At 49.4% G+C, this 115,343-nt stretch carries 97 protein-coding genes (2 of these 97 cut by a window edge); 43 read left to right on the top strand and 54 right to left on the bottom strand.

All coding sequences use genetic code 11. The features are described 5' to 3' along the window. Nucleotides 1–1,602, bottom strand: the 5' end (the start) of a protein-coding gene (locus QNJ26_02775) for an efflux RND transporter permease subunit (protein ID MDJ0984443.1). The gene continues 1,818 nt to the left of window position 1, outside the view; only the first 1,602 of its 3,420 coding nucleotides appear in the window; its start codon is at nucleotides 1,600–1,602; its stop codon lies beyond the left edge, outside the window. Further along, entirely contained in the window at nucleotides 1,599–3,176 is a 1,578-nt protein-coding gene (locus QNJ26_02770) for an efflux RND transporter periplasmic adaptor subunit (GenBank protein MDJ0984442.1), read from the bottom strand. Before QNJ26_02770 ends, QNJ26_02775 begins: the two co-directional genes overlap by 4 nt. A gap of 313 nt (nucleotides 3,177–3,489) precedes the next feature. Here QNJ26_02770 and QNJ26_02765 point away from each other — a divergent pair, with 313 nt between their 5' ends. Beyond that, on the top strand, nucleotides 3,490–3,822 hold the full coding sequence (locus tag QNJ26_02765) for a hypothetical protein (GenBank protein MDJ0984441.1): 333 nt from the start codon (nucleotides 3,490–3,492) through the stop codon (nucleotides 3,820–3,822). A gap of 33 nt (nucleotides 3,823–3,855) precedes the next feature. On the opposite strand, the gene nudC is transcribed toward QNJ26_02765, so the two are convergent. The 5 genes from nudC to QNJ26_02740 form a co-directional block, all read right to left on the bottom strand. Continuing rightward, nucleotides 3,856–4,668, bottom strand: coding sequence for an NAD(+) diphosphatase (nudC, locus tag QNJ26_02760; protein ID MDJ0984440.1), 813 nt, complete (start codon nucleotides 4,666–4,668; stop codon nucleotides 3,856–3,858). Nucleotides 4,669–4,672: 4 nt separating this feature from the next. Beyond that, on the bottom strand, nucleotides 4,673–4,888 hold the full coding sequence (locus tag QNJ26_02755; GenBank protein MDJ0984439.1) for a hypothetical protein: 216 nt from the start codon (nucleotides 4,886–4,888) through the stop codon (nucleotides 4,673–4,675). A 214-nt stretch (nucleotides 4,889–5,102) separates the two neighbouring features. Next, entirely contained in the window at nucleotides 5,103–5,300 is a 198-nt protein-coding gene (locus tag QNJ26_02750; GenBank protein ID MDJ0984438.1) for a hypothetical protein, read from the bottom strand. A 174-nt stretch (nucleotides 5,301–5,474) separates the two neighbouring features. Further along, nucleotides 5,475–6,749: a tetratricopeptide repeat protein gene (locus QNJ26_02745; GenBank protein MDJ0984437.1), complete on the bottom strand. Its 1,275-nt coding sequence runs from the start codon at nucleotides 6,747–6,749 to the stop codon at nucleotides 5,475–5,477. A 267-nt stretch (nucleotides 6,750–7,016) separates the two neighbouring features. After that, complete coding sequence (locus QNJ26_02740; GenBank protein ID MDJ0984436.1) at nucleotides 7,017–7,388, bottom strand: cytoplasmic protein; 372 nt, start codon at nucleotides 7,386–7,388, stop codon at nucleotides 7,017–7,019. A 258-nt stretch (nucleotides 7,389–7,646) separates the two neighbouring features. Here QNJ26_02740 and QNJ26_02735 point away from each other — a divergent pair, with 258 nt between their 5' ends. After that, complete coding sequence (locus tag QNJ26_02735) at nucleotides 7,647–8,345, top strand: molybdopterin-dependent oxidoreductase (GenBank protein MDJ0984435.1); 699 nt, start codon at nucleotides 7,647–7,649, stop codon at nucleotides 8,343–8,345. A 189-nt stretch (nucleotides 8,346–8,534) separates the two neighbouring features. On the opposite strand, the gene QNJ26_02730 is transcribed toward QNJ26_02735, so the two are convergent. Next, nucleotides 8,535–9,851 carry a sodium:proton antiporter gene (locus QNJ26_02730; protein MDJ0984434.1) on the bottom strand — a complete coding sequence of 439 codons (1,317 nt, stop codon included), beginning with the start codon at nucleotides 9,849–9,851 and terminating at the stop codon, nucleotides 8,535–8,537. A 28-nt stretch (nucleotides 9,852–9,879) separates the two neighbouring features. Further along, nucleotides 9,880–11,058 (bottom strand): MFS transporter, encoded by a 1,179-nt coding sequence (locus tag QNJ26_02725; protein MDJ0984433.1) that lies wholly within the window; start codon nucleotides 11,056–11,058, stop codon nucleotides 9,880–9,882. Between the two features lie 180 nt (nucleotides 11,059–11,238). Here QNJ26_02725 and QNJ26_02720 point away from each other — a divergent pair, with 180 nt between their 5' ends. After that, nucleotides 11,239–11,439, top strand: a complete 201-nt coding sequence (locus tag QNJ26_02720; GenBank protein ID MDJ0984432.1) for a ferredoxin — start codon at nucleotides 11,239–11,241, stop codon at nucleotides 11,437–11,439. Nucleotides 11,440–11,757: 318 nt separating this feature from the next. Here QNJ26_02720 and QNJ26_02715 read toward each other — a convergent pair whose 3' ends face one another. The 3 genes from QNJ26_02715 to QNJ26_02705 form a co-directional block, all read right to left on the bottom strand. Next, complete coding sequence (locus QNJ26_02715) at nucleotides 11,758–13,089, bottom strand: hypothetical protein (protein MDJ0984431.1); 1,332 nt, start codon at nucleotides 13,087–13,089, stop codon at nucleotides 11,758–11,760. 159 nt (nucleotides 13,090–13,248) lie between these two features. Beyond that, nucleotides 13,249–14,163 (bottom strand): UDP-N-acetylmuramate dehydrogenase, encoded by a 915-nt coding sequence (gene murB, locus QNJ26_02710; protein MDJ0984430.1) that lies wholly within the window; start codon nucleotides 14,161–14,163, stop codon nucleotides 13,249–13,251. Nucleotides 14,164–14,182: 19 nt separating this feature from the next. After that, a complete protein-coding gene (locus QNJ26_02705; protein ID MDJ0984429.1) occupies nucleotides 14,183–14,755 on the bottom strand; it encodes a dual specificity protein phosphatase family protein in 573 nt (190 codons plus the stop codon). 200 nt (nucleotides 14,756–14,955) lie between these two features. Between QNJ26_02705 and QNJ26_02700 the strand changes: the two genes are divergently transcribed. From QNJ26_02700 to QNJ26_02675, 6 genes are all read left to right on the top strand, one after another. Further along, entirely contained in the window at nucleotides 14,956–15,300 is a 345-nt protein-coding gene (locus tag QNJ26_02700) for an MTH938/NDUFAF3 family protein (protein ID MDJ0984428.1), read from the top strand. 300 nt (nucleotides 15,301–15,600) lie between these two features. Beyond that, complete coding sequence (locus tag QNJ26_02695; protein MDJ0984427.1) at nucleotides 15,601–16,179, top strand: DUF3179 domain-containing (seleno)protein; 579 nt, start codon at nucleotides 15,601–15,603, stop codon at nucleotides 16,177–16,179. Between the two features lie 136 nt (nucleotides 16,180–16,315). Next, entirely contained in the window at nucleotides 16,316–16,660 is a 345-nt protein-coding gene (locus QNJ26_02690; protein MDJ0984426.1) for a hypothetical protein, read from the top strand. 95 nt (nucleotides 16,661–16,755) lie between these two features. Then, entirely contained in the window at nucleotides 16,756–17,658 is a 903-nt protein-coding gene (locus QNJ26_02685; GenBank protein ID MDJ0984425.1) for a YihY/virulence factor BrkB family protein, read from the top strand. Between the two features lie 176 nt (nucleotides 17,659–17,834). Then, a complete protein-coding gene (locus tag QNJ26_02680; protein MDJ0984424.1) occupies nucleotides 17,835–18,032 on the top strand; it encodes a hypothetical protein in 198 nt (65 codons plus the stop codon). A 235-nt stretch (nucleotides 18,033–18,267) separates the two neighbouring features. Next, nucleotides 18,268–19,635 carry a PQQ-binding-like beta-propeller repeat protein gene (locus QNJ26_02675; GenBank protein ID MDJ0984423.1) on the top strand — a complete coding sequence of 456 codons (1,368 nt, stop codon included), beginning with the start codon at nucleotides 18,268–18,270 and terminating at the stop codon, nucleotides 19,633–19,635. A gap of 112 nt (nucleotides 19,636–19,747) precedes the next feature. Here the strand turns inward: QNJ26_02675 and QNJ26_02670 are convergent, their stop codons facing one another. Continuing rightward, on the bottom strand, nucleotides 19,748–20,509 hold the full coding sequence (locus tag QNJ26_02670) for a hypothetical protein (GenBank protein MDJ0984422.1): 762 nt from the start codon (nucleotides 20,507–20,509) through the stop codon (nucleotides 19,748–19,750). Between the two features lie 48 nt (nucleotides 20,510–20,557). On the opposite strand from QNJ26_02670, the gene QNJ26_02665 reads away from it, so the two are divergent. The 4 genes from QNJ26_02665 to QNJ26_02650 all read left to right on the top strand — a co-directional run bounded on the left by QNJ26_02665 (nucleotide 20,558) and on the right by QNJ26_02650 (nucleotide 27,140). Next, nucleotides 20,558–21,460: a hypothetical protein gene (locus QNJ26_02665; GenBank protein MDJ0984421.1), complete on the top strand. Its 903-nt coding sequence runs from the start codon at nucleotides 20,558–20,560 to the stop codon at nucleotides 21,458–21,460. Nucleotides 21,461–21,480: 20 nt separating this feature from the next. Then, a complete protein-coding gene (locus QNJ26_02660; protein ID MDJ0984420.1) occupies nucleotides 21,481–23,652 on the top strand; it encodes a PBP1A family penicillin-binding protein in 2,172 nt (723 codons plus the stop codon). A gap of 272 nt (nucleotides 23,653–23,924) precedes the next feature. Further along, the gene (locus tag QNJ26_02655; GenBank protein MDJ0984419.1) at nucleotides 23,925–25,235 is read left to right on the top strand and encodes an SPOR domain-containing protein; all 1,311 of its coding nucleotides are present in this window, start codon (nucleotides 23,925–23,927) and stop codon (nucleotides 25,233–25,235) included. Nucleotides 25,236–25,679: 444 nt separating this feature from the next. Next, the gene (locus QNJ26_02650) at nucleotides 25,680–27,140 is read left to right on the top strand and encodes a nitronate monooxygenase (GenBank protein ID MDJ0984418.1); all 1,461 of its coding nucleotides are present in this window, start codon (nucleotides 25,680–25,682) and stop codon (nucleotides 27,138–27,140) included. A gap of 184 nt (nucleotides 27,141–27,324) precedes the next feature. Here the strand turns inward: QNJ26_02650 and QNJ26_02645 are convergent, their stop codons facing one another. After that, nucleotides 27,325–28,821 carry a hypothetical protein gene (locus QNJ26_02645; protein ID MDJ0984417.1) on the bottom strand — a complete coding sequence of 499 codons (1,497 nt, stop codon included), beginning with the start codon at nucleotides 28,819–28,821 and terminating at the stop codon, nucleotides 27,325–27,327. A 270-nt stretch (nucleotides 28,822–29,091) separates the two neighbouring features. Next, the gene (locus QNJ26_02640) at nucleotides 29,092–29,328 is read right to left on the bottom strand and encodes a zinc ribbon domain-containing protein (GenBank protein MDJ0984416.1); all 237 of its coding nucleotides are present in this window, start codon (nucleotides 29,326–29,328) and stop codon (nucleotides 29,092–29,094) included. 345 nt (nucleotides 29,329–29,673) lie between these two features. On the opposite strand from QNJ26_02640, the gene QNJ26_02635 reads away from it, so the two are divergent. The 3 genes from QNJ26_02635 to QNJ26_02625 all read left to right on the top strand — a co-directional run bounded on the left by QNJ26_02635 (nucleotide 29,674) and on the right by QNJ26_02625 (nucleotide 32,473). Beyond that, complete coding sequence (locus QNJ26_02635) at nucleotides 29,674–31,428, top strand: chloride channel protein (GenBank protein ID MDJ0984415.1); 1,755 nt, start codon at nucleotides 29,674–29,676, stop codon at nucleotides 31,426–31,428. A 65-nt stretch (nucleotides 31,429–31,493) separates the two neighbouring features. Beyond that, on the top strand, nucleotides 31,494–31,925 hold the full coding sequence (locus QNJ26_02630) for a cereblon family protein (protein ID MDJ0984414.1): 432 nt from the start codon (nucleotides 31,494–31,496) through the stop codon (nucleotides 31,923–31,925). An 11-nt stretch (nucleotides 31,926–31,936) separates the two neighbouring features. Continuing rightward, nucleotides 31,937–32,473 carry a hypothetical protein gene (locus tag QNJ26_02625; protein MDJ0984413.1) on the top strand — a complete coding sequence of 179 codons (537 nt, stop codon included), beginning with the start codon at nucleotides 31,937–31,939 and terminating at the stop codon, nucleotides 32,471–32,473. A gap of 145 nt (nucleotides 32,474–32,618) precedes the next feature. Here QNJ26_02625 and QNJ26_02620 read toward each other — a convergent pair whose 3' ends face one another. Together QNJ26_02620 and QNJ26_02615 are read right to left on the bottom strand one after the other, a co-directional pair. Beyond that, on the bottom strand, nucleotides 32,619–33,623 hold the full coding sequence (locus QNJ26_02620; GenBank protein MDJ0984412.1) for a YhdH/YhfP family quinone oxidoreductase: 1,005 nt from the start codon (nucleotides 33,621–33,623) through the stop codon (nucleotides 32,619–32,621). A gap of 571 nt (nucleotides 33,624–34,194) precedes the next feature. Further along, a complete protein-coding gene (locus QNJ26_02615) occupies nucleotides 34,195–34,860 on the bottom strand; it encodes an MBL fold metallo-hydrolase (protein ID MDJ0984411.1) in 666 nt (221 codons plus the stop codon). Between the two features lie 265 nt (nucleotides 34,861–35,125). On the opposite strand from QNJ26_02615, the gene QNJ26_02610 reads away from it, so the two are divergent. Continuing rightward, the gene (locus QNJ26_02610; protein ID MDJ0984410.1) at nucleotides 35,126–35,659 is read left to right on the top strand and encodes a BON domain-containing protein; all 534 of its coding nucleotides are present in this window, start codon (nucleotides 35,126–35,128) and stop codon (nucleotides 35,657–35,659) included. Nucleotides 35,660–35,930: 271 nt separating this feature from the next. On the opposite strand, the gene QNJ26_02605 is transcribed toward QNJ26_02610, so the two are convergent. From QNJ26_02605 to coaE, 5 genes are all read right to left on the bottom strand, one after another. Then, a complete protein-coding gene (locus QNJ26_02605; GenBank protein ID MDJ0984409.1) occupies nucleotides 35,931–36,686 on the bottom strand; it encodes an NAD-dependent protein deacylase in 756 nt (251 codons plus the stop codon). 209 nt (nucleotides 36,687–36,895) lie between these two features. Next, nucleotides 36,896–38,284: an NAD(P)(+) transhydrogenase (Re/Si-specific) subunit beta gene (locus tag QNJ26_02600; GenBank protein MDJ0984408.1), complete on the bottom strand. Its 1,389-nt coding sequence runs from the start codon at nucleotides 38,282–38,284 to the stop codon at nucleotides 36,896–36,898. Continuing rightward, nucleotides 38,281–38,571 carry an NAD(P) transhydrogenase subunit alpha gene (locus tag QNJ26_02595; protein ID MDJ0984407.1) on the bottom strand — a complete coding sequence of 97 codons (291 nt, stop codon included), beginning with the start codon at nucleotides 38,569–38,571 and terminating at the stop codon, nucleotides 38,281–38,283. Before QNJ26_02595 ends, QNJ26_02600 begins: the two co-directional genes overlap by 4 nt. 267 nt (nucleotides 38,572–38,838) lie before the next feature. Further along, nucleotides 38,839–39,990, bottom strand: a complete 1,152-nt coding sequence (locus tag QNJ26_02590; protein ID MDJ0984406.1) for a Re/Si-specific NAD(P)(+) transhydrogenase subunit alpha — start codon at nucleotides 39,988–39,990, stop codon at nucleotides 38,839–38,841. A 246-nt stretch (nucleotides 39,991–40,236) separates the two neighbouring features. Next, on the bottom strand, nucleotides 40,237–40,845 hold the full coding sequence (gene coaE, locus QNJ26_02585) for a dephospho-CoA kinase (GenBank protein ID MDJ0984405.1): 609 nt from the start codon (nucleotides 40,843–40,845) through the stop codon (nucleotides 40,237–40,239). 440 nt (nucleotides 40,846–41,285) lie between these two features. Between coaE and QNJ26_02580 the strand changes: the two genes are divergently transcribed. From QNJ26_02580 to QNJ26_02520, 13 genes are all read left to right on the top strand, one after another. Beyond that, the gene (locus tag QNJ26_02580; GenBank protein ID MDJ0984404.1) at nucleotides 41,286–41,588 is read left to right on the top strand and encodes a hypothetical protein; all 303 of its coding nucleotides are present in this window, start codon (nucleotides 41,286–41,288) and stop codon (nucleotides 41,586–41,588) included. 457 nt (nucleotides 41,589–42,045) lie between these two features. Next, on the top strand, nucleotides 42,046–42,486 hold the full coding sequence (locus QNJ26_02575) for an Rrf2 family transcriptional regulator (protein ID MDJ0984403.1): 441 nt from the start codon (nucleotides 42,046–42,048) through the stop codon (nucleotides 42,484–42,486). Nucleotides 42,487–42,536: 50 nt separating this feature from the next. Continuing rightward, nucleotides 42,537–44,126 (top strand): cytochrome c3 family protein, encoded by a 1,590-nt coding sequence (locus QNJ26_02570; GenBank protein ID MDJ0984402.1) that lies wholly within the window; start codon nucleotides 42,537–42,539, stop codon nucleotides 44,124–44,126. 50 nt (nucleotides 44,127–44,176) lie between these two features. After that, nucleotides 44,177–45,286 carry a 4Fe-4S dicluster domain-containing protein gene (locus QNJ26_02565; GenBank protein ID MDJ0984401.1) on the top strand — a complete coding sequence of 370 codons (1,110 nt, stop codon included), beginning with the start codon at nucleotides 44,177–44,179 and terminating at the stop codon, nucleotides 45,284–45,286. Beyond that, nucleotides 45,286–46,455, top strand: a complete 1,170-nt coding sequence (gene hybB, locus QNJ26_02560; protein ID MDJ0984400.1) for a Ni/Fe-hydrogenase cytochrome b subunit — start codon at nucleotides 45,286–45,288, stop codon at nucleotides 46,453–46,455. Before QNJ26_02565 ends, hybB begins: the two co-directional genes overlap by 1 nt. A gap of 216 nt (nucleotides 46,456–46,671) precedes the next feature. Next, nucleotides 46,672–46,812 (top strand): hypothetical protein, encoded by a 141-nt coding sequence (locus tag QNJ26_02555; protein MDJ0984399.1) that lies wholly within the window; start codon nucleotides 46,672–46,674, stop codon nucleotides 46,810–46,812. Nucleotides 46,813–46,892: 80 nt separating this feature from the next. Further along, nucleotides 46,893–47,570 (top strand): hypothetical protein, encoded by a 678-nt coding sequence (locus QNJ26_02550; GenBank protein MDJ0984398.1) that lies wholly within the window; start codon nucleotides 46,893–46,895, stop codon nucleotides 47,568–47,570. Nucleotides 47,571–47,711: 141 nt separating this feature from the next. Continuing rightward, nucleotides 47,712–49,097 (top strand): (Fe-S)-binding protein, encoded by a 1,386-nt coding sequence (locus QNJ26_02545; GenBank protein ID MDJ0984397.1) that lies wholly within the window; start codon nucleotides 47,712–47,714, stop codon nucleotides 49,095–49,097. A 322-nt stretch (nucleotides 49,098–49,419) separates the two neighbouring features. Next, entirely contained in the window at nucleotides 49,420–51,030 is a 1,611-nt protein-coding gene (locus QNJ26_02540; protein MDJ0984396.1) for a fumarate hydratase, read from the top strand. A 159-nt stretch (nucleotides 51,031–51,189) separates the two neighbouring features. Further along, nucleotides 51,190–54,747, top strand: a complete 3,558-nt coding sequence (gene nifJ, locus QNJ26_02535) for a pyruvate:ferredoxin (flavodoxin) oxidoreductase (protein MDJ0984395.1) — start codon at nucleotides 51,190–51,192, stop codon at nucleotides 54,745–54,747. A 545-nt stretch (nucleotides 54,748–55,292) separates the two neighbouring features. After that, entirely contained in the window at nucleotides 55,293–55,931 is a 639-nt protein-coding gene (locus QNJ26_02530) for an ABC transporter substrate-binding protein (protein ID MDJ0984394.1), read from the top strand. A 199-nt stretch (nucleotides 55,932–56,130) separates the two neighbouring features. Next, the gene (locus QNJ26_02525) at nucleotides 56,131–56,823 is read left to right on the top strand and encodes a potassium channel family protein (protein ID MDJ0984393.1); all 693 of its coding nucleotides are present in this window, start codon (nucleotides 56,131–56,133) and stop codon (nucleotides 56,821–56,823) included. Nucleotides 56,824–56,897: 74 nt separating this feature from the next. Then, nucleotides 56,898–57,482 (top strand): 2-isopropylmalate synthase, encoded by a 585-nt coding sequence (locus QNJ26_02520; GenBank protein MDJ0984392.1) that lies wholly within the window; start codon nucleotides 56,898–56,900, stop codon nucleotides 57,480–57,482. A 198-nt stretch (nucleotides 57,483–57,680) separates the two neighbouring features. On the opposite strand, the gene QNJ26_02515 is transcribed toward QNJ26_02520, so the two are convergent. Both QNJ26_02515 and pgi read right to left on the bottom strand, forming a co-directional pair. After that, nucleotides 57,681–58,505, bottom strand: a complete 825-nt coding sequence (locus tag QNJ26_02515; GenBank protein MDJ0984391.1) for a transporter substrate-binding domain-containing protein — start codon at nucleotides 58,503–58,505, stop codon at nucleotides 57,681–57,683. Between the two features lie 35 nt (nucleotides 58,506–58,540). Further along, the gene (pgi, locus tag QNJ26_02510; protein MDJ0984390.1) at nucleotides 58,541–60,196 is read right to left on the bottom strand and encodes a glucose-6-phosphate isomerase; all 1,656 of its coding nucleotides are present in this window, start codon (nucleotides 60,194–60,196) and stop codon (nucleotides 58,541–58,543) included. Between the two features lie 163 nt (nucleotides 60,197–60,359). Between pgi and pgl the strand changes: the two genes are divergently transcribed. Beyond that, nucleotides 60,360–61,127 (top strand): 6-phosphogluconolactonase, encoded by a 768-nt coding sequence (gene pgl, locus QNJ26_02505; GenBank protein ID MDJ0984389.1) that lies wholly within the window; start codon nucleotides 60,360–60,362, stop codon nucleotides 61,125–61,127. A 77-nt stretch (nucleotides 61,128–61,204) separates the two neighbouring features. Here the strand turns inward: pgl and pyk are convergent, their stop codons facing one another. The 12 genes from pyk to QNJ26_02445 form a co-directional block, all read right to left on the bottom strand. After that, complete coding sequence (gene pyk, locus QNJ26_02500; protein MDJ0984388.1) at nucleotides 61,205–62,635, bottom strand: pyruvate kinase; 1,431 nt, start codon at nucleotides 62,633–62,635, stop codon at nucleotides 61,205–61,207. 95 nt (nucleotides 62,636–62,730) lie between these two features. Further along, the gene (locus QNJ26_02495) at nucleotides 62,731–64,851 is read right to left on the bottom strand and encodes a phospho-sugar mutase (protein ID MDJ0984387.1); all 2,121 of its coding nucleotides are present in this window, start codon (nucleotides 64,849–64,851) and stop codon (nucleotides 62,731–62,733) included. A 15-nt stretch (nucleotides 64,852–64,866) separates the two neighbouring features. Beyond that, a complete protein-coding gene (locus QNJ26_02490; GenBank protein ID MDJ0984386.1) occupies nucleotides 64,867–66,552 on the bottom strand; it encodes a sugar phosphorylase in 1,686 nt (561 codons plus the stop codon). 37 nt (nucleotides 66,553–66,589) lie between these two features. Then, nucleotides 66,590–67,882 carry a glycosyltransferase family 4 protein gene (locus QNJ26_02485; protein ID MDJ0984385.1) on the bottom strand — a complete coding sequence of 431 codons (1,293 nt, stop codon included), beginning with the start codon at nucleotides 67,880–67,882 and terminating at the stop codon, nucleotides 66,590–66,592. Between the two features lie 203 nt (nucleotides 67,883–68,085). Continuing rightward, nucleotides 68,086–69,066, bottom strand: coding sequence for a class II fructose-1,6-bisphosphate aldolase (locus QNJ26_02480; protein MDJ0984384.1), 981 nt, complete (start codon nucleotides 69,064–69,066; stop codon nucleotides 68,086–68,088). A 183-nt stretch (nucleotides 69,067–69,249) separates the two neighbouring features. Then, the gene (locus QNJ26_02475; GenBank protein ID MDJ0984383.1) at nucleotides 69,250–70,446 is read right to left on the bottom strand and encodes a phosphoglycerate kinase; all 1,197 of its coding nucleotides are present in this window, start codon (nucleotides 70,444–70,446) and stop codon (nucleotides 69,250–69,252) included. Nucleotides 70,447–70,627: 181 nt separating this feature from the next. Continuing rightward, nucleotides 70,628–71,632, bottom strand: coding sequence for a type I glyceraldehyde-3-phosphate dehydrogenase (gene gap, locus QNJ26_02470; GenBank protein ID MDJ0984382.1), 1,005 nt, complete (start codon nucleotides 71,630–71,632; stop codon nucleotides 70,628–70,630). After that, on the bottom strand, nucleotides 71,632–72,651 hold the full coding sequence (gene gap, locus QNJ26_02465) for a type I glyceraldehyde-3-phosphate dehydrogenase (protein MDJ0984381.1): 1,020 nt from the start codon (nucleotides 72,649–72,651) through the stop codon (nucleotides 71,632–71,634). Before gap (QNJ26_02465) ends, gap (QNJ26_02470) begins: the two co-directional genes overlap by 1 nt. 39 nt (nucleotides 72,652–72,690) lie before the next feature. After that, nucleotides 72,691–74,352 carry a 2,3-bisphosphoglycerate-independent phosphoglycerate mutase gene (gene gpmI / locus QNJ26_02460; GenBank protein ID MDJ0984380.1) on the bottom strand — a complete coding sequence of 554 codons (1,662 nt, stop codon included), beginning with the start codon at nucleotides 74,350–74,352 and terminating at the stop codon, nucleotides 72,691–72,693. A 446-nt stretch (nucleotides 74,353–74,798) separates the two neighbouring features. After that, entirely contained in the window at nucleotides 74,799–75,260 is a 462-nt protein-coding gene (locus QNJ26_02455) for a phosphate-starvation-inducible PsiE family protein (GenBank protein MDJ0984379.1), read from the bottom strand. A 158-nt stretch (nucleotides 75,261–75,418) separates the two neighbouring features. Next, on the bottom strand, nucleotides 75,419–76,339 hold the full coding sequence (locus QNJ26_02450; GenBank protein ID MDJ0984378.1) for an L-lactate dehydrogenase: 921 nt from the start codon (nucleotides 76,337–76,339) through the stop codon (nucleotides 75,419–75,421). A 748-nt stretch (nucleotides 76,340–77,087) separates the two neighbouring features. Beyond that, nucleotides 77,088–77,537 carry an SRPBCC family protein gene (locus tag QNJ26_02445; GenBank protein MDJ0984377.1) on the bottom strand — a complete coding sequence of 150 codons (450 nt, stop codon included), beginning with the start codon at nucleotides 77,535–77,537 and terminating at the stop codon, nucleotides 77,088–77,090. A 505-nt stretch (nucleotides 77,538–78,042) separates the two neighbouring features. Here QNJ26_02445 and QNJ26_02440 point away from each other — a divergent pair. The 10 genes from QNJ26_02440 to QNJ26_02395 all read left to right on the top strand — a co-directional run bounded on the left by QNJ26_02440 (nucleotide 78,043) and on the right by QNJ26_02395 (nucleotide 86,898). Beyond that, entirely contained in the window at nucleotides 78,043–78,897 is an 855-nt protein-coding gene (locus QNJ26_02440; protein MDJ0984376.1) for an ABC transporter permease, read from the top strand. Between the two features lie 26 nt (nucleotides 78,898–78,923). After that, nucleotides 78,924–80,180 (top strand): ATP-binding cassette domain-containing protein, encoded by a 1,257-nt coding sequence (locus QNJ26_02435; GenBank protein ID MDJ0984375.1) that lies wholly within the window; start codon nucleotides 78,924–78,926, stop codon nucleotides 80,178–80,180. Further along, the gene (gene mlaD / locus QNJ26_02430) at nucleotides 80,177–80,641 is read left to right on the top strand and encodes an outer membrane lipid asymmetry maintenance protein MlaD (protein MDJ0984374.1); all 465 of its coding nucleotides are present in this window, start codon (nucleotides 80,177–80,179) and stop codon (nucleotides 80,639–80,641) included. Before QNJ26_02435 ends, mlaD begins: the two co-directional genes overlap by 4 nt. 104 nt (nucleotides 80,642–80,745) lie before the next feature. Then, the gene (locus QNJ26_02425) at nucleotides 80,746–81,357 is read left to right on the top strand and encodes an ABC transporter substrate-binding protein (GenBank protein MDJ0984373.1); all 612 of its coding nucleotides are present in this window, start codon (nucleotides 80,746–80,748) and stop codon (nucleotides 81,355–81,357) included. A 57-nt stretch (nucleotides 81,358–81,414) separates the two neighbouring features. Then, the gene (locus QNJ26_02420) at nucleotides 81,415–82,011 is read left to right on the top strand and encodes an ABC transporter substrate-binding protein (GenBank protein ID MDJ0984372.1); all 597 of its coding nucleotides are present in this window, start codon (nucleotides 81,415–81,417) and stop codon (nucleotides 82,009–82,011) included. A 99-nt stretch (nucleotides 82,012–82,110) separates the two neighbouring features. Continuing rightward, a complete protein-coding gene (locus QNJ26_02415) occupies nucleotides 82,111–82,923 on the top strand; it encodes a VacJ family lipoprotein (protein MDJ0984371.1) in 813 nt (270 codons plus the stop codon). A gap of 54 nt (nucleotides 82,924–82,977) precedes the next feature. Further along, nucleotides 82,978–83,757: a MipA/OmpV family protein gene (locus QNJ26_02410; protein MDJ0984370.1), complete on the top strand. Its 780-nt coding sequence runs from the start codon at nucleotides 82,978–82,980 to the stop codon at nucleotides 83,755–83,757. Nucleotides 83,758–84,012: 255 nt separating this feature from the next. Further along, nucleotides 84,013–84,876, top strand: coding sequence for an MBL fold metallo-hydrolase (locus QNJ26_02405; GenBank protein MDJ0984369.1), 864 nt, complete (start codon nucleotides 84,013–84,015; stop codon nucleotides 84,874–84,876). A gap of 1 nt (nucleotide 84,877) precedes the next feature. Beyond that, on the top strand, nucleotides 84,878–85,876 hold the full coding sequence (locus QNJ26_02400; GenBank protein MDJ0984368.1) for a PP2C family protein-serine/threonine phosphatase: 999 nt from the start codon (nucleotides 84,878–84,880) through the stop codon (nucleotides 85,874–85,876). 251 nt (nucleotides 85,877–86,127) lie between these two features. Continuing rightward, entirely contained in the window at nucleotides 86,128–86,898 is a 771-nt protein-coding gene (locus tag QNJ26_02395) for a MipA/OmpV family protein (GenBank protein ID MDJ0984367.1), read from the top strand. 120 nt (nucleotides 86,899–87,018) lie between these two features. On the opposite strand, the gene QNJ26_02390 is transcribed toward QNJ26_02395, so the two are convergent. The 14 genes from QNJ26_02390 to QNJ26_02325 form a co-directional block, all read right to left on the bottom strand. Further along, nucleotides 87,019–87,417, bottom strand: coding sequence for a hypothetical protein (locus QNJ26_02390; protein MDJ0984366.1), 399 nt, complete (start codon nucleotides 87,415–87,417; stop codon nucleotides 87,019–87,021). 250 nt (nucleotides 87,418–87,667) lie between these two features. Continuing rightward, nucleotides 87,668–88,324, bottom strand: a complete 657-nt coding sequence (locus QNJ26_02385) for a PqiC family protein (GenBank protein ID MDJ0984365.1) — start codon at nucleotides 88,322–88,324, stop codon at nucleotides 87,668–87,670. Next, on the bottom strand, nucleotides 88,324–89,337 hold the full coding sequence (locus tag QNJ26_02380; GenBank protein ID MDJ0984364.1) for an MlaD family protein: 1,014 nt from the start codon (nucleotides 89,335–89,337) through the stop codon (nucleotides 88,324–88,326). Before QNJ26_02380 ends, QNJ26_02385 begins: the two co-directional genes overlap by 1 nt. A 173-nt stretch (nucleotides 89,338–89,510) precedes the next feature. Beyond that, on the bottom strand, nucleotides 89,511–90,281 hold the full coding sequence (locus QNJ26_02375) for an ATP-binding cassette domain-containing protein (protein ID MDJ0984363.1): 771 nt from the start codon (nucleotides 90,279–90,281) through the stop codon (nucleotides 89,511–89,513). Nucleotides 90,282–90,701: 420 nt separating this feature from the next. Then, nucleotides 90,702–91,847, bottom strand: coding sequence for an ABC transporter permease (locus QNJ26_02370; protein MDJ0984362.1), 1,146 nt, complete (start codon nucleotides 91,845–91,847; stop codon nucleotides 90,702–90,704). A gap of 243 nt (nucleotides 91,848–92,090) precedes the next feature. Further along, entirely contained in the window at nucleotides 92,091–92,456 is a 366-nt protein-coding gene (locus QNJ26_02365; protein MDJ0984361.1) for an STAS domain-containing protein, read from the bottom strand. Between the two features lie 177 nt (nucleotides 92,457–92,633). After that, entirely contained in the window at nucleotides 92,634–93,182 is a 549-nt protein-coding gene (locus QNJ26_02360) for a hypothetical protein (GenBank protein ID MDJ0984360.1), read from the bottom strand. A 153-nt stretch (nucleotides 93,183–93,335) separates the two neighbouring features. Beyond that, entirely contained in the window at nucleotides 93,336–93,770 is a 435-nt protein-coding gene (locus QNJ26_02355; protein ID MDJ0984359.1) for a hypothetical protein, read from the bottom strand. 93 nt (nucleotides 93,771–93,863) lie between these two features. After that, the gene (locus tag QNJ26_02350; GenBank protein MDJ0984358.1) at nucleotides 93,864–94,364 is read right to left on the bottom strand and encodes a hypothetical protein; all 501 of its coding nucleotides are present in this window, start codon (nucleotides 94,362–94,364) and stop codon (nucleotides 93,864–93,866) included. A 415-nt stretch (nucleotides 94,365–94,779) separates the two neighbouring features. After that, complete coding sequence (locus QNJ26_02345) at nucleotides 94,780–96,423, bottom strand: TolC family protein (GenBank protein ID MDJ0984357.1); 1,644 nt, start codon at nucleotides 96,421–96,423, stop codon at nucleotides 94,780–94,782. A 258-nt stretch (nucleotides 96,424–96,681) separates the two neighbouring features. Continuing rightward, a complete protein-coding gene (locus tag QNJ26_02340) occupies nucleotides 96,682–99,777 on the bottom strand; it encodes an efflux RND transporter permease subunit (protein ID MDJ0984356.1) in 3,096 nt (1,031 codons plus the stop codon). Nucleotides 99,778–99,948: 171 nt separating this feature from the next. After that, nucleotides 99,949–101,094, bottom strand: a complete 1,146-nt coding sequence (locus tag QNJ26_02335) for an efflux RND transporter periplasmic adaptor subunit (protein ID MDJ0984355.1) — start codon at nucleotides 101,092–101,094, stop codon at nucleotides 99,949–99,951. 134 nt (nucleotides 101,095–101,228) lie between these two features. Further along, nucleotides 101,229–101,717 carry a DUF3124 domain-containing protein gene (locus QNJ26_02330; protein ID MDJ0984354.1) on the bottom strand — a complete coding sequence of 163 codons (489 nt, stop codon included), beginning with the start codon at nucleotides 101,715–101,717 and terminating at the stop codon, nucleotides 101,229–101,231. Nucleotides 101,718–101,728: 11 nt separating this feature from the next. After that, nucleotides 101,729–103,333 (bottom strand): cation:proton antiporter, encoded by a 1,605-nt coding sequence (locus QNJ26_02325; GenBank protein MDJ0984353.1) that lies wholly within the window; start codon nucleotides 103,331–103,333, stop codon nucleotides 101,729–101,731. A gap of 457 nt (nucleotides 103,334–103,790) precedes the next feature. Here QNJ26_02325 and QNJ26_02320 point away from each other — a divergent pair, with 457 nt between their 5' ends. Further along, nucleotides 103,791–105,227 carry a lytic transglycosylase F gene (locus QNJ26_02320; GenBank protein ID MDJ0984352.1) on the top strand — a complete coding sequence of 479 codons (1,437 nt, stop codon included), beginning with the start codon at nucleotides 103,791–103,793 and terminating at the stop codon, nucleotides 105,225–105,227. Nucleotides 105,228–105,244: 17 nt separating this feature from the next. Here QNJ26_02320 and QNJ26_02315 read toward each other — a convergent pair whose 3' ends face one another. From QNJ26_02315 to QNJ26_02305, 3 genes are all read right to left on the bottom strand, one after another. After that, complete coding sequence (locus QNJ26_02315) at nucleotides 105,245–108,049, bottom strand: DUF748 domain-containing protein (protein ID MDJ0984351.1); 2,805 nt, start codon at nucleotides 108,047–108,049, stop codon at nucleotides 105,245–105,247. Between the two features lie 149 nt (nucleotides 108,050–108,198). Continuing rightward, nucleotides 108,199–111,351 carry a multidrug efflux RND transporter permease subunit gene (locus tag QNJ26_02310; protein MDJ0984350.1) on the bottom strand — a complete coding sequence of 1,051 codons (3,153 nt, stop codon included), beginning with the start codon at nucleotides 111,349–111,351 and terminating at the stop codon, nucleotides 108,199–108,201. 196 nt (nucleotides 111,352–111,547) lie between these two features. Beyond that, nucleotides 111,548–112,777: an efflux RND transporter periplasmic adaptor subunit gene (locus tag QNJ26_02305; GenBank protein MDJ0984349.1), complete on the bottom strand. Its 1,230-nt coding sequence runs from the start codon at nucleotides 112,775–112,777 to the stop codon at nucleotides 111,548–111,550. 347 nt (nucleotides 112,778–113,124) lie between these two features. On the opposite strand from QNJ26_02305, the gene QNJ26_02300 reads away from it, so the two are divergent. Then, nucleotides 113,125–115,305, top strand: a complete 2,181-nt coding sequence (locus tag QNJ26_02300; protein ID MDJ0984348.1) for a cation:dicarboxylase symporter family transporter — start codon at nucleotides 113,125–113,127, stop codon at nucleotides 115,303–115,305. Here QNJ26_02300 and QNJ26_02295 read toward each other — a convergent pair. Beyond that, nucleotides 115,302–115,343, bottom strand: partial view of a YihY/virulence factor BrkB family protein gene (locus QNJ26_02295; GenBank protein MDJ0984347.1) — the 3' end only. The gene runs 858 nt beyond the window's last position; the window shows 42 of its 900 coding nt (coding positions 859–900); its start codon lies beyond the right edge, outside the window; the stop codon is at nucleotides 115,302–115,304. The two genes, QNJ26_02300 and QNJ26_02295, sit on opposite strands and share 4 nt — an antisense overlap.

Raw genomic sequence — 115,343 nt, 5'->3', positions numbered from 1 at the left:
GTTTAAAATAGGGGTGACCGTCATGGCACACAGCCAGCTGACCAGCAGGGTCAGGGAGACCACCACCGGCAGGCTGAAAACATATTCGCCCATGTCCCCCGGCAGGACAAAGGCCATCGGTATGAAAACGCCGATGGTGGTCAGCGAAGACCACAGCAGCGAGGTACCGACTGTCGTAGCGCCCTCTACTACGGCTTTTTCGCGCGGCATCCCCTCACTCATAAAGCGGGACGAGTTTTCACCGATGACAATGGCGTTGTCCACCAGCAGCCCCAGCGCGACAATCAGGGCCGCCAGCGAGATTTGTTCGATTTCGACATCCCAGATGCGCATCAGGGCCAAGGCGGTCAACATAACCAGCGGAACCGTAATGGCAGTGACCAGTGCCACCCGCGGCCCGGCCAGCAGGCTAAGGATGATCAGCACCAAAACAACCGCTGAAATCAGGTTGTCGACCACGTCGCTGACCTTTTTCTCCACAAAAGCCGGGGGATTTGAAACCACGGCAACACGGATATCCGGCGGCAAAAAGGTCTGGCTGGCCGTTTCCAGCAGCAACTCCACGGCATCACCCAGCCAGGAGATATTTTTCCCCGGCTTCATGGTAAACGAGAGCACAATAGCGGGCATCGATGCTTCGGAGTCGCCGTAATAGGTAAGCGCGGCAGGCGGATCCTGGTACTCGCGCTTCACGACAATATCCAGGTCCTTGAGTTTGACCGGCACATCAAACGCCGGACGCTTGGATTTGGGTTTTGCAGGTGCCTCTGTTTGCTTATCTCTGGTGATGCGGTCCACGACCACACCGTTTATTTCGCGCACGGCATCAAAGTTGCCGGTAATACGCGTGTTGATGCGGTAGTCTTCGGTATTAAGAATGCCGGCCGGGGCGATCACGTTGCGCTCGCTGAGTATGCGCTGTAGAAAATCGCTGGTGATGCCCAGCTGGCTCCACTTCTCGGCAATTGTTTCCAGGTAGATGACTTCCGGCTGAACGCCATACAGGTCCAGGCGGGCCACATAGGCGGGTTCGGTGGTCAGCGGCACCACGCGACCGTCAGGCCGCTTGGTCACCGGCCGCAGATCCATCAGCCGGTCGCGCAGTCGTTTGGCAAAGATTTCCAATTGGCGCGGCGTGTAGGGTTGTGTCTTGGCGGTTTCCGGATCCTGGTAGAGCGCCAGAACCAGGGCGGCGGTATCGCCGAAGTTATCGTCGACCTTGGGCGGATGGGCCGTTTCCGGCAGCTCCGTCTGCAGCAGCCGCATCTCGGCGCGCAGCTTCTGCCACACAGGCGCGGTGTCGTCAATCTCATATATGGTGGATACATTCACCACCGAGCGCCCATAATAGCTGCGAGATATCACGCGTCGGACCTGTTTGATGTTGGCGGCCGCCTTTTCAACTTTATCGGATATCAGCTCTTCCACCTGGCGGGCATTGGCCCCCGGCCATTCGGTGGTGACGGTGGCTTCCCGAATGATGAATTCAGGGTCTTCGCGGCGGGGTGCGGTCAAAAAGGTGTTGAGGCCGGCACATAACAATAGAAATGCAATACCTAATACAATCGGTTTGTGTTGCAACGCAAATTTAGGCAGATTCATAGCTTGACCTCGACTTCGACAAAGGCATTGACTGGGTCACCCTCCCGCAGGTAAGCGGCTCCGTCCACGATAACTTTCATACCGTCCGACAACCTGTCCGCTGCCTCCGGTATAATTTCAATCAGCGTGCCGATGTTTTGACCGGTTTTGACCGCCACCCTTACTGCCCGCTGGTGGGTTTCATCCACGGATTCGACCGCAAACACATGATATCCGGCGCCTTCTTTCATAACCGATAGAACCGGCACGTAAAACCCGGTGTTCAGCCGGCCCTGTTGAAGGTCGACCCCGACGACTTGACCGGGGCGCAACAGCCAGTTTTTACGCACCCACACCACAGATTGACCCTCCTGCAGATCGGACGGCGCATTCGCCACGCCCAGATCGGTTTCTGGATTTAGGGAGCCGATATCCACCAGTTCACGGAAGGAAAACAGCCCGAAAGCCCTGATAAAGCGTTCGCCCGGCTTTACCCTGACTTTGCTTACCGTGAACACCGGGTTGAATGTACCCCCCAAATCATTAATGGTCACTCCATCGGCCTTCCAGACGAAAAACCCGTCCTTATCTTTGTAGAGCGTGTCTTCACTGGCAAAAAACGGCGGTTGGCCGTCGGCTTTCTCAGATTCCAGACTGTACAGTGCGTTAGTGCGAATAATGTCTTGCGGATCCACCTCCTCGGGTATCCCGATTTCCACCAGGCGGTTGCGGACCAGCAATGTCACCATAAATGTGCGCGTGGCGGTGTCTGCGGTGGGCGCTTTGTTGTGGACCCAACCATGAAGGGGCGCTTCGCCGGGACCCCCATAAACCAGAACCAAATCGTTGTAATTCAGATTTTGTTCCACTTCCGGTGAGACGGCAACTTCGACCTTGATCGGGTCCATCATCTGAATGGTGGCCACCGGTTCGCCCCGTTCCACATAGCCGCCTCGAATCGCATGCAACCTGGCAACCTGCCCACTGAAAGGCGCAAACAGCAGCGTATCGGCCAAATCGATCTTGGTTTGTGCCAGATTGGCCTGAGCCGCCTCCAGTCTGGCTCTGGCCGCTTTAAAATCGGCCTCGGCTTTGTCCAAGAAGCTCTTGGCTCCGGCACCTTTCTCAAAAATATTGCGCTGGCGCTCAAAATCGCGTTTAGCGCGAAAAACTTCAGCTTCGATATCGCGGATGTCCGCCGCCGCTTTGCTGACGGCCACTTTAAAGCGGGGGCTTTCCAACTCGGCCACCAGTGTTCCCGCTTGCAGTATATTACCGGCATCATCGGTTGCGGGCCCCTGGACATTGGTGCCGCGATCTTTCACAAATCGCAGCCGCCCGTTGACATCAAACCCGAGGGTTTCTCTTTTCCAGGACTCAACGGACCCGGCCACCAGGGATTGACTGACGGGCGTGCGCTTGGCAAGCGTCAGGTAGGTGACCGGCCGCGCCGGTTGAATAGTTTCATCAGTTTCACCCGACTGGCAGCCAAAAATCATGCTTTGCAGCAAAAAGGCAAGAATTGTTATTGCGAAGATGCCGCTTCGACGGCAGGTATCGATTAAGGCGGCATTTTTTAGAGAGATGATGTGCATCGTTGTCCCCCCATCTGAAAAACGATTGTGATCATCACCATTCTGAAAGTGAACTGGAGAATGTGTGACATGTGGAAGAATTTACTTTAGTAAGACTAAGGCTAGATTAACGATCGTCAAGTTGCAAACCGACCAGTAATATTGACGTTTCGAACAACCTGAGGTAACCTTATCTTACACAAAGGCAACACACTTTAGGGGAATGTAGCACTGCTTATCATTTTAGACCGCAGCGATACTGTTCAGCACTTTCAAGCGGATCTTCAACAGGGAAGTCAACATCGCCAACAAGAACGAAGAGAGGCAGAAAAAAATGAAAGTCAAACTGTTTGGCATCCTATTTATTTCCACGGTTGTTTGCATCATTTTTATGGCACCCATCGAATCGCCCGCTGCTCAATATACCTGCTTTGTAAAAGCCGGCCGGGAAGATGCGCATGTCGTAGTCAATGATTACGACCGTGATGGGAATCGGCTGCCGAGAGGCGGAGAAATTTATAGGGGCGTAGTTAAAAGAGGCCAGCGGCAACAGATAAAGAGCCGTTTTGGTAAAATTCGCTATAACTACCGATTGTATAATCAATCGCGCACCAGCGGCCGCAATTCCACCAACTGTGAGGGGGGTAAGAACATACAATTGCCCTAAACGACCGTCCATTTAAGGTCTGGAGGTCGAATTTTAATGATATTTAACAAACCATTCAATGAGCTGCCTGGCGATACTTATCTTGGGGGGAATTCGCGGTAAGTTGTCTCTTTTAAACCAGGCCGCATCGACGATTTCAGATCCGTCAACACGAATATTACCGCCGTCGTAATCGGCCGTAAAGGCAACCATCAATGAGTTCGGAAACGGCCATGGCTGGCTGCCAAAGTAGCGGATATTTTTGACCCTTAAACCCACTTCTTCACGTATCTCTCTTTCGACACATTGCTCCAGCGTCTCACCCGGCTCCACAAAACCGGCCAAAACACTGTAAAACGGCAGTTTAAAGCGTTTGTTGCGCCCCAGCAGGATTTGATCCCCGTTTACAACGGCCACAATAACAGCCGGCGATAGGCGGGGGTAATTGGTTAGCCCGCAGTGCAAACAAATTTTAGCGCGCTCGTCTGACTTAAATTCGGTCTGTTTACCACAGCTGCCACAATATCGATGGGTTTGGTTCCAGTTCACCAGTTGGTTTGCTCGCCCGGCGATCCAGATCAGATTCTCATCCAATACGCTGAACAGTGCCCGCAAATCTCTGGGCTCCAGATTCGTCTCTTCAGGATTGCTATCGGCTATTTCGGCAGCATAGCAGGGGCGGTCATCCAGAGTGCCAAGATATTGTTTGTGGATCACAGTGGTTTGAGTTTTTTTTAAATCTGATGTTTCAGGGATGGAGCAGCTATCGTTTCTGACTTTGACCAACAGTTTACCCTGATCGTAAATAAACCACAGGGCATTGGCTGCCTCTTTTGAAGGGGTTTTAAAGTCAGGAATAAAGGCCATAGATTCAATTCTTTTTTATGAGAGATTGGCGAATGCGGCGTGGCAGTTTGGGATTAAATTGGGTGGTCAGATAATCTTGGAAGTCCGTTAAGGCTTTGATGCGGCCTTCCTGGTATTTTTGTTTATTCCGATCACCGGATCCATTCTTCAAGCCAGTCTGCGCATCTGCAACCCTTTGATCAATCAATTCATAAATATCTAACAAATATATATATGCCATTTTAAATTTCCAAATTTGAAATTGGCTTTAAAAGTCCAGGTTTTGTTTGCTGGCTCCCGCAACCATGTGCGGAATTTCGCATCCAATTTTATGAGATTAAGGTGCTCAAAAGGTGCGCGCTAAGATGGATCCAAATAATGTAATATATCCAAATATAAAAGATAATCTCCATTTCACAACCGGAAACGGGCTAACTGGTAACGGGCCAACCGATCTAGAAATATTTTTGGGTCTTAAGGTCCACCCTCTCAGCCAGATAAGCGCGAATCCACGCCCATTCCGCCAGTTGTCCTTCATAAAATCGTTGTGATGCCCGATCGTCTTTTTGCTGCGCTTCAGCCTGGCGTTTTTGGGCCGATTCAATTTGTTTACTGATATAGTTGTGGATATCGATCAAATATTCGTTGGCCATATTCTTGCCTTTGCCATTATTCTGTATTTTATGATTCACCACGAAAAACACGAACCCGCCCGCCTCGCCTTGCGGTCTCGCATGGCGGGCGTGGGAAGCACGAAGTTTTGTTTAAGATATTATAATGTTGCGTTTTAAGACCGTCGTGAGCTTCTTGGTAAAACGAAGCGCTTTTTACCTTTGGGACAGCTTTTCGGCGATTGCGCTAAATCGTGCGGCCTCTGTGGTATTGCCCTGGGCGGTATAAATGCGGCTGACCTTCTCATAATAATACGCTGCCTTAGCAGGCACTTCCTGTGCCAGGGCGAGATATAGCTCAAGGATATCACTGCCGTGCATGCCGGAATCAAAACAAAGATCGGCGTAGCGTTCCTTGATGAAGGGATCGATTCGCGCATGACAACTTCGGCACTGTGCCATCATTTCCCGGTATAAATTGCGTGCATTGGCCAGCTCGTTTAGCGCTTCATGGGTATTGGCCAATTCCCGGGCAATACGTTCATCCCATCCATAAGTTTTTAAAAATGTTTGATAAAGTGTCTTGGCGGCAGGATGGTCCCCAGCTCGAGACAATGTTTCTCCTTTTAAAAGATACACCGCCACGGATTCGGTCAGCTCTTGGGGCACCGAACGAAGCAGCGCTTCTGCACGCTTAAACTCGTTCTGTTCCCAAAAAATCTCACATAAAAGCTGGTAGGCGGGAAGCGCCTGGGGTTGATCCTGCAATAGCGTTTCAAGCAGTTGTTGCGCTTCCGAATGCTTGTCCAGGTTTAGATATGCAGTTGCCAGCTCCAGGGGGACAAAGCTGCCCGAAGTCGAATTTTCCGCCAGGGCGCTGCTCAGGTAATCTGCTGCTGCCGAAAAATCTCCCCGGTTCAATGCCAGATAACCTTTTTTAAAATCTGGGCCATAGCTCAGATAGGCTTTTTGAACTTCTTCCGGCAAAGCGCCGCACAAGGCTCTAAAGGTTTCATCCTTCTCTTCGTCTGGCTGTGAAAATTCAGGTTTTTCGATCTCCAAACGATGGTCATCGTCTTCAAAAGGTGCTTCGACATCTTCGCTGAGCGAGTCCCCAATCGACTTGCTCATTTGAAAATCAAGCAATTGATGCTTTTCTTCCAGCTCAGTTTGAAGCGCAGGATCATTGGTCAGCTCCCTGGCCAGCAGATAGAGCTCTCGTGCATCATCATAATAGCCGGCATCGAGCATATCGTCTGCACTGCGTTTATGACCGCGTGCCAGGGCCTCTTTGGCGCCGCTTATTTTTTGCTGTAAACGGGCTTTAAAATCGGGGTCCGGGGCTGTACTGCGTTCCATTTTCTGCAAAGCGCGTTCATATTCAATTTTGGCTTTGCCCCAAAGATCTGCGGCAAACAGCTCATCACCCTCGTGTTCGTGCGCCAGGGGTGTTTTTCCGGAAAATTTTTTTAGAAAGGACTTCATTGTCATATGTTTGCGCTTAAATACTAGAAAACATCCAGATGTTTTTAATTATTAATTTCGAAAGGATACCTATAACCAGAAGGGTTTAATCGGCTATGATGATATGTTTGGGGGCAAAATACTAGGTATTATGTGAACCCATGCTAGTATATCATGATATTGTCTAGGATTTTTGCGTTAGTTTAAGTTCAAATTCTGAATTTACTTATAAAACAGTAGGCAGAAAACGAATTCAAAGCCCGATCTGTATTGATCCAACCGCTTATTTGTTCATTATCTGCCGGGTACAATGATGCGAGAATCCGGTTTTTCAATACGATTGTCTTGCTGCTGCTGTTCTTGATATTTTTTGGCCTCTTCAGCCAGTCGATCCATGGCAGCTGTCATGGCCTCCGGAAATTTTTTAATCGCCTGTTGCAGATCTTTGGCTTGAATGACGGCCTGCAAGGGCAGCGGCCCGCCGGGGGTCATCAACGATGTATGGGCGACAAAAACCGATTTGCGGGTTTTGTCCACCGTGCCATCTGACTTTACCGGTGTCATGCGCTTAATCATCCCCACCTTCAAATCTGAAAAGGTTTCCTCTTTGTAAAGATTATTGCGATCCAGTTTTAATTCGGTCGGTTGCTGTTGGTCTTCTGCCATTATAATGTCTCCTTAAAAGGTGTCTCTGTTGGCCGATTGCTATCGGCAAAACAAGTGCGCAGGGTAACAGATCAAACTATATAACGCAATGCTTTTAGGTTTTGATCCATCTGATTATTGTTGTTAAACAGCAAAAATAATAATCACCATTTTACAAATTTCTACAATCACGAGTAAAGTTGCCAGATGGGTAATTTAACCTTATCTTGAGCTTGTATAAACATCTACAAATTATCGAGTCTAAACATTGATCCACAAATGCGTATCAACTCAAAGAAATTAACGCGACGGAATTTTATGACCCTGACCGGCGGCGGTCTGGTATCCATTGGGCTGCCGGGACTATTTATTAAACTCAGCCTTAATGAAAACCGGGCATGGGCCGCCACCCTCAGACCAGATGGACGATCCCGCATCCCACCGGGCCAACATGCGGTCAAAGCGCTGAAACCCATGGGGGGGGCGCCAGGATCCGGTCAAATGAGCGACGCAACGCTGAAAATCAGTGGTCAGGTCGAAAACCCCCAACGCATCCGGTTTCAGAATCTGAGGGGTTTAAATCCGATCACCCAGATCTGTGATGTGCATTGTGTGACCGGTTGGACCCTGCTGGATTCAAAATGGACCGGTATTCGGGTTACAGAAATAATGAAACGTGTTAACGTCAAAAAAAGCGCCCGATTTGTCATTTTCGAGGGGCATGCCGGGTACACGAGCAATATTCCCATCAGCGAGGCGGTCAAGGAAAATGTTATTTTGGCATATCAATTTTCCGGAAAACCGCTGCCCAAAGAACATGGTGCGCCTTTGCGAGCTTTGGTGCCGGATCTGTATTTTTACAAAAGTGTGAAGTGGCTCGAGGGCATCCGTTTTAGCGAAGAGGATGAACCTGGATTTTATGAAAGCAGGGGGTACTCTAACACGGCGGATCCATGGAAAGAAGAACGCTTCGACTGATAGTTTTAGACATAATTTACAGGATTAATAAGATTTTTTCCCAGTTTCTTCCAGAAACTGGGAAATTATAATTCGCTTTCAACGAAATTAAATATAGGCTCTCAAATTGAGATATTCTATTTTTGAACTTGTTTCCGTCTACTTTTGCTTGGAAAATCTTGCTACTCATGAGTGTGCCATACTCAGTCCTCAGTCCTCGTTACTCAGTCCTCTTCTATTTTTTACCAGTTTGCCGATGGTCAAGCCCTGCACGATGATGGAAAAAACCACGATGATGTAGGTCACCGCTAGGATGGCCTCACGGTTCGGTCCTGCCGGCAGAGACAGGGCCAGCGCCACCGATATACCCCCACGCAGTCCCCCCCAGGTCATGATTTTGATCACATGTGGGCTGAAGGTTCGGAAGTGTTTGAGAATCACCACCGGTATACCGACACAGATAAAGCGAACACCCAACAATAGCGGAATCAGAATAATGCCTGCCAAAAGATAGGATTGGTTGAAAGTTAAAATCAAAACTTCCAGTCCGATCATGACGAACAGGACGGCATTCAGGATTTCATCTACCAGTTCCCAGAATTTGTCCAGATGGTCGCGCACCTCTTCTGACATCGCCAGCATGCGACCATGATTACCGATCAGCAGCCCTGCCACCACAATGGCAATCGGTCCGGAAAGGTGCAAGCTGTCAGCCAGCGCAAATCCACCGGTAACCAGAGCCAGTGTAATCAGTATCTCGACCTGGTAATTTTCCACGCTTTTCAGCATCCAATAGGCAATGCCACCGATGAGCAGGCCGAAGATCAGTCCACCAACGGCTTCTTTTATGAACAGCCCAGCCACCGAAGCTGGGGTCACGCCCCCTGTTCCGGTGGCAATTTCCAATATGACCAGAAACACCACCACCGCAACGCCATCGTTAAACAGCGATTCACCGGTAATTTTAACTTCGAGGCTCGCGGGTACACCCGCTTTTTTTAAAATGCCCATAACAGCTATAGGATCTGTCGGCGAAATTAAGGCACCAAACAAAAGGCAATAGATGAACGGCAAATTTATACCCAGCCAGCCCAGCACCCACCAGCTGGCCAGGCCGATGATAAATGTGGACCCGATAACACCGATGGTGGCCAGTGTGCTGATAATATATTTTTGCTGGAACAGGTCTGAAAGGTTAATATGCAGGGCTCCGGCAAACAGCAGGAAACTGAGCATGCCGTGCAGTAAGGTTTCATCAAAATCGATGTTGTTCAACAAGAAACGGGCATCTTCTTCAAGCTGAATTCCCAGGGAACTCAGACCGATCAGTACGAGCGAGGCCAGCAAAGAAATTGCCATTACACCGATAGTGGTCGGCAACTTGATAAACCGATGGTTGATATAGCTGAACCCTGCTGAGAGGGTCATCAAAATGGCCAAAATGTTAAATAGTTTCATTTTATTGGGGTATTCGGTGTTGGAAATTTCGTTATTGTTTTCCTGTTCGATCCTCGATACGGCAAACATAAAACATGCTTGCCGGGCAAGTAAAACTTTATCCTGCGGATTTTCGTTTTGGCAGCTTGAGAACAAACGGTATTGCTGCAAGCCCCATGATAGCGCTGATGAAATAGGTGGCGCGCAGGCCGATTAAGTCCGCGATGAAGCCGACGACGACCACGATTGCCGAACGGGCCATGAAGGAGACCATCATGAAGAATCCATTGGCAGCAGATGGACTGCTTTTGGCATGTTCCTGTACCAGGGCCAGCATTACCGGAGTTGTCGACAAGAGGGTAAATCCGATAACGGCTAAGGTCAAAAACCGGATCCAACCGCCAATCCAGGCGAAGACAAGCAAACTGATCGGCGCGCCCAACAATGAAATGAGCAGAATCCGGCGGCGGCCAAAACGGTCGCTCAGAGAACCGGCCGCAAAAACGCCGCCAACGCCGCTGATTTCAAATATCGTCAGTGCAGCGCCGGCAAGCCAGAGATCACCGGTTTCCAGTTTAATAAAGGTTGGCAAAAATGCTGCTAAAGACGCATGCATGAATCCTCGGGCGATGAGAATCGCTGTCAACGGCTTCAAAATGAACCGCAGCTCGTGCCAGGTTTGCAGTAGGGAAATTTTGCGATTTTTATCAATGCTAATCGGTACTTCCCGAAAATTAAAATATAGCCAGGTCGAAGCTGCCAGACCGAAGACCATAATGGGATAGAAGCCTTCGAGCCCGGCAATAGAAACCATCCCCACCGCCACCAGGGGTCCGACGGCTCTGGCAAGTTCACCACCGGTCATATAGAAACTCATTCCACGGCCTTTTTTGGAACCGGCTAAACGTGAGATCATCACCGGGGAAGGCACATGAAAAAGCGAAACGCTAATACCGGTTATAAATAATAATATCAGCAAGATGCCATAACTGGGTGCCAGGCCGATCAGACTCATCGGAACAGCGGTCAATGCGGGCGCGAGAATGATAAAATAGCGAACGCTGATTCTATCGGCCAAAATCCCGATATAGGGATTCATCAGAGCTGGTATCTGCATGATCGATGAAAGGAAACCGGCCTGTGTCAAAGACATGGACAGTTTTTCGATCAGAAGCGGCAGAAGCGGGGACAGAAAACTGGAATAGACATCGTGAATGAAATGGCATACCGAAAGCACAATGATGCCCCCGGTTTTAAATTCTGCTGATTGACGATCATTTGCCGGTTGGCGGTTCATAAAAATGGCTGCTTTTTTTAAATGCTGTTTTGGACATGTTAATTTCCATAGAAGACGTTACTGAAGCTTAAATTAGAGCGAATGTCAATCCCCTTGCTTTTAGTTTTGCAGACCTTATCTTAGGGATTCTTTCAATTGGGCGAACCGTCCAATGATAAACTCATAAAGGGGGATTGTATAATGGCCAGAAAAGTTGTGATCGACGCCGATGAATGTATCGGCTGTGAGAGCTGTGTTGAGCTTTGCGCAGAAGTTTTTGCGTTTAACGAAGAAGAAGAAAAAGCAGAAGTGATCTTGCCTGAGGGCGGACCCGAAGACTGTATTGAAGAAGCGATGGAGACGTGTCCGACGGATTGCATTACATGGGAAGATTCCGACTAAAACGGATGGCAGAACAATCATCTTTTGCCCGAGAGCTGTGTTACAAACTGGCGGAAAATACTCACGTACTATCGTGTACGCTCCGCTTTTCCACCAGTTTGCGCCGTGCTCTCGGACAAAATCTAACCGTTCTGCCATCCGTTTAATCGTTTATAAATATGTTCTTTCTCAACATCACGCCTTTTGAACACCTTAATCTATAATTCAAAGGTTGAGCCAGTTACCGGTTAGCCCGTTTGCCGGTTGAAGATTGACATCAGGCATTTTTTCTATTTAACGGGCTCAACGGGCTTAACCGGCTCAACGGGCCAACCCAGCTTACCGAATTTGACCGACCGAGGTGGTTGTCGGAGCCACAGGAGCCGGCTTTGATCTGGATCGACTCATTAGTATCCGCATGGTCGCTGAAGAAGACAAACTCCCCAACGACAAGCTCACGGCACAGATGACATAGCCCTGAGCACCCGCAAAAAGCAAAATGAAACCGGAAGCGAGAATGGTGAGCAGAAAAACTGAATGCCCGGCCATCACCGTTGTGGGCTTTTTCGACCAGGCAGCAAGCCCTTCGCTCTGGGCACGGATGGCCACACTCAGCGGATAGGAAACCAGGGCCACCGCGGTGATTCGGATCAACCCAAGATCGGCCGGGTCCAATTTTTGTAAGGTGACATAATACAACTCAATCAAACCGGGCAAAATAAAGGTCAGTGGGAGCAACCCCAAACACAGACCGGCTGCAAGCCCAAAACGAAACGTCAACGGGTCTTTGAGGCTTTTCGGGGGAAAAGCGAGCACCGTGGTTTGGACACGCGTGGCGGCATAGGCCACCGGGTTGGCAAGCCCCATCGCCAGATAGCAGACTGGCAGTATGCGCTCCGGATCCGGCGCTCGAGCGATAAAGGCGCCCATGATCATCGCCGAAGCGGAAAGCAAATAACCACCTACGGACAGCGGCAGATTGAACATAAACATTTCAATGGCGCGCGGAGTTTTGTCCACTGAGGGGCGCAGGGTTTTGATAAAAGGATCCGCGTATAATTTCGCCACCAGGCATTCGAGCGCTACCGGCAGGGTCAGGCAAACCACTGCCCAGACCGGCCCTACCAGACCCATGTTACTGAATATCGGTGCCAAAACGGCAGTAATGACAATGCGGCCAATGGTGGCGATGCTGGCTTTGGCGGTGGCTTTGTGAATATACATGATGACCAGAAAAGGGGTGCGCAAAAAAAATAAAAACTGCACCGGGATGCTGGCCAGCAGGGTGATTTTGGCCGGCGCTTCGATGGAAGGCGGCAAACCGATGAGGCGGCCGAAGAGCAGGTGGGCCAGCGCGGGAATGCTCAAGACGGCCTGAATCAGGATCACCCCCAAACCGGTCAGCAGAACCACGTTTCTAAAGGTGCGATAGCCTTCACGTGAAGCCGCATAGACCATGCCTGTCGTCACATAGGTAATTCCGAACATGCCTAGAAAGACCATGACAGTGGTCGATTGCGCTAGCCCGGCCAGGTTGAGCGGCCCACCGGGTCCGCGCGAGGCCACCATAGCCACCAGGGGATAGGAGAGTGCCTGGGAGGTTGCCTGAATGGCAAGCGGAATGAAAAAGCCGGTCAGTTGCCGGCTGTTGCGAGGAATTTCTGAGTCCATTTCGTCAAATTTTTTTTATGGATGTAAAAGTCTGACCACGAAGGACACGAAGCCCATAAAGGGCTTCAAAGCGAAGCGTCTATAAGCAAACTTCCTTTGATCTTCGTGTTCTTCCTGATCTTCGTGTTTGAATTGAAGTTCTGATCCGGTGTGGCATTTTTAATCGTCAAACGTACCGATCAGTTTGACTTCTCTTTCAAGTTTTACGCCAAACCGCTGCCAGACCTTTTCTTCGATTTTGCGAATGAGGCCAAGTACATCCGTGGCCCGGGCATCGTCTGTGTTCAGAATAAAACCAGCGTGCTTGGGGCTGATCATGGCGCCGCCTATGCGTTCACCCTTTAAGCCCGCTTCTTCGATTAAGGCGCCCGCGTAATAGCCCGGGGGGCGCTTGAAAACACTGCCGCAGGAAGGAAAATCCAGCGGCTGCTTTTTTGCCCGCATTGCCAGTATATCATCCATGCGCTGCTTTAGGATCGCAGCGTCTGATGGCATGAAGCGAAATTGTCCGGATGTCAGCACCACGCCTTCCAGATCAGACACCTGGCGATAACCGAAATGAATATCCTGGCGCTCAGCCGCAAATGGCGAGCCGTCTGGCAGGAAGCCATTGACATTGAGCGTTGTTTGCTCTATTTCCTGCCCGAATGCACCAGCATTCATGCGCAGCGCTCCGCCTACACTGCCGGGGATCCCCGCCATGAGTTCCATGCCGCCAAGGCCGCCATCAACGGCATGCCGGATGAGGTCCAACAGGAGGGTTCCCGCTTGGACCCGTGCAACCGGGCCATCGAAGTGCCAGCCACTGATATTGGCGCCCAGATACAGTGTAACCCCCGTCCAGCCTTTATCCGAAACCAGTAAATTTGAGCCAAGACCCATGACAAACAGCGGGATATCATGAGTGTGCACCAGCGACAGCACCTCCCCGATGGCTGATTCGGTACCGGGGGCCACCCACACCGCAGTCGGCCCACCGATCTTGTAACTGGTGTATGGTGCCAGTAATTCATCGGTTTTGACCTCGACGGCTTCCAGCGTGGCCAATTGGTCTGCTATTTTTAAAACATCCATTGGTTTGTATATCCCTGAATCATTCTCCTTGCACCCATGAAAGCACCAGATCGATTTGCGGATTGGATTCAGGAGAGGATCGGTTGTGTGTAGCTGTGTTCTGCCTAAGCTGTTGAATCAGTTGTATCACTTTTTGTCCGGAAGCATATCCATGCCGGGCGAGATAACACCCAACAACCGTGCCGGTGCGGCCAACACCTCCCAGACAATGGATGTAAACAGGTTTGCCGTTTTCAATTTTTTGATCGATGCCGTCCAGAATGCGTGCCATGTCGATGCGGTTGGGAACCCCCATATCTTTTATTGGCATGCGATCAAAGCTGACCTCAACCCCCATTTTTCGGGCAAGTGCCTGTGTCTGGGCTTCATAAGGCTTAATGGGCTTACTGTACCATTGGGTCTCATCGGTCCGCATCAGATTTATGAAATGGCGTATGCCGCATTCCAGCAATGCGCTTAATTGCGGATGGGGGTCCTGGATCAGCGCTGATCCGGGAAAGTAACCGGCCATGAGCAGATCCGGTACGACCCAGTAAGCCTGATCAAAGGGCACCTTTCTGGTTAAATCGATTTTTAAGGGTTGCGTTGACATATTGAAGATATGCTCAGCCAATATGTTTTTACTGTTGGCGAATATATTAGGCCGTTATCATTTAAAGCACATAATCTTATGGAAAGCAATTTCAGGCATCGCGGTTGACCGGACTTGATTTATTTTATCAGGGTCTTAGGTTCTGGAAGACTCTTAAATAATGGCATCCGAAACGAAATGAGATTAAAAGCGAGGTTGAAATGATTGATCAATATGCCACCGGCAGTCACATGACGGTAAACGGGACGACATACCACCAGGATCTAAAAATAATTCGCGGTGAAGTTATCGGTAATTGGTGGCGGCAGCAAGGCCACCGTCTGGCCGCTGATGATATTGGTGATATTTTGACTGCCGGACCAAAAATTTTGGTTATTGGCACGGGATACGCCGGAAATATGGCAGTGCCGGATGCCGTTCGCCAGACGCTTGAGAGCCAACAGATCAAAGTCATCGCCCAAACAACTGCCGAAGCCACCGCTACGTTTAATCGCCTGGTGGGTGAGGGGCAGGATGTGGCGGGAGCCTTCCACCTCACATGTTGATAAGGTTTCAGGTGTCGGGTTTCGGGTGTCAGACCTTCAGTGGCCACTTTCGAAGCCTTGCCACTCAGATGCGGCATTGAGCACTTGTTTTTACTGTTTTCTGATTTTAGTCTTATGTTCCCTGACACCTGAACACTGACACCTGACACCCTATCTGTAAGTTATTTATCCCTCCAACCGACAAAATTCTACCCAAGAACGATTTTGTTTGAAATCTTGTAATTTTTCAGGAGGATGGAAATGTTTAGAATCATTGTTTTTTTGAAGGTATTGATACTATCCTTGATTTTAGGGATTGCAATGGGTCAGGCGTTTTCACGGGTTATCGAGGAAAATGGCAAAACTTACATCATCGACCGGCATGGTGAACGCTGGGATATCACCCAGGCCGTATCGATTGGTTTCAAGCCCCATCGATTTGAACATGGAATTGGGCGTAATGCATTTACCCCGCTTGATGATTCTCAGTTTAGCGAAGCGAATCAAACGGCCAGAAGAAATGAACGCGTTATTGGCATTGCCGAAGGCGAGCATGCCAACGCCTATGCGGTATCCAAACTCTGGCGGCACGAAGTCGCCAATAGCCATGTCGGAGAAAAACCCATAGCAGCGGCCTACTGACCGCTTGTCAATTTAGCGGCTGTGTACAGTCGCCGGATAGATGGGCGCGCCATCGAGCTGGTGCCATCGGGCTGGACTTACGACAGCACCTTTGTTTTATACGATCGAGAAACCGGCTCATTATGGTATCCAGATAAAAAAGGTTTGAGGGGCATCCAGGGGGTTTATTATAACCGGCGCTTGCCGATGCTGGACTTTGAAGATACACGCTGGGAGAAATGGCAGAAAAAGCACCCTGAATCTAAAATTATGCAATGATACAGCTTCAAGTTTCAAAGTTTTTATCCAAAAGCTGCTGGGTTCTTGCTGCCTAGTTCGATCTGGTGAAAACGAGAACCTTAGCCCCCGATTCCTCTTCACATCTTTTATCCCTTCTATATAACTACAAAATCAAATGAATACCGCCATCAGACTGTTTGAATGGGAGCGTTTAAATATCGCTCAAGTTTTCGGTACGACTGCCGATAATTTTTCAGGAGTGGGGGATCTTAAAAAAAAGGAGGATGTTATGGAGGCTCAGGATCTTTTGCGAGTCATCAATGAACTCGAATTCATTCTGGATGATATTGACGAAATTAGCGGACAACTGGATCTGACCAGGACTGAAAACAACAAGATGTTTCGGGCCATCAACAGCATCGAAAAATCAAAAGACATTCTGGTTGATCTTTTTCCAAACATAAAGTCATTGGATTATGATGTTCGTGAAGATTTATCAGCTGAACTATTGGAATCCTAATAGGAGACGATCAAGTTCGCTGAAGTTTGTTTCGGCCACAAAGTATTTTTAGGGGGATAGGGGGCGCTGGCCGTCAAGGCCTGCTGGTAGCGATAATGAAAACACGGGTCATGCGTTTACACATTCCGGGCTATCATCTTTTGATTGCCTCGTTAAATAAATTTGCTAAAGATGATTGTGTTACGCTGTCGCTTTCAATATCTTTTGTCTTTCTGCTATCCATTATTCCGTTCTCGACGCTAAGCATTCTGATATTTGATTTTATTAAAGGATTTTTTGTTGCCAATGCAGCGCTGTCGAGCAATATCTCGGAGATCTTGGCAGAAGAGATCAATCATATCATTCCTTTTGTCTCCAAAGGTTGGATTAAAGCCCATGTCATCAACCCGGACGGCTACAGTTCCTTTAAGGCCATTAATTTTTTAATGCTGCCAATCATTAGTGGCCTTTTTTTCAAATCGCTTGAAACATCCTATCGTAGGATATTTAAGCTGCCGCCGCGTCATCTGGTTTTTGGTCAGGCTTTTTATGTTATTATCAGCGTTTTTGCCGGTCTGCTGTTCTTTATGTCCAACTTCATCTGGATAATTTTATCAACTGTGGGGTCTCATGTTTTAAATACCATAAACAACACCCCTTATGTTCATCAGATCTATAAATTGGCCATGCCGGTTCTGACTTCACATCGGATAAATCTTTTATCTGCCGTGGTCTTGATCGTTTTTTACCTGGTGACCATCAAATTGTTCTTAAATGTGAAAATACGGTTTCGGCACCGCCTGATATCAGCGATATTGTTTTGCCTGCTTTGGCTTATTGCCCGTAAACTTTTCAGTCTGCATATCAGCCATATCACAGAGGTTAGTGTCTTATATGGGTCTTTAAGCTCCGTTATTCTGATTCTCATGTGGATTTTCTATTCATCCGTAGCTTTGCTTTTTTCCGTCGAAGTGCTTTACAACCTGCATCGCGGTCATTATCAATACCGTCAATGGTAGTTGGTTCACCGGATACGCGCACTAAAAAATTCCACTTTTAGATTTTCACGCAAAGGCGCTAAGACGCAAAGACGCCAAAAGCCCATTTCTTTTACTTATAATTCTGCAGTTGCTTCTGGGCTAATCCTAACTATGTTATAAAAACCACCATTCACGTCATACCAAAGGAGCAAAAAATGAGTGAACCCGTTCGCATATCGGTAAATGAAGCCAGGCAAAAGATAAGCTCCGGCCGGGCCCTTTTGGTTTGTGCTTATGATGATGCTGAGAAATTTAAAAAGAATCAGCTTGAAGGAGCGCTGTCGTTTGCGGAATTTCTTTCCAGCGTACCAACGCTGGATAAAAGTCAGGAAATCATTTTTTACTGCGCCTGACCGAAGGAGGCGAGTGCCGCCGGTCAGGCGGCTAAACTGCTAAAAGACGGTTATGCCAATGTGACGGTGCTAAGAGGCGGTGTGGCGTCCTGGAAAGCTGCCGGCTATCAACTGGTTGATTAGGTCCTGATTAACCTTAATCATTCGAATTTAGGGAAAATATTGACATAAATGTTCGCCCAGTTTACAAGATAGAAGATCATTGCGGAACTCATATCTGATAAAGGACCTTTATATGACGTTACTGTTGCGTAATGTTTTTTGGGCGTTTTGTGTGTTGATTCTGGTTGGCTGTGCCAGCCATGGTATGCCGCGTTGGAGACATTTTCAGGGTGATTTGCCCAGCCAGGGCTATGTCGGTGTTGAAAGTGGGTTTGCTTTGTCAGCAGCCTGGGTTTCCGGCTCTTACAAAATATCAACCTCTTCACCGGTCATCGGAGTTGACGTCGACGGTCGAGAGGTGATTTACTTCGGAACTGCCGAAGGAGAGCTGGTCGCCATCAATTCAGAAGATGGCAATGAGCGCTGGCGCCGATCATTTGCCGCTGATTTTCAATCCGCTGCTATTATGTCAACACCTGCGATTTCAAGAGACGGGGACATCTATGTTGTTTCCAACCACCGGCACTCAGACGCTCGAATAAAGAGCGTCCTCCACAAGGTTGATGAATTCAGCCGAATCCGCTGGTCATTTCCGATTATGAATGACGGCTTCACCTCCGGTGCCCCAAAAATACTCACTTGGGGCGAATTCACACTTGTATTTATATATGTAACCATAGTGGATGATGGAGGTCCACAGGGCGCACTTTTAGCTTTGCGCGATAACGGCAAATCAGTTGAGCTGCTTGACAGCAAAGCCTTGGGGCGGTGCGATTGGGGCAGCGAAGTTTTGCAGGCGCGCAAGGCGGATGTGTTTAAATCAGTATCTGCTTTATGGGATATAACTTCCGCGTTTTCCCCTGGAAATGCCAATGAAAGCCCCTTGTTCCCGGATGGGTTTGTTGATCCCTCAGTAGCTGTGTTTACGGCTCGAAAATTGCCGCTGATTGCGATTGCAGACAATCTTTGCAGTATCGGCACCTTCGAATGGGATGAAACCTTATCTGTCGTCTGGCATGAATTTCACCCTTTTCAAAAACATTCCTCTACAGCCGTGTTGCCCAACGGCATGATGGTATTTGGGCGTCAAGACGGCACTGTGCTGGCACATGACATCGAAACCGGGATAAAATTGTGGTCACACGATGCCGGCCAGCCAGTATTAGCTACGCCAGCGGCAGACCCCGAAGCTCACCTTTTCCTTGTCGCCAAGGATCATATTGAAGTGCTGGATCAACAGGACGGCAGCCTCGTATATGATCAGGATACGCCTCGCAAATTTCGTCTGCCCGGCCAAACGCTTGCTTCACCGGTGGTGACGAAGAATTGCGTGTACGTATCGACAAGTGCCATGCTGACGTTCAGCTACGATCTGTCAACCCGCAGCCAGGATACGAATTTTCGGGGTAACGGACTGTCATCCCTTGCCTTGGGCAATAACGGCGCAATCTATGCCGTCGCTGACGATGGGACCATTCACAAATACTTAGGCCCTAAATAAAGCTTTGGTTCAGCTCTCAACGCTTCGTCGTTTTTAAAATTTTAATCCTTAAGCGATCTGATAGGAATGGGGCTTGGGAAATTGCTTGGCGGTCGGCAATAGTGTTATCAATTTACTTTTTTTTGTTTTTGGCAGGATCAACGGGTTTTTTTCGGGGCAACTCTGTCATCAGCTCGTGCCAGTCGCTTACGGTCTGCCCCTTCTGGGTTTCATCGAAGCTAAACCTTTTTTCAATATGGTCGGCGGCTTCGGCAATTACCGCCGGCCCACCGATGATGGCATACAGCTGAATACCTTTCTTCTCCAGGGCGTTAAGTGTTTGAGCACCCCGCCAGCGCAGCAACGGTGCATCTGGAAACGACTTTTCATCCAGCCAATTTCGGGCCATTCGAATTCCGGTATTGCGGCTCAAGTAAATGATGCGGTATTTTTTAAGCAGTTGCTCAACTGACTGGCGGCCGGCACCGGCTGCGATATCAGAGATAAATGCATCTTTAAATCCGCCTTCGATTTCAATCAGGACGGCTTTTTCGTTTTTTTTCATCACCAGTAGCAGACCATTGCCACTTTCGCCGTCTGAGGTGGCCCGCACTTTGAAGATGCCCGGGCGCTGGGGAATGTATTTTCGATACCCGTAACCATCACCGCCGGTTAAATTTTTACCCAGCCGCTGATCATCCAGATAAAATTCCACGAGTCGGCCGCCGTCAGCAAAAAGCTTTCCTTTGGTCAACACTTTCAAGTAGACTGGTGTTTCTACGGTTGTCACCCGGTCATAGACAACCACGGCGCTGAGACAATGGGTGGCTGCTAAGACTGATCCTGCGCAGATCAGCAAAACAGATACATATTTGTTTTTTAAGCAAACCTTCATCTTCACTTCCTTGACACGATTCACTCCTTTTCTTAGAATACCATTATCATGACTGACTGGGCCGAGCCAAGCAATTTTAAAGAATGGGCCAAAAGAATGTTTGCCCTGCGCCCCCTTTTGATCTTCACTCTGATCAGCGCCATTTTTATTTTGGAGCTTCGATTTGATTGGATCGAACGGGCATTGGGATCTTATCTGGTGACCACCAATTCAGAGCGGCCTGAGTCTGGCTCAATCTGGGAAAAAAGCCACCGGACCCAAACTGCCCAGCAAGCCTTGGAGCAGATTCTGATCGACCGCCAGGCCATACAGCGTGAAGCCCGCAGCGCAGCTACGTTTACGCAAATTGCAGCCAGGGTGACCTCCGAAAATGGCGTCATGCTATCAGCCGACCATTTCCGCCGGCTCTATATGCATCTGGCGTCGTCAATTGCACAGGAAATGATATCACCGCTCGACCTGTTGGCTCTTATCAGCCAGGACCGCTGGCGTCGGACGTATTTTGAAAAGTCTGGTAGTGGTTTGATGGTCTATTTACTGGATGCCAACAATCGCGTGCTGCGGCAACTTGAACTTAGGCACAGCCTGTTGTCTCAGTTGGAACGTGGCGAGGTGGCCCTGGTGGAATCTCTGGATGAGCTGCCCAATTTTAAAAACCGTATTTACACGGCCGATCAATTCTTTCATTCCCTGGAAGCATTTCACGAAGAAGCGCGTCGCAGCGTGGTACCGCACCCGGAATTGTTGCTCGCAGCGTCCGGTCAGATCGTGCGGGTTGGCATCTCCGATGAAACCCTGTCCGGTTTCATCGAACTGGGTTTTGAATTTTTTGAAGGCAGCCAGCGCCGCGTTCTGATTATACAGGGCCAGGAGTGGGCCGTCTGGCGATTGCGAGAGCACCTTGAAGGAGCAGAGAGGGATGACCTGTCCGTCAGCTTGCCAGATAAATAAACATACTACTGGATACCTTAATGAGCCTGTTTGCCGTATTTGTGCGTCGTTTTAGCATTATTTTTTATTTGGCGATAACAGTGGCCGGCTTGGGGGCCCTGCTGACGGCCGGGCTGTTTTTTGTTGCGCTCAGCGACCTGCCCCGGGTGCCGGAACCCCTTGGACGCATTATTGAAACGCCACCGACGGAAATATTCGCGGCCACCGGCGAAAGATTGATGATCATCGGCGGTCGGGAAGTCGTTCCCCTTAACCGGATTTCCCCAGATTTTATTGAGGCGGTGATCGCCACTGAAGACCACCGCTTTTGGGAACATCATGGTCTGGATAAGCTGCGCACATTAAAAGCGTTGTGGATCACCCTATTTGAGCCCGGAAAAATTCAAGGTGCCTCTACCATTACCCAGCAGCTTGCCAAGAATCTGTTTTTTAGTTACCGACGGACCTATATGCGTAAATTCCGTGAACTTCTGGTGGCGCTGCAAATTGAAACCGAATACAGCAAGCGCGAAATTTTAGAAGCTTATTTAAATCAAATTCCTTTCGGTGTCGGGGCCTATGGCATAGAGCAGGCGGCGCGATCTTTTTTCGGCAAACCGGCCCTGGAACTGAATCTGGCTGAATCCGCCTTGCTGGCCGGGCTGCCCAAATCACCGACGCGTTACAATCCCTATCGGCATTTAGCAAGGGCCCGCAAAAGACAGCAGCTGGTGCTGGCCCGCATGGTTGCAGTGGGATACATTACCGCCGAACAGGCTCAAGACGCCTCACAGGCCGATCTGCAACTGGCACCGCTTGCGGCCGGCTCCCCCAGGGGCAGTTACTTTCTCGACCTGGTTTTAAAGGATCTTGAAGAACGATACGGCCCGGAGGTGGTGTACCATGGCGGCTTGAAAGTCAGCACCACCTTAGACCCCCAGCAGCAAGCCTGGGCCGTCAAATCCTTGCAAGGCGGTTTGATAAAGCTCGATCAATTAATGGGAATACCGGGCGCAGCTGATTCCGCAACCCATCCTTCCCAATCACACCCGCAGGGGGCATTGGTGGCAGTTGAATGCACCTCCGGCGCCGTCAAAGCTATGGTAGGCGGCAGAGATTATTCGGAAACGGAATTCAACCGCGCGGTTGAAAACAACCGTCTGCCCGGCTCGGGATTTAAACCATTTTTGTATTATGCGGCCTTTGAAAAACTGAAATTGATGCCAACCAGTGTCTTTGTAGACAAACCGGTTACCATTCCGGTTGTGGGCGCCCCTGACTGGAGACCGAAAAATTTCAGGCGCGAATTTGAAGGCCCCATGATTCTAAAGCAGGCCCTTATGAAAAGCGTCAATGTGATTGCTGCTCAGTTGGTTGAGCGCGTGGGACCTGAAGCGGTGGTCGATGTAGCCCGCCGCAGCGGCATTACCAGTCCGCTGTCACCCGTATATTCTGTGGCCTTGGGCACCTCCAGTGTCAGCCCCCTCGAGATGGCCACGGCCTTTGCCACCTTTGCTACCGGTGGCGTTCACCATGAACCGTTCTGGATTCGCCGGGTTGAGGATCCCCTGGGCCGGGTGCTGGAAGAGCATATCGTCCGCGGCCAGCGTTCGCTGGATGCCAGCATTGGCTATCAAGTCATTGATATGATGCGCGGTGTTTTAACAGCTGGCACCGGTCGCGTGGTCCGGCGGTCGGGCTTTGATTTGCCGGCAGCCGGCAAAACCGGTACGACGAACGATTTTCGTGATGCCTGGTTTACCGGGTTCACGCCCACACTGAGTGTTTGTGTTTGGGTGGGCTATGATCGCGGTGCCAGCATGCGCGATGTAAATGGTGTCGGCATTACCGGTGGTCGGGGTGCGGCACCGATATGGGGGGATTTTATGATCAAGGCGACCAGCGGCGAACCGGCCCGGGAATTTATCGTTCCATCGGACATCCACTTTGCATCGGTGAACCCGGTTAACGGGGCTGTTGCCGGTCAGTGGACCCAAAAAAAAGTCAAAGTTGCATTACGCTCAGGGCAAACGGCATCCGATCAGCCGGTGCAACCCGTCGAAAAGGAGACAGGCAGCCCTGTCATCCCAACAACGGATGAATCTAAGCGCCTGCAAAAGGGCGATGAACCCGCCACACGGACGGTGGATAAACCCTTCGTTGAATCGACAGACGAATCTACGATTCGGGAAGAAGAACTACCACCGGAATAGTATGATAAAAAGATTAACCACAGAGAACACAGAGGTCACAGAGTTTTTTTAAAAAATCAAAATTTTCATATATATTAGTAGAATCTCTGTGTGCTTCGTGATCCCTGTGGTAAAAAACACAACACAAATGAAACATGCTTTCTTTTTGTAAACATATTGCCGCCCGTCTATGGTTGACGGTTTTTTTTGGAGGTGCTCTCAGTCTCTGGGTATTACCATCCTTCCAGAGCCGCATTGGTCTTGAATGGACACCTCTACCGGTTGTACTCATTATGATGGCCATGTTTTTGCTGATTGGCTGGGTTGCTAACCGCTGGGGGCTGAACACCGTCCAGCAACTCATTTATGAAGCGGGTATTTTTGAAAGAGATGGTATGGTTGCCGAGGCCGAAAATCGTTTTCAGCGCGCTCTGGCGGTTTTCGACAGTTTTTTGATTTCACCGGTGGCCAAAAAGCAGAAAGCTGTTCCGTTGCGGGCACGCATCGCGCGGTTTTATCTGGCGCGCGCCAGCAAAAGCGATGATGCCGAAGCATTTTTGGTATCGTATTTGTATAGCAATCCGCAAGACGAAGAGGTGGCTGAAAGCTGGATCGCGCATGTTGAGAACCGCGGCGGTCTCAGAGAGGAACATCAGGAACTGGCTTATCTTATCGGCCGCGCCCAGCCCCGCAACCCAACCATCCAGCCAGTGCTTGCCCGCTATTATTTGATACTGGAAAGAACCGATTTTCCGGCATTGCAAACCTATCGGCACGCGCTGGTGGGCGACAAACCGGTGTCGGCCCAATTCCTTAATGGTCTGGCAGCCCTTTTTCTGCAAGAAAGACGCGCCGACGAGTGGGCTTTGGAAGTTTATCTTAAAGCGATTGAAAAAAGCGACCACCGGCCGGCCATACTGAAAGGGATTGCGGCGTGTGTGCGCTGGATTTCGCCTGGCGAACACAACAAGCCAATGTTGCAACAGGCATACGCACACCTGGAAGGCCTCGATGCGGCTGAGATAAAGAAAATGAGCACCGGATTTAAGCCCCCGGTTCAGCCTTCCGCACCTCGAGATGCGCAGCTGTCGTTGCAAAAGCGTACCTCGATTTTTAAAACCGCCGGCGCAGTGCTGCAGACATTTTATGAAGATGTTACGGCTGTGCCAGCGTGGATTTTACGGTTGATTCGTCGGTCCTTGCAATCGACGCGATCAAGAAAAGCGCTGGCGGGAGTTTTACTCGCCGGTTTGGCAGTGGCGGTTATTATATTGGTGATCAACACAGTGACGCATCTGGTCAAGGTTGAAAAGCCAGTCGCTCAGAAAGTAGAAAAGACTCCCGAAGTCATCACGGACCCGTTTACCCTGCAGGTGGCGGCTTATCTGAAACCGGCCTATGCCCAAAAATACGTCGAACAATTAAAAAAACAAAACCTGGACGCTTACTGGAGAGAAGCTATCAGCGCCGATAAAAAATGGTACCAGGTTCGGATTGCGCATTTTCCCGATAAAAAATCTGCTCGGGACTTTGGCGAATCGCTCAAAGCCCGGGGGATCATCGACGATTATTACGTGGCCAATTATGTTGCGCCCTCAAAGTAGGTCGCAGATGACAGAAGACAGAGGGCAGAAGATAGAGGACAGATGACAGATGTTTGATTGGTAAATGACGCGAAAATGTCATTTGACAGACGCGGGTGGCATTTTTTTAGAGGCGGCAAATCGGTTATAAGATTTTGGAATAAATAAGTATTTAACACGTAGAACATAGCCACTTTCTTTGAAAACAATATCTATTCAATTTCATCCTCGTATCTTGACGTCATTCATGCTATATTTGTTTCTAATCGCATAGGCAGAAGCTGATCGGTGGTAACTGCACAGTTAACCCTTCAGAAAATCAAGGATACCCTCCATAAAACGCACCATTCTTTATGCATCCTTGACCCATAAGCCTAATTTAAAAACGGTTTCCCTGTGTTGTTGGGAAAACAGCCCCATATGATGTTTCTTTGCGGGAGGGAGCATTAAGTGAAAGATTTTAACATGTTATCAAGATTAAAAAAGGGAAAAACAGGTTTCAGTGACATCGATTGGCCACGATTTGATCTTTCGAAAATCCAGTGGACCCGCATGCCCAAGCTAAGAATCGGTGATTCGGTCGCCAGACTCCCGATTGTTCAGGGCGGAATGGGGGTTGGCATATCCCTGTCAGGTTTGGCTTCAGCGGTTGCCAATGAAGGCGGCATCGGGGTCATTGCGGCAAATTCAATCGGGATGCTTGATCCTGAATATTATGCCACGCATCAAGATGCCAATGCCATTGCCTTAAGAAAAGAAATCAGAAAAGCAAAAGAGATGAGTTCGGGAATCATTGGTGTTAATATTATGGTTGCTGTGAATGATTTTTCCGCGCTTCTGATGGTCGCCATCGAGGAGAAGGTCGATATCGTTTTTCTCGGTGCCGGGCTTCCGATCAAGGGGATTCCGGTTGAGGCGCTCAGGTCAGCGGGGGTCAAAGTGGTTCCGATCGTCAGCTCTGCCAGAGCGGCTGGTCTTATCTTCAGATCCTGGCTGAAAAAATATAAGGATGTCCCCGACGGTGTTGTTGTAGAGGGGCCAAAAGCGGGCGGGCATCTGGGATTTAAAACCGAGCAAATCGATGATCCTGATTTTGCCCTCGAGCGTATTTTGCCCGAGGTTGTTGCCGTGGTCAAGGACTATGAGGATAAATTGCACCGGACCATTCCGGTCATCGCCGCCGGTGGTGTTTATACGGGCAGTGATATCCACAATCTTTTCAAACTGGGTGCCAGCGGTGTTCAGATGGGCACACGGTTCGTGGCCACATATGAATGCGATGCCGATATCCGCTTCAAGGAATCATATGTCGCCTGCAGCGAAGATGATATCGAAATTATTAAGAGCCCCGTCGGTATGCCGGGTCGGGCGATTAAGAGCCAATTTCTGAGGGATATATCGGCCGGCAAAAAGATGAAAATTAAATGTGCCTGGAAGTGCCTTAAAAGCTGTGATATCAGGACCGCCCGCTATTGTATCTCATTGGCGCTTGATAACGCCAGACAAGGAAATCTGCAGGATGGGTTTATTTTTGCCGGAAGCAATGCATCTAGGATTGAAAATATTATTTCGGTCAAAGAACTGTTACATGAGTTGCAAACACAATACCTGAACGCCAGAGAAAAAGGAGCCGGTAGTCTAAGGAGCGAATATGAAAGCGCTCTAGAAAGGCTTCGTGCTCTTAAAGAGGAGTACCTGGTAGCATTGAAAAACGGCGTTAATGCTTTGAAAGAACAATATGACATAGATATTGAGAAGGGGGCCAACACTTTCCGTTTGGAATATTTAGCGGTGCTGGATAAGATCAATTCTCTCAAGAGCGAATATTTGAAAGCGCTTGATAATGCCAACACCTTAAAAGATGAGCTTACCAAACTGTTTGAACAATATGGATTGTTCAACAGGCTTCAACCCCAGGAAATCTAAATCACGCTATGCCTTTCGTTAGATTCTCGCTTCCGGCTGTTTGCGGTTGATTTGGGCAGCAGCCAAAGCATTGAACCTCTGTCGTCTGACACCTGACACCCGAAACCTGCCCGCCAGGCCGTGGCTTTCCAAGCGAAGGCTGGACACCTGCCTGCCCGCCGTAGCTTTAGCGAAGGTGGGAAACTTACTCAGAATTGGGATCCTGCTGACGCACATATTCAAGCAGCTGCTTGGCCATGCCGGATTTAACCTGAATGGCATCGTAATCGATGCGCACGTTGTTTAAATACTGCAAAATCAACGCATCACCATCTTTGAACCCCTGCGGCAATATACCGGCAAAGAAAAATCCCAGCCTCTCTATTTGCGCTGTGGTGCTGGCAGTTAATGGATCTGACAGGTTCAAGAAGAGATTGATAATTTCGATTTTTTTAAGGCACAGCTCACGGATCTCGTTTTTCAGCGCTGCAACACTATTTTGACCAAAACCGTCGATGATAATTCGGGCATAGCGCATTGATCCAAAGAGTTTAATTTTGAACTCAGCTTTTGCGGATTGAAGGATCACTTTATCTGACGCGCTTTGCTGGATGATTGGCGTAACACCCAACTCCGCGTACAAGTCTGTCATAATGTCTTTGTGATGCGGCACCGCATAAATGCGGTGAGAATGTGCCGCTGGTGGTTGTAGATACAAAAACTGCACCAACATACTCACACGCTGAGAAGCGCCAGCGTTCATACCCTTAAAAACAGTATTCGGCGGTATTAATCCCAGTCTTAAGCCGCAATCCCTGAAACCGAAACCGTGCACCGTATGCTGCGATACGGTGTGGTTGGTAACCGCCTCGCCGAAAGCGCCTTGGATGCCGCGGGTTTTGGCCTGATCCAAAAGATATCGGGTAATATTGCGAAAGCAACCCAAAGAGCGGTACTCGGGTTTGACCACGCCCTGGGCCATTTCTACAATTTGCGGGTTTTCATCCCAGAGCTGAAAGACACCGTAGCCGGCAATGTCGTCATCATCTGCAATGGCAACGGCCGAATACACCTGGCCGCTTTGATTTAAGGCAATAATTTTTTCAGGATAGTAGACATAATCGTGGGGATAGGTGTAACCGTAGGTCTTATAGATGGTTTTGGATACCTCCGGGGCGTCGTCCGATCGCAATTGCCGTACGTGGCATTTGAATTCACCAGGAGATGTCGCGATCGGCGGTGCTTGCGGTTCATATGGCTCCAAATCGCAGGCGGCGTAATAGTCGGAAACACTTTTGTTGTTTAGATGTTTGATTAATACCAGCTCTTTGCCGTCCGGCCCCAGGTTATTGAGTTGAATTTCATCCAGGTATTCTTGCAGCCTAAAAAAGGATTCGGTGATGTTGGGTTGATCGCCCTGTGGGCTATCGGTGCCGAAGGGCAGGCCTTTGTCCCTCAGGCTCACTTTTAGGCCTTCAGGGACCCTTTCACAGATGATTACCATGAACCCTTTTTCTGAGGGTTCGAAGGAGTAATCCAGCAATGCGTTAATCGCTCCGATGACTCCGTTTTCAAGCGCCTTTAAGTCCGATGATGTCATCCCGATGGCCCGAGCTATTTCAGACACGTAAATGGCTGCTGCGGTAGCATATTTGGGGTCGTTGGGGATTTTTATGCTGGAATATTCGCATTTTTTGGCCACTTTACTCCTCCAGGGGCTTTACGAGTTCGACGTTATGCTGCTTGATGGATATCGAAACATCAGAAAGAATGCTTTTATCGGGAGTAGACTTGTCGAATAGGGCTGGAAAAGGCCAATGTAGAGGCCATAAAAGCAACCCCCCTGGAACGGGTTCGCAGGGGGGATTTTTTGCTAAAATTGAGTCGCTTTATGCGCTGCTATCAGATTTGGGTTGGCTGATCAGATTTAAAGCGTCATGCATACCGGTCGGATGCCCGGTATTTTATGGCACTAACCGTTCTTTTTTGATTCCTTTTTGGCGCTTTTAGCGGTCGTTTTACCGGCGCCTTTCTTGGTAGAAGCATACCCGTCCGCGTACCATCCACCACCCACCAGCTTAAAAGAGCAGGCAGACATGATTTTTTTAGCCCGTCGGTTACAATGGGGGCATTTGATGTGCTTGGTATCCATCGGAACCAAGCTTTCGGTGACGATGCCTTCCGGACACTGAAATTCGTAAAACGGCATTTAGATCCTCCTAAATAAAAGCCTTATATCAATCAGCAGTGTTACTAAGTCTCGCTTTTTGCTGCCAATATAGGTACTTTTTGGGTGATGTCAAGACCCGACTGGGCATGAAAAAATATCTTTTAGCCGATATCGGGGCCGGCGTCAATCTTAAAATTGATGCTAAATAATATCGAATAATGCCAATTTGTTATCATTAGATTTTTATTCTTGATTTATCGCTTGACATGGCCGTCAGGCGACATATATAAAAATCATAAATATTTTCAGGTACTAAGAGTCTAAATCGGCCTCTGTATCTCACCTATTTGAATAATTTCGGACAGTTAAATCCCGGGTCGGTCAATGAAAACAACCATTCTAGAAAGCCTATCGAGTTGGAAAAAATTGCAAGCCAATGAGCATACGATTATGGCCGTGCTGGGCGTGGTTGTTGGGTTGGCCGGGGGTTACGGCGCTGTTGGGTTTCGATATCTGATCGATTTTTTCCAAACACTGGCTTACGGCGGTAAAGAAGATCTGTTGGGGCTGGTGGTGAATCTTCCCTGGTATTATCGTGTGCTGATTCCGGCCATCGGGGGGCTGATTGTGGGGCCGCTGGTGTATTTTTTTGCCAGAGAGGCCAAGGGACATGGTGTGCCTGAGGTCATGGAATCGGTGGCGCTTAAGGGCGGCGTGATCCGCAAGCGGGTGGTGGTCGTTAAAACCCTGGCATCGGCCATCAGCATCAGCACTGGTGGCTCGGTAGGCCGTGAAGGCCCGATCGTTCAAATCGGCTCCGCCATCGGATCAACCCTGGGGCAGGTTTTAAAAGTATCCGCCGACCGCATGCGCACCCTGGTCGGTTGCGGAGCGGCCGCCGGCATTGCCGCCACCTTTAATGCTCCCATAGCGGGCTCCATGTTTGCCCTGGAAGTGATCCTGGGCGATTTCGGTTTAGCGACATTTAGCCCGATTGTGATCAGCTCTGTGGTGGCTACAGCTGTCTCACGGGCTTACTTGGGGGATACACCGGCATTTATTGTTCCGACCTACGAACTGGTCAGTGCCTGGGAACTTCCCATGTATCTGGTCATGGGGATTTTTTGCGCGGCGGTGGGGGTATTGTTTACCAAAACCCTGTATCGCATCGAGGATCTATTTGATGACATTAAATTTCCCGATTACCTCAAGGGAATATTCGGCGGGTTGATTTTGGGCGCCAGCGCATTAGCTTTTCCTCAGATTCTGGGAGTTGGATACGGCGCCATTGACATGGCATTGGCGCAACAAATGGCCTGGTGGCTGTTGCTACTTCTGGTGCCGATAAAGATACTGGCGACCTCTATTACCATAGGTTCCGGTGGTTCAGGCGGCATTTTTGCCCCATCGCTTTTTCTGGGTGCCATGGCCGGTGGATTTTTTGGATTCGTTGTGAACCAGCTTTTTCCCACTATTACGGCATCGCCCGGGGCATACAGCATCGTGGGAATGGGCGCAGTGGTCAGTGCCACCACCCATGGGCCACTGGCGGCTATTTTAATTCTCTTCGAAATGACGGGAACCTATAAAATCATTCTGCCTTTGATGCTGGCCTGCATTATTGCCACCATTGCCAGCGGGCAATTTTCCAGGGAGTCCATCTATACCCTCAAATTGATGCGCCGGGGTGTGAATATCAAAGAGGGCAAAGAGGTCAATGTCCTTAAGTCATTGTTTGTCAAAGATGTCATGACCCCCCATGTTGAAACCATCAACGAAGCCTTGCCGCTGGGTCAAATGGCTCAGCTGATATCCAAAAGCAAGTTTAACAGTTTTCCGGTCATCAATGACCAAAAACAACTGATCGGCATTGTCTCATTCAATGACTATAACGAAGCTATTTTTGATGAGAACCTCAAAGATCTGGTGGTGGCCAAAGACATCGCATCAACCGAACTGGTGACCGTATCGTTAGATGAGAATTTATATACGGCCCTTGAAAAGATCAGTTTAAAAGATTTTGCGGTCTTGCCGGTTGTGTCCGCGCAAGATCCTTCCCACCTGGAAGGTGTGATCAGCCGCCGGGACATTATCGGGGCCTATAACAAAGCGGTTCTTAAAAAATCGCTTTTCAAATAATCGGCAGCCTGCTTTACTGGCGTGATTTGGTAAAAGGGGATTACCCTGCCTCGGGAGCCGGTGAAATGGAAACCACAGAGATCGTTCATACACCTTTGCTTCGGGAACGTTCGCCCAAAAAAGACGGTCGCGGCGCAACGGAGCTGGCCGAAGAAGAAGCGCCGGAACAAGAGCCCGAGGAAGAGGAATATATTCTTTGCCGTCAGTGCCGTCAGGCCATTACCCGGCCCACCGAGCGCATCACGGTCCAAGGGACCCACCAGCATACCTTTGCCAATCCCCATGGCATTGTATTTGAAATCGGTTGTTTTAAAACCGCCCAGGGGTGCGGCTATGCCGGGCCGCCTTCGACCGAATTTACCTGGTTTTCCGGCTACGCCTGGCGTGTCAGTTATTGTACCTTGTGCATGACCCATCTGGGCTGGATATTTATTGCCACCAGCGGTGACAGTTTTCATGGGTTCATCCTCGATCGATTGATCGAGCCTGAGTCATAAGAGGAAATGATATGGCCGAAATAAAAAGCACTTTAGATCTGGTAATGGAAAAAACCAAGAACCTGAATCTGAGTGAAGAAGAAAAACAGGATCAGAAAGACAAAGAAATCGAAAGCCGTCTGCGCGGTCTGGTGCAGAAATTTCAAGATGAGATCATTAGCCAGGAGCAGTTTAAAGCCGAATACCAATCACTGCGCAAGACGCACAAGTTAACGGGAGAGCAACACAAACACTTGCTCAAAGCTATCTGCGACCGGATTGAACTCGGTAAAGACAATATGGTGTTGTTAGAACTGCTATCGCAATTTGCCGATTCCAATATGCGGGGCCTGGTTTCCGTTTTGCAGGATTTTGAAACGGAAATCCAAACGGCTGCTGAGGCCCAAAGCAAAATCGCAAAAGAAAATCTTGCCCGAGCACACTTCATTTCCGGATCAGCGGTGGTGCCCAATCTTGGAAGTGATCCAGGATGGCGCAAAATGGTCGAGGCGATAAGAGCTGAGTTTGAGGAAAGACTCAATCAGGAGAGAACCGACCTGCTAATTTGATTATTCGCATGGAGTGCGCCTCCCCACATATCTTCTGGGGACCTCGTACAACAAAAAAGCCTCACTTCCGAACCCGACATCCAATAGTGCCAGAATTCCTTCGCGCTAAACACTGTTTCAACACTCAACTGAAAACGAAGCCCGTTTAGGTTTTCATATTGACTATTGCCCGACCCTTATGTTGGCCCTGTAACATACGCTCGATCGCCTGGTCCAGATCGACTATGGTAATTTCATGCACGACCGTTTCCATCATGGGGATTTTCCATTCATCGGCGAGTTTATCCCAGGTCTTGAGCCGGTTCGGCATCGGGCAATTTTGGGAATCAATACCCACGAGGCTGACACCACGCAGTATGAAGGGATATACATTGATCGGCAGCTCAGGTGATGCCACGTTGCCGCAAGTGGTCACCACACCATTGGCGTTAACAGATTTGATAGATGTAGCCAGGATATCTCCACCAACTGTGTCGATGCTGCCGGCATAGAGAGACTTAAGAAGCGGGCGACCGCTTTGATCCGTGGCCTCTTCAATGCTGATGATTTTCTGTGCACCGATTTGTCTTAGATATTCCGATTCATCTACCAAACCATTAACGGCAACGACCGTGTAACCCAGTTTTGACAAAATTGCCACGGCAATGCCACCAACGCCGCCGGTGGCGCCCGATACGAGCACCTCGCCATGCTCCGGCAAAATACCTCCATGAACGGTCAGTTGAAAGACAGATAGTGCCGCCGTAAATCCAGCGGTTCCATAGCACATGGCTTCTCTTAACGTCAATCCGTCCGGCAGGGGAACCACCCATTGGCCGGGTACTCGAATATATTGGCCAAATCCCCCAGCGGTATTCATACCTAAATCATAACTGGTGACAATAACAGGATCACCGGGTTTGAAGGTGCGATCGGTGCTTTCAACCACCACGCCAGCAGCATCGATGCCGGGTGTATGGGGATAGTTGCGTGTTACTCCTTTATTGCCACTGGCGGATAAGGCATCTTTGTAATTTAAGGAAGAATAGTGCACTTCAACCACCACATCCCCCTGGGGGAGGTCATCTATGGTTTTGTTGAGGATCTGACGCGTGTATTTTTTATCGTCAGTTTCTTCTACCACCAAGGCTTTAAATAAATTATCTGTCATTTTATCCTCCATAGGTGTTTGAGAAATAGATATAATTTTAGCTGGATGGAACCCTTTGATCGCTCTCTTTGTTCAGCAGTTTTATGATTCAGATTCCTCGCAATCAATATAAACATAATGCAATTTCACCAATATTGCAGATAGCATCTTTTGGCAATAAAAATCCTGACATAATCCAGAGGCCAATTATGGTTTTTTGGGCTACCTTTCTAAGTTTGGTTGCCATAAGATTGAAACACCGCCAGATCATGTTCATGCGGCTGTTGCCGCGTGTCATGCCTTATGGTATGCACCCCATCCCCGATAATTTGAAGGACCACCATTTTGAAATGCCAAAAGTGGAGAGCTTTGCAGAATTTATGTAAAAAAGAGGAAAACCCAATATCTGATAGCAGAGCAAAGTTAAAAACACCTTTCAGACATGAATCAGAAATATTGCTGAACTGATAATGTATTCGAAGTGATTTATAAATATGAAATTTTGCGGGTCGGTAAATAGGATGTATAATGAAAGAACTTCAACCCAACTGGTACCTGACATTTTCTAATGCTTGTCAGCTGCCTTTTGTCTTTATATGAACCCGAACCAATATTCCGTGATGCGCTCAAAGTTTGAGCTGACTTTGCGAGCACCGGAAACGACCTCGCCGTGTCCTGATAGCAGCAGCTCCGCATCCAGCCGGGCCATGCGCTGAATGCTGTCTTTGATCTGAGCGCCATCGCCGCCGGGCAGATCGGTTCGCCCCAGACCGTCTTTAAAAACCAGGTCACCGGTAAAAAGCGCCTTTTGTGCCGGCCAGTAAACGCAGACTGAGCCGGGTGAATGACCGGGTGTATGGAAAATTTGCAATTCAAGCCCGTCCAGAGATAAGTTGCCCTCCTGCAGGAAAAAATCCGGTGTGATGGTCTCGATATCCATCCCGTAAGCCGCGCTCATGTTTTTACCAGCGCTCAGAGCCCATTGCCACTCAATTTCGCTGAGGGTAAACAGGGTTGATTTTTCTTTGAACAGCTGAACACCTTCCAGATGGTCCGGGTGTGCATGGGTGCAAACCACCAAATTGATGTCGTTTGTGGTGAGCCCCAATCCCCTTAAACCCGATTCAACGTGTTCAAACAGGGCACGGTGACCCGGGTCGATCAGCACCCGGCATGGCCCATCAATAAAATAGGCATTGCAGTTGTTGGCACTCGGTGATTGCCAAACGAAGGCATGAAGATTATTGACGATCTGCATATATTTGATCCTTACATGAAATTGAAAGTGTTATCCTTTGGAGAATATGGTATAGTAAATATGACACACCGGTTCTCTCGATTTGACATTTTGTATACACATAAACCTGCAGCTTATCTGCAAGCTTTATATAACAACCCGATAATATTAAGAAAATATTTAATTCCCACCTTAAGCATAAAATTTGCATAATTTTGTCGGGATAAGTTTACACTGCATTATCGTTATCGCATTACAAATATCACCACACAAGGGAGCAGGGATCATGAAAAAAGCGTTATTGTTATGGGTATTATTCGTGTTTGCCATTGCCGGTTGTGCCGGTACGCGGGAGTCCGGTAAGGGCCCGGTCGAAGGCATGGTGGATGATTCCACCATCACCACTCGGGTCAACCATGAAATGGTGAAAGACAAAATTGTCAAAGCCCGTCAGATCGATGTGGATACCATTGACGGCCATGTTACGCTGACGGGTGCGGTTGCTACCACCAATGAAGCCAAACGCGCCGCGCAAATCGCGCAAAGCGTGCCGGGTGTAAAATCGGTCTCCAATAATATTCAGATTGGTGAAAGAAGCTTTGGCGATGTCTGGGACGATAATGTGCTCAGCAATAAAATCAAAGCCAAGCTGATTGCCGAACCGGAAGTTCGCTCGCTGAATATTGATGTCGATGTCTACCTGGGTGTGGTGACACTTACCGGGGTTGTCAGCACTAAATACCAGCGAGACCGGGCGCTTGACATTTCCCGCAACACCGATGGCGTGATCAAGGTCATCGATAATATTAAAGTCCGCTAATCTGTTTTTAATTGTAATTAGCCACAGACCCACACAGACATACACAGACAGATCTTTTCCTCGGGCGACGCTGCCCGAGGAAAAACTGTATGCCCTGCGGCCAACAGTTTTACACATCATAAGATATATCTTAAGTCGACCAATTTAAATCCACTTCAATAGGAATGGTGATCACATATTTTTAAAATCGCGAAGCGATTGACTGTTTTTGTTCGGCCAATGTCGGCCGAACAAAAGGTTAGTGTGAGTCTGTGTGGGTCTGTGGCCAATTTCACACATTTTCAATTGTTTTCACAATCAGCTGCAGTACCTCGCCCGCTTTATCCCGAATCAGCACATCGCACATCTGATCGCAGGGAGTTTCGGACAAATTGACAATGGCAAGAAAGGCATTGTTCTGTCGAGCGTAGACAGGCATATGGGCAGCCGGCTGCACCAATAGGGTGGAGCCCACGACCATGAAAAAATCACAGGTCTGGGATAGAGCGGCGGCTTTTTCAACTTCGACAACGGGCATGGCCTGACCGAATGAGATGGTGTCGGGTTTTAAGTAACCGCCGCAATCGCACTCCGGAGCCATATCGCCGGATTGTAAGCGTTTGACGGTTTCGGCGGTGGAGATGATGTTGCGGCAGCTCATACAGCGAATGCGCCGGGTATTGCCATGCAGCTCGATGACCGCATCATTGGCAAGACCAGCTTGCTGGTGAAGCCCATCCACATTCTGGGTGATGACGGCCTCCAGCAGCCCTAGATTATAAAGTGTGGCAATAGCGTTGTGCCCGGCGTTGGGCTGTGCCTGCTGGATACCCTGGTACAGCTCTTGCCATCGCTGCCAGTATTCCTCCCGGGATTCACGCGAGTTCATAAATTCGTCAAAATAGACCGGCCGAAATTTATCCCAGATACCCCCCTGGCTGCGATAATCCGGGATACCGCTCTCGGTGGAGATGCCGGCACCTGTAAAGATGATGTTTTTTCCACCTTTGCTAATTTTATCTGCTATTTGGGTAATTTCTTTTTTCATAATTCATAAGGTTTTAAGGTATCAGGTGTCAGGAAATACCTGGTGGTTTCAGGTGTCGGGTGTCAGGGACCAAACAACGAAAAACAGATCAAAATAGCTGGTAAGAAATGTACATTATCTGACTTCTGATTTCTGTCTTCTATCATCTGTTTGCTGACACCTGACACCCGAAACCTGACACCTGAAAGTTAATGGCCGCTTTGCGGCCATTAACTTTCTTTGAACTCTGAAACCAACTGCTGCAGGGACGCTTTGGCATCACCAAAGAGCATGCGGGTGTTGGGTTTGATAAACAAAGGATTGTCCACCCCTGCGAATCCGGCTGCCATGGAACGCTTCATAACGATGACCGTTTTGGCCTGATCCGCATTGATGACCGGCATGCCGTAAATGGGGCTGGATTCGATTTCCCTGGCAGCCGGGTTGACGACGTCGTTGGCTCCGATGACCACACAAACGTCGACGCTTTCCATAATCGGGTTGACATCATCCATTTCGGCCAGCTGATCATAGACCACGTTGGCTTCGGCCAGCAAAACATTCATGTGACCTGGCATGCGGCCGGCGACCGGGTGAATGGCGTAGCGAACTTCAGCACCGTTTTCTTCCAGAATATCACCGAGCTCTTTAACCGCATGTTGGGCCTGGGCCACCGCCATTCCATAACCCGGAACAAACACCACCGAGCTTGCAGCCTCGAGGACAAAATAGGCGTCCGACGGCGAGATCGGAGAGGGCTCGCCCTGTACCTGGTCGGCTCCAGCTTTGCTGACCGCTGTTTGCAAACCGCCGAAAAGGACATTGGCCAGAGAACGATTCATGGCTTTGCACATAATGCCGGTCAGAATCAAACCGCTGGCGCCCACCAGCGCGCCGGCAACGATCAGCACGTTATTTAAAATGATAAAGCCGGCGGCACTGGCGGCCAGTCCGGAATAACTGTTGAGCAAGGCAATGACTACCGGCATGTCAGCACCGCCGATGGGGATAACACCCAGGACCCCCAGAATCAGTGCTAGGGCAATGATGAGGATTAAAAGCGGATAGGCCAGCGCTGCCGTCGGGCTCCAGACAAACAGCGCGCCGCAAATGAAAATGGCGGCAATGATGGCGGCATTGATTATTTTTTGGCCTTTAAAAAATATCGGCCGCCCGGAGATGCGCTCGGCCAGTTTGCCATAGGCCACCACACTGCCCGAAAATGCGACGCCGCCAATCAATACTGCCAGAACGATCGCAAAAATGACAAAGTGGTTGCCGTCGGGAGAGCTATGATAGTTTTCCCAGCCGACCAGCAGACTGGCCAACCCGCCAAAACCGTTGAGGATCGCCACCATTTGCGGCATGGAGGTCATTTTTACCGTGCGGGCCGCAATTGCGCCGATCAGTGCACCAACGGCCATACCGGCGATGACCAGTGAAAACGACAGACAGCATTCAAATAAAGCCGCAACCACGGCAATGAGCATACCCAAAGCCGAGACCATGTTGCCCTGGCGGGCACGCTCCGGTCGGCCAAGCATCTTGATGCCGATAATAAAGAGCATCGATGCCAGGATATAGCCCGAATCAATCAAAACAGCGCCGTAGTCCGTCATTTTTGCTCCTGATCCTTGCGCTTAAACATGGCAAGCATGCGATTGGTCACCAGGTATCCGCCGACCACGTTGATGGTGGCCAGAATAAGCGCAATGGTCCCCACAACTGCGGCAAAGGTATCTGAACCGGTGCCGGCTGCCGTCAGCGCCCCGACGATCGTGATGCCTGAAATGGCGTTTGTTCCGGACATCAAAGGCGTATGCAATTGCGATGGCACTTTGGTAATCAGTTCCACCCCCAGGAAGATGGCCAGAATGAACACAAAGATCAATAGGCCTATAGACATTTTAAAATCTCCTTTCGGCACCCACTCTCAAATAATTCCTAAGTTCCATTGATGTAAACCATGGTCTTGGGTTTCAGGTGTCAGGTGTCAGGTTTCAGGTCTTTGCTGGCCATTTTTAAGGCCTTGTCACTCAGATGCATTATCGGGCGCATGTTTTCGCTGTTTCTGATTTTAGTCTTATGCTCCCTGACACCTGAATCCGCCTGCGGCGGAACACCTGACACCTTGTTTGCTGACTTGGGATCTATGTTTTTGCTGATAAATAGATTAGCCGGACGAACTCGCTTGGGCGTAGTGATCCGCGATCATCTGATTGACCACCTCGCCCTTGTGGGTGATTACACACCCCTGCAAAATCTCATCCTCAAAATCCAGCACAAAGCGTTTGTCTTCTATATTCCAGAATTCATCCACCAGCGCATGCATGTTGGCAGAAAACATCTGGCTGGCGTTGACTGCCACCTTGCCCGGTAGATTGGCCATTCCGATGATACGCACGCCGTTGACATCAACCTCTTGATCCGGCTGTGAGCCGGCAATGTTACCGCCGGATTCCACCGCCAGGTCCACCAGCACCGATCCTCTGGCCATCCCCGCAACCATCTCAGCGGTAATGATGAGCGGTGCTTTACGGCCGAATAACTGGGCGGTGGTAATGACCACATCTGACGCCGCGCAGATTTTGGCCATTCCTTCCCGTTGCTTTTGCAATTGTTCTTCGGTTAAGGCTTTGGCATAGCCGTCTTTCGTTTGGCCGGTTTCGCCCAGATCAATTTTGACAAAGCGCGCGCCAAGTGATTTGACCTGCTCTTCAACCACCGGTCGTGTGTCGAAGGCATCCACCCGTGCCCCCAGCCGTTTGGCAGTTGCAATGGCCTGCAGGCCGGCCACACCGACACCGACCACAAACACCCTGGCTGGTGATATGGTTCCGGCCGGTGTCATCATCATCGGAAATATTTTATCGATACGTTCAGCGGCAATAATGACCGCTGCATAACCGGCCAGATTTGATTGAGAGCTCAAGACATCCATTTTCTGAGCCCGTGTGATTCGCGGGATCATTTCCATGCTAATGGCTGTCACGCCCTTTTTTCCGAAGGCTTCGATCAGCTCGCGTTCGTTAAACGGGTCCATCAAGCTGACATAAATGCTTTCTTCTTTAAGTAGCGCGACATCTTCTATGGCCGGTTTGCGGATTTGAAGCACCATATCCGCCTGCTGATACAATTGATGCCGATCCGATTCAATTGATGCGCCGACCTTTTTATATTCTTCATCGGGGATGTTTAAGGTTTTGCCAATACCGGACTCAACCGCTATCTGCGCTCCTTTTTCAACCAGGCGGGCAACATGCTCGGGCAGCAGAGCCACCCGGTTTTCCGCAGGATGGATTTCGCTGGGTACGACAATATTCATGGTGTCCTTCTAACTTTTTAATTAAAGATTAAGCGGAATTTGCCTCCTCAGCAGCCGTAAATTATTCAAAAACTTAAGACTTCTTTTCTTGGCCGTCAATAACGTGCTGATGCTTCCTGGAAGAACTCAGCAGTCGATATGGATCGCGTTGGGCAGGGTGCACGTTGTCTGCTTCGTACTGCACCAAGTCGTCAAAGCGTTGCCTGACAACCGCAGCACCCTGGTCTGAGGAGCTGCCAGGTTGATCTATCTTGCTGTACTGTCTTTTAGTCGTTTAAATATGTCAAGGGTTTGTTGGCGGGTGTGGTCGATGGTGCCTGAATTATCAATGACGATGGTGGCTTTTTTTTTCTTTTCCCCTATCGGTATTTGAGAGCGCACACGGGCAAGGGCTTCGGCTTCTGAAATGCGATCTCTATGCATCAAGCGCTCGATCTGCAGTTGCTGCGGCGCATAGACGACGATGAGCTCGCTTAAATCTGCGTGCATGCCGGCTTCTAACAGCAGTGGTATGTCCAGAACAACAAGTGATTGCGGATCGGTTTTTTCGAACTGCTTAAGTTGACGGTCGACTTCTGCTGCGACCCGTGGGTGCACTATGCTGTTTAAGCGCTTTTTTTCTGCGGGATCGTTGAAAATAATATCACCCAGCGCATTACGGTTAATCTCACCGTCGGGCAGCAGAATGTCAGTGCCAAAATATTCGACGATTTCCCGATAGGCCGGCAATCCTTTTTTAACCACTGCCCGGGCAATACGGTCGGCGTCGATAATAATGGCCCCTGCTTTTTTTAGCATGGCAGATACGGTTGATTTACCGGTGGCAATTCCGCCTGTAAGCCCGATGACCTGCACCTGTAATCTCCTTCTCGGTTAAGATTGTGCCATCCAGTTTTGCGCTGCTCAAGTACTTCACAAAATGCGGTCTAATTATACGTGTAAGGTGTCAGGTTTCAGGTGTCAGCAAACAGAGGACAGAGAACAGAAAACAGAAGATAGAAAGGCAGCTTCAATTTTCAAATTTTGGATCTGTCTTCTGTCGTCTGACATCTGTCTTCTGAATCCTGACACCTGACACCTGAACACTTTTTTTGGCTAACACCAATACCGCCATAATAAACCGCCGGTTGGTATTGTCAATATTGAACTGTTAAACAGCACATTGAGCCAAGCGGCTGCCCCACGCTTGCAATTAAATGTTTGTGCATTACCATAATCTCATATGATGAACATGGTGTTCTTCATATCAAATGAAACTATCCGTCACTGCGGTTAAGTTAAGGGAGGTGGTATCAATGGCAGAAGATAAGTTTAAGATGGCCGCAGAGGTGTGTTCATATGTGGATGATGACCGCCAGAAATTAAACCTGGAAATTTGTCTTCCGGGAGTCGATAAAAAAGATATCAATCTTAAGATGCTTGAAGACAGCTTCAGTCTCACCGCACCCCGCAAAGACTTTGAATATGTCACCACAGCAGCTTTCTGTTGCCCGGTGAATGCAAAAGACGCCAGCGCAAAATTTGAAAATGGTGTCTTAAAGGTCACGATACCGTTTAAAGATCCAATGCAGGATGCGCATCAGATCGCTATTCACTGACCGGCATCTTTACATAGATGACAACAAACAAAAAGGGCAGGGCCACTCATGGCGCTGCCTTTCTTTTCTACTAAGTTCCACTATCAGAAGACAGATTGAAATATTGAATTAATGGAAATTAAAGCGCTTTTCTGTCCTCTGTTTTCTGACCTCTGGCACCTGCTTCAGAAATATTCGATTTTTTCGTCAATATGCCCAAAACTATATCCGCAATACCCTTTTTCTGACGGCCTATTATGACAATTACCACGGTGTCGTATGTCACATCCTACTATGTAGTAATATTATATAACTTATTAATATTATATATAAAAAAACAGCATTTTTTAAAAAAAAAACCATTGACTTTGATGGCTTTCTTGATTATGTTTAGCTCTTTCTTGACTATTAGAGTCAAGAAACTTCCCGACTAAAATAGTCGAGAAATACCCTACCCGAACACTCGGGATTAAAAGCCATGGCCATTACGCCAAAGAAAAACCAATACGCGTTACGGGCGATTTTTGAACTTGCCAAGTATTTGGGTCAAGGACCCAAAAAAATATCCGAAATCGCCGAGGCCCAATCTATTCCGATGCGCTTTCTGGAAGTAATCCTTGGACAGCTTAAGAGCAGCGGATGGGTCGAATCCAAACGCGGATTCTATGGCGGCTATTTTCTAAAATGTTCCCCTAAAGAGATTTCCGTTGGTGATATCCTGCGATTCATGCAAGGCCCCAGCAGACAAGCTGAATGCGTTGCCTGCGTGTCCAAGGGCGATTGCCCCTTTGACGGTCAGTGTGCCTTTGCGCCGATGTGGAACAAAGTCGACGCCGCCATGTTTAAGATTTATGATGAAACAACCATCCACGACTTACTCAAAGTGGAAAAGAAAACTATTAATGGCAAAAAGATATAAATCGTAATCTGATAGGTTAACCTCAATTTTTTTTACGAAGGATCTTGCAGATGAAAATCGGTAAATTACGGCTTAACCTGACAAGCATCCCAGTGATCGTATTTGCTGTTTCGATTGGTCTAACATGTTCCGGGAATTTCGGGGCCAAAAACCCGACCGAAGCCGAGATGCAGCAGCGGGCCGACATTATCCAGATCGATTCCATGCAGCAATTCGGCAAATTGGAGCGACCGGCGGTAACATTTTTGCACCAGAAGCATACCGAAGCGCTGGAAAAGAAAAACCAGGACTGCAAAGCCTGTCATTTAACCGAAAAAGACCGCCTGGTATTTAAATACATGCGCCTTGAAGATTCCTCCTCCCAGGCGGTAATGGACGTTTACCACACCAACTGCATTGCCTGCCATCAGCAAACCGCGGATGGCGGTGGCAAAAGCGGGCCGCTGACCTGCGGCGAGTGCCATCAGGAACGAATGGATCTTACCTCTATCTGGGAGCCGATCGGTATGGACCGGTCTTTGCACTACCGGCATTCTAAAGCGCAGGATAAAAAGTGTGAACGCTGCCATCACGAATTTGATGAAGTCACTAAGAAGCTGTTTTACGCCAAGGGCAAAGAAGGCACCTGCCGCTATTGTCACCAAGACGTTACTGTGGAAAACCGAATCTCGTTGCGCGAGGCATCACATATAGACTGTATTAATTGCCATCGCCAAACCCTGGCCAAATTCGATGATGCCGGCCCGATAACCTGCGGCGGTTGTCATGACCCCGCCCAACAGAAGCTGATTGAAAGGCTCAAGGAAGTCCCGCGCATGCAGCGCAATCAGCCAGATACGGTTTTTGTGCGCACCAGCAAGGCCGGAATCACAGATCCCCAGCAGGCCACGCGTATGAAGATGGTGCCATTCAGCCACAAGTCTCACGAAGAATACAATGATACCTGTCGGGTGTGCCATCATGCCAATTTAAACGCCTGTGTCCAGTGCCACACGCTACAGGGTACCAAAGAAGGCAAATTTGTGACCCTCGAGGAATCCATGCACCGCTTGAATGTCAAAATGAGCTGCGCGGGGTGTCATGAAATAAACCAGCGTTCCCCCGAGTGCGCCGGCTGTCACGTCAGTATTGCCAAAACCCGGCAGCAGGATCCCGCTGCCTGTCAGGCCTGTCATATGGCAGATGTGGCTCAAGTGGCCGCAAGTCTTCAGCAGACCGAAGAAAAAGAACTGGCTGCTATGTATCTGAACGCACGCGAACCCCTAAGCGCCATGTACCCGCCCGAGGATATTCCTGAAACGGTGGAAATCAATGCAATAAAAGACCAGTATGCGGCGGTGAAGTTGCCGCATCGTAAGATCGTCCAGACACTGTCCAACAATATTAAAGATAACAAGCTGGTGGCCTATTTTCACGCTGACAAAAACACGCTCTGTCAGGCGTGTCACCATCATAGTCCGGCGGCTAAAAAACCGCCCAGCTGTGCCAGCTGCCATGGCCGGCCTTTTGATGAGCGGGACCCGAACAGACCGGGTCTCATGGCCGCCTACCACCGTCAGTGCATGGAATGTCACGAGGCCATGAACCTTGAAAAACCGGTGGCAACGAATTGTGTGGCATGTCACCCGAAAAAAGAATAGCTTCAGATTAAACATCATTCTAACTGCAGACTGCAAAAGTTGAGGAAACCATGTCGATCACACGCAGAAAGTTTTTAGGCTGGTTGAGTGCTGCAACCGCCGGCACGACCCTTGGAAAAACCGCTAATGCGGCTTCAAACAAGCATTTTAGTGGTTATCCGAACAGTATGGGGGTTTTGTTCGACAATACCCGCTGTATTGGATGCCGCAAATGCGAAGAAGCCTGCAACAAGGTCAACGAGTTGCCGGCTCCCGAGCGGCCGTTTGATGATCTCTCCGTTATGGATACCAAACGCCGCACGAATGCCAGGACCTATACCGTCGTTAATCGTTTTGATGACGTCAGCAAAGCCAATGGCAAAGGGCCGTTGTATCGCAAGGAGCAGTGCAACCATTGTCTTGAACCGGCCTGTGCGTCAGCATGCTTCGTGCAAGCATTTACCAAGACCCATAAAGGAGCTGTGATTTACGATGCCTCGGTTTGCGTGGGCTGCCGCTACTGCATGATTGCATGCCCCTTTGAAATACCCACTTACGAATACGACAGCGCCTTTACGCCACGGGTGATGAAATGCACGATGTGCTCCCCGCGCATTGAAAAGGGCCTGCTTCCCGGCTGTGTGGAGTCCTGCCCCACCGAAGCGCTGACTTACGGTAAACGCACGGACCTATTGAAGGTTGCCCGGGCGCGAATCAGCAAATTCCCCGATCGCTATGTAAATCACATTTACGGTGAAAATGAAATGGGCGGCACCAGTTGGTTGTATCTGTCAGCCGTGCCTTTCAAAGAGGTCGCCATGCGCGAAGACCTGGGGGTCACCCCGGCGCCGAAGCTAACCGCCGGTGCGCTCAGTGCTGTGCCGGTCGTTGTCGGGCTTTGGCCGGTGCTACTGACCGGCATTTATGCCATGAACAAGCGCAAAGAAAAGATCGCCAAAGAGGAAACAGCTCTGGCCGTTGCCGCTGCGGTCGAGCAAGCCAACACCGAGGCCCAAGCTACAAAGAAGGCCGAAATCGAAGCACTCAATAAAATGAAGCAAAAAGAGATCGATAAGGCGGTCAAAAAGGCACTTGAAGAGACTGCCAAACCTGCCGAAGAAGAGGATGCCGAAGCGCAGCCTGATAAAGCGGAAAAGAAGCCAAGTGAGGAGGGTTCCTGATGTCTGATGAAGCCGCAACAACCGGCAAATCTTTAATAACACCTTTTAATGTGATTGCCGGAATTATTGTTGTCCTGGGACTAATTGTAACTGTGATACGGTTTACCGTCGGTCTGGATGCAGTCACCAATTTGTCCGACTACAATCCCTGGGGGATATGGATCGGTTTTGACCTGCTGGTAGGTGTGGCCCTGGCTGCCGGTGGCTATGTTACCTCGGCCGCGGTTTACCTTTTCGGCATGAAGAAATACCATTCGGCGGTACGTCCGGCTATTTTGACCGGTTTTTTAGGGTATGCCCTGGTTGTCATCGCGCTGCACTACGATGTGGGCCGACCCTGGCGACTGCCATATCCGTTTATCATGCAGCGGGGAACCACCTCTTTGTTGTTTGAGGTGGCCGCTTGTGTTGCGCTTTACCTGACGGTGCTGTTTATAGAATTCTCCCCGGCAGCCATGGAATGGCTGGGATTGAAGCGGGCCCGTAAAATAGTGGTCAGACTGACGATTCTGTTAACCATTTTCGGTGTTGTCCTGTCTACCCTGCACCAATCCTCGCTGGGTGCTCTGTTTTTGATTGCCCCGGCCAAATTGCATCCGCTGTGGTATTCGCCCTATTTACCCGTGTATTTCTTTATATCGAGTATCATTGCCGGCCTATCAATGGTGATTTTTGAAAGCACGCTGTCGCACCGCTATTTTGCCCATAAGATGGACGAGGCCCATCTAAAAGAAAAGGATACCGTTGCCCTCGGTTTCGGCAAAGCCGCCTCCATGGTGCTGGCCGGCTATTTTATCATTAAAGTCATCGGTATTTCTGAAGGCAATAATTGGCATTTGCTGAGCACCAATTTTGGGCTCTGGTTTCTGGTCGAATTGCTGGGCTTTGTGGCGCTGCCCTGTTTTCTGTATGCGGTCGGCGTGCGTGATAAAAATATAAAACTGATTAAATGGACGGCGGCCTGGACGGTTTTGGGTCTGGTGGTCAACCGCTTAAATATTTCTCTGATTGCCTTTAACTGGCATCTGCCGGCCAGCGATCGCTATTTTCCGCACTGGATGGAGATAGTGATTACGGTATTTCTGGTGACATTAGGCGTTCTGGCTTTCCGGTTTATTGTGACCCGGATGCCGATACTTTATTCGCACCCGGACTATGAGGACCACTAAAAGCTATTTTAAAAAGGCATCTAACGCTCAAGGGCTTTGTTATAAATCGATTCAAAATGCTCGAATACTAATCCGCCGGAGGCGGACTCCACTTTTGAATCGATTTACGCCTCGCCCTTGAGCGTGATCTACGATTTTTAAAATAGCTTTAAGTAGAGTTTCTTTTAAAGAACTATGCATATAAATAGTTAGTGAAAAGTCGAGGATTTAGATAAGATGGATGGCGCGATACACACATTGCAGGAATACATGTTACACACCGAAAGCATCACTTACATACTCATCGTTTGTGCATTGCTGGGGTTCACCTTTTTTTATCTGTTTTTGAGCCAGCGCGACAATGATGAGGAAGAGTAGGCGATCGATTCGGCTGTGAAAGCCGGTTGGATGGTCAGTTCTAAGTACAATCGGTAATTTAGCGAACAAAGGAGTTACGCATGTATGAGTTTTTAACCGGCCCGATGGTATGGATATCATTCGGAATATTCTTTATTGGTCTCATCGTTCGGGGCGTGCGTTATATCAGAGGCCTTGATTGGAAGCTGGACCGGGTCACCTATGGCGAAAATGTTTCCTACGGTGTCAAAGGCGCCATACGTTCCATATTGTTCTGGATTTTTCCATATGGGACCCGCAGCTGGCGCAAGAATCCCTGGTTTACCCTCTGGGTTTTTCTGATGCACTTTGGCATCCTGATTACACCGATTTTCTTGCTGGGGCATAACATCCTGTTATATGAAAAGCTGGGTATCCGCCTGCCGACGCTGCCTGAAGCCGTGGCGGACGCCATGACGGTTATCGTTATTGTGTCGGTTATTTTTTTGATTTTGCGCCGCATTGCGCTGCCCGAGGTGCGCATCATCACCAACTGGTATGATTATCTGTTGCTGCTGATCGCCGTATCACCCTTTTTGACCGGTTTTTTGGCCTATCACCGGGCGCCGGACTACTATTTTTGGCTGATAGCCCATATTATTAGCGGGCATGTACTCTTGATTGCCGTACCGCTGACCAAATTGTCGCACTTTCTGCTTTTTTTCATGACCCGGGCCCAGCTGGGCATGGATTACGGCATCAAACGCGGCGGCATGAAAAGCAAGGGCATAGCGTGGTAGGCAGTCTGTCGGCTGCATAAATGAAAGCGTCAGCGATAAAATAATAAGATTCCATTATACCAAATTTGTTGCTATATTTGAGCGCATAAACAATTGACAAACAAAACCATCTAAACAGCATCCTTATGAGGATTCAGAACAATGCCAGAAGGAACACTTTGTAACAAAAAGACTGTGGATACCAAAGAACAGTTGCAGGCCCTGTTGGCCGATAAAAGCGGCAAAGAATACTATCAGCAGATGAATGATCTGGATATTGACCGCAAAGCCCTGTGGGGCACAATTCAAAAAACATTGAAATCCCGCACCAAAACATGGCTGGAAATTTGCTCACATTGCGGTCTGTGTGCCGAAAGCTGCTTTTACTATTTGGCCAACGGCCGCGATCCAAAACAAGTGCCCTCTTATAAGATTCAGGAAACCTTAGGTAAATTGATTGCCCGCAAAGGGGATGTCGACAATGCCTTTATGCAAAAATGCATGGACTGGGCCTACTCAAAGTGTACCTGTTGCACCCGCTGCGGCGTTTATTGTCCCTTCGGGATTGACACCGGCATTATGTTCAGTTACTTGCGCGGCCTGCTCTACGGGCAGGGCTTTGTTCCCTGGGAAATGAAGATCGGATCCGGCATGCACCGCATTTTTCGCGCCCAGATGGATATTACCACCGAAGACTGGGTCGATACCTGTGAATGGATGGCCGAAGAATACGAGGAAGATTGGCCGGGGCTCGAAATTCCGGTGGATAAAGAAAATGCGGATATCATTTATACCGTCAATGCCCGGGAACCCAAACATTATCCGGAAGATATCGCCGAAGCCGCCATCCTGTTCCATGTGGCCGGCGAGAACTGGACGGTGCCAAGCGAAGGTTGGGAGGAGACTAGTCTGGCCATGTTTGCCGGTGACTGGGAAGCGGCCAAATTGCAGGTCGAATCGGTCTATGATGCCATGGACCGCTTAAAACCCAAAAGCATGGTGGTCACCGAATGCGGCCATGCCTACCGTGCCACCGTTATCGAAGGGCCTTATTGGGCCGGGCTTAAAACCGGCAAAACACCGATTGACAGCCTGCATTATGTTGAATGGGTGGCCGAAGCGCTGCGAACCGGAAAACTGAAAATCGATCCGGCCAAAAAGATCAAGGAACCGGTAACTTACCAGGATTCCTGCAATTATATCCGCAACGGGGGACTGGCCGACGTGGCCCGTGAAATCATGAGTTATATTGCCGAAGATTTCCGCGAAATGACCCCCAACCGCGAGCACAATTTCTGCTGCGGCGGCGGCGGTGGTTTAAATGGTATCGGCCGCTACCGCGAACAGCGCAATATCGGCATGAAGGTCAAACGGGATCAGATACTGGGAACCGGGGCCAAACTGGTCATTGCCCCCTGCCACAACTGTTGGGATGCTATCCGGGATCTGGAGGAAGTCTATAAAATCGGTATCCGCTGGTCCTTTTTAAAACCTCTGCTCATCAATATGCTGGAGGTTCCCGAACATCTTAAGCCCCAAGAAGAATAGGGTATTTAGTGTTTGGTGTTTTGTATTTTGAATTGGATTATGGACGGGGCTCTCTCCGCGCATTGGCAAGACCCAAACACCAAAAGGGAAATATACTTTAGACGCGTTAATTTTGACTGCCATTTAGCCTTCTTAACAGGCGCATCCTCTCTTTATGAAACGCCTTGACACATTCCGCGCCTGTTGTTAAATAAACCGTTTCAACAAAAAATTTTCTTAAAAGCATCCTATCTGCCTGAGCAGACCCTTGGATAGTACCCGCTGTTTGTGAGACCGTTTCACATAGGCTCAAAATCCCGCAAGTTAACAGGAGCATGCCCGGATGGTTGATTTTACCTATCAGGAAATATTTCCGCTGGAAGCTGATACCACTGAATATCGCCTTCTGACGCAGGAGCATGTATCTTTGCTGGAGGTTGATGGTAAACGGCTCCTGCAGGTGGCACCGCAAGGGCTGACGCTGTTGGCCGAGCAAGCCTTTCACGACGTATCACATTATCTGCGTGCGGCACACTTGAAACAGCTGGCCGCCATTTTTGATGATCCGCAAGGTTCCGCCAATGATAAACGCGTGGCGCTGGAGCTGCTAAAAAATGCGGTGATTGCCGCCGAAGGCGAGTTTCCCATGTGTCAGGATACCGGCACGGCCATCGTCATCGGGAAAAAAGGTCAGGGTGTCTGGACCGGTTACAGCGATGAGGAAGCCATTTCAAAAGGAATATTCAACGCATACACCAACGGCAACCTGCGCTATTCCCAGAATGCGCCCTTGAACCTGTACGACGAACAAAACACCAGCACCAATTTGCCGGCCCAAATTGAGCTTTACGCAGTGCCGGGCGATGAATATCATTTTTTGTTTATGGCCAAAGGCGGTGGGTCGGCCAATAAAACCTATTTGTATCAAGAGACCAAAGCCGTTCTGACCCCGGATGGACTGTTGAAATTCATGACGGACAAGATGAAATCTCTGGGGACGGCGGCCTGCCCGCCTTACCATTTGGCTTTTGTCATCGGCGGGACATCTGCCGAACTCAACCTCAAAACGGTCAAACTGGCCACCGCCCGGTATCTGGACGGTTTGCCGACCAAAGGCAGTGCGACGGGTCATGCATTTCGGGACCTGGAGCTGGAAGCCCGCCTGCTGGAGACTTCCCGCGAACTGGGTATCGGCGCTCAATTTGGTGGTAAATATTTTTGCCTGGACACGCGGGTGATTCGGTTGCCGCGGCACGGGGCCTCCTGTCCCATCGGTGTCGGAGTCAGCTGCAGTGCGGACCGCAATATCAAAGCCAAGATCTCATCAAAAGGGATTTTTGTGGAACAGCTGGAAACCCATCCAGCTCAGTACCTGCCCCAGGTCGATGTTGACGATGCCGATGCGGTGCGAGTAGATTTAAACCAGTCCATGGATCAAATCCGGGCACAGCTGAGCCAATATCCGGTGGCCACCCCGTTGTTGCTGACCGGCAAAATTGTGGTCGCCCGGGATATTGCCCATGCCAAATTAAAAGAGCGCCTGGATGGCGGTGAACCGTTACCGGACTATTTTAAAAATCATATGATCTATTACGCCGGGCCGGCCAAAACGCCACCGGGCTATGCATCCGGATCTTTCGGGCCAACCACCGCCGGTCGCATGGATCCGTATGTGCCGATTTTTCAGGCCCAGGGCGCTTCGATGATCATGCTGGCCAAAGGCAACCGCTCTAAAGGGGTGACCGAAGCCTGTCAGAAATACGGCGGGTTTTACTTAGGTTCTATAGGAGGGCCGGCAGCCCGACTCGGCAAAGAATGCATCACCAGCGTTGAAACCGTGGCATATGAAGAACTTGGCATGGAAGCCATTTTTATGATAACCGTAAAGGACTTTCCGGCCTTTATTATCGTCGATGATAAGGGGAATGATTTCTTTGAAAAACTTCTGGGTTAATTATAATAAATTAGAATTATTAAAAAGTTATGATTCTACCATCAGGAGTGATGGAGTACTGGAGTATTGGAGTGCTGGTCAGTAGATCTTTAATTTACGCATTTAAATAATGAAATAATCTTAATAAATTACTAAGATCTTGAATCAAAGGAGTAAACTATGGCAACCAATAAGATGAAAACCATGGACGGAAATACCGCAGCAGCTCACGTGGCCTATGCCATGAGTGATGTGGCCACCCTGTACCCGATCACACCCTCTTCACCTATGGGTGAAATTGCCGATGAATGGGCCGCCGAAGGCCGCAAAAATATTTTTGATCAAGCCATGATCGTTCGGCAGCTGCAATCCGAGGCAGGCGCTGCCGCTTCCGTGCATGGCTCGCTGGCGGCCGGGGCGTTGACCACAACATTTACAGCCTCCCAGGGGCTACTGTTGATGATACCCAACATGTACAAAATGTCCGGGGAATTGCTACCGGCCGTGCTGCACATTTCCGCCCGGGCCATCGCCGCGCATGCGCTGTCGATTTTTGGCGATCACCAGGATGTCATGGCGGTTCGCCAGACCGGGTTTGCCCTGCTGGCATCGGCCTCGGTGCAGGAAGTCATGGATCTGGGTTTGACCGCGCATCTTTCCGCCATTGAAAGCAGCATTCCGTTTGCGCACTTCTTCGATGGTTTCCGCACGTCGCATGAAATCCAGAAAATAGGCGTTATCGACTATGACGATATGGCCAAACTCACCAATTTTGAGGCCGTGGCCAGATTTCGTGCCCGCGGCGCCAATCCGGAACGACCCGAACTGCGAGGGACGGCCCAGAACCCGGATATCTATTTTCAGGGCCGCGAAGCTGCCAATCCCTATTATCTCAAGGTGCCGGGCATTGTCAGTGACTATATGAAAAAGGTCAGCAAATTGACCGGCCGGCAGTACAACCTATTTGATTATGTGGGCGATCCGGATGCGGATCGCATCATCATTTCCATGGGCTCGTCCTGCGAAACCATCGAGGAGGTCATCAATTACCTGAAATCCCAGGGTGAAAAAGTTGGGTTGGTCAAAGTGCGGCTTTTCCGGCCGTTTTCAACCGAACACCTGTTTAACGCCATTCCGCAAAGCGCCAAAACCATCACCGTGCTGGATCGTACCAAAGAACCCGGTGCACTGGGCGAGCCGCTGTACCAGGATGTTTGCACCGCCTATATGGAGCGCGCTCAAACGCCTAAAATCATTGGCGGACGCTACGGTCTGGGTTCCAAGGAATTTAACCCGGCCATGGTGCTGGCGGTTTATGAGAATATGAAATCCAGCAGCCCAAAAAACCACTTTACGGTGGGGATTCAAGACGATCTGACAAACACCTCTTTGGATGTCGGGGAATCGTTGGATGTGACACCGGAGGGCACCGTTCAATGTAAATTCTGGGGTATCGGTGCCGATGGAACGGTGGGGGCCAATAAAAGTGCCATTAAAATTATTGGTGACAATACCGATATGTATGCCCAGGCTTATTTTTCCTATGATTCCAAGAAATCAGGCGGCATCACCATTTCACATTTGCGGTTTGGCCACAATCCGATTCAATCTACCTACCTGATCGACACGGCAGATTACATCGCCTGCCACAAATCCAATTATGTCGACATCTACGATGTGCTCGAAGGCATCAAAGACGGCGGGACGTTTGTTCTTAATTCACACTGGTCGCCGGAGGAAATGGAAGCCAAACTGCCGGCTGAAATGCGGCGCACCATTGCCGCCAAAAAGCTCAAATTTTACAATATCAATGCGGAAGCCATTGCACGCGAGGCGGGCCTGGGCGGCCGCATCAACATGATCATGCAGACGGCCTTCTTTAAGCTGGCCAATGTAATTCCGGTGGATGACGCCATTGCTTATCTGAAAGACCAGATCAAAATGCTGTTTGAAAAAAAGAGCCAGAAGATTGTGGATATGAACTATGCCGCCGTTGACCAGACCCTGGACAATCTGGTGGAAATAGAATATCCCGCATCATGGGCAGACGCCTCTGAAGAAACCGCAGCGGGTAAGGATGAGCCCGATTTTGTCAAAAATGTGATGCGGCCGATTTTGGGTCAGCAGGGCGACAAGCTTCCAGTCAGCGTTTTTCAACCGGACGGCATCTTTCCGGTGGACACCTCCAAGTATGAAAAGCGGGGCGTGGCCATCAATGTGCCGGAATGGATTATGGAAAACTGCATCCAGTGTAACCAGTGTGCCATGGTGTGCCCGCATGCCAGCATTCGCCCGGTGCTGTTGACCGAAGCAGAGCTGGCCGAAGCCCCCGATGGCTTTGAGGCCAAAAAGGCGGTGGGCAAAGACCTGAAAGATTACTATTTCCGGATTCAGGTCGACACGCTCGATTGCATGGGCTGCGGCAACTGCGCTGATATTTGCCCGGCCAAAAAAACAGCCCTGGTCATGAAACCCCTGGAAACCCAGGAACCTCTCCAGGTCCCGTTTCATGAGTTCAGCGTGGAGCTGCCGGTGCATGATGATGTGGTCAGCAGAACCACGGTCAAAGGCAGCCAGTTTTGCCAGCCGCTGCTTGAGTTTTCCGGTGCCTGTGCCGGCTGCGGGGAGACACCTTACGCCAAACTGTTGACCCAGTTGTATGGCGAGCGAATGGTGATCGGAAATGCCACCGGCTGCAGCTCCATCTGGGGTGGCTCAGCGCCGGCGGTGCCTTATTGTGTCGACAAAGACGGTTTCGGTCCTACCTGGGGCAATTCGTTGTTTGAAGACCCGGCCGAGTTTACCTACGGCATGCTATTGGGTGCCTTGCAGCAACGCAGAAAAGCAGCCGACCTGGTGCAAGCGGCCCTAAATACCGATGTCAACAAGGACATTAAAGATGCCATGCAGGGCTGGCTGGACAATTTTAAAGATGCTGGAGGGTCCCGCAAATACGGCGATCAACTCAAAGCGCTACTCAGCAAACAGAACGGCAACAAACTTCTGGCTGAAATTGCTGAATATGCCCGACTGTTTACCAAAAAATCCTACTGGGTGTTTGCCGGTGACGGTGCCGCTTATGATATCGGTTTTGGCGGGATTGATCATGTCCTGGCCACCGGTGAAGACATCAATATTCTGGTGATGGACACTGAAGTGTATTCCAATACCGGGGGGCAATCCTCGAAAGCCACGCCCACCGGGTCGGTTGCCAAGTTTGCGGCTTCGGGCAAAAAGACGCCCAAAAAGGACATGGGCCAGATGATGATGTCTTACGGTTATGTATACGTGGCCAGCGTGGCCATGGGCGCCAACAAACAGCAGATGATGAAAGCCTTTTTGGAAGCTGAAAGCTATGATGGGCCTTCCATCATCCTGGCGTATTCACCCTGTATCAATCAGGGAATTTTGGCCGGTATGGGCAAAAGCCAGGAAGAACAAAAATTGGCGGTACAATCCGGCTACTGGCCCTTGTATCGATATAACCCGACCCTCAAGGATCAGGGCGAAAATCCGTTTATCCTGGATTCCAAAAAACCCGACGGCAGCCTGCGTCAATTTCTGGAAGGTGAAATCCGCTTTGCATCCCTGAAGCGAACCTTCCCAGATGAGGCCGATAGGCTGCATGCTGAACTGGAAGAACAGTTCAACACGCGCTATGCGGATCTGGCTCTGATGGCGGATCCAACCAGTGTGTGCCCGGAGCCGCCGGCTGAAGAATCGGAAGCTGCCAAATAAAAGTTCGCGGGGTAGGGCTGTTTGAAATTTTCACCACGAAGAACACGAAGAGGCACGAAGAATCATTATTGCCCTTTGTGAGCTTCGTGGTAAAACTAAAATGTATCGAATATAAAACACAGAGGCCGTTTGATTGCTCAAACGGCCTTTTGCTATGATGGTTAAGGAGAAATTTTAAAATTTCTCTTACCTGACCGACTGGTTTAACAGACGCCAGGCAGTAACGGTATTCAGATGTTTATGATTTGTCTCGACAGTGCGATTCGCAATAGGAGGGCTCTGTTTTACAGTCCCAGGTGCCGTCCTCTTTTTGGCGGCAATTTTCAGCAAAAAAATAGCATCTCTCAAGACAAATGCTCTCACTTTTTGACATTTTTTTGCTCATAAATTTATTCCTCTTAAGCGTTTACAAAACCCCTTAGGGGTACCATTATTAGATTAATCATTTGCCGGATATATGCAATAGGATATCCTCATCTGAAATCCACAGCTACCGTTAATATGCAAAGGCATCCGCCTTGCTCGGTTTGATAAAGGACTTGTTCATGCGCACACTCTTAATCCTATGCTTTCTCGTTCTGGCAGCCAGCCCATCCATGGCCTATGGCGACGAGCCGATTGAGGCCCTGCGAAAAGGTGTCCAGGAAGGCCTGCAAGTTCTGCAGGGTCCTAAATTTACGGATCAGGAATTAAAAGAAGCCCAACAGCAGAAATTACGTCTGATTTTAGAGCGACTCTTTGATTTCCACGAATTTTCCCGAAGGGTGCTGGCCTCAAACTGGAAAAATTTTACGCCCTCCCAAAGAAAGACTTTTATCGAGGTTTTTACCGAATTTTTAGGTAAATTTTATATGGGAAAATTACAGGAAAAATATAAAGATGAAAGACTTATTTTTGAGAGTCAGGAGTTCAAAACTCCCACGCGGGCGCTGGTTCATATCAGAGTCGTCTGGAAGGGTCAAAAAATTCCGATAGATCTTTTGATGATCAAACGCAAAGGACAGTGGCGGGTGTATGACATTCAGTTTTTGGGTGTTAGCGCGGTGCGCAACTATCGGGCCCAATTCAACTCACTGCTTCGCAAAGAAACACCGGACCAGGTCATCGAGCGTATGCGCCAGAGGATCAGAAAAATAGATTCGGAAAAGAAACCGGTTGAGTACCCACAAGCCCCCAAAGGTTGACTTGCGGTTTGCAAAATGAATATGATCTTCTCTGAAAGCCATTAAGTTGACAAGCGGTATGGTTCGTTATCTAGACACCAATCAGCAAGATAAACTTGAACAAAAGTTTTGCTTTGTGTCTTAGGGCCTTGGTGGCATATTTTCAAGATTATCAGGTTTAGAAACCAGGCAAATTGCCACCATTTTCACGTTCACTGAAATGAATAAAGCCACCAACATGGTCGAAAAAAAAACCGCCAATTTTGGAACATTCATTTTTAAAAGGCGCTTCTTTTTACTTCTGGTAATGATTTTCGCAATGCTGGTGGGCGTGCCTTTTATCGGGGACTACAGTGGTTTTCGTTTTGTTGTCGATCTTATCGTATCCGGCATCTTCGTGGCCGCCATGTATGCCATCAGTGATAAAAAATATAATTTGCTCTTGGCGCTTTTTTTGATCTTTCCGATGTTTGTGGACATGTGGGCCGATTATTTTACAAGCACTGCTAGGCCGTTAATTGTTTCTCAGATATGTGGCATCTTATTTTTAGGATTTGCCATTTTCCATATCGTCAACTTTATACTTAAACAAAAAGAAGTCACCCAGGAAGTCATTTATGCTTCTGTGGTCGTCTATTTGCTGATGGCCATGTTGTGGGCCAATATATATCAGTTGCTTGAAACCTTTGCGCCCGGTTCTTTTGAAATGCCGGGAGGCCAGATCCAAAACGACCGGATCCTTTTCTTATATTTCAGCCTTGTGACTATCACCACCCTGGGCTATGGTGATATGACACCCTTGACGGATCGGGCTGCCGGACTGGCCACGGTGGAGGCGCTGATCGGTCAAATCTATCTGGTGTTGATGGTGGCCTGGCTGGTGGGTCTGCATGTGTCAAAACAAACAAAATAAGGCTGGATCCTGCAGCATAGCATAATCATCTGCCCAAGTTTAAATATTTTATTTGCCTAAAAGGAATGCTTGAAATGAAAGCGTATGTGATTATGTTCCTGGTTGTCAGTTTGTTTGGTGCGTCTAGTGTTCTGGCCGATGAGTGCATCGAAGGCGATTGCGTTAACGGTCAGGGAACCCTGCTGACCAGCACCGGTCAAAAGTTTATTGGTCACTTTAAGGACGGCATGCGTCATGGTAAGGGTGTTTTCATTCTACCCGGTGGCCGCAAACTTGAAGGCACCTGGCAGGAAAATGAGATTGTAGAAGGTATCTACACCAAGCCGGATGGAACCCGTTATGACGGCCAATGGAAGTATCGCGAACGAAACGGTCGGGGTGAATTGACCTTTCCGGACGGCCGTCACTATGTCGGTGAATTTAAAAGCGACCAGCGCCATGGGAAAGGCACCCTCTGGTATCCGGATGGCCGCAAGTATGAAGGCGACTTTCAATTTGGCGAACGCACCGGGCAGGGGACCATGACCTATCCGGACGGGCGAAAATACAGCGGAGAATTCAAAAATGGTGAGTGGTCCGGCCAAGGGACACTTACCTATCCGGATGGCAAAACCGTCAGCGGTGAGTTCAAATACGGTGAATTTGTGGGAAATCGATAGGTCCAGGGCTCAGCGTTCAAAGGTTTCGCGTTTCAGGTTGCGGGTTAACCGTTTCGTGTAAGGCGTAGCGAGTTAATCGTAAGAAAAAACGGGATGATGTTGCCCGAATGCAGACCGGGCAGATCATCCCGTTTTATTATTTACCAATAACGAATAACAATTAACCTTTATACATGCTGCATTTTACAAAATGCAGCATTATGGCAGCCGATTCAGCCAGTCGGCATTGAGTAACCATCTCCTTTTCAACTCATCCAGCAGACCGGTGCTGTCGGCAATATCCAGATAGTTTTCAACCCAGTTGACCAGCAGAGGGTCACCGGCCGGCACTGCGATTCCGATCGGTTCATAGGTCAAAGTGGTCACAACCGACAATAATCCCTCACCCGGATAGCGGAATACTGACACCACCGCAATCGGATAATCCGCCACCATGGCATGGACTTTATCGTCGAGCACCATTTTGACGGCCTCGTCATAATCTTTGGCCTTAAACAATTGGGCTTCCGGCAGGGCGGTTTCGACAAAGGCCTGGCTGGTGGAGCCTTCCAAAGCGACCAGTTTGGTGTTTTTGGCGTCAATATCGTCAGCCTCATCGGCCAGTGCGATGGTCTTGACTTTGGTCATAAATGCTTTACCGGAGACAAAGTACGGCCCCACAAACGCCACCTTGAGGTTACGCCCGGGTGTAATCGTCATGTTGGATATAATCATATCGATTTTACCCGCCTCTAAGGCTGGCAGCAGTTCGGCAAAGGGCATCGTCTTTAGTTCGGCTTTGACCCCCATAGCCTTGGCCATGGCCCGCGCCAGATCGACTTCATAGCCCATCAGCTCGCCTTCTTTAGAGGTCATGTTCAAAGGCGGCATATTACCGGTCATTCCCACCGTTAGTGTGCCGCTTTTCTGGACACGGTCGATGACCGGTGTTGCCGAGGCATTAGCCTTGTTGCCATTGGTCTGAGCACAGCCAATCAACAGTGCCAATGATGCCAGCACAATTATCCATTTTTTCATCATCATTTTAGTCCTCCTTTTCATTTTTTAAGTTAGATGGTTTATTTTTGAATCATTTGCTTGTACGCGTTGATCAACCCGTTGGTTGAACTGTCATGGGTGTCCACCGGTTTAACATCTGCCAGCTCGGGCAATATTTTTTGTGCCAGCTGCTTGCCGAGCTCGACCCCCCATTGATCAAAGCTGAAAATATTCCAGATCACCCCCTGGACAAAGATTTTATGCTCATACATCGCAATTAAACTTCCCAGCACACCTGGGGTCAGTTTTCTGATCAAAATGGAGTTGGAAGGTCGATTGCCTTCAAATATCTTGTGGGGTAAAAGTTTGTTGATTTCTTTATCGGTTTTCCCCTCTGCTTTCAACTCTGCGATCACTTTTTCCCGGGTTTTGCCATTCAAAAGGGCTTCGGTCTGGGCGAAGAAATTCGATAGTAAAATTTGATGGTGGTCCCCCATGGGATTGTGGCTAATGGCCGGGGCCAGAAAATCGGCGGGGATCATTTTGGTGCCCTGATGAATTAACTGGTAAAAAGCGTGTTGACCATTGGTCCCCGGCTCACCCCAGATGATCGGTCCGGTCTGGTAATCCACTTTTTGTCCCGCGCGATCGGTTGATTTGCCGTTGCTTTCCATATTGCCCTGCTGGAAATAAGCCGGGAATCGGTGCAGGTATTGGTCATAGGGCAAAATGGCTTCGGTCTGGGCCCCGAAAAAATTATTATACCAGATGCCGATTAAAGCCAGAATCACCGGGATGTTTTGATCATAAGGCGCTGATTTAAAATGCTGATCCATATCATAAGCGCCCTGTAAAAGAGCCGTGAAGTTGTCGTATCCGATATAACAGGCGATCGATAAGCCGATGGCCGACCACAGCGAATAGCGTCCGCCCACCCAGTCCCAGAAAACAAACATGTTATCCTGATCAATGCCGAATTTTTCTACCGCAGCGCTGTTGGTTGAAATGGCCACAAAATGACGGGCGACATGCTGCAGATCCTGGGCGACTTCTAAAAACCAGCTCCGCGCGGAAAACGCGTTGGTCATGGTCTCTTGGGTGGTAAAGGTTTTGGAGGCAATCATAAAAAGGGTGGTTTGCGGGTTCAAGCTCTTGAGGGTCTCGGTGATGTGTGTGCCGTCGACGTTGGAAACAAAATGAACCCGCAGGTCTTTTTGCGCATACGGCCGCAAGGCCTCTGTGACCATCAGCGGTCCCAGGTCAGAGCCGCCAATACCGATGTTAACGATATCGGTTATTTTTTTGCCGGTATACCCCTGCCAATCGCCCGAGATGACGCGGGTGGAAAAGTTTTCGATCTGCAGCAGCACCGCATTGACCTGCGGCATCACATCCTGGCCGTCAACTTTAATCGGCGTGTCGTCCCTATTGCGCAAGGCCGTGTGCAGCACAGCCCGATTCTCAGTTTCATTAATTTTTTCTCCGGTAAACATGTTATCGATAGCCTTTTTAAGGTCACATTCTTCAGCCAGGGCTATGAAATTTTTGATCGTTTCTTGTGTGATCCTGTTTTTGGAGTAATCGACAAGGATATCGTTAAAGCGGATGGAAAATTTATCAAACCGACGAGGATCATCGGCAAAGAGATCACGCATGTGAAGGTCTTTGACTGTTTCGTAGTGGCGGCTTAGGTTTTGCCAGCTCTTGGTTGTTGTCGGATTCTTTTTGGCAAGCATGTTGACATCCCCTGGAAAAAACAATTTATATATAATAATACTACTTTTTGTTTTAACAAGTTGTTTTAGTTTCTTAAAATTGCGAACGGGCCATTTCGTTCTTACCATTATGTCTCAATGTGAATTTAACCACATTAATCATATTGCTCATGATGTTCTAACTATGGTTACGATCTCAAAAAATCGGAAAGTTCAAATTGCTGACGATGCCGAAGCCATGAGCAGAGCAGCAGCTAAAACACTCATCGAGCACATAGCGAAACAATTGCAGACAAAAGATGTATTTAGCATCGCCTTGTCGGGCGGCTCCACACCGCGCAAGCTATACGCCCTAATGGCCAATGATCCCGGGCTGCGCAAACAAGTTCCCTGGCAGCAGATCCATTTTTTCTGGGGTGATGAGCGCCATGTGCCAGCTGACCATCCGGACAGCAACTACCGTATGGCCTATGAAGCCCTGCTGTCAAAGGTGCCCATTCCGCCGGCCAACATTCACCGCATCCGTGCTGAGAACCCCGATGCCGATAAAGCAGCTCAAGAATATGCTCGCGACATGCGGCGGTTCTTTGGTATCGCCGGCAGCGAGCCGCCGCGCTTTAATTGTGTGCTGCTGGGGATGGGATCGGATGGCCACACCGCCTCACTCTTTCCCGGATCTCCAGCCCTTGGTGAACAAAATCGTCTGGTAATGGCCAATTGGGTAGAAAAATTCAATTCTTTCCGCATCACATTAACCTTACCGGTCATTAACAACGCAGATCTGATTCTGCTGCTGGTCAGTGGTGACCAGAAAGCAGAGACGCTCAAAGCGGTGCTGGCGGACGATTCTGATACGATTCGATTTCCCGTGCAATACCTACAGCCCAAGAATGGCGTATTGACCTGGTTGCTGGATCAACGAGCCGCCAGTCGACTGAAGTCAGATGCCTAAAAAATAAAATTTTCCAAAATTGCATACCATTCGGCAATTCAAGAAAAAATAGTCAGCGATGGCCCAAGACGCGGGTTTTATGAATCGCTCAGATCCAATATTTCCATACGGTTGTTCCGGTAGGGATGTTTTTCAGAAGGACCTTCGGTCATAACAATTAAGTTACCACTTTCTCCTACCAGGCTCAGGTAGTTGCGGGCCCATTGCTTCCAATCATCCGGGTGTTCGGCTTCACAAACCGGCTGAACGCCATATGAAAACAGCAGGTTCTGACAGGTTTTTCTTAGGCGGCTAATGGCTGTAATCCAGACCGGTAGTCTAAAGCGCGTAATCCTTCTGGCCGTCGCGCCGCTGCGGGTGGGTACGAGGACCGTCGGTGGTGTGATCCGTTTCAGAGCGGTATCAACACTTAAGGCGATCAAATCCTCTTTGCGGATGTTATCGTCTTGACGGCGCGATCGCAGCTGCCCTTCGATGGGGTTAAAGGCGCGATGCGGCTCAGTGGCTGCAGCAATCTTGGCCAGCATAGCCGTTGCATCCACTGGATATTCGCCCATGGCCGATTCGCCGGACAACATGACACAGTCGGTGCCGTCCAGGATGGCATTGGCCACATCGGTGGCTTCGGCCCTTGTAGGGCGGCGGCTATGGGTCATTGACTCCAGCATCTGGGTGGCGGTAATAACGGGTTTACCGGTCAGATTGGCTTTTTGCATGATCATCTTCTGGGCCACGGCGATTCTTTCGATAGGGATTTCAACACCCAGGTCTCCCCGGGCAATCATAACGCCGTCGGATGCTTCCAGAATATCATCGAGGTGATCTCGTGCGCTAATGCGCTCGAGTTTGGCGATAATAAACGGATCATGGCCGAGGTCTGTGGCGGCCTGGCGAACCGCGTGGATGTCCTGGCCCGTTTCCACAAAAGACTGGCTAACGGCATCGACACCATTTTCCATGGCAAATTTTAAACATTCATGATCACGTTCCGTAAAGGCGCTGATGCCCAGATCGATGTCGGGTAAATTAAGCCCTTTACGGGACCTGAGCTCACCACCGACAAGAACTTTACATTCGACCTCTTTGCCCGCTACATTCATAACCGCTATCTCGATCAAACCATCGTTTAAAAACAAATTGTCTCCGGTTTTGACCGCCTCGTGCAGTCGTGAAAAGCTAACAGACACACGGTTCTGGTTGCCGATGATGTCTTCGGTTGTCAGTGTAAAAAGATCATCGGGTGCCAATTCAATCGGCTCCTCTTCAAGTTCTCCGATACGCATTTTGGGGCCGGGCAAATCGGCCATGATGGCCACCTGTTTTTCAGCAGCTTTGGCCGCGGCCCGAATTTTTTGAATGGTTTCCGCGTGGCTTTCAAAATCGCCGTGGGAAAAGTTAAGCCGCGCGATATTCATGCCGGCGCGAATCATTCTCTCCAAAATCTCCGGGGAATCCGAAGCGGGTCCGATAGTACAAACAATTTTGGTTTTGTTAGCAGGGAAGGGCATTTGGTTTCCTCATATTTTTGATTTTAGATTTCGGATTTTGGATTTGCGACCTACCATCCAAAATCTAAAATCCAAATTCCAAAATCAAAGTTGGTTTAAGACAACTTAAGATATTCCATAATTCCAGACTGATACTTCGCTTCGAAGGCTTTGTCTATTTTTTGAATTGGATTGGCACCTAAAAATTCTAATAATTTGAACAATTCTTCTCGGCGTTGGTTTTCATCTGAAAGGCGCTTTAGACCGATGATCTCCTCTTCGATCTCAAAATACTTTAATTTGGCATCAAGCGGCAGTTGCCAGAAGAGCAAAAAGCCTCTCTCCGGAAAATCGACATCCAGCAATTTGTAGCAATACTGCATAAAATTTTTTTCCAGTCGCTCCCGGGTCTTGATCACTTTTTGCTTTTCAGATTCGATATCTGCCCGTTGAAACGGTTTGCCAAATACCTCAAAATACATTTTTATTTTGGGCTCGGTACCTGAGGGTCTTACCGTCACCCGCAGGCTGTTGGTGTCCGGGGTATTGGCCAGTCGGTACACCAGCATGTTACGGGCCGATGTGTCGGTTCGCGACAGATGCGGCTGCGGTTCACCGTCACGGCGGTCGATTTTATTTTCAACTTTGAAATTACCGATCGAATCAATCTGGGTGTCCCGCAAATGACTCATGATCATCAATATTTGCTCCATGCCCTTGGCACCCAGCAGCCTGATTTCAGTTAAGTAATTGTGGCAGTAACCGTAACGGGCATAGATATCCGCCAGATCATCCAAAAGCGTTTTGTCCTGTTTTTTAAGCTCAGCGGCATGTTCACCCAGCCAAATCGCAGCGCAGGCGGCATCTTTGTCCCGGGCATAATTGCCCATCAGATAACCATGGCTCTCTTCGGTACCCATTATGAAGTGATCGATTTGATCATCGGCCTCAATTTTATTCATAAGGTCGCCAATATATTTAAACCCCACCAGCAAATCACCGATACAGCGGATGCCGTTTTCAGCGGCAATTTTTTGAATCAACGATGTGGTCACATCGGTTTTGATGATAACATTTTCCGGGTTGAGGCGCCCCTGGGCTTTGTATTTTGAGATGGCATATTGCGAGAGGATAATACCGATTTCATTACCGCTCAAAAACCGCCAGTCGCCTTTGTGTTTAACCATTACACCGATGCGATCCGCATCCGGATCGGTGCTGAGCAAAATGTCGGCATCCACCTCTTGAGCAAACGGCAGCGAGTGGTCAAAGGATTCAACCACTTCCGGATTGGGTATGTTGAAGGTGACGTTTTCAAAAGCACCGCTTAAATGTGAGGTTGCCGGATCGAGGGTGACATCAAAATCCAGCTCTTTTAGGACCGGATAAACCGATGTCAGACCGGTTCCGTGCAAAGGGGAATAAACGATTTTTAAGTTGCGTTCGCTGGAAAGCGATACCGGGCGAACGGCCGCGTAATAGGCCTCATCAATTTCTTTTCCGACGATTTCGATGAGCCCCTTGTTTTTGGCAGCTTCAAAGGATAGGGTTTTGATTTTTTTGACATTGCCGGTAACTTCATCCACCAGGTTCTGATCATCAGGTGGTATCAGCTGACCGCCATACTGATCATAGACCTTTTTGCCGTTGTCGGTGGGCAGATTATGGCTGGCACTGAACATATCACCGGATATGGCATTCAGATGGCGAATGGTAAATGAGAGCTGGGGCGTGCTGCGCGTCTCGTCGTACATATACACCTTGATCTGGTTAGCCGTATATACTTCGGCGGCAGCGATTGCCAGCTTACGGCCATCCAAATCCATTACGGGATTGGGGGCCGAATCATCGTAGATGCCCTTTTGAACGTATTTTCTTACATCATAAGTCAGCACAACCCCTCGTTGTTTGGCGTCTTCACCGTACATGTTAATCAGGTACTGCGAATGGCCCTGGGCGGAGGCTTGAATGGTCCAGGTATTGATGCGGTTGGGACCAATGCCGACCAGACCCCGGCGACCGCCGGTGCCAAAAGGAATAATCTGGTAAAACGCATCCAGCAAAAAATTCCAGCGCTCGTTATCGATTAAATATTGAATCTGGGAAACATAATCGGCAAACATTGCATCGCTTAACCACATCTCCAGCCATTTGAGGGCGTCATCGACATAATTTTGAGAAATATCCAGGGTACTAAAGCCGTCTTTTGCTTTTGCCAACAGGGCGTTTATTGTCATGGTTTGTCTTCCTTTTTATTGTTCTTCTTGTAGCCATAGGTATTGATACGGATTTAGTTGAATGCCTGCACTGTCTATTTTATCGCCGGTGATTAAATCCACCATCGTTCCTGGGGCTGTTTTTGCGGGCAGGGAAATCGAAATGGATTCAGATGATATGTTGGTAAGGGCAACAATTATTTGATCCCGGCTGCTGCGTTTGATCCCAAAAATTTTGGGATCAATTTCTAAGATTTCAAAATCGGCATTGGGGTGAAAGGCGCTTTGTTGTTTGCGCTTCTTGATTAAATTCAGATAGGGAAAAAAGACCCGGGAGCGAAAGGATTGCGGGTCATTTAACTCGGCCATAAGCTCTTCAACCTGGAGCTTTTCGCGATTTATCGTGCGGGCACGCCCGGTCTCTTTGACACCCTCTACCCAGTTGCGCGATCCCAGCAGACTATGGATATAGGTAGCCGGCACGCCCGGCAGGGCATATTGAATGGATTGGGAAGCCAAAAACTTATCGGCATCGGTCGAGGCCTTGTCACCCAGAATCGCGTCTACATAGGTAATGTTGAGTTCATAGGGGCTATCGGATCCGTCAGGATTGCGTTTGTAGGAAACCTGACCCTCATTGGATTTTGCAATTTCAGCAAGGTTTTCGATTTTATTCGGCTCCAGGATGCCTTCCAGCGGGCGCACACCAATTCCATCATGGGAGGCGGTAAAATTAAAAAACGTGTTATCCTTTGATCGTAGAAGAAGCCCTTTGGCCCACTCAGAAAGGATGGTGGCATCTTCGCTGACGAAGGTATGAAAAAGCAGCGGCGGCAGCGTAAAATTATAGACCATCTGGGCTTCATCGCGGCCGTCACCAAAGTAGCTGATATTTTCATCATGCGGGACGTTGGTTTCGGTTAAAATGATCACATCCGGCGCCACCAGGTCTAAAACCGCCCGAAACAACTTGACCATATCATGGGTTTGAGACAGGTGAATGCAGTTGGTGCCGATTTCCTTCCATAGATACGCAATGGCATCGAGCCTTAAGATAGTGGCGCCTTGATCGGCATAAAACAACAACACATCGATCATTTTTTCAAGAACATCCAGGCTCCTGAAATTAAAATCGATTTGGTCGGCACTGAATGTGGTCCATAAATGTACCGTTTTACCATCTTTCTTTTTATACTCTGATAAAAGCGGCAAAGATCGCGGCCGGGTAACCATGGTTAGATCGATGGTGGGATCCATTTCAATGGCAAATTCTTCAAATCCGTTTTGGCCTTCCAGGTAGTTTTGAAACCACTGCCCTTTTGAGGAGAAGTGGTTGACCACGTAATCAAACATCAGCTCAAAATCCTGACCGATGGCTGCCACCTCCTGCCAGGTACCCAGTTCGGGGTCGATTTTAAAAAAGTCCATAACCGAAAAGCCGTCATCGGAAGAGTAGGGAAAAAAAGGCAAAAAATGAATATTGGAAATGGCGCCCTTCAAGTATTGATTCGCAAATGCATGCAACGTGGCCAGAGGAGCTTCTCCCTCCTTTTTAAGAGAGTCGCCGTAAGTGATCAGAACCACATCTTCCTGGGAAAAATAGCTATCCTTTCGGCGGTTTTGAACGGCATACTTTTCAATGATGGGCGTAATTTGCTCCAGAGCCAGCTTACCGGTCTGTTCCCCGTATATCTGGTTCAGTAGACGTTTTACTTTTTCCATGCGTTCACCTCTATACGACATAAATTTTCATGCAAAATTAGCATGTATCCGGCGCCAGCCAACCATGATCGATCATATAATTTCTGAGTCCCTGATAAAGGACCGAGTAGGAAAAATACTTTTTGGCCAGCTCATAGTCATGATCGACCATTTCCTGGCGAAGTTGCGGATTATCGAGAACCGCCTTGGTCTGCTCAACGGCTTTATCGGTCACATATCCGTCAATTTCAATCACCTTAAACCCCTTGGGTTTGATATCTTTGAGATAAATTGAATATGTGTTGACCACAATGGGTTTTTTAAAATACAGCGTTTCCAAAAAGGCGTTACCAAAACCCTCAAACGTCGAAGGATAAGTGACCAGATCCGCATAGGGGTAGATGTCCTCCAGGGTGTAAATTTTGCGGCCGTCCGGTGTGGTCCCTCTTTCCTCATTGATGATGTCGTCCACGAATATCGTGTTGACGTTCATTAGCTTGGAGTAATCTTTCAGCCGGTTCTCATAGTCCCAGCCCTCATCTCCGGAGGCATGCGAGATCACCAGTTTGGCCTTGCGGCCCAGTCTATGTACCAATTCAATGGCGTGCTCGATTCCTTTGCGCTGAACCACCCGGGTGGGCTGCAGAATCAAGAGCTCATCGTCCTCAATACCCAAAGCCTGCCGGACATCAAATGTATACTCATCCGGCGGTGGCGGTGGATTGTCAAAATCCATCACATTATGGACCACATGAGCGGATATACCGGTGCGTAAACTCAGCTGCGAGTCGGCAACCGAATTGATGACCACATGCTCGATGGAGGGCAGCACCGGCGGAAATGCCATTCTTAAATAATCCGAGACGGAATTGACCATAAAACGGTCCCGTTCCCAATAAAAATCATGATGATGCGCGATGGTGGGGATGCTGGTCTCAGCAATATATTCCGTTATCGCAATTCCCAGGGGAATATTCATTGGAATGGTCAGGGCGTTTTGAGGAATAATCAGATCGATGTCGAATTTTTTGACAAATTCATACAGGTGGTCTTTGATATGGATGGCCAGTTGATAGATTCTTTTGGAGAGCGCGCGGTCCCTGACAGTGACGCCAAAAGAGTTGTCATGAATTTTCCTTATTTCCGGATGGGTAAAATGGGCTTCTTCAACCAGATAGGATCGCTCCGGCGGCCGGTCCAACTCACCGGCAAAATAATAGCTTGTCCAGCCAAACTTTTTAAATACGTCTGCCCATTTTTCAAGCTCCAGCGATACACCATCGGTACCGGCAATGCGCGTGGAAATAAAACCGACATTGTTGACATGGTCTCCAGTCTTTGCAATCACCATCAGCCCCTCCCTTCTGCTTTCTACTGAACATTCTTTATCGAATATCTTTTGAAATAATTTTGAAACTGATTCTAAAACGGCGTGCTTTGTTTGATGGCAAGGCTTGAGCCGGTTCAAAAGCGGAGCGTACACAATAGTACGCGAGCATTTAGGACCGGTTTATAACACCGCCAGCGGGCAAAGCACACCGTTTTAGTCCAGTTTCATGCTTTGTTTGCGCTACCCAGCACATTTTCATTCTTATATTTGATCATTTTAATCAGCGCGTCCCTTGCCGGTCCCAGGTATTTGCGGGGATCGAACTCAGCCGGATTTTCGGCAAACACCTTGCGGATGGCCGCGGTCATGGCCAGTCGACCGTCGCTGTCGATATTAATTTTGCAGACCGCAGAGCCGGCCGCTTTTCGCAACTGCTCTTCGGGAATGCCGACAGCGTCTTCCATTTTACCGCCGAACCTGTTAATCATCTTCACATATTCGGGTTCCACGGATGAGGCCCCATGCAACACAATCGGAAAACCCGGGACCCGTTTTTCGATCTCTTCCAGAATATCAAATCGAAGCGGTGGCACTTCTTCTCCTGGTTTGACTTTAAACTTGTGCGCACCATGGGATGTGCCGATGGAAATCGCCAGGCTGTCAACGCCGGTTTTTTCTACGAATTCTTCGACCTCTTCCGGTTTGGTATAATGTGAAACTTCATGTGAGACTTCATCTTCCACCCCGGCGAGTACCCCCAGCTCGCCTTCCACGGTAATATCGCGCTCATGGGCATACTCAACCACCTGTCGGGTGAGCGCTGCGTTTTCATCAAAAGGGTGATGCGAGCCGTCGAGCATCACCGAAGAAAAGCCGGTATCAATGCACGCTTTGGCCAATTCAAAGGAGTTGCCATGATCCAGATGCAGGGCGATGGGGATTTGCGCGCCCAGCGCTTTGGCCATCTGGACCGCCCCGGTGGCCATGTACGGCAAAAAGGTGGCATCGGCATACTTGCGGGCGCTGCCGGACACCTGTAAAATCACCGGCGATTTGGATTCCGCGCACCCGATGATGATGCCCTGCAATTGCTCCATATTGTTAAAGTTATAGGCTGGGATGGCATAACGGCCTTCCATGGCCTTTTTGAACATGTCGCGGGTGTTCACCAGCCCCAGGTCTTTGTAGTTGATCATATCCGTCATGTGTAAACCTCCTGGCAGTCGTCGGCCGTTATCTGAAGTTTTTATTCTCTCGCAAAGGCACGAAGAGACTTTTGGTAATTTATAGTTCAAAGATCTTTGCGATCTTGGCGGCTTTGCGTGAGCTATAGAATAAAATTGGATTGTTTCCGCTTAATATCTGTAGATTATTTTAGGCATTTTAAATCATTTATCCGTCAACGCTGCCACGCCCGGCAAAACCTTACCTTCCATGAATTCCAGTGACGCGCCGCCGCCGGTGGACACATGGGAGACCTTGTCGGCCACACCGGCCAGATCGATGGCTGCAGCAGAATCGCCGCCGCCGATGACCGTAGTGGCGCCGCTGGCGGTGGCCTCTGCCAGGGCATGGGCGATGGCAAATGTGCCTTTGGCAGTATCTTCAATTTCAAAAACCCCCATGGGGCCGTTCCAGACTATGGTTTTGGCAGCACTGATAATGTCGCGAAATTTTTCGATTGACTGCGGGCCTATATCCAAACTGTAAGTATCGGCGGGAATAGCATCTGCGGCAACCTCCTTCAGGGGGCCGACCTGGCGTTTATCAAAATCAAACGTATCCGAAACCCGGCAGTCAACCGGCAGAATGAGCTTATCGCCGCCCTGGGCCAGCAGCTCCTTTGCCAGCTCAATTTTATCTTCCTCCAGCAGTGATTTGCCGATTTCTTTTTCCTGGGCTTTAAAGAAGGTGTAGGTCATCCCGCCGCCGATAATGATATGGTCCACCCGGGGCAGCAGATTGGAGATAATATCGATTTTACCCGATATCTTGGCGCCGCCCAAAATAGCAACAAAGGGTTTGTCCGGATTTTCCAGGACGCGGCTTAGATAATCGAGTTCCTTCATCAATAAATAACCGGCCGCGCATTGATCGATATGATGGGTGACGCCTTCAGTGGATGCATGGGCCCTGTGGGCGGTGCCAAAGGCATCATTGACATAAACATCGCCAAGCTTGGCCAACTGGGCGGCAAAATCCGCATCGCTATCTGTCTCTTGTTTATAGTAGCGAAGGTTTTCGAGCAAAAGGATATCGCCCTCGTTGAGGGCCTCAACCGCGTCTTGGACCTCGGGACCGATACAGTCATCGACAAATTTTGTTTTTCTGCCTAGCAGGGCATTCAGAACCGTTTCGCAAGGCTGCAACGACATCTCCGGCACACGCTGGCCCTTGGGTCTGCCCAGATGAGACATTAAAATCAGTTTGCCGCCGTTATTGGTAATGTATTTAATCGAGGGTAGGGCGGCCCGAATGCGTTTATCGTTGGCCACCCGAGTGTCTTCCAAGGGGACATTGAAATCCACCCGCATCAAAACACGTTTGCCCCTAAGATCCAAATCCTCAATGGTCAACTTGTCCATCTCCATCTCCCGCGTTTGTTTGAATAAAATTCACCGCAAAGAAGCACAAAGAAACCAGAAGATACACCAAATATTAAATAAAAAATTTTTAGTATTGCGCTTCGTGTCCTTCGTGCGCTTTGTGGTAAAAACATCGCTTTTTTCATCACCACGAAGAACACAAAGAAGCACGAAGACAGTTTTATGAGAACGTTGCCAGCATGCCGATCAGATCCACCACACGATTCGAATAGCCCCACTCATTGTCGTACCAGGAAACAATGCGGGCATAGCCGTCTTCCTCGGAGCTGGTCGAGAGGGCATCAAAGATGCTTGAATGGGTGTTGCCGATGATATCGCTGGAGACCAAAGGTGCCTCACTGTATTCGACGACGGCCTTCATGGGGCCGGCTGCGGCTTCGCGAACGGCGGTATTTATTTCATCGCGCGACGCTTTTTTGCCCAGTCTGACGGCCAGATCCACAATCGAGCCGTCCGGCACCGGAACACGCATGGCCAATCCATCCAGTTTGCCTTTCAGTTGCGGCAGTACCTTGCCGACCGCGACGGCTGCACCGGTGGTTGTCGGGATGATATTTTCACCGGCCGCCCGGCTGCGGCGAAAATCCTTATGAGGGACATCCGCCAAGCGCTGGTCATTGGTGTAGGCGTGCACCGTGGTGATGTAGCCTTCTTCAATGCCAAACGTCTCATCCAGGATTTTAGCGATGGGGGCCAGACAATTGGTGGTGCAGGAAGCGTTGGATACAATGCGATGCTCCGGTTTGAGTTCATCATCGTTGACACCGAGCACGATGGTGGCGTCTATTTCTTCCTTTGCGGGCACCGTTAAAATCACCTTCTGCGCCCCGGCGGCCATATGTTTTTCGAGTGGTTCGCGATGGCGGAACACACCGGTGGATTCAATCACAAATTGGGCACCTAAATCCTTCCAGGGAATATTGGTCGGATCGCGATGCTCAGTCATCGCCACGCGCTGATTATCAACGGTCATGGCGTCTGCTTCCGCACTAACCGCCTTATCAAAAATGCCCATGACGGTGTCATATTTGAGGAGGTACGCCAGCTGTTCGTTGTCAAACAGGTCATTGATCGCCACGACTTCCATGTCATCGCGATCACTGATGATTCGAAATACACTTCGGCCGATACGGCCGAAACCGTTTATGCCAACTTGAATCGTCATTATGCGGCCTCCTTGTCTATTTCTACAAATTTTTTAATTAAATCAATCACTCGATGGGCATACCCAAAGCCGTTATCATACCAGGCCAGGGTTTTAGAAACATTTTCTTTCTGGACCATGGTGGCCATGGAATCAAAAGTGCTGGAGTAGGTGCTGCGAATAATATCACTGGAGACAATCGGATCATCTTCATAGTTCAAAATTCCCCGCCATTTGTCCGATGCGGCCGCGGTTCGAATGACCTCGTTTATCGCCACCTCCGTGACCTTTTTCTCGTGCCAGCACACCAGGTCCACAACCGATCCGTTGGGGACCGGAACGTTCATCGAGGCACCGGTTAATCGTCCGGCCATAGCCGGTATCAGCTCGGTAACCACCTGGGCGGCATTGGTTTCCTGGGGAATGATATTTTCGGCCGCCGCGCGCCCGCGGCGTTTATCTTCGGAAGGCACATCCGCCAGACGTTGTTGATTGGTATAGGCATGAACCGTACTCAGAAAAGCGCGCTGAATGCCAAAGGCATCATTAAGGATCTTAAGCACCGGTGCGGCGCAATGGGCCGTACAGGACCCATTGGAAACAATTTTGTGTTCTGCTTTCAGCTGATCATCGTTGACCCCCATAACTACGGTAATATCCGGTGGTGTTTTCTGGGGCACGCACAGAATCACACGTTTGGCGCCCTGCTTCAGGTGCTTTTCAAAGTCTTCCCGGGTGCGATACTGGGCGGTGGCCTCAATGACCACATCCACACCCAGATCTCCCCAGGGCACATCGCCAGGCTCTGCTTCAGAAAGCATGGGGATCTGACGGCCGACCACATACAGATTATTGTCCTTGATACTGACCTCATCGGGGAAGGGCCCCAGAATCGTATCGAAACGCAAGAGGTATTCCAGAGCCTTATGATCGGCTATATCGCTGATGGCGGCGATTTTAATGTCTTCGCTCTGGTAAAGAATCCGAAAGAGATTTCTTCCGATTCTGCCAAAGCCCATTAGGCCGATTGTTGTTGCCATACGTCACCTCCCTGCTGTCAACATTAGACGTTTTGAGGGTTATGTTGAAATGTCAAGAATACTGGGTGTGTAGTCCTCCGGCGGTTTAAAACCCAAAAGCGTCAGACAGGTAGCCGCCAGGCTGCTGATGCCCAGATCTTTGTGTTTCGATAGCGCCATTTTGATATTGCCGTCAGGCGCATACACGTAAGCAAACACCGGATTGAGCGAATGCGCCGTGCGCGGCTTGGGCTTTCCGGTCTTTTCATCATAGATGACTTCGCCGGTTTCATAATCGCATTCATACATATCATCTGAATTTCCGTGGTCTGCTGAGACCACTAAAATGCCATTGGCTTTTTTTACCGCCCTGACGAGCCGGGCCAGGCACAAGTCGACGGTCTCAACTGCGATCTCAACAGCCTGGGGAATACCGGTATGACCGACCATATCACCGTTGGCATAGTTGAGTCGGATAAAACGGTAGTTGTTGTCCAAAATAGCCTCGGCGACTTTATCGGTGATCTCGGCTGCTTTCATCCAGGGCCTTTGCTCAAAGGGAACGATGTCGGATGGCACCTCGATGTACTCCTCCATTGAGTCGTCAAACTTGCCGGAACGGTTGCCGTTAAAAAAATAGGTCACATGGCCGAATTTCTGGGTTTCACTGATGGCCAGCTGTTTGACACCCGCTCTGGCAAGATATTCGCCAACCGTACGATCGATACCGGGTGGATTGACAAGGTATTTTTTGGGTATGAGCGCATCACCATCATATTGCATCATGCCGGCATATTTGACATTGAGTTTGGGTCCCCGGGAAAATTTGTCAAAGTCATCGTCTTCAAAAGCCATGCTGATCTCGATGGCCCGGTCACCCCGGAAATTAAAAAAAATAACGCTATCATTTTCCGCAATAGGCCCCAGTGGTGCATTGTTGCGGGCAATCACAAATGGCGGCAGATCCTGATCGATGACATCCGGATTTTCGCTGCGCAATGCCTCGATGGCTTCACGGGCAGAGCTAAATGTGCGGCCCTCACCCAGGACATGGGTTTTCCAGCCGCGTTCGACCATGCCCCAATTGGCCTGGTAGCGGTCCATGGTGATTTGCATGCGTCCACCACCTGATGCGATCGCATATTCGATGTCGCTGTCCCTTGCCAGCGCAGACAAGAACCCTTCTAGTCGATCGACGTATTCCAGGGCCGAGGTGGGCGGCACATCGCGTCCATCCAACAGAATATGAACAGCGGCTTTTTTCACACCCTGGTTCTTGGCTTCTGTGAGCATGGCCTCCAGGTGATCGATATGACTGTGCACGTTACCGTCTGAGAAAAGGCCGATAAAATGCAGTCTGGACTTATGCTGCAGCACGTTTTCGATGAGCTCTTTCCAGACAGCACCTTCAAACAGCGAGCGGCTTTCAATGGATTCATTCACCAGACTGGCGCCCTGGGCGAAAACGCGTCCGCAGCCAATGGCGTTGTGACCAATCTCACTGTTGCCCATATCCGCATCCGAGGGCATGCCCACGGCCGTGCCATGGGCCTTGAGTTTGGCAGACAGGGCATTATTAGCCAGCCAGTCCAGGGTGGGGGTGTTGGCCCGGCTGACTACATCACCTTCGGCACAGGTGCCAATGCCGACGCCATCTAATATCGCCAGGACTACCGGCCCTTCGGGCCCATTGAAATGTTTTGACTTTTTGAGTGGTTGCATCTTTTTCTCTTTTTCTTTCAATAGCTGTTAGTGCTGGGCTTTACCCCCTCAACGAAATACAAAGAAAATAAACCACACGATAGCAATGGGCAACAGCGCACCGGCCAGGATGCCGCCAGCGAGACCTCATTGTTAAAATATTTCTTCAGATTCGATACTCCGGTTGGGCTGCAGTTAAGACGCCGGCTGAGAAGAGTATTGCACTCAAACAGATCGAAAGCACAATTGTAGCTGGATCCCATCTGCCCTTCATTGGCATTCTGCTTTAGAGCTGAAGTTCAGCAGCGGCAGCTTCTAATACCTTAGCGCCTCTTTCAAATCCGTGGTTCTCATCATTTGAAGTCATCGATTGACTGGTGGTTTCAATTGCCATAGCTTTAAGTGCCCCAGGCCGGGAGTTATTTTTTCGCATTGGAACGACCGAGCTTATGATAGACCAGATCTCCTTATTTGTTTGCCTGCACAGCATGATCGGTATCTTTGCCATCTTCTTCGGTCCCTAAATGTGTAGTCGCTCGTTTCAATAGGAAATAACTTGCAGAAAGAGTGATCATAAGCGCAGCTATGCCTAGCAGTATCTCATATGATATTGTGTAATAGTCAATAACGATGATCTTTCTCGCTACCGCAATTATGGCAACCAGAACAACCACCTCAACATGAATAACATCTTTTTCTAAGTACATTTTGATGCTTTCAACTAACTCCAGACCGATCAAGACCATGAGAAAAAAGGAGAATACCGTCAGCATCTCCTTTACGTCCAGGAGAAACCTTGGAGGCTCTATAAGCTGTTGAACCAGGATGACCGCAAGTTCGATAGTTGAAGCCAACAAGGCGATCATCATCATCAAAAGCAGGGTCAGAACGACGAAATACTCGAATTTGTATACAATACTTTTCATCATAACCTCTGATCTCCTTTACCCCATAGTAAAGTGATCTTACGGGCGTTGCCCTTTGTTTAAAGCAACATTGTTCAGCGCTTTATAGATGCGCTTCAACTTTCTGCATGCCTTTCTTCAATACGACTTCTGAAACAACGTCATTTTTTTGCTTTGAGCTATCAGAAACTAAGTTCGGCGGCGGCTTTTTTAAGTATCTCAGCGCTTTTTTCAAGGGCTTCTGTTTCCTCGTTTGAAAGCACTGGCTGAATGGTGGTTTCAATCCCGTTGGCTTTCAGCACCCGGGGTAGAGAAAGGCTGACACCCCCGAAACCGTCGACGTTTGAAAGGGTCATTACGGCACCTTCATCGTCTTCGATGGCTCTGGCAATTCTAGCGATGCCGGCGCCGATGCCGTAGTAGGTGGCGCCTTTACCCTCGATGATTCGATAGGCGGCGTTACGCACACCATCGTCTATTCTAGATTTAATTTCCTGTGTTATCGGCCGGTCGATTTGAGCTGCAAATTTCTCAACCGGCACCCCGCCGACTTTACCACTGGACCAGGCCAGCACTTCGGAATCACCGTGCTCACCCAGTACATAAGCGTGGACCGAATGCGGCGAGACTCCAAGATGTTCAGCCAGCAAGGTCCGGAAACGGGCCGTGTCTAAAATGGTGCCGGAACCGATAACGCGTTGGGCCGGGAGGCCGGAAATGTGGCTTACCACCTGGGTCATTATATCCACCGGGTTGGAGACAATCAGCAAGATCGTCTCCGGTGAATATTCGAGAACCCGGGGAACCACATCCCGAAAAACCTTTACGTTGCGCTGCAACAGCTGCAAGCGCGTTTCCCCTGGTTTTTGAGCAACCCCGCAGGCCAGCACCACCAGCTCGGCATTTTTTAAGCTGGTGTAATCGCCCCCTGCCACCCGAATCGGTTCGCTGAAAGGTGTGGCGTGCAGGATATCTTCGGCATGGGCTTTGGCAAGGTCAGCGTTCAGATCGACCATTATCAACTCGTTGGCTTTGCCTTCAAGCGCTATGGCAAAGGCCCCTGAGCTGCCGACAAAACCACAACCAACAATTCCAACCTTCATGAGCATGTCCTCTCTGACGGCTCGGTAATGGGGCTAACCTTTTTCTTAGCGGGTGTTTGTTTAAGAAATGTTAAAGACAAGTACTTGATTTTAAATTTGAAACATAGGGTAAAATAAGCCCCAAGTGTCAATCGTCAAGTTTAGACTGACGGCAAAAATTTGATACATCTTAGTTATCTGGCGGGCGTGCTCTCGGCACGGTTAAACATTAAAAAGAGCATAAATTTTGTTTGGAATTTACCTTTTATAAGTATCGAAGTACGGCAATAGGGATTTGCAGTGCTTCGCGTCTTAAGCCAATTAGAAGTAAACGTCAGGATTTTCCCACAGATCCCCGTCTAAAACGGATACTTTTTTTTACTGCTGGATGCAAGAATTATCTTCTTTTTATGATGGTGCCTTTGATTGACTTGATCCTGATTGAACTTGGTTTAGATACAATTCCATCCCCCGATGTGATTTGGGCCTTGCGGTTCCAATTTGCGTTATGGCATTTTTTCAATATAGACACTAATGAATAAAATCAATTATTTCGTACTGATACATCTGTCAGGCAATTCTGAATGGTTGGTCCTTCAATTAGGTCACTAAGTTGAGCATGGATAATCATTTACCCCTAAACGCCATATATTTATCCTAAATTTAGTGCACAACCATCACGTTAGATACTAAGGAATTCGATACATGAATCGTGTCACGCGAGATTTCTGATTAGTTAAATTTAGAGCTACAAAGGGACCCGGGCTCACTATGATCGGGGTTCATGCCCGCAGGACTCTGCCTGGTTCTTGATGGCGAGCATTAATTGTTGTGTGAGGCGATGGAGGCGTTTGGGGATAAAGATGAGCTTGCTGAGCCACAGCAACGGACCCCGAAAGGACTCACTGCTGGTCAAGCGCACAGCACCCTCTTTTTCTTCAAAGATGAAGCTGTGCACGGCCTGAACGCCAAAGCGGCGTCCTTCCCAGATGACTTCTTTGCCGGGGTCGCATTTGGTTATGGTTGGCATGACCTTGATCGGTAGGTAATAAGGCCGCATTTGGAAGGTGAAACACGTATTTTCGGCCATGCTGTCGCCGGAGATGATACTGCAATTTTCGATGACGTTATTCCAGCTTTTCCAATCTTCCATGGTCGAAAAAACGCGCCAGACCACCGGCAGCGGCGCTTTGATATCAATGCTTTCTTCGATGATCATGATGGTCTCTCATTTGAATACTGAACAGTCTTAAGAGTGTCTTGGATACAGTTGGATGCTCAAAAGGCGATTCAAAGCCGATCATGGACCCAGATTATTTGATGAACCATATAGATCAATTGATAACTATTCCTGACGCGTTGTCAATTATCTCTCCATGGTATTCGGCATATGCAAGTCATCTTTTTAATGTGTTAAGGCGTGCAGGGACATTTAAGGTGAGCTGCCACTGGTGATAGAATCTTTTAGCATTTCGCCGCCAATGACGAATTTAAGTCATTTTGGGTCATCATTAGGCGCTTTTGTTCAAAATCAGCGGTAAGTATACTTAATAGCGATGCTGGATTTAATAATTGTCTAATGCATTTTATCCTTGCACTGGTTTAATTTTATGGTAAAAAGGTCAGAATACTTAAACCATTTGAATTAATGGTGGAAGTTACAAACCCTGAATAGCGTTCTGGCTATCGGATCATTTCTTTCGGTTTAGGGGGGAACCAATCATATGGCTGCAGAAAATTCAAGCGATCAAAATCCGTCCGAAGAGGTCGCCTTATCAAAACCCGGCAACCCGTTTACCTGGCTTTTTCATCCGTTTGGCGCCCGCGCCATGCGTATCAATGGCAATCTGGGGGCCATCGCCATCTTTTTTGCCCGTGCCTTTATCCTGATTTTTAACCCCAAGCAGTTTTCCGCTATTGTCCAGCAGATATACTTCATCGGGGCCAAGTCCGCCCAGATCTGTATGCTGGTGGGCTTCTTTACCGGTATGGTCCTGGGCCTGCAGCTTTACTTTGTGCTGATTAAATTCGGTTCGGTGGGGGTGCTGGGCACGGCTGTGGCACTTTCATTGATCAGAGAATTGGGACCGGTTCTGACCGCCATTATGATTACGGCGCGGGCCGGTTCGGCTATGACCGCAGAGATCGGCATCCAGCGTATTTCCGAACAGATCGATGCCCTGTCCACCATGCGCATCGATCCGGTGGGATTTTTGATCAGCCCGCGGATTGCGGCAGCGATCATCAGCTTCCCCATTTTAACCACCTTTTTCAATTGGATCGGGATTATCGGTGGCTGGGTCAGCGGCTCTCTGCTGCTGGGAGTGAATTCCGGGGCCTATTTTTACCGGGTGGTTTCCAGCACCGAGCTGGACGACATCACCGGTGGACTGGTCAAGTCTTTGGTCTTTGGCCTTCTGGTGGTCACCATCTGCTGCTTTCAGGGATTTTACACCCATATGCGCACCGACAGCTTCGGCGCGCGCAGTGTCAGCTTGTCGACCACGTCGGCGGTGGTGCTCTCATGCGTGATGATCCTGGTCTCGGATTATGTCGTCACCGCTTTCATTATGTCCTAACCGTTTTCATCTTTTAGAGGCAAATTATGGAAAAACAACCGATCATCGAATTTAAGGGCATCACCAAAAGCTTCGGCGAGCGCACCATTCTGAATAAGGTCGATTTTCAAATCTATGAGGGCGAGGTGACGACTCTGATCGGATTGAGCGGCACCGGCAAAAGCGTGACCCTCAAGCACATTATTGGGTTGCTCAAACCCGATGAGGGTAAAATTTTGTACAAGGGTAAACCCATCGATGAAATGACCAAAAAAGAGTGGAATGAATATATCGGTCAGATCAGCTATATGTTTCAAAACAACGCTCTTTTTGATTCGATGACCATCGTTGAAAATGTATCTCTTCCGCTGCGCCAGACCACCAAGATGAATAAAAAGGAAATTGCGGAAAAAGCCATGGCGGCCATCGAGCAGACCGAACTGACCGAAGTCTATGATAAATATCCGTCAGAGCTGTCGGGCGGCATGCAAAAGCGGGCCGCTTTGGCCCGGGCGCTGGTCACCGATCCGTCCCTGGTTCTTTTTGATGAGCCCACCACCGGCCAGGATCCCATCCGCAAAAATGCCATTTTGGGTATGGTGGCCGAATACCAAAGCCGGTTTAAATTTACTGCCCTTTTGATCAGCCACGAAATACCGGATGTCTATTTTATTTCCAACCGCATCCTGGCGCTTTATGGCAAAAAAATTGTGTTCCAGGGCCCGCCGGATGAATTCGAGGAGTTTGAACACCCCTTCCGCGAAGAAATCTTGACCAGTCTTGAAAGTCTGCAGGAAGACATCACCGGCCTGTACTCCAAGCGCCACTTTAAGGTCCGTTACCAAACCGATTTAAGCAAGCGCAATCCGGATGCCATGTATGCTGTGGCGGCCTTTGCGGTGGATGACCTGGATACCATCATCGAGCATATGGGACATGACGCTGCCCAGGAGATCATCCGGGCGCTGGGCTCCTATATTAACAAACACTTTGGTGCTGTTGGCGGGTTTTCCAGCCGGCAGACCATTAATGAATATGCCACCGTGCTGCCCTATTCGGACCTGGATGAGGCCGAGCGCATCATGGCGGATTTCAAAAAGGATTTTCGGGATCATGGTTTGCCCGACATCAAAACCCTGGATAAGGGCGAAAAACCCGGCGAAGGTTTTTTTGAGTTCAGTATTCAAGCCGGCCTGGCCCAGGGCAAGCCTCAGATCGAAATCGAATCGGTAATGGAATTTGCGCGTTTTAATCAAACGCCAATTGCACGTTTTCAATGTGAACGCGGAGGTAAGACGCAATGAAAAAGTATGCCCAGGAGACAGTTGTTGGAATTTTTGTGGTTATCGGCCTATTCGCCATCGCTTACATGACGGTTAAACTCGGCAATGTCGGTTTTTTAGGGGAAAAAGCCTACACCCTGTATGCCAAGTACACCTCGGTGACGGGTCTCAGGGTCGGCAGCCCGGTAAATATGCTGGGCCTCGAGGTCGGCCGGGTGCAGTCTTTTGAAATGGATCAGGAAAATCAGGTGGCGGTGGTTACCCTCAAAATCAATAACGGCATTCAAATCTACGATGATGCCATTGCCTCCATCAAGACCGAGGGCCTGATCGGTGACAAATTCGTCAGCATCGATGCCGGCGGTGGCGGCGATTTATTGGAAAATGGTGATACCATCACCGATACCGAATCGCCCACAGATCTGATGGATCTGGTCAGCAAATATGCCTTTGGCGATGTCGGCAGCGGTGAAGCAGAATAAACAGACCGAATTGTAGACGAAATCTTGGCCTACCCCGTCACAGGTTCATAGCTATCATCTTAAATTAATTTGACTTTTGATTATTTTGCATCGGGGGTAAACAAATGAAAAGAAAATACTTTACACTGGCCGCTATCCTGCTGGCCATCATGCTGCTATTGCCGTTTGAGGCGCTTGCCGCAGGCGCTAAAGACACCGTCGAAGCGCAGATTAAGAAAATGCTGACCCGCATGAAGGAACCCAGCTTCAAGCAATTACAGAGAGATGCGAAAATAGCCGAGATCCAGCAAATCATCAACGAAGTTTTTGATTTCAATGAGCTGTCCCGCCGGACCCTGGGCCGGGATTGGAAAAAATTTAAACCGGATCAGCAAAAGGAATTTATTAGTCTTTTCGAGCAAATCCTGCAAAATGTCTATGCCGACCGCATCCTGGCCTATACCAGCGAAACAATCGAATTCGGTAAAGAGACCGAACTCAAGAAGGGCCGGGTGGAGGTTGAAAGCTACATTGTCACGCTGGACAATAAAAAAATTCCTTTATTTTACCGTTTGACCAATAAAAGTGGTCAATGGCGGGTATATGATGTCGTGATCGAAGGCATCAGTATGATTAAAAACTACCGCGGGCAGTTCCGGGAGATCCTCAAGACCAAGACGCCTGAAGATCTGCTGAAAACCATGCGGAAAAAGGCTAAAGAAAAGCCGGCCGGCTAAAGCTTCAGACGTTTAACTGCCGGTGTAACCCCATCGCCCACGAGAGAGGAATATCAGATGAAAAGGAAACTTATCGCGCCGACGATTATATTACTGGCGGTTTTGCTAATCCTGCCGGTGCAAGCCCTGGCCGGTGGTGCCAAAGACACGGTTGAAGCGCAGATCAACAAGATGCTAACCAAAATGAAAACCCCGGAATTTAAAGCTCTGGATCGGGGTGGCCAGATAAAAGAGATCAGCACCGTCATCGATGAGGTGTTTGATTGGCAGGAGCTGTCACGCCGCACCCTGGGGCGGGAATGGCGAAAATTCACTCCCGAGCAGCAAACGGAATTTGTGAGTCTTTTTCAAGCGCTTCTGCAAGACATCTATGCCGACCGTATTCTGGCGTATACCAGCGAAAAAATCGAATTCGGCAAAGAGACCCAGCTGAAGAAGGGCCGGGTGGAGGTTGAAAGCTATATTATTACGACGGACAACAAAAAGGTGCCTTTATTTTACCGCCTAACCGATAAAAGCGGCCAATGGCGGGTTTACGATGTGGTCATCGAAGGCATCAGCATGGTCAAAAACTATCGCGGGCAGTTCCGGCAGATCCTGTCGAAAAAGAAGCCGGAAGATTTACTGCAGACGCTGCGAGATAAAACCAAATAAACAACAGACACTTAGTCCTGGCAGCATACGTTGTGCCGCTAAAGTTCGATAGGAGGACACAGCAGATTTAACCGGTAACAGACGAAAGGAGCGCACCCCTTGAAGAAATTACTGGCTGCAACAGTAATCTTGGCATTCTTTCTAATCGTCGCTGTTTTTAATACTTCCTATGCTTTGGAGCGCGAGTCCGGGGTTATTCTTTTGGCCCAGCAGGCCGAGGAAAAACCGGCTGACGCAGGTGAAGCCTCTGACGAAGATGACGAATATGATGATGAATACGATGACGAGTATGACGATGAAGTGGTGGAGGTCAACGATCCGCTTATTCGCCTGAACCAAGAATTTTTCATTTTTAATGACGCCATGTACACGGCCATTATAAGGCCCCTGGCGAAAGGGTATAACGTAGTTATGCCGGAAGAAATTCGGCTGTCGGTAAAGAATTTCTTTGTTAATCTCCGGTTTCCCATTCGCTTCGTCAACTGTTTGCTGCAGGCCAAAGGCACCAAAGCCCTGGAGGAATTTGCCACCTTCTTTCTCAACTCCACCGTCGGTTTTGCAGGCATTCAGACGCCGGCTTCATACTACGATAATTTGCCGCCCAGCCCCGAGGATTTGGGCCAGACACTAGGCGTTTGGGGTGCTGACGAAGGGTTCTTTATCATGTATCCGATTCTAGGCCCCTCCAGTTTGCGCGACAGCGCCCGCTTTATCGATTCTTTTTTCCTGGATCCGATCAGCTGGCTGGATCTGGACTGGAAAACCCGTCTGGCCATTCTGGCCTATGAAAAATTCAATGAGATTTCTTTTGAGATCGACGATATCGATGCCCTGAAAGAGGCCGTTCTGGATCCCTATGTGGCTGTGCGGGATGCTTACATTGCGCATCGTAATAAATTGATCGCCGAATAGCCCCACTGCCAATGAGGCTGCAAACACCATGCGATGCCTGAAGGAGGAAATGTGATGAAACATCAACGTATGATCATGAGGTTTTTGGCCGGGCTAACCACATTTTTGATGGTGGCTGCTGTGGCATCTGTTGCTTCGGCAGCAGATATCTCCATCGGCGCCGGTGCCGGTGTGGCACCGGACTATGAAGGCTCGGACGACTACGATTTTGTACCGATCCCCTTTGCCGAGGTTGCCTTCGACAATGGCATGTTTGCGACCATACAAGGCCTAAATGCTAAAGCCAATCTGATTCCCAGCCAGATCTGGCGCTTGGGTCCCATGTACAATTATCGCCCCTCACGCAGCAGTGTGGACAGCAATGCCGTAGACCGTTTGTCAAACGTCAGCGATGCCAATGAAATCGGTGGCTTTGGGGGATTTGATTACAACAACTGGTTTGTTTTCGTTGAGTATCTAGCGGACATCGGTGATGCCCACGAAGGATGGCTGGGCACCCTGCGCGGCGGTTACAACTGGAAGGCCAGCAATAGCTGGACCTTATCGTTCGGGCTTTCCACCACCTATGCCGACGATGATTACATGAGCACCTACTTCGGGGTTGACTCTGCCGATTCGGCGCGTAGCGGACTGAGCCAGTATGATGCGGATTCAGGGATTAAAGATGTCGGCTTTGATTTGGGCATTTTGTGCCAGTTTAATGAAAACTGGGGTGGGCGGTTGCTCGGAAGCTATAACCTGCTGGTCGGCGATGCCGATGAAAGCAGCCCGGTAACCGACGAAGGCTCACAGCATCAGTTTTTTTTAGGGGTCTTAGTGGTTTACACATTTTAAACCTCGCGCTTTCGGTGACATAAAACCATGGGCAGCAGCACCTGATTGACAATGGCTGCTCCTATTTGTGCTGTTTTAACATGTGGGGCTTCTGTTTTGCAGAAGCCCCATTGTTATTGGATGCCACATATCGGTTGCCGTCATCCTTGACAAATTGCCCTTGAATACGAAGATTAATAAATTACATGTGATGTATGAGGGATCTTTTAAGTCAGTCCCAGAAGACCGAATAATTCAATCGGAGACTCATTATCTATGTTACAGCATGAAAAAGATAGCATCGACCTCGAACGATCAGTGGAAATCGCAGAAGGTGTTTTCTGGGTTGGTTATTACGATGAGCCCGCGGGTTTGCATTGCAATCCCTATTTGATCGTCGATCATGATGAGGCTTTAGTAATTGACGGCGGCAGTCGCCCGGACTTTGCTACGGTGATGATGAAAATTTTGCAAACCGGCATTGCGCCCGGCCAAATCTCAGGCCTCCTCTACCAGCATTACGATCCGGATTTGTGCGGCAGTATTCCCAATTTTGAGGACATCATCAAACGCGATGATCTCAAAATTATATCCGATTCGGCCAATCTGATGTTTATTCGCCATTACGCAGTATCGAACCGTCTGCTGCCGATCAGTCAGATTCATCACCAATATGCCTTTTCATCCGGTCGAACCCTGCAGTTTATCAAGACGCCCTATTCACATTCCGGCGGCAGCTTTGTCACCTTCGACCCCCAAAGCAAAATCCTATTCAGCAGCGACCTGTTTGGCAGTTTGGGACTTGAGTGGGAGCTGTTTTTACAATTGCGACCGGAGTGTATGGACTGTGTAAATCTTTCAAATTGCCCCGCAAAAAGGACCGTCTGCCCGATTAAGGATATTCTCAATTTTCATAAAACCGTAATGCCATCTGCCAAAGCGTTGAAATATGCCCTTGAACAACTTTTAGAGGTGCCTTTCAGGATGATTGCGCCCCAGCATGGCAGTATTATCCGTGATCGGGAGGTAATGCGCTATGTGTTTGAGCAGTTGATAGATTTAAAAGATGTCGGTATAGACGGTTTGGTTGATGACGATTATGCTTTTGATTTTGACAAATTGAGGGATCGGTTGACATAAAATGAAATTGGACGATCTGTTAAGAGATCAAATCGAGCATTTAGATCTGCAGAATCCTGACAATGGGCCTTTGATCAAACAGGTACTGGAATACTGGGCATCTCTAAAAGACACAGGAATCAACAATCAACTCCTGCAGGAGCTGGTTTTAAAATATTCGGCCTCTGAAAAAAAGCTCAAGCAGCTGAATCAGGAGCTGTTAGACAATCAGAAGCGACTGGATGCCGACCTTGCGGCTGCAGCTGAGATTCAGAAAAGCCTTTTGCCCCACCGAATCGATTCAACCGCAAACCTTTCGATTGCCTGGAAATTTGAGCCCTGCGAGCACACCGGCGGCGATATATTTAATATGATTCAGCTGGACAATGACCACTGGGCGCTGTACATGCTCGATGTCAGCGGTCACGGTGTTCAGGCAGCGATGATCACCGTTTCGGTTGCGCAGTTTCTGCAGCCCAACTCCGGGCATCTGCTAAATCCCGAGCATGGACATTCAGCAGCCAGCGTTCACATCCAAACTCCGGCTGAAGTCCTGACGGCCCTTGATGACGAGTTTCCATTCGAGCGCTTTAATAATTTTTTTACGATTACCTATATGATTATCAACTCCGAAACCGGAGATTTGACCTATAGCAATGCCGGGCATCCGCACTCGATTTTGATGCGCCGGGATGGACATCTTGAACTATTGCAAAAGGGCGGCCCGGCCATCGGCATGGGAGAGTTTCACCTGTTAAGCGGTCAAGCCGAAAGATTTGAGGAGGGACACCAGCAGCTTCGGCCCGGTGATCGGCTTTTTGTCTATACTGACGGCATCATCGAATATCAGCATCCGGATGGTGAATTTTTCGGCACCGAGCATTTCTGTGAAACACTGCTAGCCTTGCGGGATCAATCGATCAATAGAATGATCGAACAATCCATTCAATCATTATTGAATTTCGGCAACCACACCAAACCGCAGGATGATATTACCCTGCTCGGGCTGGAGTTCAAATAGACAAGCCGCGATACGATTATCCGTTCACAGCCTGTTCAGCAAGCCTATCCGTAAGCACTGCTTTTCCCAGGCGTTATTGTCTTTTTCCCTATTAAAATTTGTTAATTTTTGATGTCGGCCTCATCTTTTAGTTGATTTTCTCGGTGTAGTTATATATGAGAAAGGATAATTTGTTAATGAGAATGATTCCTGAATTAGTGGAAAAAATTGGTAACCATCGACTTGTGACTGCGAGTAAAGGAGGAGAACAGATGAAAATTCGGAAATTTTTTTTGGGATTGCTGGGTGCGCTGCTGGCGCTGTTTCTGGTGATCCCCGCAGCCCAGGCTGCTGATTTTTCCATCGGTGGTGGTATCGGTATCGCACCCGATTACGAGGGCTCGGAAGATTATGAATTTGTGCCAATCCCGGCCGGTTCAGCCCGATTTGACAACGGCATGTATGTTGAATTGCTGGGCTTGAATTTAAGGGCCAATCTGATTCCCAGCGATTTCTGGCGTCTGGGGCCGGTTTACAACTACCGTGCACAGCGATCCGATGTCGAAAACAACCAGGTGGACGATTTCAAAACGGTTAGCGATGCCAATGAACTGGGGTTGTTTGGTGGTATCGAGTGGCAGAACTGGTATGTGTTTTTAGAGTGGTTGGCCGATATTGGCGATGCCCATGATGGGTCTTACGGCACCCTCAAAGGTGGTTACAACTGGATCATCAACAGCGAATGGGCGCTGACCATCGGCGGTTTTGCCACTTATGCCAGCGATGATTACATGAGCACCTATTTTGGTGTTGATGTGCGCGATTCGAATCGTAGCGGGCTGGATACCTACGACGCCGATGGGGGCATGAAAGATGTGGGTATCGATTTGGGCGTCAACTGGGGTTTTGCCCAGAACTGGGACCTGCGCGGTCTGCTTCAAATCAAGCAACTGGTGGGTGATGCCGATGACGACAGCCCGGTGGTGGATGAAGGCTCTGAAACCCAATTGTTTACCGGTGTTCTGGTCATCTATAATTTTTAGTCGGTATGATGTCTGACCCGTGCCGTGGCTGCAAATTGGTCGGGATTTGGGCGCGAAAACAACTTTAATATCAGCTTAAACTAAAAAAGCGGGGTTTTGATACTATCAAAGCCCCGCTTTTTATTTGATTGATCTGGCCGTTTCCATCCACTTTACAGCTTTGGGCTCACTGATGCGTTCGATTTCAAAGCCAAACTGGGATGAATCGGTTTCGATGGCAAAAAAATGTTTTCGCCCGCGCTCCAACGCTACGGTCAGTTGCGAGTTGGGTATGCCGATCGTATGCACACCGGGATTGACATAAAAAGTGACATACTGGTTGGCTTTTAAGCGAGCAATGACATCATCATTGAAAAGAACCTTCATTGAAAAACCGAGCCCAATCATCCGTCTTTGCCGAATGACCGTTACTTCAGCCGTATCCTCAGAATACGTCTGGCGAGGGAAAAATTCGGTTTTGCCGCTGGTGCATGACGTCAGCAGAATAGCTATCAAGATCAAGACCACAAATCGTTTCATGTTCGCCTCTTCAAATCCGCAACTCAAAATGTTTACCCTGAAAAATTCAGCTTATGGTCGTACCGCTTTAAGCTGAGTTTCCCAGGGCATTTATCGAATCTGAAATGGATTCACCCAAATCCCAATTTTCAAAATCAAATTCGAATAAGCTCGCCTTGTTCCAAAATCCAACATCCCGCCTCGCTATGCAGACAAGGCGGGGCGGGCAGGCAAACCTAAGATCTAAAATCCAAAGTCCAAAATCAAGTTTTTATTGCCGCGCCCCAGTTTCTTCAAGCCTTTTGATTTCTGTAGCAATTTCAAAACTAAGTTTGCCGATCAGGCGGCTCAGGGCGGAAACCATATCAGCGATAGTGTCACTACCGATGGGTTCAGTTAAGACGGTTTTACTATTCGAATACACATCTTGTCCATTATTGCCTAAAATACCCCAGCGAGCCCTAAGATCAACATTACCTCCCGGCATACCATCAAAGCGTGTGATTTCCAAGATGATTTGATAGTCAATCGGAAGGGTGGTCTTCCAGGGAAATTTAAGAATCGATCCGGTGGAAAGCAAGGCCGAAAAATTGTCCACCAGAACATTGGTTATTAATTCATTTAGCGGTGCTGCCCAGCGATCCAAATCGGCTACCTGGATTTCATTGTGGCTTGTGCGCAGGATGATCTGGGGGCGATCCAACACCTGTGACAGCTTTATGGGGCCGACACCGAGGCCGGGGCTGGTAACCTCATCTCCAAAAACCGCAATCGGCTCCGGAGGATTTGGGTTTTCCTCGCTGTGGAAGGAATTGAGAACATAAAAGCGAGTGGCGGGCGTTGGACTGGGACCACCCAGGCAGCCGCTGATAACCAATGCGAGAGCAAGTAAGGCTGCAGTAGCAAGTCTAAAATTTTTACGATGCATTAGTTTCCTCCCGTCCGGGTAACCCTTCCGCGAAGCACCGCATCCGGGTGTTGTTCGATGAAATCGGCCAAAACACGCACAGAGCGAGCGGCCGCCGAAACTTCTATCAACGCTGCGGATATTTCGTGGCGCAGTTGAGTGCCTTCATCTGCCAGGTTTTCAACGCTGGCTAAGGTTTTATTGGCATTATCCAGGGCAGTTCTTGCTGATTTTAAAGCGTCTTTGATGTCGGTTGCCATCAGCTGGCGGGCATCGCCGATGCCAGCCCTGACGTCTACCAGAGTTTGATCAAGACTAGTGGTCAAGGGGTCTACCTTGGCGTCGACATGGCGCGCCAGCTCTTTGACCGCAATCAGCGTTTGTTTTAATTCACCGATGCTGGCATGCAGGTCGGGCGAAGTGGCCAGTGTGGCAATACCGTCCATCGCTTTTCTGATATCATCCACCAAATCCTCGAATGAAATTTTTTCAAGTGATGCCTCGAGTCGTTGCAACGGCGACGGTATCGTCGGAATTTCCCACCAGGGCTCGATGTCTAACTCGTCTTTGAATGCGTGGATGCCGACCAATCGGACGGGTGTGTTCGGTAAAAAGTCGAGATTGATCGACAGTTGACCGGTGACCAGACTCTGCAATTGCAGCTGGGCTCTAAAACCTCTTTCGATGAGCGCCTTAGCGAATGCTTCTTCATCATATGATTCAAATCCAGCCTCAGACTCACCGAGATACAGGAACTTTCTGTCATCGATTTCAAAGATGACCGGTATATACACCTCGAGACCAATCGGATCGAATCCGGCGATGATTTCGGTCACCTGGCCGACCTGAACCCCCCTGAACGTTACCGGCGATCCCACATTGAGCCCCTTGACCGAGCCTTCAAAGAAAGCCACGTTAATAGAAATGTCTCGGAAAAACCTGCCGGAGCCGAAAAGCACAATCGCCGATGCGATCAATGCTATAGCTCCCACGACAAAAGCCCCAATTAATGTTTTATTTGCCGGTTTGCTCATGTCAATATACCTTTATTGGAGTAATAGAGTATTGGAGTAATGGAGTATTGGATTCGGCATATCGTTGCGTTTTTCATATACGCGTATTGTCTTGTAAATTGCTCTTTCAAGTTTTAACTCGTAACCCGCAACACGTAACGCGTAACGTTTCAGCTCCATCACTCCGGCTTTTATTATTCTTCTCCTCGTGTCAAAAATCTGCGCAGCTCCGGGTCCTCGGTTTCTTGCAGCAGCTTGTTGGGATCACCGGCAGCAGTCATGGTTTTTTTATTCGGATCCAGGTACACGGAGTTGTTCCCAATGGCAAAAATACTGGCCAGTTCATGGGTTACCACGATAATGGTGGCGCCCAGGCTATCCCGCAGCTCTAAAATCAAATCATCCAATAAGCTGGCACTGATGGGGTCCAATCCGGCTGAAGGCTCATCAAAAAAAAGGATGTCCGGATCCAGTGCCATGGCGCGCGCCAGCCCGGCGCGCTTGCGCATTCCGCCGCTGATTTCCGAAGGATAATAATCCTCAAAGCCGGCCAGGCCCACCAGAGCCAGCTTGAGGGATGCAATTTCACGCATCTGTTTGGGGCTCAAATCCGTATATTCACCTAACGGCAGGGTAATGTTTTCCGCCAGGGTCATCGAGCTCCACAGAGCACCGCTCTGATACAGAATACCGAGATTTTTCATTATTTGCCCGCGTTGCTCCGGATCGGTATCCCAGAAACTGATGTCGTCATAAAGAACCTTGCCCTTGGCCGGAGATTTCAACCCCACCATATGGCGCATCAGGGTGCTCTTGCCGCAGCCGCTGCCCCCCATAATGATAAAAACATCACCACGATAAATGGTAAAGTTCAGATCCCGCTGTACCACAAAGCTGCCGTAAGCCATCGTTAAATCATCGATGATGATGTGGGGTTCTTTATGTTCTTCATTATTGGTCATCATTTAATTCTATAGTTTTCAGCTTTCAATTTTCCGATGTCAAGAAAGTCTTGGTGTCAGGTGTCAGGTTTCAGGTGTCAGGATGGCTCGGGCTGACACCTGACACCTGAACACTGAAACCTTAATACACCAAACACTAAACACGAAACACAAAATACCAAACATATGACCTGGATCTTGCACAAGTCGGAGGGTTTCATATGCAAGGCATTTAAGGGCGAAGCTATAGTCAACTATGCTTCGGCCTTAATAACGTAGCAGATGGAAGCCTCCGACTTGCCCATCGGGTGAAAATTAATGCGATAAAATGATTTTCATCCACTATATCAAACAGGTATTTTATTATACGTTTACAATTAACTTACCGAGTTGCTTATTACATGCGCTATCAGCTCGCATTAATTTTCATGCAAGATTCAGGTACTATATGCCTATAATATTACACCCCACGGTTATAATCGCGGTGGCCACAACGATGGCCACTATACTGGTGACCACCGCCGATGTGGTGGCATCTCCAACAGCCGCAGCACTGCGACCGCACTGAATCCCCCGCAGGCATCCGGCCAGCGCAATCAGGATTCCAAAAACGAACGCATGAAAAATACCGATGAAAAAATGGTATAGATTCATGGCGTTGATAGTTTGGTTGATGTATTGTCTGACAGTGATGTCAAGCATGCCGACCCCGACAATAAATCCGCCCAGGATGCCCATCAAGTCCGCATACACACATAAAAGCGGCATCATCAGAATCAACGCCAGCATACGGGGTATGACCAGAAATTCCATAGGAGAGATCCCCAGGGTCTGGAGGGCATCGATTTCTTCATTGACCTGCATGGTCCCGATCTGGGCTGCAAAGGCCGCTCCGGTGCGCCCGGCCATAATGACCCCCACCATGACCGCACCCATGACACGCGTCATGGCGATAGCCACCAGGTCGGCCACGAAAATCTGGGCGCCGAACAACGCCAGTTGAACGGCCCCAATAAACGCCAGGATCAGACCCACCAGAACACTGATCAGGGTAACAATGGGCAATGCCTCTGCGCCTGCTTGTTGAATTGTCAGCATCAGATCCGAACGCTGAAAGCGGGCTTTGCCGACTAAAAACTTTAAAAAGGACACAAAGGTGTCGCCAATAAAGGTAAGCGTATCGATAGCCTCCTGGCCGACTGCAACGGCGGATTCGCCAATTCTTTGCAATATTGGCTCACGTACTGCTTCTTTGCGTGCGCCCTCCCTTTCTGGTACCGCAAAGGCCAGTTTAAGCAATTTTTGGATGCCTTCAGAAAGGCCTCCCTGGTCTACAGTGATGTTTTTAGCTGAACTTTCAGTGATGATTTTGGTGAGAAAAGACAGCAACCCACTGTCCCAGTCCGAGAGCGCTGCGGTATCAAATGCAATTTGTTTGATCGCCGGATCCGATTTAACCTGCTGGCCTACATCTTTTGCTGACGGCAGTTGTTGATCGATGGTCCAGTTGCCGTTCAGCTTCACCAGCAACGTATTCTCCGCCGGCTTATCAAAACTCAGCTCGCAGATTTCGCTCTTCTTTTCAGTCACCGCTTCCATAGCTCAGAAAGTGAATGGGTAGAGTTGTTCGTTTCAGAATGTGGTACTGATATCAAACATTAAATATTAATTGTTTTTTTGTAATTACAAGAACTGAATTCAAAACCATTAGATCTTGTGCGAGGGCAAGGCGCGAGTCGCTCAGAAAGCGGAGCGTACACGTGAGTACGTGAGCATTTCTTAGCGGCTTGCAACACAGCCATCGTGCAAGAGATGAGGGTTTTGAAATCAGTTCTAGCGTGCTGCCTTTTGCATGGTATCCAGATACTGATCCAATTCCTCAACACTGGCAAACACCTTCAACGTCGGCAAGGCGTTTAAGATATCAAAAACCTTTCTGATCTGAGGTTGTAAATGGGCAAACATGATCTTGCCGTTGTTCTTTTCAAGCTCTTTTTTGGTCTTCAGTAAGACCCGCACACCCATGCTGTTAATGTATTCCAAAAATTCCAGATCGAAAATAATGACATCCGGCATTTCTTTTAAGGCCGCATCGACGGTGCTTTCTAAAATTTTATACGTATTGCCATCGAGGGATCCAATTGGAGATATGGTGAAAACACCGGGCCGGGTCTCGCCTGAATTGACTTTAAGCGACATGTAGACTCCTTTCATTGGAATGTTGGAGTGCTGGAGTAATGGAGTGTTGTCTCAAGTAGATCAAATCGATTTATCGATTATATCGAATGCCCATCTCCAATACTCCATTACTCCCGAAGGCATTTGACTTTGAATATATTAAACCCTGGTGCAACATAGACAATTCAAATATTATTTTCAGCTCCCCTTAAACCACTTTTTGAACAACCCTTTCAAAGGCAGCTGTTCGATCCAGGATGCTTCTTCAGGCGCTTTAACCTGTTTATCAGCCGGCCACCACTGCACTGGATCAAAAGTAAATGACAGGCTGGCGGTCAACGCCGGAATAAACTTGTCTTCGATCAAAACGGTTACGCGTTCATCCATTTTATTCAAATGCACGCTGACCTCTTCGACATACCATTCCGGTATCTTCTCCAAAGAATCTAAGGAGACCTTGACAATTTTCTGCATATTTTCTCCCAGAAAGCCCTTAAAAGAGGCCTCTGTGAGCTGGTCAAAGCGTGTCTTTAACGCTTCTTTCAGTTTGTCATCGTTGGTATCCACGATAAATGTCAGTGTATAATAACCGCCGCCATAGGGGCGCTGAAATGACGATATTTTGATAACCCCTTCTTGATTAGAATCGCCTTGCCCGCTTTCAACTTTAAAGCCGACGTAGGCGATCATTTTTTCATGGGCTTTAACTGCCAGATAGCTCTTGCGGGGATCAAATTCCTGGGTCATTTACATTTTCCTTACGGGCAAAAGTGGATTGTTTAATTTTTAAAGGGCGTTACACTGTACTTAGCAGACAAAAGACTGTGTTTCAACTGAATGGACAAAAAAATCCACTTTTTGTAATGTTTGCAATGCCCGGATGAATTGGATCTAATCTATTTACGGTACCGTACAGGCACCGAATATCACAAACCCCACGTCATCACCGGATGCGGTGATGACCATTTTGCCGGTGTCTTCAGCGATGGCCGCGCTCCACCCGACGCCATCCCTGACATCTTTGATCCCGTCTTCAGCGCCCTGAATAATGACTTTGCCGTCGATCTTTTCAAAATTCTTAATAGCGGTGTTCTTTTTGGTTCCATCCGCATGCGTGGCGCTGATTTTTTTGTTTTTGAAGTTAATTTTAAAGAAGTGGGGGATACCGACCTGTTCGGCGGTTACTTCAAAGCATTTTCCACCGGGTTCACACTCAACAATATCCATCGCCGAACAGATGAGCTCTTTGGAACCGTCAAAATTGCCGGCCATTGTCGATACGGACATCAGCCACACGGATATGAAGGTTAGGCTGCATATTTTCAATGTATTCATGGTCATCTCCTTGTTTACGTTCCCCGGGGCTTCACAATCAGCTTGGCAAGATCAGCATGCGTCGCTTGAGCGGGGGAACGTATTCAACATTTCTTATTTGACGGTATACCCGCGTCCTGACATGCAAGCCGCAAAGGCCCGGTTGTATTCATTACGGGCACGCGCGTAGTTATTGGCCTGCTCCCGTTCCCATTGCTCGCGTCTTTTATCTTCACGATCCCGCTGACTCGATCGCCGCATGCCGCCAATTAACGCCCCGCCGGCGCCACCAATGAGGGCACCTCTGCCGGCACCTTTTCCACCGCCGGCAATGCCACCGATAATAGCGCCCCCCGCCGCACCGGCTACGCCTGTTTTGCCCGCTCCCCATACTTCATCTTCTTTAGCGGGTCGCGCTGATGTGGCCGTGGGTGTTCGCATGGGATCAAAACCGGTTTGATCCCGGGCCCAGCGATAACATTCGAATTTATCTTGTTCCATTTGATCCTGGCTCTGACCCTGCGCAGGGTATACGATTGGATCCTGAGCCAAAATGGGGGCGGTAAAAACACTTGAAAGAAAAAGCAGTACAGCAAAAGAAATCAAATGTTTCATTTAATCGCTCCTTTCGGCTGAGATGTGAGTGTTCCTCTCAGCGCGCACAGATCTGAAATATAAATTGAGGTGAAGATAAGAAGATTTTGCAAACTATTCTGTTTCGCTCAGAAATAGAAGACACTAAGGTAGCGGACCACTGCCTTAGAGATTTCTGATAGCATGAAAACTAAACATTATTTAGACTTATACAAGAAGATACACACTAGGTATGAAAAACTAAAGGGGATCATCAGCCTCTTTTGGGCTTATTGCGGTCAATGCCTCAGGCAAAAATATGGTGCCAGGTCTGGAATTAAAGCGACACTCGGTCAACAATGAATTGAATCCCCCTCTGAATTCTTTCCAATTCGACGAATGATTTGATTCCAATGAATCTGATTTGTCCGTTCTAGCGAATGCCCCTGTCAATCGACTACCAATCAGGCCAGCGCCATTGCTGGCGCTCTTTTGCTGAGACCGTTGTGACCACGGCTTCGGGTTCAAGCAAATCGCCCCAGTTGGTGCGCTGCTGCATTTGATCCATATTATTCTTGGAAACAAACAGCTGACCTTCACGGATCTGCCAGCCGCCGCCCATGGCTTTATACATGCCAATCAGGTTCAAGATGACATCACCACGGGTGGTGGTCCAGACATCCTGCTGGTCTGTCAAAAAGCGCTGGGTGTCCAGCACGCGCTGGTAATCGACCAGCCCCTCTTTGTACTGCAGCAATGAGAGATCCACCGACCGCTGGGAAGCCTGGACACTGCCCAGCAAAAAGGCAGCTTCCTCCTGTTTGCGCAAAAAACCCACCAGGGAATCTTCCACTTCCTGATGGGCTCTGATGACCGTGTCTTCATAGTTGACGATCAGCTGCTGTAAAATGGCATCTTCAATCCGCACGCGGTTTGTAATGCGGCCGTAATTAAAGAGGTTCCAACGAAATGCCGGGCCACCGAAGAATTCAAAGCTATCGGATTCAAACATGTCACTAAAACCACTGCCGCTTTGACCGCCGGATTGGGTATTGCGGGAGCTGCTGGTCAGCACTCCAAAGGAGCCGAACAGCTCAAAAGCCGGAAACAGATCGGCTCTGGATACGCCGATCAATGGGGTCTGGGTGGCGATTTGATACTCAGCAAATTGAATGTCAGGTCGCCGGCGCAACAAATTCGCCGGGATGTCGGCCACCACCTGCTCGGGTGCCCTGGGGATCCGCTTGGCACCACTGAGCATATAATCAATTTCTCCCGGAAGCTTACCCAGCAAGATGGCCAGCGCGTTTTTAAACTGGCGAATATCGGCTTCAAATCGCGGAATAGAGGCCTCGGTATTTCTCAATAGTGATTTGGCCTGACTCACGTCCAGTTCGGTAACCGCACCGGCTTGAAAGCGGATCTCGGCAATTTCCAGGGAGCGCTGCTGGATGGCCACATTCTGTCTGGCAATTTCCAGTCGTTCTTCAGAGGTACGCAGCAAAACATATACACGGGCCACCTCGGAAGTTAAGGTCACCAGAAAATCATCATAATCCGCAACGGATGCATCCAAACTGGCCACCCCGGATTCGATCGCGCGTCGGAATTTTCCCCAGATATCCAGCTCCCAGGCCACATCGAAACCGGCATTGTACTGCCAGAAGCTATCATCGCTGTTTAGCGTATTGGGGGCATTTTCGCTAATTTGATTATAGTCGGCTCCGCCTCGGCCCTGCTGCGTTTGGGGATAGATATTGCCGATCAAGACGCCCAGTTGGGCCCGAGTCTGAAATATGCGCAGACCGGCAATCTGCAAGGTCAGATTTTGTTCGTAGGCGCTCTCGACCAAGCGATTGAGGACGGGGTCATGGAATACCGTCCACCATTCCCTGTAGTCGGCAGGTTCGGTTTTTAGCTCGGGATGGCGCGATTCGATCCAATTGGACTGCACCGGCGCTTCGGGTTTGACAAAATCCGGCCCCACCATGGTGCAGCCGTTCAGCCACAGCAAGGCGGCCAGCGCACCGCATAGGGTCAGTTGTGCAGTCGCCGCATTTTTAGCTGGTAAAACTATTTTAAACAACAACTTCAATAACATAGAAATGACCTCATCGTGAAGTTTGAGTTGCCGCCAGAGGAGTGAAATTCCGGCAAATGATGATGTTCTGGAAAGATTCAAAATATAAATCACAGATTTGGCAGATGCGCAAGCCAAAATAAGAATCCGGTATTTAGGTGAGTTTGACCCCATTAATTCGTTTCGACAACCCATTGAGGACAAGATGATATGGGTTTCTGGACGTTTTATTCTCCACTGAGGTTCATTGCTTCGGCATTTTGTAAATCGCTGTTGCACTTAGCTTGGTGCTTTAACGCGGAAAAGCACCGAATAAAGGACCGGCGCCACCGCCAGCGTCAGCACGGTTCCGGCTGCCAGCCCGAAGGCCAGGATAATGGCCAGCGAATAAAACAGTGCATCCCGGGATATGATCAATGGCATCACCCCGAGAATGGTCGTAATGGTGGTCATGATAATCGGACGAAAACGCGATACGGCCGCCATGATTACAGCATCATAAGGTTCGCGGCCCTCAGCTCTTTCGGCATCGATTTTGTCGATCAGCACAATCCCATTGTTCATAATCACTCCGGCAAGGCTGAGCAGCCCTAGCATGCCAAAGAAATCAAAGGGCGCCCGCATGACATGCAGCCCGATAAAGCCGCCCACAAACGCCAGCGGGATGGTGATAAAAATGATCAAGGGACGCCGAATCGAATTGAATTGCCACACCAGCAGGACGACAATACCAAAAAAGCAATGCGGCATCCAGCGGGTGAGCTTTTCCATGGTCTCCTGCTGCTGTTCGATCTCACCGCCGACTTCCCACCAGCTGTCATCGTTTAATTCCAGCTCCTCGATAAAGGGTATGGTGGCGGCAAGTAGTTCGGGTGCTTTGAGGATTTCATGCTTGGCCTCGATGGTCACACAGCGCTCCTGGTTACGGCGTGCGATGCGGCTAAAATCCCATTGGCCGCGGATGTCTGCTATCTGGGTCAGCGGTATGCTGGTGCCGTCGCGGGGTGAGCGGATCATGACATTCCAGAGGTCACTCATGACCTTACGCTCTTCAGCCTCCGAGCGGGCAATGACCGGAATGGCCACATCCAGCTCACGGTAATCGGTAACCCTAACACCATCCATGTGCGACTGCAAAGACAGTGCGGTTTCTTTAGAGGTCACACCGGCGCGGCGGGCCCGGGCCTGGTCAACGATGACATGGGCTTTGAGGACTTTGTTCTCCCAGGTATTGCGCACATCCAGGCTGCCCGGCATTTCTTTTAAGCGGGCGGCCAGCTGGTTGCCTTTTTTAAAAATATACGCCGGATCCTGACCGTAGATGCGAATCTCCAAAAAGCCGGGCTCTTCGGAACCCATCCACATTTGTTTGACGCGGCCATTGGCTTCGGGGATATGATCATTAAAATACTGCCGCACGCGCTCGACTAGCTCCGGAACCGGGTCGGGGGACTCGGTGTTGACGATCACAAATGCCACGTGGGGATCGGGGTCCAGAGGTGAGAGCACCAGGAAAAAACGCGGTCCGCCCATGCCCACGTAGGCAACTGTGCTGGTGATCTCCGGGTTTTGTTCTTTATCCGCCAGCCAGCCGGTCAGTTGCTGAACCACTGTATCGGTGCCATTGATCCGGTAGCCGGCCGGCAGGTCGACATATACCAGAAACTGGTTGCGCACACTGGGCCCGAAGAACTCGCGTACCAGCATTGACGCCAGTAAACCGCCCAAAACAATGACTCCGGCAGCAGCGACGATCACAATAAACCGCAGGTGCAGCATTTTTTCCAGTATCTTAAGATAGATCTGGTAAAAACGGCCTGAATAGGCCGCCATTTCGTCTTCATTGTTTGAGATGTCGGCCGCCTGTGACGACTGCACATCTTTTTTCTTCGAAGGTTTGACCTTCATAAACCAGAAACACATGGTCGGGGTCATATACATGGACAAAAACCAGGAGGATAACAGCAGCAAAATGACCACCATCGGCAACGAAAAGGCGTACTCGCCGGTTTGACCGTCGATCAATAACATCGGTAAAAATGCAAAAATGGTGGTCAGCGATGAGGTCAGCAGCGGAATGGACAGTGTCTGTCCGGTGGCCCGACAGGCCGCATTTCTTTCCTCACCGCGTTCAAGCCGGGAACGGACATCTTCGGCGATGACAATCCCGTTGTCCACGAGCATTCCCAGGGCAATAATCGATGATGCAATCGATACCCGCTCGAGCTCGATGTCGAAAAAACGCATGCTGATCAGCCCCAGCAGCATGGTCATGGGCACAAAGGAGCCCACAATCAATCCGGTGCGCACCCCTAAAAACAGCATGACCACCACCAGAACGATGACCAGAGTCTGGTAGACGTTGTTAAGTCCGCCGGCTACGGCGGTTTCAACCAGATCGGGCTGAAAGGTGGCGTAATCCAGCACGTAGCCGATGGGCAGGCGCGATTCGAGATCGTCCAGTTTGCGGGTCAGGCGCTGGCCGAAATCCACCGCGTTGACCCCCGGTGTGATCGAGACGCTGATGACAATGGTGCGCTTACCGTTGAAATAGACCATGTCGTCGGGGGGGTCTTCGTAACCGCGATAAACCGACACGATGTCCTTGAGTTGGATGGTCTGCTGGGTGTCGGTTATGGTGATTTCTACATTTTTGATGTCTTCGATGCTGCGAAAATTGCCGGTGGGCTCGACGATGATATCCTGCTGGGCGGCATCAAAGGATCCGCCCGGCAAGACCACATTCTGGCGGACCAGGGTGTCGATCACCTCTTCACCGGTAATGCCGAACTGCGCAAGCCGGGTGGTCGAAAAATCCAGGAATATTTGCTCCTGGTGGACGCCATAGAGATCGATTTTGCGCACGCCGCGGATTTCATACAGGCGGTCACGGATATCCCGGGCCACGACCCGCATTTCGGCCATTGAGAAGCCATCCGATATCAGGGCAATATCGGCAACCGAGACCAGCCCGAACTCGTCATTGATAAAGGGGCCGATGGTACCTTCGGGCAAATGCGGTTTGATATCCGCCATCTTGTTGCGAACCCGCTGCCAGACAAAATCAAGGTCGTCAACTTCGTCGCGGGTTTCAGCATGCAAAATGACCCGGCCGTGCTTGGAATCCGACCACATGTCGTCAATTTCGGGCAGGGTGCGCATCTGGGCTTCGAGCTTGCGCGTGACGAGCTCTTCGAGATCGGCCGGTTTCATACCCGGGAAAAAGGCGGTCACCACGACCTCGCGGATGACGATGGCCGGATCTTCTAAGCGCGGAAAGGTGAAAAATTGTCCCAGACCGGCAACGATGATGGTAAAAATGATGACCATTGTCAGTCGTTGGGTGCCTAACGAAAAATTGGTGATGGCCGACATGTGGGGAATCCTTATTTTTTAATTTAAAAAAATGATGATGGTAAATCTTGCTCTTGCAATTTTTGCAAACAATTTGGCGTGATGAATTACTGGAGTGTTGGAGTAATGGATTAGAGCATTTCGCACGCTCAAAACCTGCGACTCGCAACTCGCAACGCGGATCAATTTAAATTATTCAGCCGTTTTAAGCTCAAAATCTTCTTTCTTGACTTGCTGTTCCATTAGCTTAACCTCTTGCCCGTCTTCCAGAAAACTGACACCGGCCACAGCAATAATGTCGCCGGCCTTTACCCCCTCGGTGATAACGGCATCATTGCCGCGAACGCTGTCGCCCTGGATCTGTGATTTGTTTACGGTCGATGTCTGGGAGTCGTAAATAAAGACCCAACCCTTCAGGGTTTCCCCCAGTTGGGCAATGGCCGATAAAGGCACCAGATAGGCGGTTTTTTGATCATAGCCGGAAAGCTGCAAGGTTACCCGGGCGGTCATTCCGGGTCGAATGCGTTGATCCGGGTCCTCGACGGTGAGTTTAATCGGAAACGCGTTGGCAGTGCCAGCCACCTTGCTGATTTCAGTCACGCGACCGTTATAGATGCGATCGGCAATGACGGAAAATTGGATCCTGCCTTTCTGTTCCATCTGGATAGCCTCAATGACATCTTCCGGTATACTGACCGCCACCTCCAGGCCGGTATTCTCAAAGATATCGAATAATTTCTGGCCCCGGCGAACTTCAAAAAAGGGTTCCACATCGCGGGTGGCGATCACCCCGTCAAACGGCGCCCGCAGGACGGTCTTTTCCAGGTCCCTTTGCGCCAGCTTGAGCTGGGATCGAGTAAACTGAACCTGTTTACGAGCGCCATCTACAGCAGCTTGAGAGTTATCCAGGGCAGCCTGACTGACCGCTCCAGGGTCCTGTTTGTTAATACGCTGAAAGCGATCCAGGTCGTTGCGCTTGTCGGCCAGCTGGACTTTGGCGCGCCCCAGCTCGGCTTCAGCAGCCCTGACATTTAAGCTGTAGGTCCTTTTATCCAGGACAGCCAATACCTGGCCTTTGGTGATGCGGTCCCCCACTTCGACGTTTACTTCCCGGACGTTGCCGGAAACCTCAAAACTGATGCTGGAGCGATCGGCGGCTTCAGCAACACCGGAAAATGTTCGCAACCTGCCGGTCGCATGTTCGGAAACGGTGATGGTTTTGATGGCGCGGATGCGCTCCGGCTGCGGTGGCGGCTCCTGGCGGCAGGCGGCGATGGCCAACAGCAGTGCCAAACCAAATATCATCAAAATTACGGGTTTGCGAAAATAATTATGCATTTCGTTTTTTTCTCCCATTCAATCTGGATTTTAAAAGGTCATCCTATTTGGTGTGGGTTGCGCTGTCAAGAAAGGTGATTCAAAAAATCAGGGACCTTTGTCAACAGCTGCACGTAAAAAAGTGAAGACTTCCTTCACTCTTGAATGACCTGGCCGCGCGATACGAAGGAAATTCCCTGGCCGGAGCGGGTGCCGATCATCACCGCTTCAATTAACGGCGCATTGACTTTGGTCTTTGATTGCCATTTAATCAGAAAATTTGCTCCTGAGCCGCCGGTGGTATCGCTCTCAGTCAAAATATAGCGGGTGGTTGCCATGACCTTTAATTCAGACGGTTTGTCCAGATATTCCTTGACCAGCTTGCCGTCCGAATCAAAGTATTTGACCGACATCAGCGTAATGGCATGCCTGGGATCGGTGTTGCGGATGCTCAGTGTGGCAGCCAGGCCGAATGGGCGCCCTTTCAATCCGCTGTAAATATGGGAATAAATGGGCACATAAACGGTTTGCCCGGTGGATAAGGCGATGTGGGAATCCGCATGGGCGCCGCTGACCAGCCCGACCAGCAGAAGAATGGCACTTAAGATAAAACACCAATTGTACAAGAATTTACTGGATTTCATTTCATATTCTCCTATGTGTCTGCTTTCCTTTGATCTTCCAGTTCTTCGTAAGCGGTCTCAGCCAAGCCGGCGCCGGCTTCGTCGAAAAAATTAAAGGCATGCACTCCGGCTTCTTTTAACGCTGTGACCTCATCGTCAAAACGGGCGCTGGCAGCGATAATGCCTTTAAATCCGGCCTTAGTGATAAGTTTGGCGGCTTGCATATTGGCCTTAAATTTGGGCATGGCCAGCACTGCTAATTGGATTTTGTCTTCTCTCTCATCTTCGATTGGTATATTTCTTTCCCAGAAATCAAGATCGGTGGGATCGTCCAGAACAACATTCCGACCTGCTTCCTGATGTCTTTTAACGATGGCAGGGTCCGAATCGCAGCCAATGATCACATCACCGCAATGTTCCCGCAGGTAATCATAAGCACCCGTACCCACACGGCCCATGCCAAAGATGGCGACCTGTGCATCACCCGGATCAATGGGCTGATCATCCGGATGACGGGTTTTGGTTTCAACTGTTTTTAAACGATTGGCAAAGCGGCCATAAATGCCAAGGGCCGCTGCATTCAGCGGTGATGCCAGCACAAAGGTTGTCGAGAGGGCGATGGCGATGATCACCAGCCATTCGCTGCTGATCCAGCCGCTGGTTTCACCAATGGCAGCGACAATCAGGCCAAATTCGCTGTAGGTGGCTAGGCTGAATGATCCCAGCAGAGCGGTGCGGGCTCGGAGATTAAAGCGGGTCATGAGCACGAAGAAAAGGGCGACCTTAAAAGGTGCTGCCAAAACGAGCAGCGCCGCTATGCCAATGGCTTCGATATCGGGTAACCCTTTTAATCCAATGCTTAAAAAGAAGCCCACCAGAAACACTTCCTTGAGACTGAAAAGAGCCTTGGCCATCTCTGGCGCCTTGGAATGGCCGGCCACCAGCATTCCCAAAATCAACGCACCCAGATCGGGTTTCAGACCCACTATCTCGAAACCGTCGGCACCTGCCACCAGGGCCAGAAAAAGGCCGAAAAGAATAACCAGCTCACCGTGACCGCAGCGGTCCATGATTTTAAATATAAAAGGTCGGGCGGCATACAGCACAACCGGTACCAGAAGGGCCCAGGGCGATGGCAGTTTGCCGGTGGATGCGGTAATAAAGATAACCGCCAGAATATCCTGCATGATTAGGATTCCAATGGCCACCCGTCCATGCAGGGAGGTCATCTCGCCTTTTTCTTCAAGAATTTTGACCGCAAAAACGGTGCTGGAAAAACTTAGAGCAAAGGCAATCAACAGGCTAAGCTTGAAATCCAGCGCGGCAAATTTGGATAAACCGGCTGTTGCAAGCATAAACATGCCGCTACCAAAGACGATGACGGTTATGAGCATGTGAATTGAGGCACCGGCCCATACCTCCGGGCGCATGAGGCTGCGCAGCTTCAGCTTCAATCCGATACTGAATAGCAATAACAGGATTCCCACATCGGCCAGCTCGACGATGATAGCCCCGCCTTCCGCACCGCTGGCTTTAATCGCAAAACCGGCCACCAAATAGCCGACCAGGGGGGGCAGTCCGACCTGTCGGGCGGCAAAGCCCAGAGCAAATGCAATGATGATGGCAAGCGAATCCATACTGTTCCTCTCCTGAAGTTAATTCAAGGCTGTTCCATTTTCCAATCGGCAGTTGTAATACAGGCGTTTGTATTGGCGACCTTAATCCAGCAGAAATTTTCGACTGCTGCGGATAGGGTTGCTGACAGCAAACTGAAGAATAAAATGGCCCGTAGAGTCAGATGCAAGCCGATAGTGGATTGGCTATACTGAATTTTACCGAACAACGTCTTTGTTATCGTACGGCGCATCTTTTCTGTCATGGGTTAAAAGATAATTTTTAGTGTTAAGATATAAATTTAACTGGAAATAGCAAGTATAAAATGGGAAAAACACATAGGTTTCATCTTCCTAAGCTTGACATAAATTGGAGTGTGTATAGGATAATCGCCATAAGATGGAATTCTCCACCGCGAGGAGATCAACGCATAGATAGATCCAATGACTGCTTTGAGTTTTGTTTGCAGGAGCCCATAAGATGCGAAAACTGACTTTCATTCTGCTATCTATCGGTTTCACATTTTTGATAAGCAATGCTGCCGAAGTCAACGCCATTGAATCTGATCTGGGCATCACAGAAAAATGGACGGGTGACTTCGATGGGATGACTGAAAGACATCTGATCAGGGCCCTGGTCCCGCCCAGCAAGACCTTTTACTTTCTAGATGGTGCCATCCAGCGCGGTTTAACATATGATCTTCTCAAAGAATTTGAAACCTTTGTGAATTTGCAGCTGCAGCGTAAGGCCTTGAAAATAAAAGTGGTGGTTATTCCCACCCGACGAGACCGGCTGCTACAGGCGCTGGCGGAGGGGCTCGGTGATATCGCCGCCGGGAATCTGACCATCACCCCGGCACGTATAAAAAAAGTTGATTTTTCTGCTCCCCACCTGACCGGCGTGGATGAAATCGTCATCAGCGGCCCAGACTCACCGACGATTAAATCCCTCGATGATTTGTCCGGCAAAGAAATCCACGTTAGAAAATCCAGTAGTTATTATGAAAGCCTGCTGCAGCTCAACACTCGTTTTAAACTCTCCGGCAAGTCACCCATCAAAATTGTACCGGCTGATGAATACCTGGAAGATGAAGATCTTCTGGAAATGATGAATGCGGGACTGATTCCGATGATTGTGATCGACAGTCATAAGGCCCGATTCTGGGCGCAAATCTTTCGGGATCTGAAACTGCATCCGGACATCAAGCTCAGAAGCGGCGGACAGATCGCCTGGGCCATGCGGCCAAACAGCCCTCGCTTGAATGAAGTTATCAATCAATTTATGAAGGCGCATCGAAAAGGCACCCTAATGGGTAATATTTTATACCGACGCTATTTGCAAAACACCCGCTGGGTCCGCAATGCGCTGGCAGAAAAAGAGTTTCAGCGCTTCAAAAAAGCGGTCGATTTTTTTAAGCGCTATTCTCAGCAGTACAATTTTGACTGGTTGCTGATTGCTGCTTTGGCCTATCAGGAATCGGGTATCGACCAGACTAAACGCAGCCCGGCCGGTGCGGTGGGTGTCATGCAATTGCTACCCGGCACCGCCGCCGATGCCAATGTCAATATACGCAATATCGAAGTCATGGAACATAACATCCATGCGGGGATTAAATACCTTCGTTTTCTCCACGATCGCTATTTTAAAAACCAACCCATGGATGCGCTTAATAAGATGCTTTTTACATTTGCGAGTTACAATGCCGGTCCTGGAAGGATCTTAAAGTTTCGGCAACAGGCACAGCAAATCGGATTCAATCCCAACATCTGGTTTCGCAACGTAGAAATTATTGCGGCCCGGCAAATCGGAGCGGAAACGGTGCAATACGTCAGCAACATCTATAAATATTATATCGCTTACCGTTTTCTCGTGATTGAATTCAGCTTAAAAAAAGAAGGGAAAATCCGGGCGAATTGAGCCCAGATCCGTAAGTTTTAGATATCCAAATCAACCCGGGGCCTGGCGTCGGCATTTTTATCAACGACAGGCTTGCAGTCGATGATGCGTTTTGCAGTGATGCCGTGGGCATTATTCAGCTGATTTTGGACCTGAGCGGAACGCTGATCAGCGAGGGTCAGCAGGGCGGTATTGGCTTCATCGCTTTTTGCTGTTGATTGCGCATCAGAGCGCCCTGTTACCAATGCGCGATCGCTTTCGGTCGCCACACCACAGACACTCACCTGTATCTCCGGATATTCCCGCATAATCGTGGACACCCTTTGGATATAATCAATGGCTGCGGCATCGAGTTGATCACTACCCGGTTCGAACGCTATGGGATTGAGACGGATTCTTGCGTTGCCTGTAATGACCTGTTCGGCCACCGCCAGACCGATTCCATATGGCCCCAAAGCGAACTTTAGATACGACAATGCAGAGGTTTGTAAAGTTTTCACCAGGACCTTGTTGACGGCATCGGCGATGCTGAACTCCGGATCATTGATATTGCCGCTGATGGGGATATTGAGTCTAACATTGTTTTGCTTATCGCGCATCAGCTTTAAAGCCGAATCGAGCGGTACACTAATTTTCCCCTGATTTTCTTCCGTTGTTGGTTCAGCTTTGACACGTTCGACCTTGGGATTGAATAAGATTAAATCGATGTTGCCGTCTAATTGGTTTTGATTGATTTTTACGGGCACGTCCGCCTGCAGTTCGCCGCTAACAAAACGATATCCGGTGTTCTGGATGGCAAACGGAGATAGGGGTGGCAATTCTAACGCTTGGACTTTGCCGACCCAATCCAGGCTGAGTTTTTCGGCCAGCGGTTGCATTGTGCCATCCAGGGAAATACGGGCGTCTTTTTTGTCGGAAACCAACAGCTTAACCGACACGGGTTGTTGGGGTCGGCTGCTGTCTATGTTGGCCAGACTTGCCTCTACTATGCTTAAAACCATAGCGAACGCCGGGCTGGCTCTCTCATCCTTGAACTGCAGACCGCTGTCTCCGGCAATGTTAATCTGCCCGATGCGGTAATCTAATTTGTCAGATTTTTTATTGGTTTGGGTATCCGTCTTGGCGCGCCGTGTTTGATCACCAGAAGAAGCATCACTTCGAATAGATGCCAGTCGGTCGATGGCCGGCCATTTCCCCTCGCGGTCTCTGTGCAAAAAGCCTTTGACGCCGGTCAACTGGACTGTTTCAATGGCGAGGTTTTTCTGTTGCGACAATTGGACATTTTCGAATTTGATGTCCTGGATGCGAAGCGGAGTGGAATCCGCTTCTGGCGATGGTGCAGATTCGCGCTCTGCCAGCAACGCCAACTCGTTCAAAACGACAACCAACAAAGTGACCGAGTTTAGGCCATCTATTTTGATGGCTTGCAGGTCAATTTGGTTTGTATCGAGCAACCGCTGTTCGGTTTCAGAGTGCAGAATTTGAAAGTCTTTAAGAATGACATCAGTTTCGGCCTTGAGTGCAGAATAATCATTGATTTCTCCGGTATCCAGGCGGCCTTTCCAGGATAATCCCTGATGTTCAAATGTGAGTTTGTGGTCCGGCACAACGACGCGCAATTTGCTGCCCTCGAGGGCACCATTGCTGATGAACCTCTGGTCATCAGTTTTTGTCTTTGCGGAAAATTCAAGTGCCCCATTCCAGGTGAGCTTATTTTCAGATAGATTGAACGCCGGTGATTCAAGTTTAACATCTTCAACACTGAACTCGCCATCGGCTTTAATATCCTGGTTGGTTTGATCCTGCGCATAGTTGACTTTGCCCTTCCAGTTGAAATTATCCTCTTGAACCTTGAGATTTTCATTTTCTATTGCCAAGCTTAGCATGGACCCGTCCATCCGACCCTCTGCATTGATCTTTAGTGCTTCTTGTGATTGAGGGATGTCAATCCGAATGCCGCCTTCCCAGGTCAGATCCTCTTTTGATAATTTTATATCCCCAATTTGGGTACGGACTTGATGCAGCCTTACAGGACCCTCCTGGTGGTGCTTGAGGCCATTGTCATTCGCATGGCGCGTGTCAATTTTCAGATCAACGTCAACTCGCCCTTCGAGTGTGTTGATTTGCGGTTGCAGCAGCTGGGCAAACGGCTTCAGGTTCAAACCCGATAATTTGATCAGGCCAGCTACTACCATTTCACCGCCGAACGGAGAAACATCCATCTGGAGTTGCATGGGAGCGTCATTGAGTTTTCCGCTCAGCTCCAATCGGGCATTATCCTCTTGCAACCAGCTGGTTAGTTTTAAGAGTTTCGCCTTTTCGATGATCAATTGCGACTTGAGCCGGGCGCTGATCAATTTAACCCTGCTGTTGATGACCGTTGCTTCCTGAAACGAAAAATTCCAGGAGGAAGGCTCACTGGTTTCTTTGCTTTGCGGTAAGGTGATGCCGCCGATTCTCCAATTGCTGTTTTCAAGCTCCTCGACGGTTATTAGGGTATCGCTGATGGTAAAGCGCTCCAGTACGAAACGCTTGCGGACAAAGGGGGTCCACTGAATTTTAAAAGTGGCTTCCGGTATCTGAAGCGCGGTCTGCGCACCAATGATGACTGACAAGTTGGTAAGGGTCAGACGTCCGGTCAGCGGATTAAAATCCACATCCTCTATGTTGACCTGATCCGCACCCTGGTTTTTGAGGTAAGCTTCAATTCCGTAATCGATTCCTATCGGCAGCATGCAGAAAAACAACACGACCAAAAGGATGAGGCCGATCAGGATCCAGAACCAGCCCCGCTGAAATAATTTCTTTTTTGGAGACTGCTTTTTTGAAGACGGGTCTTGCATTACCAAAACCTTCTTTTATCAAATTTTACATCATAACCCACAGGAACCTTACTACTTTAAGAGTCAATAGCATGCTCAATAAAGCAAACGATATACGCCGGTTTGCTAGTATCTTCAGGTTGATCTAACACTTTAAAGGATTTTAATGCTTAAACATCGGTTGTTTGAACTGCAGGCTCGCCGGAAGCTTTCTTGGGCTTACGCTTGAATTCACTTATGCGCTGGAAGATCACGAAAAAGACCGGTACGAACAGGACCGCCAGGGCCGTGGAGGCCATCATGCCGCCCATTACCGCGGTGCCCACAGCCTGCTGGCTGGCCGAACCGGCCCCGGAGGCAAAGACGAGCGGCAGCACGCCGAAAATGAACGAGAAGGCGGTCATCAACACCGGTCGGAACCGCAAGCGGGCGGCTTCAGCAGCGGCTTCAACGATGTCTTTGCCGCTGGCGCGCAGCTCCCTTGCAAATTCCACGATTAAAATCGCGTTTTTGCTGGCCAGGGCAATCAGCAGCACGATGCCGATCTGGGTATAGAGGTTGTTGTCAAACCCGCGCATCATCAGCGCAAGGGCCGTCCCCAAAAGGGCCACCGGAACGGCCATGATGATAACTGCTGGGCTGGACCAGCTTTCATATTGGCCGGCGAGCACCAGAAATACCAGGGTCAATGCCAGGGCAAAGATCAGAATGGCCTCACCGCCCACCTGCCTTTCCTGGAACGATATGCCGGCCCATTCAAAGCCCATGGACGGCGGCAGTTTGGTGGCCGCCATTTCCTCCATCAGCGCCAGGGCCTGTGAGGAGCTGTACCCTGGGGCCGGCGCGCCGCCGATGGTGGCTGTCGGATAGAGATTAAAGCGAAAGACCACCTGTGGGCCCAGCGTATCTTCGACATCCACCAGGGTGCCGATGGGCACCATCTCGCCGCTGTTGTTGCGCACCTCGAGCTGGCTGATATCTTCGCTGCGAATGCGAAATTCGGGTGCCGCCTGGACCTTGACCTGAAAGGTGCGGCCGAATTTATTAAAATCGTTTATATAGGCCGAGCCGAGATAGGCCTGCAGGGTGCCAAAGACTTCGCTTAGCGGAATATTCTGTGTCTTGGCCTTGGTGCGGTCCACATCGATAAACAGCTGGGGCACATCCGCCCGAAAGAGCGTATAGAGGCCTATGAGCCCGGACTGAGCTTCGCCATCACGAATGATCTGCTGGGCCCATTGCTGCAGTTGAGTGGGGCCGACACCGCCACGGTCCTGCAGGCGAAAGTCAAATCCGCCGCTGGTGCCTAAGCCCTGGATGACCGGTGGCAGGACAGTAAAGATCATGGCTTCCTGGATTTGATTAAATTGGCCCTGAAGTGTCGCCAGAATCACATCCTGGGTCAGGCCTTCTTCTTCGCGTTGGGCACGATCTTCGAATACGATATACAGCGCACCGGCATTGGAGGCATTGGTTTCATCCAGGGCCGAAAAACCGCCGATGGTGATCCAATCCTGAACACCGGGCGTCTTTGAGATGATGGCATCCATCTTTTTGACCACCTCGCGCGAACGCTCCTGTGAGGCGGCATCCGGCAGCTGGTAAACGGCGATACCATAGCCCTGGTCCTCGATGGGCAAAAAGCCGGTGGGGATCGACAGTAAACTCCAGCCGGAGACCACAATAAAACCAAGGTAAACCATTGCCATAAAGGCCGTTCGTCGGACCATTTGGCCCACAATGCGGGCATAACCATTTTCGCACCAGTCATAACCGCGGTTGAAAATACGAAATACAATATTTTCTTTTTTGCCCGGCTCACGGGGCCGCAGCAGCAAAGCACACATGGCCGGACTCATGGTCAGGGCATTGATGGAACTGAATATGGTGGCGACGGCAATGGTCAGGGCAAATTGCCGGTAAAGCTGACCGGAAATGCCGGGCAAAAAAGCGGTGGGGACAAAGACAACGATCAACACCAGGGTGGTGGCGATCACCGGTCCGGTGATTTCGGCCATGCCTTTGATAGCGGCTTCTTTACCGCTCAGGCCCTCCTCCATTTTTTTGCTGATATTTTCAACCACCACGATGGCGTCATCGACCACAATGCCGATGGCCAGCACCAGACCGAACAAAGAGATCATGTTGATGGAGAAACCCAGGGCAGCCATGGCGGCGGCAGTGCCGATCAACGATACCGGGATGGCAATGCCCGGGATAATTGACGCCCGCCAGTCTCCCAGAAAAATAAAGATCACGATAAAAACGATAATGGCGGCCTCGATCAGGGTCTGATAGACCTGGGCAATGGATTCCTCGATAAACAGGGTCGTATCAAAAGGAATGCGCCATTCCAGACCCTGGGGGAAGGCTTGCCCCAGCCGTTCCATGGTGCTGCGAATGGCCCGGGCGGTGTCCAGCGCATTGGCGCCCGGCAACGGATAGATGGAAATGCCGGCGGCTTCTTTGCCGTTGTGACCAAAGAACATGTTGTAGTTTTTAGCACCCAGTTCCACATGTCCGACGTCCTTGACGCGCGTCACACGGGTGCCTTCGGCGGTTTTGATGATGATGTTGGCAAATTCTTCAGGCTCGGCAAGTCGCCCCAGCGTGTTGATACTCAATTGGAAGTCCTGGCCGGTAGGCGCCGGTGGTTGACCGATCTGCCCGGCGGCCACCTGGACGTTTTGCTCCTCGATGGCGCGGATGACATCCTGGGTGGTCAGGTTCAGTGCTTTGAGGCGGTTGGGATCCAGCCAGATGCGCATGCTGTAGTCTTCGGCCCCAAAAACAGTTAGGTCACCAACGCCCGGCTGACGCAGCAACTCATCTTTAATTCGTAGGGTAATGTAATTGTGGATAAATAGGCTGTCGTAACGTTCATCCGGCGAGCTTAGGGCAACAAACAGCAAAATGTTGGCCGAGCGCTTTTTAACCGTGATCCCTTCGCGTTTGACCTCTTCGGGCAGCTTGGGTTCGGCCGTGTTGACGCGGTTTTGGACCAGTACCTGGGCGATATCCACGTCAGTGCCAACTGCAAAGGTAATGTCCAGGGTATACGTGCCGTCATTGGCGCTTCTGGATGCCATGTAGAGCATATTTTCGACGCCGTTGACTTCCTGCTCGATGGGCGAGGCCACCGTCTCGGCTAAAACCACGGCATTGGCTCCCGGATAGGTGGTTTTGACCTGTACGATCGGTGGGGCGATTTCCGGGTACTGGGCCACGGACAGCGTACCAAAGGCCACCGCCCCGGCGATGACGATCACCAACGACACTACAGTGGCCAGTATTGGACGTTCGATGAAGACCTTTGAGATCATGAACGAACTTTCTCCTGCTAAGTCGCTATCACTGATATGTGTGCCTTGCGTAGACAGTTCTTTTTACCACGAAGAACACGAAGGTCACGAAAAAGTCAAAATAAATTATTCTTTGTGCGCTTTGTGTCCCACGCCCGCCATGCGATGCCGCAAGGCGAGGCGGGCGTGTTTGTGGTAAGTTTTCTTTTTGCCAATACTAAGACGATGTTGATGATTTGTCGACTGAGCTGTCAGATTCTTTGGCCTTTTCGTCCTCTGCAGCAGGCTTTGCGGCCTGTGCCTGCACGGGAGTGACCTTGGCTCCGGGGATGGCCCGTTGGATGCCTTTTACCACCACTCGATCCTCAGGCTTGAGGCCCTCACGAATCACCCGCATGCCATCCTTCAAGTCGCCGATTTCAACATAGCGTTGATCGACATTGTTTTCATTGTCCACCACCAGCAGGTAGCGCCCCCCCTGGTCCAGGCCCAGGGCGCGCTCGGTGACCAGCAATGCATCTTCGCGCTCATTGATCGGCAAACGCACCCGCACAAACAGCCCGGGCACAAGAACATAGGGCGGGCCGGGATTGGGGAAAATGCCTCGAAGCAGCATAGTGCCGGTTCCCGGGTCAACGGTAGAATCCACGAAATCCATATGACCTTGGTGGGGGAAACCGGTTTCATTGGCCAACCCCAATTCAAGAGGGATTTTATCGGGATTGTCCGCTGTAATCCCTTCTTCACGGGCTCTTTTCATGACAGCCAATAGATCGCGTTCATTGATGCTGAAATAGGCATAGATCGGCTCCCATTGTCTGATGGTGGTCAGCAGCGTAAATTCACCGGCGCCTACCAAATTGCCGATATCCACTTTTTTGCGGCTGACGCGTCCATCGATGGGGGCCCGGATGGTGCAATAGCTCAGATCCAGAAGTGCTTTGTCCAGAGCCCCCTGGGACGACAGCACCGTTCCTTTGGATTCCTCCATCTCGCCTTTCCATTTGACGACATTGGCCTCGGAAGCAGCGCTTTGCTTAAACAGCGTCAAGTTGCGCTGATATTCCTTCTTGGCGCGCTCGAGCTGGGCCTTGTGTTTTGCCAGGCGACCGCGGGCATTTTCAACCGCGGCTTTGAATGGTTTGGGGTCGATGATGAAGAGAAGTTGTCCCTGCTTGACGAAATCACCGTCTTGAAAATGCACGCTTTCCAGAAACCCTTCGACCCGTGCCCGAATCTCGATTTCTTCGATCGCCCGAGCCGTTCCGGTGAATTCCAGATACTCGGTGACATTTCTCACCAGAGGTTTGCTGACCGTGACTTCCGGTGCCGGCGGCTCGACGTATTCGTTTTTTTCCCCGCAGGCATAGAAAAGCCCTGACATCAAAATGGCAAATAATAGGTAAATGGGCTGATTTAGCCGCTGGCTACCACCTAAGTGCGACATTTTAATTTCCCCTGTGCAATGTGGATAATGGTTGTTCCCAATAAGTGGTCCTTTTTGCATTGGGATTTACGTCGGATCTGCTGACGGTAATAACAAAATCTTGATTAGTCAACCCATTAAACCACATGGACTGCCACATAAATATCAAAGCGATACCGAATCAAAATCAGCTCATAACTGGCGTTACATGGTGATGGCAATCAGTTCTTGTGCAAAAGTGTCGGCAGACTTATCTTGAAATATCTTTAACTTCTGTTTATAAAGAAAATTTTAGTGCCCACTCCGTTTTGGCCATATAATTTACTAATTAAGGATGCATCAGCCGACTGAGCAGCAGGAGAAGATAGATGCCCGCAGAAACGAAAAAGAAATTTCGCTTTAGCTTATCTACCAATATCATGATCGGTCTATTGTTGGGTGTTCTTACAGGTCTTTTCTTCGGTGAGTACTGCGCCCGTCTGCAAATTATCGGCAACGCATTTATCAAACTGCTCCAGATGTCGATTCTGCCGTATATTGTGGTTTCCATTATTGCCGGAATTGGTGGCTTGTCGTACGAGCGGGCCAAAGCGTTGGCTCGCAAAGCTGGTGTGCTGCTGCTGTTATTCTGGGCCGTTGGATTTTTTATCATCCTGGTGTTGCCGCTGGCGTTTCCACACACCGATACCGGTTCGTTTTTCAGCACCAGTCTGGTGGCGCTCCCCAAAAAAGTTGATTTTGTTGATCTGTATATACCTGCCAATCCGTTTGAGTCGATGGCCAACAACATCGTCCCGGCAGTGGTGTTGTTCAGTCTGTTTGTTGGCATTGCGCTCATGGGGGCCAAAGATAAAGACGTCATCATCAAACCGTTGTCCACCTTATCCGATGCGCTCATCAAGGTGGCCAACTATGTCGTCTATCTGACACCCATCGGGGTGTTTGCCATCGCCGCCAGCGCGGCCGGGACCATGACAGTGGCTGAATTCGGGCGCCTGCAGGTTTATTTTATAACCTTTTTCGTGGGAACCGTTGTTCTGACGTTCTGGATTCTGCCGCTGATGGTGGCTGCTTTTACCCCGTTTAAATACAAGGATATTGTCGGGGTATCCAAAGACGCGTTGATTACCGGCTTTACCACCGGTAACCTGTTTATCATTCTGCCGGTGCTGATTCAGAATTGTAAAAGCCTCTTTGAGCAATACCAACTGGACCACCCGGATATCGACTCCTCGGTTGATATTATTGTGCCGGTTTCCTTTAACTTTCCGAATCTGGGCAAGCTACTGATGCTGTTGTTTATCCTGTTTGCCGGCTGGTTCTATGGGGTTTCGGTTTCCCTGCTGGATTACCCCAATTTCATTTTCTCCGGTCTGTTCAGCTTTTTCGGCAGTGTCGATGTGGCCATTCCCTTTATGCTTGATTTGTTGCGCATCCCGGCCGATGCCTTTCAACTGTATCTGGTGTCCGGTGTGGTCAATGGACGCCTGGCAACCCTGCTGGCGGCCATGAACCTGGTGGCCTTTACCCTGATGGCTACCTGTGCCATCACGGGTCTGATGGCCATCAACTGGCGTAAAGTGTTGATTTACAGCCTGGTTTCAGTTCTCCTGACCCTGGGCCTGACATTAGGCAGCCGGGTTTATCTGACCCTTTCGCTGCAAAGCCTTTCCCAAGGCGGTGATACAAAGATTACCCGCATGAAGCTGATGACAAAGCCACAGCCGGCCGTTATTCGCAAATCGGTTCCAGCTGAACCGGCAGCCGTTGAAGCGGATATTTCACGCCTGGAGGCCATCCGACAGCGTGGCAAGATCCGGGTAGGGTATCATAAAGATAATTTGCCTTTTTCATTTTTTAACCGTTACGGCAACTTGGTGGGACTGGATATTGACCTTGCCCACACATTGGCGGAAGACCTGAAAGTCAGAATCGAATTTATCCCCTTTGACTTTGAAACCTTGGCCGAACAGCTTGTAAAAGACCATTTTGATATTGCCATGTCCGGAATTATCATCATGCCGGGCTCTTTACGGAAGATGGTGTTTACCGAACCTTACATTGAGGCCAACTGGGCCTTTGTGGTCAGGGATCATCGCCGAGCGGAATTTGCCAACCTGGAAACTGTTAAAAACATGTCGGGCTTGACGCTGGGTCTTTCCGCTGTTGCGGATGCAGCTTTTGAGGTTGAGAATTTTTTCAGCGACGCTAAGGTAGTCGTTCTGGATAAAGTTGGCGAATTCTTTCTAACTGATCAAGACAATATCGATTGTCTGCTGATTAGTGCCGAGGCCGGCTCGGCCTGGACCCTGCTGCATCCCGAATACCAGGTGGTGGTGCCCAAGCCCAGGATTGGCGCTCAATTGATTGGCATTGCCGTTGCTGACGGTGACAAGGAATTGCTGACCTTCCTGAACAGCTGGGTCAAAATTGCCGTCAAAGGGAAACTTACGGATGAATTATTCGATCACTGGATAATTGGCCGGGGCGCTGAAGAACAACAGCCGCGCTGGTCGATTATGAGAGATGTGCTGGGTTGGGTTGACTAGTCGGTTTCTGATTTTTGCCTGTCTGCCTGGGCCAGCTC

It is taken from the genome of Desulfobacterales bacterium, assembly GCA_030066985.1.
Classification (GTDB): Bacteria; Desulfobacterota; Desulfobacteria; order Desulfobacterales; family JAHEIW01; genus JAHEIW01.
This window is presented reverse-complemented; position numbering and strand designations above follow the sequence as displayed.

Coding starts and splice junctions, on each gene's coding strand:
- QNJ26_02770 (MDJ0984442.1), bottom strand. CDS start 3,176: ATGCACATCATCTCTCTAAAAAATGCCGCCTTAATCGATACCTGCCGT.
- QNJ26_02765 (MDJ0984441.1), top strand. CDS start 3,490: ATGAAAGTCAAACTGTTTGGCATCCTATTTATTTCCACGGTTGTTTGC.
- nudC (MDJ0984440.1), bottom strand. CDS start 4,668: ATGGCCTTTATTCCTGACTTTAAAACCCCTTCAAAAGAGGCAGCCAAT.
- QNJ26_02755 (MDJ0984439.1), bottom strand. CDS start 4,888: ATGGCATATATATATTTGTTAGATATTTATGAATTGATTGATCAAAGG.
- QNJ26_02750 (MDJ0984438.1), bottom strand. CDS start 5,300: ATGGCCAACGAATATTTGATCGATATCCACAACTATATCAGTAAACAA.
- QNJ26_02745 (MDJ0984437.1), bottom strand. CDS start 6,749: ATGACAATGAAGTCCTTTCTAAAAAAATTTTCCGGAAAAACACCCCTG.
- QNJ26_02740 (MDJ0984436.1), bottom strand. CDS start 7,388: ATGGCAGAAGACCAACAGCAACCGACCGAATTAAAACTGGATCGCAAT.
- QNJ26_02735 (MDJ0984435.1), top strand. CDS start 7,647: ATGCGTATCAACTCAAAGAAATTAACGCGACGGAATTTTATGACCCTG.
- QNJ26_02730 (MDJ0984434.1), bottom strand. CDS start 9,851: ATGTTTGCCGTATCGAGGATCGAACAGGAAAACAATAACGAAATTTCC.
- QNJ26_02725 (MDJ0984433.1), bottom strand. CDS start 11,058: ATGAACCGCCAACCGGCAAATGATCGTCAATCAGCAGAATTTAAAACC.
- QNJ26_02720 (MDJ0984432.1), top strand. CDS start 11,239: ATGGCCAGAAAAGTTGTGATCGACGCCGATGAATGTATCGGCTGTGAG.
- QNJ26_02715 (MDJ0984431.1), bottom strand. CDS start 13,089: ATGGACTCAGAAATTCCTCGCAACAGCCGGCAACTGACCGGCTTTTTC.
- murB (MDJ0984430.1), bottom strand. CDS start 14,163: ATGGATGTTTTAAAAATAGCAGACCAATTGGCCACGCTGGAAGCCGTC.
- QNJ26_02705 (MDJ0984429.1), bottom strand. CDS start 14,755: ATGTCAACGCAACCCTTAAAAATCGATTTAACCAGAAAGGTGCCCTTT.
- QNJ26_02700 (MDJ0984428.1), top strand. CDS start 14,956: ATGATTGATCAATATGCCACCGGCAGTCACATGACGGTAAACGGGACG.
- QNJ26_02690 (MDJ0984426.1), top strand. CDS start 16,316: ATGAATACCGCCATCAGACTGTTTGAATGGGAGCGTTTAAATATCGCT.
- QNJ26_02685 (MDJ0984425.1), top strand. CDS start 16,756: ATGAAAACACGGGTCATGCGTTTACACATTCCGGGCTATCATCTTTTG.
- QNJ26_02680 (MDJ0984424.1), top strand. CDS start 17,835: ATGAGTGAACCCGTTCGCATATCGGTAAATGAAGCCAGGCAAAAGATA.
- QNJ26_02675 (MDJ0984423.1), top strand. CDS start 18,268: ATGACGTTACTGTTGCGTAATGTTTTTTGGGCGTTTTGTGTGTTGATT.
- QNJ26_02670 (MDJ0984422.1), bottom strand. CDS start 20,509: ATGAAGGTTTGCTTAAAAAACAAATATGTATCTGTTTTGCTGATCTGC.
- QNJ26_02665 (MDJ0984421.1), top strand. CDS start 20,558: ATGACTGACTGGGCCGAGCCAAGCAATTTTAAAGAATGGGCCAAAAGA.
- QNJ26_02660 (MDJ0984420.1), top strand. CDS start 21,481: ATGAGCCTGTTTGCCGTATTTGTGCGTCGTTTTAGCATTATTTTTTAT.
- QNJ26_02655 (MDJ0984419.1), top strand. CDS start 23,925: ATGATGGCCATGTTTTTGCTGATTGGCTGGGTTGCTAACCGCTGGGGG.
- QNJ26_02650 (MDJ0984418.1), top strand. CDS start 25,680: ATGTTATCAAGATTAAAAAAGGGAAAAACAGGTTTCAGTGACATCGAT.
- QNJ26_02640 (MDJ0984416.1), bottom strand. CDS start 29,328: ATGCCGTTTTACGAATTTCAGTGTCCGGAAGGCATCGTCACCGAAAGC.
- QNJ26_02635 (MDJ0984415.1), top strand. CDS start 29,674: ATGAAAACAACCATTCTAGAAAGCCTATCGAGTTGGAAAAAATTGCAA.
- QNJ26_02630 (MDJ0984414.1), top strand. CDS start 31,494: ATGGAAACCACAGAGATCGTTCATACACCTTTGCTTCGGGAACGTTCG.
- QNJ26_02625 (MDJ0984413.1), top strand. CDS start 31,937: ATGGCCGAAATAAAAAGCACTTTAGATCTGGTAATGGAAAAAACCAAG.
- QNJ26_02620 (MDJ0984412.1), bottom strand. CDS start 33,623: ATGACAGATAATTTATTTAAAGCCTTGGTGGTAGAAGAAACTGACGAT.
- QNJ26_02615 (MDJ0984411.1), bottom strand. CDS start 34,860: ATGCAGATCGTCAATAATCTTCATGCCTTCGTTTGGCAATCACCGAGT.
- QNJ26_02610 (MDJ0984410.1), top strand. CDS start 35,126: ATGAAAAAAGCGTTATTGTTATGGGTATTATTCGTGTTTGCCATTGCC.
- QNJ26_02605 (MDJ0984409.1), bottom strand. CDS start 36,686: ATGAAAAAAGAAATTACCCAAATAGCAGATAAAATTAGCAAAGGTGGA.
- QNJ26_02600 (MDJ0984408.1), bottom strand. CDS start 38,284: ATGACGGACTACGGCGCTGTTTTGATTGATTCGGGCTATATCCTGGCA.
- QNJ26_02595 (MDJ0984407.1), bottom strand. CDS start 38,571: ATGTCTATAGGCCTATTGATCTTTGTGTTCATTCTGGCCATCTTCCTG.
- QNJ26_02590 (MDJ0984406.1), bottom strand. CDS start 39,990: ATGAATATTGTCGTACCCAGCGAAATCCATCCTGCGGAAAACCGGGTG.
- QNJ26_02580 (MDJ0984404.1), top strand. CDS start 41,286: ATGGCAGAAGATAAGTTTAAGATGGCCGCAGAGGTGTGTTCATATGTG.
- QNJ26_02575 (MDJ0984403.1), top strand. CDS start 42,046: ATGGCCATTACGCCAAAGAAAAACCAATACGCGTTACGGGCGATTTTT.
- QNJ26_02570 (MDJ0984402.1), top strand. CDS start 42,537: ATGAAAATCGGTAAATTACGGCTTAACCTGACAAGCATCCCAGTGATC.
- QNJ26_02565 (MDJ0984401.1), top strand. CDS start 44,177: ATGTCGATCACACGCAGAAAGTTTTTAGGCTGGTTGAGTGCTGCAACC.
- hybB (MDJ0984400.1), top strand. CDS start 45,286: ATGTCTGATGAAGCCGCAACAACCGGCAAATCTTTAATAACACCTTTT.
- QNJ26_02555 (MDJ0984399.1), top strand. CDS start 46,672: ATGGATGGCGCGATACACACATTGCAGGAATACATGTTACACACCGAA.
- QNJ26_02550 (MDJ0984398.1), top strand. CDS start 46,893: ATGTATGAGTTTTTAACCGGCCCGATGGTATGGATATCATTCGGAATA.
- QNJ26_02545 (MDJ0984397.1), top strand. CDS start 47,712: ATGCCAGAAGGAACACTTTGTAACAAAAAGACTGTGGATACCAAAGAA.
- QNJ26_02540 (MDJ0984396.1), top strand. CDS start 49,420: ATGGTTGATTTTACCTATCAGGAAATATTTCCGCTGGAAGCTGATACC.
- nifJ (MDJ0984395.1), top strand. CDS start 51,190: ATGGCAACCAATAAGATGAAAACCATGGACGGAAATACCGCAGCAGCT.
- QNJ26_02530 (MDJ0984394.1), top strand. CDS start 55,293: ATGCGCACACTCTTAATCCTATGCTTTCTCGTTCTGGCAGCCAGCCCA.
- QNJ26_02525 (MDJ0984393.1), top strand. CDS start 56,131: ATGAATAAAGCCACCAACATGGTCGAAAAAAAAACCGCCAATTTTGGA.
- QNJ26_02520 (MDJ0984392.1), top strand. CDS start 56,898: ATGAAAGCGTATGTGATTATGTTCCTGGTTGTCAGTTTGTTTGGTGCG.
- QNJ26_02515 (MDJ0984391.1), bottom strand. CDS start 58,505: ATGATGATGAAAAAATGGATAATTGTGCTGGCATCATTGGCACTGTTG.
- pgi (MDJ0984390.1), bottom strand. CDS start 60,196: ATGCTTGCCAAAAAGAATCCGACAACAACCAAGAGCTGGCAAAACCTA.
- pgl (MDJ0984389.1), top strand. CDS start 60,360: ATGGTTACGATCTCAAAAAATCGGAAAGTTCAAATTGCTGACGATGCC.
- pyk (MDJ0984388.1), bottom strand. CDS start 62,635: ATGCCCTTCCCTGCTAACAAAACCAAAATTGTTTGTACTATCGGACCC.
- QNJ26_02495 (MDJ0984387.1), bottom strand. CDS start 64,851: ATGACAATAAACGCCCTGTTGGCAAAAGCAAAAGACGGCTTTAGTACC.
- QNJ26_02490 (MDJ0984386.1), bottom strand. CDS start 66,552: ATGGAAAAAGTAAAACGTCTACTGAACCAGATATACGGGGAACAGACC.
- QNJ26_02485 (MDJ0984385.1), bottom strand. CDS start 67,882: ATGGTGATTGCAAAGACTGGAGACCATGTCAACAATGTCGGTTTTATT.
- QNJ26_02480 (MDJ0984384.1), bottom strand. CDS start 69,066: ATGACGGATATGATCAACTACAAAGACCTGGGGCTGGTGAACACCCGC.
- QNJ26_02475 (MDJ0984383.1), bottom strand. CDS start 70,446: ATGGACAAGTTGACCATTGAGGATTTGGATCTTAGGGGCAAACGTGTT.
- gap (MDJ0984382.1), bottom strand. CDS start 71,632: ATGACGATTCAAGTTGGCATAAACGGTTTCGGCCGTATCGGCCGAAGT.
- gap (MDJ0984381.1), bottom strand. CDS start 72,651: ATGGCAACAACAATCGGCCTAATGGGCTTTGGCAGAATCGGAAGAAAT.
- gpmI (MDJ0984380.1), bottom strand. CDS start 74,352: ATGCAACCACTCAAAAAGTCAAAACATTTCAATGGGCCCGAAGGGCCG.
- QNJ26_02455 (MDJ0984379.1), bottom strand. CDS start 75,260: ATGATGAAAAGTATTGTATACAAATTCGAGTATTTCGTCGTTCTGACC.
- QNJ26_02450 (MDJ0984378.1), bottom strand. CDS start 76,339: ATGAAGGTTGGAATTGTTGGTTGTGGTTTTGTCGGCAGCTCAGGGGCC.
- QNJ26_02445 (MDJ0984377.1), bottom strand. CDS start 77,537: ATGATCATCGAAGAAAGCATTGATATCAAAGCGCCGCTGCCGGTGGTC.
- QNJ26_02440 (MDJ0984376.1), top strand. CDS start 78,043: ATGGCTGCAGAAAATTCAAGCGATCAAAATCCGTCCGAAGAGGTCGCC.
- QNJ26_02435 (MDJ0984375.1), top strand. CDS start 78,924: ATGGAAAAACAACCGATCATCGAATTTAAGGGCATCACCAAAAGCTTC.
- mlaD (MDJ0984374.1), top strand. CDS start 80,177: ATGAAAAAGTATGCCCAGGAGACAGTTGTTGGAATTTTTGTGGTTATC.
- QNJ26_02425 (MDJ0984373.1), top strand. CDS start 80,746: ATGAAAAGAAAATACTTTACACTGGCCGCTATCCTGCTGGCCATCATG.
- QNJ26_02420 (MDJ0984372.1), top strand. CDS start 81,415: ATGAAAAGGAAACTTATCGCGCCGACGATTATATTACTGGCGGTTTTG.
- QNJ26_02410 (MDJ0984370.1), top strand. CDS start 82,978: ATGAAACATCAACGTATGATCATGAGGTTTTTGGCCGGGCTAACCACA.
- QNJ26_02405 (MDJ0984369.1), top strand. CDS start 84,013: ATGTTACAGCATGAAAAAGATAGCATCGACCTCGAACGATCAGTGGAA.
- QNJ26_02400 (MDJ0984368.1), top strand. CDS start 84,878: ATGAAATTGGACGATCTGTTAAGAGATCAAATCGAGCATTTAGATCTG.
- QNJ26_02395 (MDJ0984367.1), top strand. CDS start 86,128: ATGAAAATTCGGAAATTTTTTTTGGGATTGCTGGGTGCGCTGCTGGCG.
- QNJ26_02390 (MDJ0984366.1), bottom strand. CDS start 87,417: ATGAAACGATTTGTGGTCTTGATCTTGATAGCTATTCTGCTGACGTCA.
- QNJ26_02385 (MDJ0984365.1), bottom strand. CDS start 88,324: ATGCATCGTAAAAATTTTAGACTTGCTACTGCAGCCTTACTTGCTCTC.
- QNJ26_02380 (MDJ0984364.1), bottom strand. CDS start 89,337: ATGAGCAAACCGGCAAATAAAACATTAATTGGGGCTTTTGTCGTGGGA.
- QNJ26_02375 (MDJ0984363.1), bottom strand. CDS start 90,281: ATGATGACCAATAATGAAGAACATAAAGAACCCCACATCATCATCGAT.
- QNJ26_02365 (MDJ0984361.1), bottom strand. CDS start 92,456: ATGTCGCTTAAAGTCAATTCAGGCGAGACCCGGCCCGGTGTTTTCACC.
- QNJ26_02360 (MDJ0984360.1), bottom strand. CDS start 93,182: ATGACCCAGGAATTTGATCCCCGCAAGAGCTATCTGGCAGTTAAAGCC.
- QNJ26_02355 (MDJ0984359.1), bottom strand. CDS start 93,770: ATGAATACATTGAAAATATGCAGCCTAACCTTCATATCCGTGTGGCTG.
- QNJ26_02350 (MDJ0984358.1), bottom strand. CDS start 94,364: ATGAAACATTTGATTTCTTTTGCTGTACTGCTTTTTCTTTCAAGTGTT.
- QNJ26_02345 (MDJ0984357.1), bottom strand. CDS start 96,423: ATGTTATTGAAGTTGTTGTTTAAAATAGTTTTACCAGCTAAAAATGCG.
- QNJ26_02340 (MDJ0984356.1), bottom strand. CDS start 99,777: ATGTCGGCCATCACCAATTTTTCGTTAGGCACCCAACGACTGACAATG.
- QNJ26_02335 (MDJ0984355.1), bottom strand. CDS start 101,094: ATGCATAATTATTTTCGCAAACCCGTAATTTTGATGATATTTGGTTTG.
- QNJ26_02330 (MDJ0984354.1), bottom strand. CDS start 101,717: ATGAAATCCAGTAAATTCTTGTACAATTGGTGTTTTATCTTAAGTGCC.
- QNJ26_02325 (MDJ0984353.1), bottom strand. CDS start 103,333: ATGGATTCGCTTGCCATCATCATTGCATTTGCTCTGGGCTTTGCCGCC.
- QNJ26_02320 (MDJ0984352.1), top strand. CDS start 103,791: ATGCGAAAACTGACTTTCATTCTGCTATCTATCGGTTTCACATTTTTG.
- QNJ26_02315 (MDJ0984351.1), bottom strand. CDS start 108,049: ATGCAAGACCCGTCTTCAAAAAAGCAGTCTCCAAAAAAGAAATTATTT.
- QNJ26_02310 (MDJ0984350.1), bottom strand. CDS start 111,351: ATGATCTCAAAGGTCTTCATCGAACGTCCAATACTGGCCACTGTAGTG.
- QNJ26_02305 (MDJ0984349.1), bottom strand. CDS start 112,777: ATGTCGCACTTAGGTGGTAGCCAGCGGCTAAATCAGCCCATTTACCTA.
- QNJ26_02300 (MDJ0984348.1), top strand. CDS start 113,125: ATGCCCGCAGAAACGAAAAAGAAATTTCGCTTTAGCTTATCTACCAAT.